This window comes from Haloferax sulfurifontis, from assembly GCF_014635105.1.
GTDB lineage: Archaea > Halobacteriota > Halobacteria > Halobacteriales > Haloferacaceae > Haloferax > Haloferax denitrificans.
The window spans coordinates 168,098-276,749 of the sequence record NZ_BMCI01000002.1; the positions used below are offsets into that span (position 1 = coordinate 168,098).

Below are 108,652 nucleotides of genomic sequence, written 5' to 3' on the forward strand. Positions count from 1 at the left end.
CGGACTCGGTCGTCGTCTCTTCACCGTCACCGCCGGTACAACCGGCGAGGGCGGCGGCCGTGGCGGCCCCCCCCGTTGCCTTCAGAAAACGGCGACGCGAGAGTTTGTTAGTGTCTGGCATTCAGAACAAAATTTTCGCGGCGCGTGGATAAACTTACCGTATTCGATTTGTTTGATATAGTGTAGCGTGGAAAGCACGTAGTTCCATACCCAAGCGGCGAAAACTGCCACGAGACTCCCTACAAAACTCGTTTCAGGTTTCGCCCTCTGTTCTGAGGGACTGAACCGGCCGTCCCGGCTCGTCTCGCCCCGTCGTTTCGGTCCACTTATATAGGGGTGTCACTATGTATCATACATGACGCCGGATGCGACGGCTTCCGTCGACGACTCGGGCGCCGAGGTCATGGCCTCGGTGGATCGCTCTCAGACGGGCCAGCGTCTTATTATCGCGGATATCTCCCGCGACGACGCGTGGCTCGCTTCTGACGTAGCCGACGCGCTCGCGCTCGACGAGTGGCGGTAATCGCTCCGGCCCCGTTCGCCTCCCCGGCGAGCAGACCATTCACATTTTAGTCCGACTCGCTCGTGGTACGCTACATGAACGCTCGAGCGGTGACGGTGAGCGAGGAGTACCTCGCCCGTCTCGAACACGGCGCGGACTGGCGCGAGGAGATCGAGGAGTTCTGCGCGCGCAAGGGCATCGAGTCCGCGTGGTTCAACGCCATGGGTGCCGTCCAGGACGCCGAACTCTGGTTCTACGACCAGACGGACCAGGAGTACCAGTCCGTGACGTTCGACGAGCCGCTCGAAGTCGCCGCCTGCGTGGGTAACGTCGCGCTCCTCGACGGCGAGCCCTTCGCACACACGCACGCGATCCTCTCCCGACGGAGCGGCCAGGCGCTCGCGGGTCACCTCGACTCGGCGACCGTCTTCGCGGGCGAACTGAACCTCCGCGCCTTCGAGGAACCGCTCGAACGCGACCACGACGCGGTGACCGACCTCGACCTCTGGCTGTAACCGTGCGCGAGGAGGAAACCCGGTACTTCCGTCGCATCGAAGCCCGCCTCGACGAGGCGTTCGAGCTCGCGGAGGCCGCGAAGGCGACGGGGTACGACCCGAAGACCGAAGTCGAGATTCCGGTCGCCAAGGACATGGCCGACCGCGTCGAGAACATCCTCGGCATCGACGGCGTCGCAGAGCGCGTCCGCGAACTCGAAGGCGAGATGTCACGCGAGGAGGCCGCGCTCGAACTCGTGACCGACTTCGTCGACGGCAACGTCGGCGACTACGACTCCCGCGAGGGCAAAGTCGAGGGCGCGGTCCGCACCGCCGTCGCCCTGCTCACCGAGGGGGTCGTCGCCGCGCCCATCGAAGGCATCGACCGCGTCGAAATCCTCGAGAACGACGACGGCACCGAGTTCGTCAACGTCTACTACGCCGGCCCGATTCGCTCGGCGGGCGGCACCGCACAGGCGCTGTCCGTGCTCGTCGCCGACTACGCCCGCTCGCTCCTCGACATCGACGAGTACAAGGCCCGAAGCGACGAGGTCGAGCGCTACGTCGAGGAGGTCAACCTCTACGACAAGGAGACCGGTCTCCAGTACTCGCCGAAGGACAAGGAGTCGCGCTTCATCGCCGAGAACATGCCTATCATGCTCGACGGCGAGGCCACGGGCGACGAGGAGGTCTCGGGCTACCGCGACCTCGAACGCGTCGACACCAACTCCGCCCGCGGCGGCATGTGCCTCGTCATGGCCGAGGGAATCGCCCTCAAGGCCCCGAAGATTCAGCGCTACACCCGCCAGCTCGACGAGGTCGACTGGCCGTGGCTCCAGGACCTCATCGACGGCACCATCGGCAAGGACGACGGGAAGGCCGCGAAGGCCGACGACGCGGGAGACGACGCTGACGAGGCCGACGAGGCGGACGCCGACCCCGATGCCGACGCCGACGACGCCGGGAGCGACGCCCCCGACGGGCCGACCCGCGTCGAGCCCGCGACCAAGTTCCTCCGCGATCTCATCGCTGGCCGCCCGGTGTTCGGCCACCCCTCCGCGCCCGGCGGCTTCCGCCTCCGGTACGGCCGCGCCCGCAACCACGGCTTCGCGACCGCGGGCGTCCACCCCGCGACGATGCACATCGTTGACGACTTCATCGCCACGGGCACCCAAATCAAGACCGAGCGCCCCGGCAAGGCCGGCGGCGTCGTCCCCGTCGACTCCATCGAGGGGCCGACGGTCAGACTCGCCAACGGCGACGTGCGCCGCATCGACGACCCAGAGGAGGCCGAGGAGCTCCAGAACGGGGTCGAGAAGATTCTCGACCTCGGCGAGTACCTCGTCAACTTCGGCGAGTTCGTCGAGAACAACCACCCGCTCGCGCCCGCCTCGTACGTCTTCGAGTGGTGGATTCAGGACTTCGAGGCGACCGAGGCCAACGTGCAGGCGCTCCGCGACGACCCCGCCGTCGACCTCGAAGACCCCACCGTCGAGGACGCCCTCTCGTGGGCGGCCGAGTTCGACGCCCCGCTCCATCCCGTCTACACCTACCTCTGGCACGACATCTCGGTCGAGCGGTTCGACGCGCTCGCCGACGCCGTCGCGGCCGGCGAGGTCGTCGCCGCCGAGGCCGACGGCGGCACGACTGCCCCGCTCGAACACGACAACGAACCCGAGCGCGGACTGGAGGGCACGCTCGTCCTCGACAACACGCCCGAGATTCGGGAGGCGCTCGAACACCTGCTCGTCGCCCACCGCCAGACCGACGAGACGCTTCGCGTCCCCGTCTGGCGACCGCTCGCCCGGAGCCTCGGTCTCACCGACGACCGCGAGCGAACGTGGGAACTCGATGATCTCTCCGAGCACGCCCGCACGTGGGACGGCGGCGACAACGCCGTCGAGGCCGTCAACGAGGTCGCGCCCTTCACCGTCCGCGAGCGCGCGCCCACCCGCATCGGCAACCGCATGGGCCGCCCGGAGAAGTCCGAGCGCCGCGACCTCTCGCCCGCGGTCCACACGCTGTTTCCCATCGGCGAGGCCGGCGGGAGCCAGCGCGACGTGGGCGACGCCGCCAGACACCGCGGCGAGTCCGGCAAGCGCGGCCAGATTTCGGTCCGCCTCGGCCGGCGCAAGTGCCCCGACTGCGGCGCGTTCGGCTTCAAGTCGAAATGCCCCGACTGCGGCGGCCACACCGAACCCCACTACGAGTGCGACGACTGCGGGACCGTCCTCGAACCCGACGAGTCCGGCCGCGTCTACTGCGAGCGCTGTGACTGGGACGTCGAGAGCGCCGAGTGGCAGGACATCGACCTGAACACCGAGTACCGCGACGCCCTCGAACGCGTCGGCGAGCGGGAGTCGTCGTTCCAGATTCTCAAAGGTGTGAAGGGTCTCACCTCCGCGAACAAGACGCCCGAACCCATCGAGAAGGGCGTCCTGCGGGCGAAACACGACGTGTCGTCGTTCAAAGACGGTACCGTCCGCTACGACATGACCGACCTGCCCGTCACCGCGGTCCGCCCCGAGGAACTCGACGTGACGGCCGACCACTTCCGCGAACTCGGCTACGAGACCGACATCGACGGCGAACCCCTCCGGTTCGACGACCAGCTGGTCGAACTCAAAGTCCAGGACATCGTCCTCTCGAACGGCGCGGCCCAGCACATGATGCAGACCGCCGACTTCGTAGACGACCTCCTCGAACAGTTCTACGGCCTCGAGCGCTTCTACGAAATCGAAGAGCGCGACGACCTCATCGGCGAACTCGTCTTCGGGATGGCCCCCCACACCTCCGCCGCGGTCGTCGGCAGGGTTGTCGGTTTCACGACAGCGGCTGTCGGATACGCGCATCCGTACTTCCACGCCGCGAAGCGCCGGAACTGCTTCCACCCGGAGACGAAGGTCTGGTACCGAGACGAGACCGACCGGTGGCGATACGACGAGGTTCGAACGCTCGTCGAGGAACGACTCGATGAGCCGGAGACCGACGACTTCGGGACGCTCGTTCAGGAACTGGACGGAGACGTGTACGTTCCGTCTCTGACCAGAAGCGGCAGAGAGACCATCAAACCGGTCGAAGCCGTCTCTAAGCACGTCGCACAGAACCACCTCGTACGAATCGAGACTCGTGGTGGGAGAGAACTAACGGTCACTCCGGACCACACGGTGATTCGAGCCGACAAGGGCGGCTTCACCCGGATTCCCGCGCACGAACTCGACGAAGGCGACGCACTTCCGTCGCCTAAGCGCGTCGACATCGACGCGGACCCGGCGCAGTTCGACTTGCTCGCGGAGTTCCTGCACGGCGAGTCGATACCGGCCGAAGACCTGATGATTCGGGGGCTCGGCGCGGACCGAATCCGTTCGCTCTTCGACGAGCATACCGAAGCGAACGGCTACCTGAAACCGGTCGCCGAGCGACTCGGACGGAGCGAGTCGACGGTTTACAACTGGGTCTCTCGCGACAGCGTTCCGGCATCGGTGTTCGTGGAGGTTCTCGGTGACGTCGAAACGGTCGTCGACGTGCTTCCGCGTGAGCTATCTCTCGGTGTCCGTCGCGATACCGCGACCGTTTCGAGAGTGCTCGATATCGACGAATCATTCGGAACTGTACTGGGGTACTACGCCGCAGAAGGATTCACGAGGGCATCGCCCGGAAACTTCTACCAGACGACAATCTGTATCCCGGACGAACTCGCCCGTAAACGTATCCTCGATACCGTTAGCGAAGCACTCGGCGTCGACGCGTTCGAGGAGAACGAGTGGAAGGTCACGGTTTCGAGTCGGCTCGTCCAGTCGCTGTTTGCGGACGTCATCGGATGCGGGTCGCGTGCCGAGGACAAACGCGTCCCGGACTCGGTACTCACCGGCCCCGAGCCGGTGCTTCGGTCCTTCCTGTCGGCGTACTTCTCCGGCGACGGAAGCGCGTCTTCGGACCGCGTGGAGATTCGCGCGCACACCGTGAGCGACGACCTCAAACGCGACCTCGTTGCCGCACTCAAACGCTTCGGCATCGCCTCGAAGACCTACTCCGAGCGCCGAACGCCACAGACGGGTGCGGTGGCGGAGTTCTACGACGGAGACGAGGTCCCGACGTTCGACTCGTGGGTCCTCAAACTCACGTCGGAGAACGCGGTCCGATTCGCCGAGGAGGTCGGATTCCACCCCCCCCGAAAGAGCGAGGCGCTGGCGAGCGCGCTCGACGACACGGGCGTCCGAAGCCAGCGTCTCTTCTCGGACGGCGGGGACACGTGGCTCGACGAAGTCGTCTCGGTCGAATACCTCGAAAGCGACATCGACCACACCTACTCGTTGACCGTCGAAGACACCAACTCGCTCGTCGCCAACGACCTCCACGTCGCGCAGTGCGACGGTGACGAAGACTGCGTCATGCTCCTCATGGACGGTCTTCTCAACTTCTCGAAAGAATATCTCCCCGACAAGCGCGGCGGACAGATGGACGCGCCGCTCGTCATGTCCTCGCGCATCGACCCCTCGGAAATCGACGACGAGGCGCACAACATGGACATCGTGCGGCAGTACCCCCGCGAGTTCTACGAGGCGACCCTGCGGATGGAAGACCCCGACGACTGGGAAGACGAGGTCACCATCGCTGAGGAGTATCTCGGGACCGACCGCGAGTACACCGGCTTCGACCACACCCACGACACGACGGACATCGCCGCCGGCCCGGACCTCTCGGCGTACAAGACCCTCGGGTCGATGATGGACAAGATGGACGCCCAGCTGTTCCTCGCGCGGAAGCTCCGGGCGGTCGACGAGACGGACGTGGCCGAGCGCGTCATCGAGTACCACTTCCTACCGGACCTCATCGGCAACCTCCGCGCCTTCTCGCGGCAGGAGACGCGGTGTCTCGACTGCGGCGAGAAGTACCGGCGGATGCCGCTTTCGGGCGACTGCCGGGAGTGCGGCGGCCGGGTGAACCTGACGGTCCACCAGGGCTCCGTGAACAAGTACATGGACACCGCGATTCAGGTGGCAGAGGAGTTCGACTGCCGCGACTACACGAAACAGCGGCTCGAAGTGCTCGAAAAGAGCCTCGAATCGGTCTTCGAGAACGACAAAAACAAACAGTCTGGCATCGCGGACTTCATGTAGTCTTCGGTCGGTTTTTTCCTCCAGGTGTTGCGAGTCGAGCGGCGCGGCCGCTCGGCGTCTCAGTTCCGCGCAGGCCCCAACCCGTGGAAGCCGTCGGCGGCGACGACGTACACCGCGCCGTCGACGGGGACTGCGGCGGAGACGCCCCGTGAAATCACGTCCGCCACCTGCACTTCCGGGGTCTGGTGTGACCACAACTGACGTTCTTCCTCAGTGTCGTACACTGCCACCCGTCCCTGTTCATCGGAGACAATTATTGCTTCTCGTGCGCGCGCGTGGGGAACGCCGACAAATCGCGCCGCCGCCTCGCGTCCGTCGTCGCGCGACAGCGTCGCGGTCTCCCCGTCGACCGCGACGTGAAGCACGTCGTCGGCGACGACCGGCGCGCCGCTTCCCGGCGACCGCCATCGTTCGGTGCCGTCGCTCGGGGCGAGCGCGAGGAGTTCGTCGTCGCGGGTGGACAGATACGCGGCCTCGGGCGTCGCCACTGGCGTCGTCCACTCGCTCGTCCGGGTCTCGACGCGGAAGCGTCGCTCGCCGGTCGCGAGGTCGACGGCGTGGACGGCGTCGCCGGTGACGACGAACACCGCCCCGTCGGCGACGGCGGGCGCGCCCTTCGCGTCGCTTTCGAGGTCGTAGCGCCAGCGTTCGCTCCCGTCCGCGAGTTCGAACGCCCGAAGCTGGGTCGGGACGCCGTCGTAGCCGCCGCCCGAGACGACGGCGACGCCGTCGCCCACCGCGGGCGGGGCGTGGATACCGTCCATCTCGGGGCCGCGCCACAGCACCTCGTCGCGGTCGGCGGCGAGACAGAACGCCTCGATGAAGGTCGCGACGACGACCCGGTCGCCCGCGACGACGGGCGGCGAGTTCACGCCGTAGCCGACAAGCGGGGTCGCCGCTCGCTCGGCCATGGTCGCTGGGTCGCGTCGGACGAGCGCGCGCTCGTCGCGTCCGCGTCCGTGGAGGTTGTAGAGGCGGTCGCCGTCGAGGACGGGCGAGCCACCGGCGTTCAGTCGCCAGTACTCTTCGGCGTCGGCCGGAACCGAAACCTCGGGGTTGTAGCCGGTGTTTCCCGCGTCGAAGCGGTACTGCGGCCACGACCCCGACGGCGAGAGCGCGGGGTTTCCCGGCGGCGTGGCCGTCACGCGCTCGTCGGGGCCGGACGTCGGACCGTACGTCGTGGTCGGTTCCTCGGTGGTCGCCGCTTCGGCCGTCGTCTCGGTCGTCGGACTGGGGGACCCGCTGTCGCGGCCGAGACAGCCGGCGACACCGAGCGACGCGCTTCCGAGCAGTTGGAGGTATCGGCGACGGCTCCGGAGACGGGGCATACTGTCGAATCTATGATGGGACGGTAAGTGTTTTGTCGCACCACGAAATTCTATATCGCGATATTCGATTTATTATTTATATGCGGTTCACGACTGGTCGAACTTCCCGCGGATGCTCGCCTCGATTCGGCCGTTCCATTTTATTCGCTCGCGCGACGAATAGTTGCATATGGCTGACGACACAGAGCCGACGGTGGGAATGACGGTGTACGCCGAAGACGGAAGCAAACTCGGTAGCATCCGCGGGTTCGACGAGGACGGGTTCTACGTCACGATTCGCGAGGGCCTCGCGGGGATGTCCATCGAACACGAGCGCGCCGGCCACGAGTTCGGCGAGGCCGAGTTGATGTGGCGGTGTAGCGACTGCGGCGAGATGGGCGACCTCGACGAACTGCCCGACACCTGTCCGAACTGCGGTGCCGAACGGGAGCAACTCTACTACTGGACCGAGGACTGAGCGGTCCGGTCGCCGTCTCCTTTTTTAGTGTCCGTGTTCGCCCATCGCCCCGAGAGTGCCCGACACCGCCTCGAACGCGGATTCCCACATGGCGGGTGTCAATTAATGCGAAAACCGAAGCGAGAGACTACTATCATGGACATCCAGTCACTCGACGCCCTCGACGAGTCCGAGTTAGCGTCGGTTCTCGACAGAGACGCGGGAATCGACGAGATACGGGCGGACGTTCGCGGTATCGTCGACGAGGTTCGGGACCGCGGGGACGGCGCGCTTCGAGAGTTCAGCGAGAAGTTCGACGGCGTCGAGGTCGACACGCTCGACATCACGGCGCGGACGGAGCGGGCGGCGGAGGCGATAGAACCCGAGCTACGCGAGGCTATCGAGGCCGCAATCGACAACGTCCGCGCGTTTCACGAACGGCAGGTCCGGACCGACTGGACGGACTCTTTCGGCGGCGCGAGACTCGGTCGGCAGTTCCGCCCGCTCCGGCGAATCGGTGCGTACGTCCCCGGCGGGAGCGCCACCTATCCGTCGACCTCGATTATGACGGTCGTTCCGGCGAAGGTCGCGGGCGTCGAAGAGGTCGTCGTCGTGACGCCCCCCGCGGAGGAACTCAACCCGGTTACGCTCGCGGCCATCGGCCTCGCAGGTGCCGACGAGGTGTACAGCGTCGGCGGCGCACAGGCCATCGGCGCGCTCGCCTACGGCACCGAGACGATACCCCCGGTCGAGAAGGTCGTCGGCCCCGGGAACCGATGGGTCGCGGCCGCCAAAGCCGAAGTTCGCGGCGACGTCGCCATCGACATGATTGCCGGACCGACCGAGGTGCTGGTCGTCGCCGACGAGACCGCGTCTCCCCGGCTCGTCGCCGCCGAACTCGTCGGGCAGGCGGAACACGACCCGCACTCGTCGGTCGTCGCGGTCACCCCAGACGAATCGCTCGCGCGGGCGGTCGCCGACGAGGTCGAAGCCCAGGTTCCCGACCGCGCTCGCCCCGAGATAATCCGCGAGGCGCTGGCGAACGAGACCAGCGGCGTCTTCGTCGCGCCCTCGATGGACGAGGTGACGGCGTTCGCGGAGGCCTACGCGGTCGAACACCTCGTCGTGATGACCGCCGACGACGAGGCGACCGTCGACGCGATAGACAGCGCCGGAAGCGTCTTCGTCGGGGAGTACAGCCCCGTCGCCGCCGGTGACTACGCCAGCGGGACGAACCACGTCCTCCCGACCGGCGCGGGCGCGAAGACCACCGGCGGACTCTCCGTGGACAGTTTCGTCCGGTCGCGGACCGTCCAGCACCTCGACCGCGACTCGCTCGACTCGCTGTCCGACACCATCGTCACGCTGGCCGAACTCGAAGGGCTCGAAGCCCACGCCGAGAGCGTTCGGAAGCGATTCGAGTAAGCAACGTCTCCCGACCCGACCCCCGTTTGACCCGCCATTCGGCGGCTACCGATTAGTGGTCTCTACCGCGGTACCGTGTGTATGTCTGTCTTGGATGAGTTCACACTGCACGGCAAAACCGCAATCGTAACCGGGTCGAGCAAGGGCATCGGCCGGGCGCTCGCCGTGGCGCTCGCGGAGGCCGGCGCCGACATCTGTCTGGTCAACCGGAGCGAACGCGAGGGACGACTGGCCGCCGAGGAAATCGCCGCCGAGACGGGGGTCGAGACGCTCGCCGTGCCCGCGGACGTCACCGACGAAGACGACGTGGAGGCGATGGTCGAAGCGACGCTCGACGCGTTCGGCTCCATCGACATCCTCGTCAACAACGCGGGTATCGCCCGGACGGCCCCGGCCCACGAGATGTCGCTGGAGACGTGGAACGAGGTGCTCCAGACGAACCTGACCGGCGTGTTCCTCTGTACGAAGCACGCGGGGAAGGCGATGATAGACGGCGGGGGCGGGACCATCGTCAACATGGCCTCGATGTCCGCGTTCGTGGCGAACTACCCGCAGGAGGAGGTCGTCTATCACGCGTCGAAGGGAGGCGTCGTCTCGTTCACCCGCCAGTTGGCCTCCGAGTGGGCGAAGTACGACGTGCGGGCGAACGCGATGGCCCCGGGCTACATCCGCACCGAGATGGTCGACGAACTCCTCGCGGAGAACCCCGACATGGAGTCGGCGTGGCTCTCGGAGATGCTCATGGAGGAGATGGCTCCCCCCGAGGACCTCGGCGGCACCGTGGTCTACCTCGCGTCCGACGCCTCCTCGTATATGACCGGCGAGACGGTCGTCATCGACGGCGGGTACACCGTCAGATAGCGCCGCGCTCCCGGCGTTCGCGGCGGTATCGAACCGGGAGCGCCGCGACGTATATATCGCCCTCCGTATGGCTGTAGTGCGTTGATGCGTTTCTCGGTGCGTGTTCACGCATGAACAGCGACCCCACGACGGTAGTGAGGCACACCCCGTGATTCGAACGTTCAACGCCCCGAGCGCCTACGTTCAGGGGTGTGGCGTGCTCGACTCCATCGGCTCCTACGTCGACGCCGACGGCACCAGCGCGGTCGTCCTCGCCGACGAGACCGTCTTCGACCTCGTCGGCGAGTCGCTTTCGACCGGCCTCGAAGCCAGCGGGTTCACCGTCGACCGAATCGAGTTCGGCGGCGCGTGTACGCACGCGGAGGTCGCTCGAATCGCCGAGCGGGCGGCCGACGCGGACGTCGTCGTCGGTGTCGGCGGCGGGCGGGCGCTCGACACGGCGAAGGCGGTCCGAGCCGAGGCCGGCTCGCGGCTGGTGACCGTGCCGACGATTGCCTCGACCGACGCGCCGACGAGCAGTATCTCGGTCCTCTACACCGAGGCCGACGAGTTCGACGAGTTCCAGTTCCACGGCGCGAACCCCGACCTCGTGGTGGTCGATACCGCCGTCGTCGCGGGCGCGCCGACTCGGCACTTCCGGTCCGGCATGGCCGACGCGATGGCGACGTGGTTCGAAGCCGACACCGCCGTTCGGGCGCACGCGACGAACGTCTTCGAGGGCCACTCGACGCGCACCGCGCACGCGATTGCGCGGACGTGCTACGAGACCGTCCGCGAACACGGACGGAGCGCGGTCGCCGCCGTCGAGCGCGACGCGGTCACCGAGAGCGTCGAAGCCGTCGTCGAAGCCAACACGCTCATGAGCGGCATCGGCTTCGAAAGCGGGGGGCTGGCGGCCGCCCACTCGGTCCACGACGGACTCACGCAGGTGGCCGAGACCCATGGCGCGACCCACGGCGAGAAGGTCAATCTGGGGACGCTCACCCAGTTCGTCCTCGAAGGCCGCGAGACCGACGAACTCGTCGACCTGATAGACTTCTCGCTCGACGTCGGTCTCCCGGTGACGCTCGCGGACGTCGGCCTCGACGACCCGACGGAGGCGCACCTCCGGACGGTCGCCGAGGCGACGTGCGAACCCTACGAGACGATTCACAACGAGCCGTTCGAGGTGACGCCGCGGGCGGTCAGAGACGCCCTCGTCACGGCGGACGAACTCGCACGCGAGCGAGTCGCCGAGCGTCGCTGACTTCGCGCTTCGGCTATCGGTTTTTCAAAAGAACTGCACCGGAGCGGGACCGTCGCCGTCTACTTACGCCTGCATCATCTCGTTGACCCTGCTCTCCCACGCGGCTTGGTGCTCTATCAGCAGGTCCAGCGGGACCGTAATCATCTGGTTGAACTGCTCTTCGCTCGTGGGGAACGCGACGGAGTCTCGCATCCAGTCCGGAATCGTCGCGTCGGCGTGGAGCGGCGCGACGCCGAGCTCCGTCGACCACGGGCCGAGGTTCTCCGCGTTCGCGGCGGTGTCGATGAACTTCTGTCCCCAGTAGACGTACCGTTCGTCCTGGTTCGTCGGCGTCCACATCGTGTCTCTCCCCGCGCGAGCGCCCTCCTCGGGAATCGTGTAGTCGACGGGCGCGCCGTCGTCCTGCGCGTTGATGATGTTCGCCGGGAGCATCACCGACATCGCGACTTCTCCCTGCCGAAGGTTCTGCGTGAGGTGCGAGTCGTCGCCGATCGTTCCGACGTTCGGCTTGAGCGCGGTGTACTCGTCCCAGACGGGCGTCATCTCTTCGACCGGCCCGAGTTCGGTCCCGGTCATCTTGGCGATGAGCGGCGTTATCCCGTGACCGCCGGGGTACAGCCCGATGGAGTTCTCCCACTCGTCGTCCCACCAGACGCTCCACGACGTCGGTTCGCTCGAGACGAGGTCGGTGTTGTACGTCAGGGCGTACGTGTACGAGTAGAGGTTGACGAACGGCCACTCCGCGTCCTCTACCTCCGGCTTGCTCGCGCCGAGCAGTCCTTCGAGGTTCGGAGCCACCTCGGTGTCGAGCGGTTCCATCAGGCCCATCTGGTAGGACCGGTAGCTCGTCTTCGACAGCGACCAGTTGACGTTGACCGGCGGGGTTCGGTCCTGCGTAATCGCGGTGCGAATCTTCCCCTGCATCTCCTCTTCGGTCGAGTTGTCGTACTCGACTTCGATGCCGGTCTCGTCGGTGAACGCCTGCGCGATGTGCTTGTCGAGGTTCTCCTGCCACGCGCCGCCCCACGCCCGCACCGTGATGCTGTCCGGCTTCGGCGGCGTCGTGTCCTCGGTTCCGGTCGTGGTCCCCGACGACGCGTCCCCGCCCGAGTCGCCGTCGGAACCGCCTCCCCCGGTACAGCCCGCGAGTCCAGCGAGCGCCGTCGCGCCCGCGGCCGAGATGAACCGGCGACGAGACCGTCCCGTGGCTCGCGCCGACGGTTGTGAATTGGTGTGCTTTCTCATGCGTAGGTATTCCATGTGGGGTGACGGTCATACATGGCCACCCTCCATATGTGGAGAGCTTTAACAAGAAATCGACACGGGCCGTTCGTGTAGTGAGTTGTACCCGAATTATGTGGCTGTTTGTAGTGTATTAGGCACTTCATAGTGTATGTCTACAACTATGTCGAATACGAGCACAACAACTCGGTCGGCTCTGGAATGAAACATGCGGTGAAATCGGTTTCTGTGAGCCTTCAGCTCTGGTTCTGTCGATTCGATGAGCGAGGATACGCGCGGCCGTTTATGTCTTTTCACTGAACATTCCCGAAATCGTGGTGGTGGACAAATGTGCAAATGGAGGTGCATATAAATAGTATAACGGGTAACAAACTGCCGAATAGGTAGCTAATGTACGAAGCAACTCTCCGAATAGACCACCAAAGCCCGTACGCGGATGTGACGCTCGGAAAAGACGTGCACGTCGAGATGTGGTGCAACCAGTACTGCGACCTCGTCTACGTGAGCGGGTCCGACATCGAGACGCCGGTCGAGACGTTCGACGACACGGTCGGCATTCAGGAAATCGTCTACAAGGACGAAGAAGCGGTGCTCATCACGGACTCGTGTCTTCTCGACTACCGAGACAACCTGTTAGAGGGGTACTTACAGCCGCACCAGTGTCTCTCGTTGCCGCCGTTGACGTACAGCGACGGGGCGCTTTTCGCCCGCGTGCTCGCCCTCACCGAAGAACAGCTTTCGGGCGTTTACCACAGCATCAGCGACAGCCACCGGGTGACCGTCGAGGCCAAACGCGAGATTCGCTCGATCGCGCCCGACATCCCGATACTCATGCTCGACTCCGCGCTCCCGACGCTGTCCGACGGCCAACAGCGCGCGCTCTCGCTCGCGGTCGAGATGGGGTACTACGAGATTCCCCGCGGCTCGACGACGGGCGAAATCGCCGACGAGATGGGCGTCTCCCGGCGCACGTTCGAAGAACACCTCCGGCGCGCGGAGAACAAGATAATCAAGAACCTCCTGCGGTACTTCCTCACATGACTATAACGACACCACCGTGTGGAGGGTCGTCTTTTGTCCCGTCGGGAACGCAGAGGTACGGACAGTAGACGATGGCCACCCAGCAATTCGACTCCACAGTGACCGATTCGAGCGAGACTGTCGTTCGTATCGACGGCGTAACGAAAGAGTACGGCACGCTCCGCGCCGTCGACGACGTGACGATTCCCATCACCGACGGGGAGTTCATCACGATACTCGGCCCCAGCGGCGCGGGGAAGACGACGCTCCTGCACATGATTGCGGGATTCCAGAAGCCGACGTCCGGCGAGATTTACATCGACGGCCGACCGGTGTCGGACGAACCGCCGTACGAGCGGGACATCGGGCTCGTGTTCCAGAGCCACGCGCTGTTCCCGCACATGACGGTCAAGGAGAACATCGCGTTCCCCCTCAAGATGCGGCGCGAGCACACAGACGACATCGACCGGAAGGTCGAAGACGTGCTCGAGCTCGTCCGACTCCCGGTCGACTACGCGGACAAGCCGGTCGACGAGCTCTCGGGCGGCCAACAACAGCGCGTCGCGTTCGCCCGCGCCATCGTCTACGAACCGACGTTGCTCCTGTTGGACGAGCCGCTTTCCTCGCTCGACAAGAAACTCCGCGAGGAGATGCGCGCCGAACTGACGCGCATCCACGAGGAGACGGAGCTCACCATCGTCCACGTCACGCACAACCAGACCGAGGCGCTCTCGATGGCCGACCGCATCGCGGTCATCAACGGCGGCGGACTGGAGCAACTCGACTCCGCACAGGACATCTACGCCTCGCCGAACACGCCGTTCGTCGCCGACTTCATCGGCAACACGACGCTCCTGTCGGGGTCCGTGGCTGGGGTCGACGGCGACGTGGCGACGGTTTCCGTGGCCGACGGGACGGTTCGCGTTCCCGCGGCGACCGTCGACGGCCTCTCGGACGTCGTCGTCGCCATCCGCGCCGAACAGGTCGCGCTCGACGCCGACTGCGACAACACGTACCCGGCGACCGTCGAACAGGTGTCGTTCGAGGGCGAGCGGACGCAGTACCACGTCTTCGTCCCCGCCTTCGGCGAGACGGTTCGCCTCATCGACCAGTCCGCGGACGCCCGCGTCGTCCACGACCGAGGCGACAGCGTCACCGTCGGCTGGAACGTCGGCGACGGATTCGTCTACCCCGACGAAGACGACGAATAAGCGCGGTTCCGACGCGAGACGGTCCCGCGACCCCGCCGCGTATCGCGTTTTTGAGACGTCTTCCGCCGACGTTTACCGGTCGAGCGCCTCGGGATTGACGAGTCCCTCGACGGCGTCTCCCCGGTAGGCCGCGACCGCGGTCTCCGTGCCGAGGCGTCGCAGTTTCTCCGCGGTTCGCGTCGAGTACCACGCCGCGTGGGGCGTCACGATGACATCCTCGCGGTCGAGAAGCGGGTTCTCGGGGTTCGGTGGCTCCGCTCTGAGCACGTCGAGTCCCGCCCCGCGGAGCCTGTCGCCCCGGAGCGCATCGAGGAGCGCGCCCTCGTCGACGACGCGGCCGCGCCCGGTGTTCACGACAATCGCGTCGTCGTCGAGCGCGTCGATGGCGTCGGCGTCTATCATGTCCGCCGTCTCGTCCGTCAGCGGCGCGTGAATCGAGAGCACGTCCGCCTCCGCGAGGAGCGCCTCGAAGCCCACGGGCCGGACGCCCGCGGCCTCGATGTCGCCGTCGTCGACGTAGGGGTCGTACGCGCAGACGTCGAAGCCGAGCGCGAGCGCCTTCTCCCCGGCCGACCGGCCCTTGTTCCCGAACGCGAGGAGACCGAACGTGAGCTCGGAGACCGCCCGAATCGGCATCGCGTCCGCCCAGTGCCAGCGCCCGTCGGCGGCCGCGGCGTCGTACGTCGGAAGCCCTCGAACGAGCGCGAGCGCGAGCGAGACGGCGTGCATCCCGACCTCGTCGTTGCAGTAGGTCGGCACGCGGGTCACCCGGACGCCGCGGTCGGTCGCCGCCTCGACGTCGATGCCGTCGATACCGGTCGCGTACCGCGAGACGACCGAACAGCCCGTGGCGTCCATGCTCTCCGCCGACACGCCGGTGTCGTGTGAGAGCAGGAGGTCCGCCGCGCCGACCGCGTCGGGTATCTCCGCGTCGGTACAGTCGACCGCGTCCACGACGACGGACGACCCGAGCAACCGCTCGAAGTGGGCGCGCTCGGACTCGACGTCGCCGAACCAGTCGGGGTCGAGCATGACAGCGCGTACCGTCTCAGTCATGGTCGAGTGAACCCGAGACGGGCGAATATACCCACAACCTCCATATGTGGACCGCGGGCTCGCCCGCTCAGAGCGCGCGTTCCAGTCGGTCCATCGCGGTCGTCAGCGTCTCGACGTCCGCGGCGTACGAAAAGCGAACGTACCCCTCCCCGGCCGCGCCGAAGACCGCACCCGGGACGGAGGCGACGCCGGCCTCCGACATGAGGCGCTCGACGAACGCCCGGCTGTCCGTCGTGTGGGCCGAGACGTCGGCGAACACGTAGAACGCGCCGCGCGGCGTCCCCGGGTCGATGCCGTCGATGGCGGCCAGTCGGTCGAGCACGAGTCGCCGCCGCTCGGCGAACGCCTCGCGGAGTTCGCCGACGACGTACCGGTTCGCCAACGCCGCGCTCGCGGCGACCTGCGCCGGCTCGGGGACCGACGAGACGGTGTGTTCCTGCAGGACGCGCATCGCGTCGATGACGCGCTCGGGGGCGCTCGCGTATCCGATTCGCCACCCGGTCATCGCGTACGACTTCGAGAAGCTGTGAACCGTTACTATTCGGTCGAACCGATCGCCGTCGCTCGCCAGCGAGTGGTGCGTCGCGCCGTCGTACACGAGGTCTTCGTACGTCTCGTCTGCGACGACCCACAGGCCGTGTTCGGCCGCGACGTCGTCGAGCGCCCGGAGCCGGTCGGGCGGGATGACGGCCCCGGTCGGGTTCCCCGGCGAGTTCAGGAGTATCGCCGTCGTGTCGTCGCTCACCGCCGCTTCGACGGCGTCCGGCGTGGGGACGAACTCCTCGTCGGTCGAGACGGAGGCGAGCCGGGCGTTCGCGCTGGCGACGTGGCCGTGGTAGTTCGGCCAGTACGGCTCGGGGACGAGCACTTCGTCGCCGGGGTCACAGAGCACGTTGACCGCGGCGAACAGCGCGCCCATCGCGCCCGGCGTGACGATAATCTCCGACTCGGGGGCGGCGTCGATGCCGTTTTCGACGGCGAGCTTCTCCGCGAGCGCGGCGCGTAACTCCGGCCGCCCCACCGTTTCGGTGTAACTGCTCGCGCCGGTGCCGACCGCCTCGCAGACGGCGGCGGCTATCGGCTCGGGCGTCGCGAAATCGGGCTCGCCGATACTCAGGTCAGCGAGGTCGTCGTACGACTGCGCCGCGTCGAACACCTCGCGGATTCCCGACTGCGGCATTCTCGTCGAGAGCCCCGAGAGTCCGGGTCGCTTCATCATACACTCGGGTGCGCGTCCGGGACAGTAAACCGACTCACCTCCGTATGGCGGCGCTCAGAGCTCGCGGACCACGTCGCCGTCGGGCTCGATGGCGTCGACGTCGGCCTCCGTGAGCGGGAGTTCGACCTCGACTTCGACGAGGTAGTCCTCGTTGGCCAACTGGTCGTGTCCGAGGACGGTGTGGCACGGATACGGCTCTTCGAACGTCTCCAGGTACACCTCTTTGTAGCCGTCGTAGTAGTGTTCCTTCGCGTCGACGATGTGGGTCGTGACCTTGGCGACGTCGGCGTACGTCATGCCGATGGCTTCGAGCAGGACGCCGACGTTCTCGTACGCCTTCCGCGCCTGCGTCTCGATGTCGTCGCCGACGACGTTCGAGTCGGCGTCCATCGCGACCTGCCCGGCCATGTAGAACTGCTGGCCGTCGATTATGGCGTGATTGTAGCCGATACTGCGCGCGTCCTTGAGCTCCGGCGGGTTGATAGCGTAACGTGTCACGGTCGAACTTCCGAGAACGAGTTAAAAAAACGCCACCCTCCGGATGGTGGTGTCGCCGGGCTCAGTCCGACGCCAGCGAGCGGACCGTCTCGGCGAGGACGCCGGTCGCGGTCGCACAGTCGTCCCAGTCGGTCCACTCCCGCGGGGAGTGGGAGACGCCGTCCCGCGAGGGGGCAAACAGGAGCCCCGCGTCCGTGACCGCCGCGAGGTTCGCCGTGTCGTGCATCGCCGCCGAGTGCAGGCGGAGCGCGTCGACCGACCTCGTCGCCGCCGCGGCGTCCGCCGCCGCGAGACACCGGTCTGCCATCTGACTCGGCGGGCTGTCCCGGTACCGCGACATCGACGTCTCGACGCCCCTGTTGCGTTCGAGTCGCGCGAGGCTGGTCCGACAGCGCTCGACGAGGCGGTCCATCGTCTCGTGTTCCACGTCTCGGATGTCGAGTTGGAGTCGGACCTCGGCCGGGACGATGTTCCGGGCGTTCGGTTCGATGGTTCCCTTTCCGGCCGTCCCGACGGCGGCCTCGCTCGTCGTCGCCAGCTCCTCCGCCGCGCGTTCGAGGTCGAGGACGAACTCGGACGCGGCCGCGAGCGCGTCGGACCGCTCGTACATCGGCGTCGACCCGGCGTGGTCGGCCTCGCCGGTCACCGCCACCTCGCAGTTGGTGATGCCCGTGATGGAGTCGACGACGCCGACGCCGGCGTTCGCCCCCGTCAGGCGCGTGCCCTGCTCGATGTGGAGTTCCATCCACGCGTCCCACTCGGCGGGGTCGACCGCGTCACTCCCGGCGAAGCCGACTCGGTCGAGGTGGTCGCGTAGCGTGACGCCGTCGTCGTCTTCGAGCGCGAGCGCCTCGTCGACGCCCAGTTTCCCCGTCGCCACCGACGACCCGAGCGTCCCGACGCCGAACCGACCGCCCTCCTCCTCGGTGAACGAGACGACTTCGACCGGGCGGGCGGGGGCGACGTCCGCTTCCTGCATCGCCCGGACGCCTTCGAGCGCGCCGTACGTCCCGAGCGGGCCGTCGAAGATACCGCCGCGAGGGACGGAGTCGAGGTGGCTCCCGAACGCGACGGGGGCCGCCGACGGGTCGCACGAAGGCGGCGTCCAGCGACCGAAGATGTTCCCGACGGCATCGACCCGCACGTCGAGGCCGGCCGCTTCGAGGCGGTCGACGAAGCGCTCTCGCACGCCTCGGTCCGCCTCGCTCCCGGTGAGGACGGTTCGCCCGACGCCCTCGTCGGCGTCGACGTCCCCGAACGCGGCGTTCTCCTGTAGGTCGCGTCGGAGTCTGTCCGTGTCGATGTTCATACCCGGGACCTGAACGGCCGTGCGGATAAACCCGAATCCCCCATGTGGCGGCGAGGCCGGCGACCGCCATACGGAGCGGGTAGCTCTTAGTGTGTCTCCGAGAACTGGTGGTCAATGAGTGATACTGACACACAACAGTTCGCGTCCTCGCTCGCGGCCATCGACGTTCCGCTGACGCGGACCGACACGGCGGGGTTCGCCTTGACCATCGACTCGCTCGTGACGGAGCCCGCGGTCGGCGTCCCCCTCCACCTCGAGGGCGTCTCGCTCGACGACACCGTCGTCCAGACGCCGCCCACGCCTCGCCTGCTTCGGGAAGCCGAGACGGGCGTGACGGGCGTCGGCCACGCCATCGCCGAACACGGGACGCTCGTCATCGACAGCGACGACGCGGGCACCGAACCCGTCAGCCTCTATCCGCCGACGCACCTCGCCGTCGTCCGCGAGAGCGACATCCTCCCCGACGTCGCGTCCGCGACCGCCTCCGTCGGCGAGCGCTTCGCCGCCGGCGGCTCCGCGGTGTTCGCCACGGGCGTGAGTTCGACCGGCGACATGGGTGCGCTCGTCGAGGGCGTCCACGGCCCCAAACACGTCGAAGTCGTCGTTCTCACAGACCGATGAGCGCGCAATCCGAGCGCCGACGGAAGGCGCGAAAACTCCGCGAACTCCTCGACGCCGAGGGCGACGCCGTCTACGAGAACGTCACGCACCTGAATCAGGGCCGATACGACGCCATCGAGCGGTTCGACGAGTTCGAGACGCTCCGAACCGAGGCCCGGAGCATCAAGGAGGCCGCCATCGAGAACCTCCCGTCGCTCATCGAGACGCTCCGCGAGAGCGTCGAGGCCAACGGCGGGTCGGTGTACGTCGCTGACGACGCCGCCGACGCGAACCGCTACATTCGCGACGTGGCCGAGGCGAACGAGGCGGAGACGCTCGTGAAGTCGAAGTCGATGACGACCGAGGAAATCGAGCTCAACGAGTCGCTCGAAGCCGCCGGCGTGGACGTCTGGGAGACCGACCTCGGCGAGTTCGTCCTTCAGGTCGCCGACGAGAGCCCGTCCCACATCGTCGGCCCCTCGCTCCACAAGTCCCGCGAGGAGGTCGCCGCCCTGTTCAACGACGTGTTCGACCCCGAGGTTCCCTTCGAGACGGCGGAAGAACTCACCGAGTTCGCGCGGGACTACCTCGGCGACCGGATACGAGAGGCGGACATCGGGATGACGGGCGCGAACTTCGTCCTCGCGGACTCGGGGACCATCACCATCGTCACGAACGAGGGGAACGCCCGGAAGTCGGCGGTGACGCCCGACACCCACATCGCGGTCACGGGCGTCGAGAAAATCCTCCCGAGCGCCGCCGAACTCGAACCGTTCGTCAACCTCATCTCGCGCGCCGCGACGGGACAGGACATCTCGCAGTACGTCTCGATGCTCACGCCGCCGGTCGAGACCCCGACGATAGACTTCGAGAACCCCGACGAACCGCTCGGGAGCGGCGACGCAGAGCGGGAGTTCCATCTCGTGCTCATCGACAACGGCCGGCTCGCCATGCGCGAGGACGACCACCTGCGCGAGACGCTCTACTGCATTCGGTGCGGTGCGTGTGCGAACTCCTGCGGCAACTTCCAGCACGTCGGGGGCCACGCCTTCGGCGGCGAGACGTACACGGGCGGCATCGCGACCGGCTGGGAGGCTGGCGTCGAGGGTCTCGACGCCGCCGGCGAGTTCAACGACCTCTGTACCGGCTGTTCGCGGTGCGTGAACGCCTGTCCCGTCAAAATCGACATCCCGTGGATAAACACGGTCGTCCGCGACCGACTCAACGGAGAGGCGACGCCGTCCGACCTCGAATTCCTCGTCGAGGGGCTGACGCCGGACGCCGAGGGGACCGTCACGCCGCAAAAGCGCCTCTTCGGTAACTTCGGGACGCTCGCGCGACTCGGGAGCGCCACCGCACCGCTGTCGAACTGGGTGGCGGACCTCGGTCCCGTCCGGACGCTGATGGACCGGTATCTCGGCGTCGCGCCCGACCGGGAACTCCCGACGTTCCAGCGCGAGACGCTCGTCGACTGGTTCGACTCCCGGCGACCCCGCGCACCGAACGCGACCGCGACCCGCAAGGTGGTGCTCTACCCCGACGCCTACACGAACTACGTCCTCGTCGACCGCGGGAAAGCGGCCGTCAGAACCCTCGAAGCGCTCGGCGCGCACGTGGAACTCGCCACCCCGATAGAAAGCGGCCGCGCGCCGCTCTCGCAGGGGATGGTCGACACGGCGACCCGACAGGCTGAGGCCGTCGCGAGCGACCTCGCGCCGTATCTCGACTCGTCGTTCGACGTCGTCGTCGTCGAACCGTCCGACCTCGCGATGATGCGCCGGGAGTACGGCAAGCTCCTCGACGACGAGACCCACGCCCGGCTCTCGGAACACAGCTACGACGTCATGGAGTACGTGTTCGGCCTGCTGTCGAACGGCGCGGACCCGGCGGCCCTCGCGGCCCCCGACGAGCCGGTCGCCTACCACAGTCACTGCCAACAGCGGACGCTCGGCGTCGAGACGTACACCGAGGCGGTGCTCGACGACCTCGGATTCGACGTCGTCACCTCGGACGTCGAGTGTTGCGGAATGGCCGGGAGCTTCGGCTACAAATCGGAGTACTACGAGCTTTCGATGGACGTGGGCGCGGAGCTCGCCGACCAGTTCGCCGACGCGAGCGACCGCGTGGTCGTCGCCAGCGGCACCTCGTGCACCGAGCAACTGACCGACCTCCTCGCCCGCGACGTGACCCACCCGGTCGAACTCGTCGCGCCCGACGAGGCCCCCTGAGCGGCGACCGGCCGTCGTCGCCGCCCGGCGTTCACAGACGGCAGGACTCTCATTCATGTGTGACCCTTCACCGACTCGCTCGCGCCCGCCGGCGGTGTCCCGACGATGACCGACGTGCTCGTCTTGGGCGACGCCATCGTCGACGCCGTCTTCGCCGGTCTCGACCGCTACCCCGACCGCGGGGAGGAACTCGTCGCGCCGTCGTTCGAACTGCGGCCGGGCGGCTCCGCGGGCTACGCGTCGCTCGGCCTCGCGGCGCTGGGGAGTCGCCCGGCGGCGGTCACGTACGTCGGCGACGACGTGCTCTCTACGCACTGGCGCACGTTTCTCGACGCCCGCGGCGTCGACACGAGCCGCGTGGTCGAACAGCCGGACGCGACGGTGAGCGTCGCCGCCGGCTTCCTGTTCGAGTCCGACCGCTCGTTCGTCACCCACCGGGGTGCGATGACCGACGGCGCGATTCCCGCCGTCACACCCGACGGGTTCGACGCGCTGTTCGTCGCCGGGCTATCACAGGCCCCGTACCTCTGGGGCGACGACGCCGTCGCCATCGCCCGCGAGTTCTCCGCCCGCGGTCGCCCGGTGTTTCTCGACACGAACTGGTCGCCCGGCGACTGGCTCTCGACGGCCGAAGCGCTCCTCCCGCACGTCGACACCCTGTTCGCGAACGACGCGGAAGCGCGTCGCCTCTCCGGGTGTGACGACCTCGTCGCCGCCGCGGAGACGCTCGTCGCCGACGGAGCCGACGCCTGCGTCGTGAAAGCCGGCGACCGCGGCTGTCTCGTCGCCGACGGGCAGTCGGAGGCGACGTGGGTCGAGACGGAACCGGCCGCGTCGGTCGACGCCTGCGGGGCGGGCGACTTCTTCGACGCCGGCTTCATTCACGCGCGGTTCGCTGGAGCCGACAGACCGGCGGCCGCGGCCGTTGCCAACCGCTGTGCGCGGGCGGCAATCACGAACTTCGAACTTCGGGCGAAACTCGACGCGATAGCTGACCTGTCCGAGTAACTGCCCGCGGTCGGCGTCTCCCGGGAAAAAGCGTTCCGCCGTTAGCTGTGGAGGAACCGCTCGAGGCCGACGACGCGGTCCGCGACGACGATGGCGACGATGGCGATGATGACGTAGATGCTCGCCACGGCCGCGATTTGGGGGCTGATGTTCCCCCGAATCGCGCCGTAAATCGCGACGGGAAGCGTTTCGGTCGCCGTCGTCGTGATGATGAGGCTCACGATGAACTCGTTCAACGCGAGCATGAACATCAGGAACGACCCCGAGATGACGCCGGGCATCAGCGCCGGGAGCGTCACGTATCTGAACGTCTGTATCTCCTCCGCGCCGAGGCTCTGTGCGGCGTCTTCGAGCGTGGAGTCGAACGCGTTGACGCTCGACGAGACGCTCCATATCATGAAGGGGATGTTGATGATGGTCAGCGCCAGCCCGACGGCCCATAGCTCGGCGATCCACCCCAACCGGCCGAAGATGATGAGCAGGATGAACCCCGACACGACCAGCGGGACGGTAAACGGCAACAGGAGGTAAATCTGGATGCCGTGTTCGAACCTGATGTCGTATCGGTTCAGTCCGAGCGCCGTCATCACGCCGATGGGAATCGCGAGGGCAGTACAGAAGACGGCGACCATGACGCTGTTGAAGAACGGTTCGAGATAGCCGGGCTCGTGAATCAGCGACGCGTACCACCTGAGGCTCAGTTCGCTCGGCGGGAACGAGATAATCTGGTTCGCACCCAGCGAGACGACGAGGATGATGACCGACGGGAGAATCAGGAAGACGAACTCGAAGAGCGTGAACGCCGCCAGGTACGGGTGGTCGGTGCCGAACCGACGGAGGAGTCCGCTCATTGTTCGCCCGCCTCCACGCCGAGGGTCCCGGTTCCGTACAGTTTGAACACGGCGAACACGAACACCGACGCCACGAGGACGAGGATGATACACAGCACCGCCGCGAACGGGTAGTTCATCATGTCGAACACCTTGCTGTAGATGAAGTTCGCGACGAAGCTGTTCGTCCCGCCACCGAGCAGATTGGGGATGGCGTAGTTCGCCATCGACAGCGTGAACACGACGATCGTCGCCGCGGTGATTCCGGGCCGCGAGAGGGGTAACACGACGTGTCTGAACGTCTCCCAGTTGTTCGCCCCGCAGTTCTGCGCCGCGCGTTCGAGGTCGCTGTCGATGCTTGCTATCGCGGGCGTCAACATCAGCACCGCGAACGGCATCAGATACTGCAGGAGCCCCACGACGATGGCGGCGGGGGTTCCGATGATGCTCACCGTCTCGATTCCGAGCGCGTTCAGTCCCCAGTTCAGCAGGCCGTTTTTCCCGAGGACGATGAGCCAGCCGTACGCTCGGATGATGACTCCCGTGAAGAACGGCACGAACAGGCCGAACAGGAGGACGTACCGGAACACCGGCCGCCTCGTGCGAACGACGAGATACGCGTACGGAACCGCGAGCCCGACGCTTCCGACCGTGACGAGCGCCGAGTACAGCAGGGTCCTGAGGAACACGGTGTGGAACGCCCCCGTCTCGACGAGGCGCATCCAGTTATCGAGCGTGAGTTCGTAGACGAATATCTCGATGGTGTCGTACGTGAGCACGCTGTACCACGCGAGCATGACCATCCCGACGGCGAGGAAACTAACCAACAGGATGCTCGGCGCGATGAGCACGTATCCGAACCGGTCCGCGACCGACGACGTATCGAGGGGCAGGCGGTTCTTTGCCGCGATAAGCCCGTCCATCACTTTCCACTTCGCGCGCAGTCGCTGATGTTGGAACTCGTCTCGAATGCTCACGGCGCTCTCCCCCTCGGGCCGGCCGCCGGGAATCGGCGCGTCGCCACCGCGCCGACGAGCGATACGCAGTTACTCGATGCGTTCATGTTACTCGGGCTATGGACAGAGACGTTCTTACGTAGGTGTCCACCATATGGCGTGTGATTTTTAACACGCGGGCGTTCGACTGGCAAATATAGCACGAAACTGGAGCCAATCAGGAAAATAAGATTCGTTTGTTTTCTCGGACAGTTCGTCTCTCACACCGCGAAACTCGCCATTTTTGTCGTCCGCCGAGAACGGGTAGCCATGCGTATCCTCGTCTTCGGCGCGGGCAGTCTGGGCACGCTCGTCGGCGGCCTCCTCGCGCCGGTCCACGACGTAACGCTCGTCGCGCGCGACCCGCACGCCGCGCGGGTGTCGTCGGCCGGTCTCGATATCGTCGGTGCCGAGTCGGCGCACGTCTCGCCGGCCGCGACGACGACCGAGACGGGCCACGGCGCGGACCTCGCGCTCGTCACGGTCAAGTCGTTCGACACCGCGGCGGCCGCCGACGCGCTCGCCGACTGCGACGTGGGCGCGGTGCTGTCGCTCCAGAACGGACTCACCGAGGAGACGCTCGCCTCTCGCCTCGACGCGCCCGTCCTCGCGGGCACGGCGACCTACGGAGCGCGGCTCGTCGAACCGGGTCGCATCGAATGCACCGGCGTCGGCCGAATCGTCTTGGGCGCGCTCGACGGCGGCCCCGACCCCCTCGCCGAGCGCGTCGGCAAGGCGTTCCGCGACGCGGGGCTCAACGCACTCGTCGCGACCGACATGCCGCGGCGGCGCTGGGAGAAACTCGCCGTCAACGCCGGCATCAACGCCGTCACCGCGCTCTCGCGGGTCGAAAACGGCGCGCTCGCGGGCGACGACGCCAGCGAACTCGCACACCGAGCCGCCCGCGAGACGGCCCGCGTCGCCCGATTAGAGCGCGTGTCGCTCCCGAACCGCGTCGCCCGCGAGGCGCTTGACCGCGTGGTCGAGAAAACCGCCGCGAACCGCTCGTCGATGCTACAGGACGTGGCGGCCGAAAAGCGGACCGAGGTGGACGCCATCAACGGCGCGGTGGTCGATATCGCCGCCGAACACGGCTTCGAGGTGCCGACGAACCGGACGCTCGCGGCGCTCCTCCGGGCGTGGGAGCGGGGAGAAGGGATACGCTGAGATAGGTCGCTATTCGAGGTAGCCGAGGTCGCGCAGTCGGTCCTGTGTCTCGTCGTCCATCTGGTCGACGGAGTCGTCCGAGACGTCGGTGTCGAGCGCGTCGGTCCACGCGCCGCCGATGGCGTCTTCGAACTCCGCGAGGGCGGCCTCGGTCTCCGCGATTGCCTCGTCGTCCGCGTCGGCGACGTTCTCGGCCTCCTCGGGGTCGGCGTCGAGGCGGTAGGCCTCGTCGGGGATGCGGTCGATTCGGACGTACTTGGCGTCGGTCCGCCGCGCCGCCCGCATCCGGGAGTAGAACCGCGAGTCCTCGGGGAGCGTGATACCCGCGCTCGACGCCTTCTCCTCTAACTGCTTGAGTTCGACCACGGGGCGGGAGTACTCGACGAAGGCGTACTCGCCGTCTCGGCGCTGGCCGGGGTCGTCGTTCTCTGCTCGCGCGAACTCCCGGTAGTCGGCCGACAGGAGCGAGCGCGTGCGGTCGAGGCCGACCGCGTCGTCGCCGGGGTTCGCGGGGTCGCCGCCCTCGACGCCGAGCGAGTCGAGGACCGTGTGGTAGAGGTCGACCAGTTCGACCTGGTCGTCGCGGCGGTCCGCGTCGAGGTTGGGGTGTTTGACCATGAGCGGGACGTTGATGAGCGGGTCGTACAGGCAGAACTCGTGGCCGTAGAGGCCGTGTTCGCCGTGGAGTTCGCCGTGGTCGGCGCAGACGACGACCATCGTGTCGTCCCAGCGGTCGGTCTCTTTCAGGTGGTCGAAAAGCCGGGTGAGCTGGTCGTCGATGTGGGCGATTTCGGCGTCGTAGAGGCCGCGGATGTCCTCCCACTCGTCGTCGCCAATCTCGTGGGCACCGGCGTTGTACTCCTTTGAGTTCTGGCAGACCTCGGTCGAATCGACGCCGGGCGCGAAGCGCTCTTTGTACTCCTCGGGCGGGTGGTACGGCAGGTGCGCGTCCATGAGGTTGACGAACGCGAAGAACTCTTCGGAGCCGTCGACGAAGTCGATGGTCTGGTCGATGACGGCGGGCGTCTTCGAGTCCGCGCCCTCGCCGCCGGCGAGGTACTCGTGGGCGGTGTTGCCGAGGCTGACGAGCTTGTCGGCGAGCGTCCGGAGCGCGTCGCTGTCGTTCATCGTCTTCCACGCCTTCGCCAGCGGCCCCGACAGGAACTCGCCGGGCATGACCTCGAAGAAGTTGTCCTGCTCGGCGAAGCCGTCGGTCAGGTGCGTGTACGGCGTTATCCACGCGTTCGAGGAGTAACAGGCGGTGTCGTAGCCGGCCGCCGAGAGCGTCTCGGCGAGGGTCGTCGCGCCTTCGAGGTAGGGGTTCTCCTGGTCGGCCCCGTGCTGGCTGGGGTACATGCCGGTGAAAAGCGAGGCGTGGACCGGCAGAGTCCACGGCGCGGGCGCGACGGCCTGCTCGAAGACGGTCGCCTCGTCGGCGAAGCGGTCGAGGCCCGGCGTCGTCGGGCGGTCGTGGCCGTACGGCGTGAGGTGGTCCTTTCGGACCGTGTCCATGACGACGAAGAGGACGTTCTCGGGCGACTCGGCAGTCATACCCGAGGGTGGGGAGTAGTCGCCGATAAAACTCCTGTTCTCGGCCGCCGCCGGACGAAAACGTCCGAACCGTCGAGTTAGAACGGAGCCTGCGGGCCCTGGTCGTCCTCGATATCAGTCGTGTCGTCGCTGGTGTCGCCGGGGAACGACGGACTGCCGCCGCGGCTGTCGCCGCCCATGCCGCCGTCGCCGCCCATGCCGGTGTCGGCGTGGACTTCGTTGATCTCGGGAATCTCCTTGACCATGCGGGTCTTGATAGCCTGGATGGTCATCGGGGAGATACCGCACCCAGAGCAAGCGCCGCCGAGGAGAACGGTGACCTCACCGGTCTCGCGGTCGAGGTCGCGGATGGCCGCGCTACCGCCGTGCATCTGGATCTGCGGGAAGTTCCGACGGAGGAAGTTCACGACACGCTCTTTGAGGTCGTCCTCGCCGTCCTGCGTCTCCGTGCTCATGCACGCGGCTTCGAGGTGAACGTGCTTAGGCCTTTGGTTCGGGGTTACGCCTCGACGCCGAAGACCCGCCGGAGCTCGCCTTCTATCTCGTCGACGTAGCGGTCGAGGACGGCTTCCAGCTCGTCGTCGTCGATTTCGACCGCCGTCAGTCGCTCGGCGGGGTTCTCGGGGAGCCGTACGGAGAAGTCGCCGTCCTCGTAGAACGGCTCCGACTCGTTGAGAATCTGCTGGTCGACCCCGTGGATGAGCGACGAGTCGAACTCGTCGTTCATCGTCTCGAAGGCGTTCTTGTACGCGCGCTGGAGTTCGGGGAAGTAGTTGGCGTACTTGTCCTCGAACTTCTCGGGGTCGAAGTCGGTCATACCCGGAGCTTTCGCGCTCCCGGCAAAAAATCGGACGGTTGGTTCGTCGGGATTGGATATTCTGTATAGCAACGTAGCATTTATCGACTGATCGCCCCCGAACGGCGATTCAACTCTCAGGGCGCCTCAAATACGGAAAATCGAGCGACGCGGGGCGTCACTCGATGAGCGGGCTGTCCACGCGCGCGGCGGAGAGTTCGCTCGCCGCGAAGATGGACGCGAGCTCGGTTATCAGTTCGTCGTACGACTCGTCGTCCTCGCGCAGCGCGTCGAGTCGCTCGACGGTTCGACGGTCCAGTTCGACCGTCTCTGTTTGTACCTCCGGTTCGTAGCCGACCGGGTAGTCGTATTCGGCCTCGTTCGAGTTGGCAGTCGCCATCGTTCACCCCACTCCGGCATGCGTGCCGGTGCCATGACATACACAACCATCCGATATGAGGATTTCGCGGATTTCGAGCCGCAGACGGAACGCGAGCGCAGTCGACACTCGGTCGGGCCCTCTCCCATTACCGGCCATGATAAATCACATTCCGCTATATCGAATTGTACCCGACCCCGAATCGGGGAGTCATAGCCAGAATATTGGGTTGTTTAAGGGTGAACGATTTTATGCTTGGTGGGTTTTCGAATACTGACTACATGATCGAATATGCACTCGAACACGAGTCAAATTCATATAGTACTGGAAATATCCGTATTCCTTTGCCGTCAAACACCCCGGTTTCCCGCGATTGCGGGCCGCACGAACCCGACCGGTCGCGCTCTCCCGAGGTGTCCGCACCCCCGTGAACGACCGCCGCATCCTCATCGACGCGCTGGCACACAGGCCGTTGCTCCGACGGATGGTCAGACCGCTCGTCGCCGTCGCGGCGTTCGTCGTCGCCGGCGTCGGCGGGTTCAGCATCCTCGGCGGCGCGAGCCTCGTCGACGCGGCGTTCTGGCTACTCGACCCGACCAGCATCGAACTCCACTACCAGACCCACGAGGGGCCGGCGACGCTCGTCAAGGCGTACGCCATCGTGATTCTCACCGGCCTCATCGGAACCGGGCTGTGGGCCGGCGAGACGTTCGTCTCCGCGGCCTTCGGCGGGCAGATACGCGAGGAACTCGACCAGATGAAACTCCACCGAGAGATTGCGGAACTCGAATCGCACGTAGTCGTCTGCGGCTACGGGACCTTCGGCAAGACGGTCGCGGCGCGGCTCCGCGAGATGGGCCGCGACGTGGTCGTCGTCGAGAGCAAGGAGACGGGGTACCAGCGCGCGCTCGACGCGGACCTGCTCGCGGTCGAAGGCGACGCCCGACGCGAGGACCGACTCGCCGACGCGGGCGTCGAGCGCGCCGCGACGGTCGTCGGCGCGATAGACGACTCCAAGGTGAACATCCAAATCGCCATCGCGGCGAGTCGGCTGTCCCCCGACGCCAAACTCGTCGTCCGCGCCGGCGACCAGATGGACGAGGCGCTCGCGCGTCGCGCCGGAGCCGACGAGGTCGTCGTCCCGGAAATCGTGAGCGGCGAGCAGGTCTGTTCGGGCCTCTGAGTCGCCGCGCCGCCCCCGCTCTCGTCCCTGTCCCCCGTCTGTTATTTGTTCACAGCGCACTCAGTTCGCCTATGTCCACTGACAACCCTCGCTACAACGACGAGGGCGTCCTGAAGAAGAAACAGTACAAACGCGAGTTGAACCGCCTCCAAGAGGAACTGGTGAAACTCCAGTACTGGATAAAGGAACACGACCTGCGGGTTTGTGTCGTCTTCGAGGGGCGCGACGCCGCGGGGAAAGGCGGCGTCATCAAGCGCATCACCCGCCGGCTCAACCCGCGGGTGGCGCGGGTCGTCGCGCTCGGCAAGCCCACGGAGCGCGAACGGGGGCAGTGGTACTTCCAGCGGTACGTCGAACAGCTTCCGACCGAGGGCGAGATGGTGCTTTTCGACCGGAGTTGGTACAACCGCGCGGGCGTCGAGCGGGTGATGGGATTCTGCACCGACGAGGAGTACGAGGAGTTCTTACGGACCTGCCCCGAGTTCGAGCGGATGCTCGTCCGCTCGGGCATCGTCCTCGTCAAGTACTGGTTCTCCATCAGCGACGAGGAGCAGGAACGGCGCTTCCAGAAGCGAAACGAGGACCCGAAGCGCCGCTGGAAGCTCAGCCCGATGGACCTCGAAGCGCGCTCGCGGTGGGCCGACTACTCAGAGGCCAAAGACGCGATGTTCGAACACACCGACATCGACGAGGCCCCGTGGCACGTCGTCAACGCCGACGTGAAGCGCCACGCGCGACTCAACTGCATCTCGCACCTGCTGGACCAAATCGACTACGAGGACCTCACGCCGGACCCGATCGAACTGCCGTCCCGACAGGACGACTCCGGGTACGAGCGCCCGCCAATCGACAGCCAAAACTGGGTTCCCGCGCGGTTCGGGTCGAACCCGGTCGACGACTAATCCGGGTTCTTCGCTAACTGCTCGCCGACGATGCGGTCCGCCTCGGCGATGAACGCCTCGACCTCGCCCTTCGGAATCGTCGCGCCCGCGGCGACGTCGTGGCCGCCGCCGTCGCCGCCGACCGCCCGCGACGCCTCGCGCATGACCGCCGAGAGGTCCAACCCGTCTCGGACCATCACGTACGACCCGCGCGAGGAGACTTTCACCTCGCCCCCTTCCGTGTCGGCGAACGCGAGGACCGGAATCCCGCTTCGGGTCGCGTCGGTGCCGACGGCCATCCCGGCGACGATGCCGACGATGGTCTCGCGTATCTCGTCGCCTGCGTCGAACCACTGGAGGTTGTCCTCGACGCGGACGCCGTGTTCTTTCACCCACTGAAGGCCGTTCGAGAGGTTCTTGCGGTGGTTCCGCAGGAGCCGGCGCGCCCGGTCGAGCGCCGCGTCGCGCTCGCCGAGACAGACCGCCAGCCCCACGTCGGCGCGGTCGTAGCGGGCGGTCGCGTTCAGGAGCGTCGAGAACTCGCTCACGTCGCGGAGTTCGGTCCCCTCTCGCTCCCGAGAGAGCACGTAGGTCGTCCCCACGAGGTCGTCGATGCGGGAGGCGGGCACGCCGCTGGCGATGGCGCGGCGCATCAGGGCGCTGGCGAGCGTCTGGCGCTCGTCGCCGGTGAGGTCGACCCACCGCTTCCACTCGCCGTCGTCGTCGCGGCAGGGCACGTCGAGTTCGGTGAGGAATTCGATGGCCCCGGCCTCGTTGTTCGAGATGCCGGGGATGCGAACGTCGGTCGCGTACTGGAGGAGCTTCGGGAGCGCGCGGGTCTGGCGGCCGTAGATGCGGAGGTCGGTTCCCTCCTCGACGACGCCGGCTTCGACGCCCTCGTCGACGATGCCCGCGTTGGCCCCGCGGAGTTCGCCGTTCGTGTCCTGCATGTCGCCGACCGCGCCGACGACGGCGAGGGCGGCGAGGTCGCGGTTATCTCTCCCCTCGGGTTCGAGCGCCCGCGCGAGGACGTAGCTCGCGCCCGCGCCGGAGAGTTCGCTCGCGCCGTTGAGGCCGAACCGAAGCGGGTTGAGGTGGTGGTCGGTCTCGACGCCCTCGGCGGGCTGGTGGTGGTCGGCGATGACGGGGTGGAAGTCGCCCGCCGCCTCGTGGTCGGCGATGATGTCGAGTTGGCCGCTCCCGAAGTCCGTGAACAGCACGGTGTCGTAGTCGGTCGCCGCGATGTCGGCCACGGCGGCCGCGTCGAGTTGGCGGCAGAACACCGTCTCGAAGGGGATTTCGGCGCGTTCGAGCGCGGTCGAGGCGATGCCGGCGCTCGTCAACCCGTCGGCGTCGATGTGCGAGGCGAGGAGCACCCGGTCGGCGTCGCGGAGGCGGGCCGCGCAGGCCGCCGCGTGCTCTGTGAGTTCGGGGACGGGTCCGTCCATTGGTGTGGTACTCACGCCCTCTCCGGCATAAACGCTGGCAGTTCGGGCACGGAACCCCTTCGTTTCCACTCCAGTTCGACGGCGGACATGTGTCGTCGTTGCCGCGGTTCGGTATAAGAAGGCTCGCCCGCGGCCGCGGACCTGACCGAGCGCGACCGCCGGTCAGATTCGCCGCCTGACGACGAACAGGAGAACGGTCGCGAGCACCGTCGAGCCGGCGACGAGCGCCCAGCCGGCCCCGTAGCCCGTCGACTCCACGACGAAGCCGAAAAGCGGTGGGGCGACGAGGCCGCCGACGTTGAGCGCGGTCTGGCCGCCGGCGGTCGCCGCGCCGATGTCGCCGTCGTCGACGACGCCGCTCAGACAGGAGTAGAAGACGCCGGTCGAGCCGTGGATGGTGAGCCCGAGCGCGACGAAGACGGCGATGGTGAGCGCGAACGAGCCGCCGGCTCCGACGAGGAGGGAAAAGAGCGCGACCGACCCTGCCAGTTGGACGAGCGCGACGGTGGCCGCGCCGCGGGGGCCGCCGAGGCGGTCGGCGAGGCTCCCCGCGCCGATGCGGCCGACGCTTCCGGTCACCTGCGTCGCCGCGAGGACGCCGCCGGCGAGGGCGGGGCCGGTCCCGACCACGTCCTGCACGTAGAGGACGGTGTAGCCGAGCATCGAGAAGATGGACGCGCCGATGAACAGCGCGGCGGCGACGAGCGCGACGTAGGCGCGGTTGCCGCCGAGGCCGGCGAGCCGGGGGCGTTCGAGCCGGCCGGTCCCCGGGTTCCCGCGGTAGCGCGTCGCGAAGAGGAGCGCGTAGCCGGCGGCGAAGACGGCGATGGCCCAGAAGCCGACCTGCCACGCCGCGACGACGGCGACGCCGGTGACGACGAGCGACGACGCCCCGCTCCCGACGGTGACGCCGACCTGCTTCAGCCCCATGGCGAGGTTTTTGCTCCCGGCGGGCGCGGCCGCGACGATGCCGCGGTTCGACGCCGGCATCGCGGTCGAGTAGGCCGCCCCGAGGAGCGCCACCGTCACGAGCAACAGCGCGTACGACGGCGGCGCGAACGTGACGCCGACGAGCGCGACCGACAGCGCCAGCAGGCCGACGACCATCACGGGCTTTTCGCCGTAGCCGTCGACGGCCGCGCCGCTCGGGAACAGAAACACCGTGTAGCCGAGCAGACCGGCGGTCAGGAACAGCCCGACCAGCGACTCGGAGACCGAAAACGCGTCGCGGACGAAGCCGGTCGCCGCGAAGATGGCGTAGTAACAGAGGCTCGCGGCGGTCTGCCAGCCGGCGACCGAACTGACCGCGCGCCACGAGCCGTCTCTCGTCCCGTCTTCCGCCTCGCTTCCCGTCACGTCACTCGTGATACGTCGGCGCGGCGGTCTCGACCGCGGCGACCGCGAGCGCTTCGAACGTCGCCTCGTCGGGGACGACGGTCACGTCGATGCCGTGGGATTCCGCGGTGTCGCGGGTCGGCGGCCCGATTGCGCCGACGACCGCGTCGTTCAGGCCGGCGATTGCCTCCTCGCGGACGCCCCGCTCCGCGGCGGCGTCGAGGAAGTGCTCGACCGTGAGCGACGAGGTGAAGAGGGCGGCTTCGAGGTCGCCGGCGGCGGCCAGCTCGGCCGACTTCCCGGCTCCCTCGGGGCGGACGAGTCGGTACAGCACGGTCTCGTGAACGTCCGCGCCCGCGTCGCGTAGGCCATCTGTGAGGACGGCACTGCCGTGGTCGCTCCGGGCGACTTCGACCGTCGCGCCGTCGACGTCGGACGCGAGGTGGTCGACCAGTCCCGCCGAGGTGTACTCGTCGGGGACGCGATCGACCGTCCAGCCGGCCTCGCGGGCGGCGTCGGCGGTCGCGGGGCCGATACAGCACAGCACCGCGTCGCCCGGTTCCCAGCCGGCCTCGTCGAGGAGTTCGACGCCGGTCTTGCTCGTCAGGACGACGAACGCGCCGGGTTCGGGCGTCGCGCCGGTCGGCTCGATTGCGAGCATCGGGTCGGGGACCGGGGTCGCGCCGAGCGAGTCGAGGAGTTCGACGGCGCGCTCGATGCGGTCGTCGTCGGGGCGGAAGACGGCCGCGCGGACCTGCTGGCTCATTCGTCGCCTCCCGAACCTCCGGCGGTCGCGTCGGCCTCGGCGACGGCGTCCGCGCCGCCGCCCTGTAGGAACTGCTTCACGCGGTCGCGGGTTGCGGCGACCTCACCGATGACGGTGATTGCGGGCGGCTCGATGTCGGCCTCGTCGCGCACGTCGACGATGGTGTCGAGCGTGCCGGTGGCGACGCGCATGTCGGGCCACGTCGCCCGCTCGATGAGGGCGACGGGCGTGTCGCCGTCCACGCCCGCCTCGCGGAGTTCGGCGGTGTACAGCGGAAGCTTGCCGACGCCCATGAGGACGACGAGCGTCCCGCCGGTCGCGGCGAGCGCGTCCCAGTCCACCGCGGACTCGTCTTTCGTCGGGTCCTCGTGGCCGGTGACGAACGACACCGACGAGACGTGGTCGCGGTGGGTGACGGGGATGCCCGCCGAACCGGGGCCGGCGACCGCCGAGGTGATACCCGGCACGACCTCGAAGGGAATCCCGTTGTCGGCGAGGTGCTCCATCTCCTCGCCGCCGCGGCCGAAGACGAACGGGTCGCCGCCCTTCAGGCGCACCACGTCGTTGCCCTCGCGGGCGAGTTCGACCAGTCGGTTGTTCGTGTACTCCTGTGGGGTCCACTCGCCGCCGGCGCGCTTGCCCACGTCCTCGCGCTTCTCGGCCGGAATCATCCCGAGAATCTCCGGGCCGGGGAGCTTGTCGTGGAGCACCACGTCCGCCTCGTCGATGAGGCGGGCGGCCTTCATCGTCAGCAGTTCCGGGTCGCCCGGGCCGCTCCCGACGAGGTGGACCGTGCCGACGCCGTTTCCGTCGGCCGCGTCGTCGGCCGTCATCTCACTCCTCGGCCTCCTTGCGGGCGGCCTCGACTAACTGACCCGCACCGCGGTCGCGGAGCGCCGCCGCGAACTCGCGGGCGGCGTGGGCGTGGTTGCCGACGGGGAGGTCCCGCGAGGTCTTGATGGACTCCGAGCCGTCGGTCGAAAGCACCTGCACGTCGACGTGGACGTGTTCGCCCTGCAGGAGGGCGTGGACGCCGACCGGGGCGATACAGCCGCCGCCGAGTTCGGCGAGGATGGTCCGCTCGACGGTCGTCTCGACGCGGGTCCGCGGGTGGTCGAGTTTGTCGCGGATGAGGTCGATGACCTCGGCGTCCGCGGCGGTCACGGCGATGGCTCCCTGTCCGGGCGCGGGGACGAACGTCGTCCGCGGCAGGCGCTCGTAGTTCACTTTCTCGGTGAGCCCGCTTCGCTTGAGCCCCGCCTCGGCGAGGACGATGGCGTCGTACTCGGTTTCGACCTTCCGGCCGAGCGCCTGCCGTTCGAGCTCGGTGAGGCCCTCGAACCACTCGTCGGCGGTCTCGTCGAACGCCTCGTCGTGGTCGGTCTTTCCCTTCTTTTCCTGCCGCTCTTTGTCGTTTTCGACGCGGGCCTCGTGTTCGCGCTGGAGGTGCGTCGCCAGGAGTTTCTCGATGCGGGTGTCGACGTTGCCGCGGAGCGGTTCGACTTCGAGGTCCTCGCGGTAGTTCAGCAGTTGGGCCTGTCGGCGGAGCGACGACGTGCCGACGACGGCCCCCTCCGGGAGGTCGTCGATGTCGTGGCCCTCGGCCGTCACGAGCACGTCGCCGGCCGGCGCGCGCTCGGGAACGCCCGCGACGACGAGGTCGGCGGGCTTCTCGGTCGGCATGTCCTTCATCGAGTGGACCGCGGCGTCGACCTCGCCGTCGAGGACGCGCTCGTCGAGCGCGCGGACGAACGCGCCGGTCTTGCCCAGTCGGTGGATGAGCTCGTCCTGAATCCGGTCGCCCGTGGTCTCGACTTCGACGAGTTCGACGTCGAGTCGGCGGCTCGCGAGCGCCCCCTGCACGCTCGCGGCCTGTGCGCGAGCGAGCGCCGACCCTCGCGTCGCCAAGCGAAGTGTTGTAGTCATACGGGTCAGTCCGGCCCCCGCGTTGAAAAGCCCACCAGTTCGCTCCCGCGCGCCGGGTCGAACCCGAACGGAAGACCGATACGGTCCCCGCGCGACGACCCGGACGATGCCCGCCTTCGATTCGGCCGTCCGGCAGGTCGGCGACCTCGTCGTCGTCGCGCTCCTCCTGTTCGGCCTGACCTCGGTCGTCGCGCCCCTCGACGTGTTCCTCTCGTCGGTCGGCGTCGAACCACCGTGGTTCGCCGGCCTCGCCGCGGCGGCACTCGTCGGTCTCGTTCTCCTCCTCGCGCGCCCGCTTCGCCTCCGCCTCGTCGCCCGCGTCTGGGGCGTCGGCCTCGTCGTGACCGCGCTCTGGATTCCGCTGTTGATTCTCCTCGAACTCCGGGGGAACCCGGTCGGCGTCCTCGTCTCGTGGGCGGTCTGTCTCGGCGTCGGCGTCGCCCTGACCTACCCGCCGCTGTGGCGGGCGGCCGAGGCGCGACTCCGGGTCGAGTGAGCCGGGTCCGCGTCGGGGTCACGTCGGGGTCGCGTCGGGGTCGCATCGGCTTGCATTTGCGCGAGCGAACGCCGGTCGCGCGGGCCGGCTCGCCCCGTCGCTCGGCGTGCCGAACGGTTTTCGGTCTCCGCGGCGACGACTCGAACGTGAACAGGTCCCTCCACCCCGCGCTCGTCTTCGGCGTCGCGTTCGTCGTCGCGCTCCCGCTCGGATTCATCTTCGCGCCGGACCCGACCGGCGTCGCCCCGCTTTTCCTCACCGCCGGACTGACCGTCGTCATCGGACTCCCGGCGTACCTCGGACTCTCTCGGGCGACCGGACCGGAATCGTGAAAAAAGCGCGCGGCCGGTGAATCGTCGATTCGGGTTATAGCGCCGCTTTGTACGCTTCCAGCGTCTCCTCGATGTCCTCGTCGGTGTGGGCGTAGGAGACGAACTGCGACTCGAACTGGTTCGCCGTGAGGAACACGCCGTGGTCTTTCATCTCCTGCCAGAAGACGCGCTCCCAGCGGTCGGTCTCGGCGTTCGACACGTCCGCGCCGGTCTTCGGACAGGCGTCGTAATTGGGACACGACTCGACCTGCGCACAGCCGTCGGCGCAGGCGTCGGCGCGCTCGGCCGCGCCGTGGCGCGTGAACACCGTCTTGAACATCGAGTCCGTGCCGACGACGGTGTACTCGGGGGCCTGGTCTTCGAGGATGTCGGTGATGCCCGCCCGAAGCTTCTCGCCGAGGCGGTTGACGTGCCCGTACACGTCGTTTTCGGCGGCGTACTTCAGGTACTCGTGGCCCGCGGCCATCGTCACCGGGTGGCCCGAGAAGGTGCCCGACTGGAACACGTCGCCGCCGGGGGTGAACTGCTCGACGAGTTCGGCCTTCCCGCCGACCGCGCCGACGGGGAAGCCGCCGCCGATAATCTTCCCGAACGTCGTGAGGTCGGGCGTGACGCCGAACTTGCCCTGCGCGCACTGGAGGCCGCCGACGCGGAAGCCGGTGATGACCTCGTCGAAGATGAGGAGCGCGCCGTGGTCCTCGGTCACGTCGCGGAGGGCTTCGAGGTAGCCGTCGACGGGGTGAACGATGCCCGTGTTCGCCAGAATCGGCTCGGTCAGCACCGCGGCGATGTCCTCGCCGTGTTCCTCGAACACCTCGCGGACCGTCTCCTCGTCGTTGAAGGGGACGGGGATGGTGTGGTCGGCGAACGACGAGGGGATGCCGGGCGTCGAGGGCTTCGCGCCGCCGGGGCCGCCCTCGACGAGCGTGGACTCCTGTGCGCCGTGGTAGCCGCCCTGCATGACGACGATTTTGTCGCGGCCGGTGACGCCGCGGGCGAGGCGGACCGCCGAGACGGTCGCCTCCGTGCCGGAGTTGACGAACCGGAGCATCTCGACGGAGGGGACGTGCCGCGCGACGAACTCGGCGTGTTCGACCTCGATTTCGGTCGGCGCGCCGTACATCGGCCCGGCGGCGGCGTGCTTCTGGACAGCCGACTGGACGGGCTCTGGCGCGTCGTGGCCGTAGAGGAGCGGCCCGTAGCCCATCACGTAGTCGACGTAGCGGTTCCCGTCGGCGTCGATGACGTGCGCGCCGTCGCCGCGCTCGACGAAGAACGGGTACGGTTGCGTCGCCCGGACCGAGGAGTTCACGCCGCCCGCGAGCACGGACAGCGCGCGGTCGTACAGCGCCCTTGACTCGTCGTGGTTCATGCGCGGCGGTTCGGCCGCTCGCGGGAAAGACCTTACTGGGCCGGCCGCACCTGCCACCGGCGAACCACCGGACGGGGAGACGCCCGCTCGACTGGAACTCGGGACCGTGGCGACCTCTCGGCTCGCTCCGGCGGCGACCTATCGGGCCGTCCCGTCGGCGGCGGCGTCAGCGCCCTCGGCGTCGCCGGCGTCCTCGACCGACCCGGCCAACAGCAGACCGACCGCGTCGTTGAGCGCGTGGATGCAGACGAGCGCCACCACGTCGCGCACGAGGAGATACATGACCGTCGTCAGGAGCGCGGGGACGGCGATTCTGGCGACCGCGCCGCGCTCCCAGCCGACGGCGTGGCTCGCGGTGAACGCGGCGAACGAGACGCCGCCCGCGAGAAGCGGGCTACCGGTGAGTTCGAGCAGGCGCTCGATAGCGTAGCCGTGGAACAGCACCTCCTCCGTAATCCCGGCGGTCCCGGCCACGAACAGCCGGTGTCTGACCGACAGCGAGGCCAGTCCGGTCATCCCCTCGTCGAGACCGCCCACGCCGAGTCGGTCGAAGACGGGCGTCGTCACCGCGTTCGCGACGAAGAGGACGAAGACGCCGCCGCCGACCACCGCCACGAACGCGAGGGGGGCAAGCGAGCGGCCGGTCATCGACGACAGCGGCCGCCCCTCGACGACGAGGACGTAACCGCACAGGAGGGCGAAGACGGCCCACTTGTTCGCGTCGCTGACGAGGAGGTCGGCGCGGAGGCCGTCGGGTTCGGCGAGGTACCGGTCGGCGAGCAGGCCGACGGCGGCCATCCCGAACAGCGCGACGGCGAGTCCGCCGAGGACCGCGACAGTCACCACGTGGAGCCACCGCTCATCGTCACGACGCTCGGTGCGGAGCGGAAAAACGGTTTCGCGTGGGGTCGGCGCTCGGCCCGCGAGGGGCCGCGGGTATCTTCGACCGAGGGAGGACGACCGCGACCGACGACGAGAGACCGGGACGACCGCGACCGACGACGAGAGACCGGGACGACCGCGACCGACGACGAGAGAACGGCCGCGAGATTCAGACGGCGTCGCGTCCGGTCTTGCCGGTGCGGACCTGAACCGCGCTCTCGACGGGGAGGGTGAACACCTTCCCGTCGCCTTTCTCGCCCGTGTGGGCGGCGTCGGCGATGGCCTCGACCACGTCGTCGGCGGGGATGTCGGCGACGACGCACTCGATTTTGACCTTCTGGTGGAGGTCGACGGTGTACTCCTCGCCGCGCCACTGGCTCTTTTTCGCGGGCTGAGAGCCGCGGCCGGAGACGTTGGTAACGGTGAGCGACGGCGCGCCGATTTCGGCGAGCGCGGTCTTCACGTCGGAGAGCTTGTCGGGGCGGATGACGGCCATCACGAGTTTGATGTCGCCGTCGTTCGGCAGGTCGGAATCACTCATGGGTTAGTCCTCCCGGCCCGTCGTCATGAATCCATCCCCGCTCGGGACGCCGGAGCCGTCGGTGCGGATGCCGGTGTCGGCGTCGGGCGAACCGAACTCGGGGTAGGTGTCGACGCCGTGTTCGGCGGTGTCGAGGCCCTCGCGCTCGTGGTCGGAGGAGACGCGGACCTGTCCGACGGCGCGGAAGCCGCCGAAGACGGCCGCGGTGGCGACGAACGTCCAGATGGCGATGACGGCCACGCCGATGACCTGCGGGACGGCCAGCGAGACGAACGACGCGCCGTCGTGCCACAGCGGGACGGCGAACACCGGGTAGAGGAGCGTCCCGAGGACGCCCGCGGAGCCGTGGACGGGGAAGACCGCACACACGTCGTCGATTTGGAGGCGCTTTTCGACGAACTCGAAGACGACCGGGAGCTGTGCGCCGGCGAGGAGGCCGACGACCAGCGCGCCCGGCCAGACGATGTCGTTCGCGATGGCGGTAATGCCGACGAGGCCGGCGAGGACGCCGTTGGCGACGTAGAGCGTGTCGACCTTGCCGGTCTTGTACATGGCGACGCCGCCCGCGCCGATTGCGCCGGCGGCCATGCCGAGGGTCGTCACGAGGGCGACGCGGCCGACGTAGGCGAAGGAGCCGAGCGAGACCCCGCCGTCGGCGTACGCCAGCGGCGCGGCGGCGGTGCCGACGTTGAAGCCGTACCAGCCGAACGCGAGGATGAGCGTGCCGAGGACAGCGAACGTGATGGAGTGGCCGGGGATGACGTTCGCGGTGCCGTCGGGCTTGAAGCGGTCCATGCGCGGGCCGATAATCCACGCCGCGGTGAGGCCGGCGATGCCGCCCATGCCGTGGACGATCATGCCGCCGGCGAAGTCGTGGAAGCCGAGGGCGGAGAGGAAGCCGCCGCCCCACGTGAAGCCGACGACGACGGGGTAGATGACGCCCGCGATGAGGATGGTGTACGTGAGGTACGCGCGGAGTCGGGCGCGGCCCGCCACGGCACCCGAGACGATGGTGGCGGCGGTCATGGCGAAGACGGCTCCGAACAGCCAGTCGACCCACGCCGTCGTCGCCGACGCCTCGGGCGCGTAGAGGCTCATGAACGCCCCGGAAATCGTCGTCGCGGGGCCGCCGGTGAAGGCGGCGACGATGGACGACACGGCCGCGCCGAGCAGGAAGAACACGATGACGCCGATACTCCACGTCAGCAGGTTCTTGGTCAGTTGGTTGGCGACGTTCTTCGCGCGGACCTGCCCGGCTTCGAGCATGGCGAAGCCGGCGTGCATGAAGAAGATGAGGAACGTGACCGTGAGGACCCACACGAGGTTTACGCCCTCGACGACCGAGGCGAGGTCGGTCTGCAGGGGTGTCAACATACGATGCCTCCGGCGAGCGGTTCGAGCTGGGGAGTTGGACAGTCGTTCATATTGGTGCTCGATTCGCGACCGAATGTCTCGCGAACCATGGGAGATGCTATCTACAGACGTTCATATAACGGTTCGCGTTGACAAACGTCTACAAAAAGGCCCTCTGAGAGACGTATGTCCGATATAAGATGGAGTATGTCTTGTATAAGGACGTAAGGTTGGCACTCTGTGGACAAATGTTGCCACGCAATCCTACGAACGTAGTGTCGGAAAAGTAATTAAAACGACGCGGGGCGTTCGTCGAACCCCGGTCGAGTGCGCACTCGCGCGGACCGCGGCGAGAGCGGCGAAAGGAGACTTCGAGTCGGTTTCGGCCGAGGGTGCGCGCTCAGACCGCCGGCTTGCCCTCCTTGCCGGTGCGGACTTGGACCGCGCTCTCGACGGGGAGGACGAATATCTTCCCGTCGCCTTTCTCGCCCGTGTGGGCGGCGTCGGCGATGGCCTCGACCACGTCGTCGGCGGGGATGTCGGCGACGACGCACTCGACTTTGACCTTCTGGTGGAGGTCGACTGTGTACTCCTCGCCGCGCCACTGGCCCTTCTTGGCGGGCTGGGAGCCGCGGCCGGAGACGTTAGTGACGGTGAGCGACGGCGCGCCCGCCTCGGCGAGCGAGGTCTTCACGTCCGAGAGCTTGTCGGGGCGGATGATGGCCATCACCATCTTGATGCCCTGTTCGTCGGCCTCGTCGCTCATTGGCTGTCACCTCCGTTGGCTTCGACGGTCTCGTCTTTCACGACGCCACCGTCGGTGCGCACGTCGCTCCCGCCGTCGGTCGCCGTGGGCGAGCCGAGCGCGCCGTCGGGACCGGCGTCGCCGACGAATTCGGGGTAGACCGAGACGCCGTGTTCGCCGGCGTCGAGGCCCTCTTCTTCCTCTTCTTCCGAGACGCGGAGGCCGAAGACGGCGTCCGCGATGGCGAAGACGATGGCCGAGGCGATGATGGTCCACGCGGCGATGACGACCACGCCGACGACCTGCATCACGAGCTGGGTGCCGGAGAAGCCGCTAACCGCGAAGACCGGGATGAGCGCCGTGCCGACCGCGCCCGCGACGCCGTGGACGGCGAAGACGCCACACACGTCGTCGATCTTGAGCGAGTCGACGGTCCAGCGGTACGCCGGCAGGACGATTGCGCCGCCGAGCGCGCCGAGGATGAGGCCGCCCCACCACGTGACGTGGGGGACCGCGCCGGTGACTGCGACGAGGCCGGCGAGCAGGCCGTTCGCCATCCAGAGGGGGTCGGGCTTGCCCTGGTAGCTCGTCGAGACGATCATCGCGGCGACCGCGCCGGCGCCCATGCCGAGGGTCGTCACGAGGGCGACGCGACCGAGCGCGGCACCCATGAACTCCAGACCGCCGCTTTCGGTGGTCGCGAGGACGGTCGCCTGCGTGCCGACGTTGAAGCCGTACCAGCCGAACGCGAGGATGAGCGTGCCGAGGACGGCGAGCAACATCGAGTGGCCCGGGATGGGCTGGCTGTTGCCGTTCGCGTCGAAGCGGCCCTTACGCGGGCCGACCATCTTCGCGCCGACGAGACCGGCGACGCCGCCGCACATGTGGACGACGGTCGCACCGGCGAAGTCAAGGTAGCCGACGCCGAGGGCGGCACCGATGTAGCCGCTCCCCGAGAGGAGGCCACCGGACCACGTCAGGCCCTGCACGACGGGGTAGATGATACCCGTGATGGTCGCCGCGAAGACGATGTACGCGCGGAAGTCCATGCGCTCTGCGACCGCGCCGGAGACGATGGTGGCGGCGGTCATGGCGAAGACGGCCCCGAAGAGCCAGTCAATCCACGCGCCGGAGTCGCCGATGTACGAGAACGCGGCGGCGACGTCGAAGCCGCCGGACGACGTGAGGCCGCCGACGATTGTCGCGACCCCCGCGCCGACGAGGAAGTAGACGAGCACGCCGAGCGCCCAGTCGGTCATGTTCTTCATCAGCACGTTGCCCACGTTCTTCGCGCGTACCTGCCCTGCCTCTAAGAGCGCGAAGCCCGGTTGCATGAAGAAGATGAGGAACGAGACGACGAGGATCCAGACGTAGTTGACCCCCTGCGCGATAACGCTCGGGTCGACCTGGAGCGGTATCACGACTGACCACCCCATGCGGTCTCCGGTGACCGTTCAGTTACTTTTTCTCCGTATCCGTGTGGATTCTGGTGCTTCATCACGGTTCGACTTCATGGTGAGTCAGTACATAAAGTGTGGGGTTGGTTTTGTCAAATTCAGCAAGGCGTAATACCACAACTGCACAAAATAGGCTAGAATATTACGCATATAAGGTTGTATATCGTCCAAGGATTTTGAGATTCTCCGGAGTTCGGTGGACGAACGTTCAGGAAAATGTTGCCTAACAAGTGTGTTTTGGCCGTGCGCGCCCCGGTATCGTTTCCCGTGGTTCGGCCCTCGAACCGTGTCGTTCCGCGGGTCGAGCGGCCGTCCGAGAGCCGGCCGGCCCACCCGCCCGCCGTCTCAGTCGAGTTGCCGCGCGACGCGCTCTGCGAAGTACGTGATGATGAGGTCTGCGCCCGCTCGCTTCATCGACAGAAGCGACTCGCGGGCGACCGCGTCGAGGTCCAGCCAGCCCTTCTCGGCGGCGGCGTGGAGCATCGCGTACTCGCCGGAGACGTTGTAGGCGGCGACCGGGTGGTCGTAGCCCTCGCGGATGGCGCGGACGATATCGAGATACGGCAGGCCCGGCTTGACCATCAGCACGTCCGCGCCCTGTTCCACGTCGAGTGCGACTTCGCGAAGCGCCTCGCGGGCGTTCGCCGGGTCCATCTGGTAGTGTCGTCGGTCGCCGAACGCCGGCGCGCCGTCGGCCGCGTCGCGGAAGGGACCGTAGAAGGCGCTCTCGTACTTCGCGGCGTAGGACATGATTGGTATCTCGTCGTGGCCGGCGTCGTCGAGCGCGGCGCGAATCGCGCCGACCATCCCGTCCATCGAGGCCGAGGGTGCGACCATGTCCGCGCCCGCCTCGGCGTGGGAGACGGCCGTCTCCGCGAGCAGGTCGAGCGTCGGCCCGTTTTCGACCGTCAGCGTCGGGTCCGCTTCGGCGTGGTCCTCCAGCACGCCGCAGTGGCCGTGGTCGGTGTACTCACAGAGACAGACGTCGGTGATGACGTAGGCGTCCGTCTCGGCGGTGATGGCGCGGACGGCCTCCTGTACGACCCCGTTTCGCGCGTACGCGCGAGACCCCTCGGGGTCCTTCGACTCGGGGATGCCGAAGACGATGACGGCCTCGACGCCGGCCTCGCGCACCTCGGCGACGCGGTCGGCCGCCTCGGCGACGGGCACGCGCTCGTGGCCCGGCATGGACTCGATGGGGACGCGCTCGTCGGTCGTCGCGTCGACGAAGACGGGCGCGACGAGGTCGGTCGCGTCGAGCGTCGTCTCCGAGACGAGCGGGCGAATCCCGTCGGTTCGAAGCCTGCGGGGGCGGTCGGTGAACTCCATACGCGGGGTTCGGTCGGCGGCGGCAAAATGCCGTCGCTCCCGTCGGTTCGCGCCGCGTTATCCAAACCATAATGAACACGATGCCGCTCGAAACACACAGGACATGAGTGCCTTCACCGCCCAACTCCCCCACTTCCTCCGGGACCTCCTCGCGTCGGACCTCGCCCTCGTCGCCCTCTTTTTCGTGTTCGTACTGGAGGGCGCGATGCTCCTCTACGTCGCGCCGAGCGAACTCCTCGTACCCGGGGCGCTGGCGCTGGTCGGCGACCGACTGTTGCTCCCGATTCTCGGCGTCGCCGTGCTCGGCGCGACCGTCGGTCAGGTCGGGCTGTTCCTCGTCGCCAAGCGGGGCGGCCGCGAGTACCTCCTGTCGCGGTCGTGGTTCCGCGTGAGCGAAGACTCACTCGACCGGTTCGACGGCTGGTTCGACCGCTGGGGACCCGTCGTCGTTCCGCTGAGCAACGCGATGCTGTTCACGCGCGGGATGCTCACCGTGCCGGCCGGGCTGTCCGGGATGTCGGCGAAGCGGTTCCTCGCGCTCTCGGCGCTCGGGACCGTCGCGTTCGAGAGCGCGCTCGCGGCGCTGTACGTGTTCGGTGGTCAGGTACTCGCGTGAGCGGACGCGGGGCCGCGCGAGGCGACCCGGCGCGGCGACGGTAGGCAGGCGCTAGTGGAGGGACTGCCGTGGAGCGGCCGTCACTTTGTTCGGTTAATATCGAGTTTTTCCTTCAGGGCGGCGAGTTCCTCGGATTCGGCGAGTTCCTCGACCCGCTTGCGGAAGTGTCGCTCGCAGAGGCCGACCTTAATGTGGTCTTTCTCGGCGGCGTATGCGGCCTCACGGTCGCAGTAGTGACACTGCATACCGCCCCTTCAGTTCCGATAGGATTTAACTCTACGCCCCACGGCACGTTCCGAGTTATTCACGGACTAACACGGTTAGAGACCGTCTACCGCCGCGGCGAACCGGGCGAAGTCGGTCTCCGGCGGCCCGGCGCGACCGAGCGTCTCGTCGTGGGCGTCGCTCCCGCCCGTGGCGAGCAGGCCGTAGCGCTCGATGGCCTCCTCGACTAGGTCGCAGTCGACGTCGAACCCGTAGGGGTAGTAGCGCTCGACGGCGTCGAGGTCGGCACAGAGTTCGAGCGCGCCGGCGGGGTCGCGGTAGCGAAACGGGTGTGCGAGGCCGACCACGTCGCAGGCGTCTCGGAGGGCCGAAACGCCGTCGTCGAACGTCGGGAGTTCGCGCGCGACGTAGCAGGGGCCGTCCGCGCCGATGAGTTCGTCGAACGCGCCCTGGTAGTCGTACGGAGCCTCGCTGGCGTCGACGGCGCGGGCGACGTGGGGTCGGCCGACCCCGTCGTGGATGTCGATGTCGAGGTCGACCCCGGTTTCCGCTTCGACCGCCGCGACGATTTCGCGCGCCCGCTCGACGCGGTTGCGCTGGAGTCGTTCGACCACCTCGACGAGGGCGGGTCGCTCCCTGAGGCCGTAGCCGAGGAGGTCGACCCGGCGGTCGCCGGCGTCGACGCGCAGTTCGATGCCGCGGACGACTGTCACGCCGTCGCGTTCGACCACCGGCGCGTCGAGGTCCGGGTGATAGCGGTCGTGGTCCGTCACGGCCACCACGTCCACCCCGCCCGCGCGGGCCGCGTCGGGGAGCGCGTCGATGGTGAGCCGGCCGTCCGAGGCGGTCGTGTGGAGATGGAGGTCCGCGACCGGCGGGCTGTCGTCCATGCATCGTGGTCGGAGCGAGGGGGAGACAAACGTTGCGCCCCGAACGTCATTAAGGACAATTAAGGACTCCAATGCCACTAATCAAATACATGGAAAATCATTAAGGATGGTGGGAGTTCATGTGTGGGTGTAATGCGCCTGAACGGACTCGGCGACGCCATCGATCGCCACGAATACCCGATTAGCTCGACCGACTTCGCCCAGCGGTACGGCGACAAAGTAATCGAGCTACAGAACGGCCAGGAGACCGTCGCACAGATTCTGGCCCGTCTCGGCGACGAGACGTACACGTGCCCGCAGGACGTGCGGGACGCCCTCTTCACCGGCGTCGGCCACGAGGCAATCGGTCGTCGGTACTACAGCGACCGCGACCCCTCCCCGCTCGGTGAGAACGGACCAGAGATGGTCTCGTTCTGAGGTCGGCCCCGTCTCACTCCGATTTTTCTTTCTGACCGTGACTCCCGAGCCGTCGGCTCGCCGTTTCGCTCGTTAGTTCGTTGATTCGACCGCACTCCCGTCGCTCGTTGGCGGAGGCGGACGACAGCCGAATAGAGCGACCCCGTCAGTCAGAGAGCCACGGCAGGTCCACCGGAACGGACCCCTTCGAGTAGCCTTCGACCTCGCCCGACGGCCGGAGGCGGAAGACGACGGCCGGTCGGTGCCGAACGTCGGGCCGTTCGCCCATGATGGCGGCCCAGTCGTCGTCGGGGAACGACGAGCAGTCGACGAACAGCGTCACGCCGCCGCCGTGTTCGGCGAGTTGGCCCTCGCCGTTGGTCTTGGTCTGCGCCGTGTCGCGGATGGCGGCGATGGGGTTGCTCACGGAGCGTCGGTTCGGCGGGAGCGGGCGCGTCACCTCGATGAGCGCGCCGCCAGCGGGGGTGTTCTCCGCGCGGAAGTCGATGGAGTGGCCGGTCGTCACGGCGATTTCGGGCGTGATGTCGTAGCCCGCCTCGTCGAGGAGGTACGCCACGTCGAACTCGCCCATCGCGGCGGCCATCCGTATCGGGTCGAAGTACTCCGAGGTGCCGAGCTTTCCGGCCATGACCTCGCGGTACTCGTCGAGGACGCCCGTGGCGAAGAACGACTCGTAGAACGCAAGCGCCTCCTCGCGGGTCGCGTCGGGGAAGCCCGCGGCGTGGTCGCGGAAGAACTCGCGGGTCGTCTCGCGGCCGTCCTTCGAGAGGAACACGGGGAGGAAGAACCACGAGAGATGCGGATAGGGCTTCAGCCACGGCGACTGGTCGAACAGCTCGGCGATGAGTTCGCGCTGGGCCCACCGGGAGACCTCGAAGGGAGCCTCGGCGAAGCCCTCCTTGTCGGTCCGCCACAGCGAACTCGGCGTCTCCGTGTTGCCTATCCAGTAGGCGTGGTCGTCGGACCACGCGAACAGCGCGGTGTCGCCGTTGTCCATGTCGAACCGTCGGGCCTCGTAGCCGTCGGGCGGTGCGTACCACGGCGCACCCATCTCGGCACCGAGGTTGGCGTCGAGCGGCTGGAAGACGTCGCGGGTGATGCGCGACTCGTCCCAACGTCCGGGGGCGTAACGAAAGCGAAGCGGGCGTGCCACACACGGTGTAGTTCGGCGATTGCTTTTACCCTTTCCCGCCGCGGCTCCAGATTTCGGTCCCATCCCCCCCGTCTCCGGGTTCGGGTCGCCCGGACCGCCGCGAACATCACGATTGTGAATGTCTCCGATAGCTATATGTGCTACAGCCACACATGGTAAGTCGAACCATGTCAATGGGGGCATACGACGAAGCCGAACACGAACGCCGCGAGCGGATGACGAGTCAGGTCGAACCCGGGACCGACGACGACCGGAAGACCTACCGCGGCAGTGTCGAGTACGACTCCGGCGACTCGACCGACGCGCTACTCGAACAGTTCAAGCGGATGAAGTCCGACGACTGACCCGTTCCTCACGTCCTGTTCCTGCGTCCCTCACGTCCTCGTCAGCGCCGCCGCCGTCACCGAGACGACGGTCACGGCGACGACGTGTCCGCCGACCGCGAGCAACAGCACCGGCTGGTCCGCGACGAACGGGAGCAACAGCACCTGCGCGACCGCGAACCCGACGTTTAGCAGGTTCACTCGCCTGACCGTCTTCGCGGTCGGACCGTCGAACCGATAGCGGACGGCTCCCCAGAGGCCGACGACCGCCGCCCACCACGACGTGCCGATTCGGTAACAGAGGTCCCAGAGGACGAGCAGTGTCAGGTAGACCACCACGACCGGCGGCTCGGGGCCGAACAGCGTCGTCATGAGCGGCGTTCCCGGTTGCCGGGGGTCGAAGACGAACAGGTGCGTCACGAGCGCGACGAACGCGAGCACGCCGAGCACGACTTCGATGCTCGACCCGAAAAGCAGGCGGCGGTAGGGCGCGGGCACTCTCGCGGCGCGGGTCCACTCGCCCATGCGGAGCATCACGACGCTCCCCGCGGCCGCGACGACGATGGCCGCGGTGCCCGCGACCGCCGCGGCCCACAGGTCGTACACCCACGCGAACACGAGCACCGCGACCTCGAAGACGGCGATTTGGAGGGCGATAGCGCCCGCTTCGCCGATGTTCACGCCCGGGAGCGCGCCGACGATGCTCTCGTACACCCACGTCTCGCCGTACTCCGGGGCGTCGTTCATGTCCCGCTCCTACGGCCCCGCGGTATATCAATCGCCGCCGCGCTGGAGGCGTTCGGGACGCGCGGGCGGGCGGTTCGCGTCCCGCTCACGTCGGGGTCGTCGGCTCCGGCTCCGGTTCCGCGGCGTTCTCTCGGGTTCCGCGCTCCTCGCGGAGCGCCCGCTCGACGGCGGCGTCGAACGGCGTCTCCTCTACCTCGACGATGTCGCGGATGCGGTCGTCGCCGACGACGACGGGATTTTTCAGCCCCTCGATGAGCGGCCGGGCCACGCCCGTGTCCACGTCGGTCACGAGCCCAATCCAGTACGACGAGAGCCGCGGCGTCAACACGGGCACGGGGACGATTCGGGGCGCGTGACCCAACTGCGCGCCGACGCGCTGGAGCATCTCCCGGTAGGTGAACACGTCCGGGCCGCCGATTTCGTAGGTCTCGCCCGCCGTCTCGGGGTGGTCGAGGACGCCCGCGAGGTAGGCGACCACGTCCGCGATGGCGATGGGCTGACACCGCGTCTCGACCCACTGCGGCGTCACCATGACCGGGAGGCGCGTGGCGAGCTGGCGGACCATCTCGAAGCTCGCGCTCCCCGCGCCGACGATGATGGCCGCCCGGAGCGTCGTGAGCGCGGGCGACCCCGACGCGAGGATGTGTTCGACCTCGCGGCGCGACCGCAGGTGCGCCGAGAGCCGATCGCGGTCCTCGCCGAGGCCGCCGAGGTAGACGATTCGCCCGACACCGGCGTCCTCCGCGGCGTCGACGAAGTTGCGGGCGGCGAGTCGGTCGCGCGCCTCGAAGTCGCCGCCGGCGTGCATCGAGTGGATGAGGTAGTACGCCGCGTCGACGCCCGCCATCGCGGGGTCGAGCGTCGCCGGCTCGAAGATGTCGCCTTCGACCACGTCCGCGCCGGGCGGACCGTCGTAGCGCGCCGCGTCGCGGACGAAGACGACCACGTCGTGGCCGGCGTCGAGGAGGAGGGGAACGAGGTGCCGGCCGACGAACCCGGTCGCCCCGGTCACGAGAACTCTCATGATACACGGTAGCGTCGCTCACGATGTTAACGTATCGCCCGTCAGACCCGCCGGCAACTGCCCGGTCCCTGCCGGTCACCCGCCGCCCCCTCTCCCCCCGTCACCCGCGGCTTAGTCGCCGCCGCGAACCGCGTCCCACCCGGGCGTCTCCGGCGCGCCGCGAGCGACTTCGACCTCGTCGGGGTCGGGCGCGTCGGCGGCCGCGCTCCCGAGGCGACCGGCGACCGCGTTCCACGCGGCGACGGTCTCGCCCGCCCACGACTCGCTTTCGAGCGTCTTCGCACGCGCCCGCGAGGCGCGTTCCTCGTCCACCTCGGTCGAACCGGGGTGCGACCCGACCGCGACGCCGACGAACTCCGCGCGGTCCTCCGGAGTCAGGTCGCGGGTTTCGAGGTGTTCGATAGTTCCCGCCAACCGCTCGGGCTCGGGGTGGACGAACAGTTTCGCGCCGAGGGCGTGGGGACCGAGGAGCAGGCCGTGGAGGTCGTCCGGGGCCGCGTCGTCCAGCAGGCGCTCGCCGCCGTGGTGTCGCTCGACGCGCTCGCACTCGGTCTCCTGTTCGAGGACGAGGTTGTGACCGGGGTACTCGGCGCACTCGTCGGGGTAGAACTCGGTGTCGTGGATGCGGCACTGGAGGGTCTCGGGGTCGAGAAACGCGCAGGCGCGGAGCCACGTCCGCTCCAGTCCGAACGGCGCGACGGGTTTCGGCGGCTTCCGCATCCCGACGAAGAACGCGGGATTTCCGTCGATGGCCGCGAGTTCGACGCCGTCGATTTCGACGCCCTCACCCGGTGGGGCTTCCCACAGCCGCGGGGTGAGGGAGTCGCCGAGTCCCGCCGCCACGAAGTCACGAATCTCGTCGCGGGTCAGCGGGACGAGGTTGTACGTGTCGTCGAGCGGCGCGCGCGGCCCGCGGCGCTCGTGGTCGAGCGCGACCGGCGCGACCGGCCGCCAGTCGATACAACACCCCGCACAGCCTTCGCAGTCGACGCGCATGCCGCGAAAGTTATACGCCAGCCGACAAGAAGCTCCCGGCGGCACGGCGACGCCGGTCGATTCCGGCCCCGACGACGCGGCGGGGCGCTTTTGCCGCCTCGGGCCTTCGGTTCTCTCATGACCTCCGAACCGTGCGACGCCTGCGGGAAGGGCGTCCGCATCGCCGGCGGCATCGGCGACCTCTGGAACTTCCCCACGTCCTCGTCCGGCGGGATGACGCTGGAACTCGTCGACGGCTCCGAGCACTTCCTCTGTTTCGACTGCATGGAGCGACTGCCGGGCGACCGCGAACCGACGGCCGAAGACGTGGCGGCGCTCTAACGCTCGCTTCCGTCGCCCGCTTCGACTGCGACACGAGACAGAGGCGTCCGAACCGAAAGCGGTCGTCGAGTTTCGTCTACCACGATGTGATAAAGTATAACCCACAATCACGATTACTACCGTTTAAGCCGTAACCGAGAGGTTGCGGCGTCAAGACTCACCGCCGGACGAAGTTGGACGGACTCTCCCGTTAATCCTTAATCCAGTTAACGTTGGGAGCCCGCTCTGGTGGACTCTGAGCCGTGGGCAGACTACGCGAAAATGTCCACAGAAAGTGGAGGAGGTATCCTCCGTCGGCGGTGGGCTACGCTGAGCAAGAAGTTCAGTTCCCTTTCAACGTGGGAGAAACTGAGCAGGGCACGCGAGGTCCTGAAGACGGCCTACTGGCTGTTGAAAGTCCTCATCGCCCTCAGTACCCTCGTGGTACTCCTGTAGAGGCGTAGTCCACTACGAAGAATCGGCTCCAGAATATAAGGGGAACATCCCCTTTCGTCCCGATACCTCTCTGGAACCGTTACAATTATATTCGAAACTGGCGTAGCTGTACTTGGATTAAGGATTAACGGGAGAGTCTGAGTAGCCGTTTATTGGACTCTTCCACCTCAACACTTCTGAGCCGCGGCTTCACTCGCCAACGCGTACCTGTGGTCAATCCTCGGAGGCCTTCGTCCGCTCGAACAGCTTGGGCTGTACCGTTCTTCCAGCACCCGTCATACCGCTTCTGGAGGGGAGCGGTGGATTTAGGCCCGTCCGAGGACTCCATCGACCGTGGACCCGTCGCGCATCATCGACTCGTTTCCGGCCCCCAGTTTCCGCGGCGCGCAGGAGCGGGCCCTGCGTGACATCCGCGACGCCTTCGCCGACGGCAACGACGTGGTCTTGGTCCGCGCGCCGACCGGGAGCGGCAAGTCGCTTCTCGCCCGCGCCATCGCGGGGTCGGCGGCGACCGTCGACGAGACCTCGCCCGCGCAGGCGACCGACGCCTACTACACGACCCCGCAGGTGTCGCAACTGGACGACGTGGCCGAGGACGACCTGCTTTCGGACCTCAAGATAATCCGCGGCAAGTCGAACTACAACTGCATCATCCGCGGGGAGGAAGACACCCCCGTCGACCGCGCTCCCTGCGCCCGCAAGCGCGGCTTCGACTGCTCGGTCCGGCACCGCTGTCCGTACTTCTCCGACCGCGCCATCGCGTCGAACCGCCAAATCGCGGCGATGACGCTCGCGTACTTCATGCAGACCGCCGGCTCCGACGTGTTCCGAAAGCGCGACGTGGTCGTCGTCGACGAGGCCCACGGGCTGGCCGAGTGGGCCGAGATGTACGCGACGATCGACCTGAAGCCCCGGACCGTGCCGGTGTGGGACGACATCGGCGTCCCCGACGTGGCGGCCGCGGGCGACCCCGTCGAGCGCGCCTCGCGCTTCGCTGAGGCGCTCGTCGGCGTCTGCAAGCGCGAGAAAGACGAGTTGCTGACGAAGTCCGAACTGATGCCCGAGGAGGCCGCCCGCCGCGACCGCCTGCAGGAACTCATCGGCGAACTGCAGTGGTTCGTCGAGGACTACCGCGACCCCCAGAGCCCGACGACGTGGGTCGTCGACCAGCACGACGGCGAGGGGTCGCCCATCGCCATCAAGCCGCTCGACCCCGCGAAGTACCTCAAACACACCGTCTGGGACCGCGGGAACAAGTTCGCGCTCCTGTCGGCGACCATCCTCAACAAGGCGGCGTTCTGCCGCTCTGTCGGCCTCGACCCCTCGAAGGTCGCGCTCGTGGACGTCGAACACACCTTCCCCGTCGAGAACCGGCCGTTGTACGACGTGACACAGGGGAAGATGACCTACGAGCACCGCGACGAGACGCTCCCCAAAATCGCCCGGCTCGCCGTTCGCCTGATGGCGAAACACCCCGACGAGAAGGGGCTGATTCACTGTCACTCCTATGCGATTCAGGCTGAGCTTCGCCGCCGGCTCGCCGAGATGGGTCTCGGCAACCGCGTTCACGGCCACGACCGCGACGACCGGAACGTCGAACTGGAGACGTGGAAGGCGACCGACCGCCCGGAGGTGTTCCTCTCGGTGAAGATGGAGGAGGCACTGGACCTGAAAGGCGACCTCTGTCGCTGGCAGGTGCTCTGCAAAGCGCCGTATCTCAACACGAACGACTCCAGAGTCGCCCGCCGGCTCGAAGACGGCCAGTGGGCGTGGTACCGCCGCGCCGCCCTCCGAACCGTGATTCAGGCCTGCGGCCGGGTCGTGCGCGCGCCCGACGACTACGGCGACACCTACGTCGCCGACAGCAGTCTGCTCCAACTGTTCGACAAGACGCGGACCGACATGCCCGACTGGTTCGCGGCGCAGGTCGACCGGATGTCGGAACCGGACCTCCCCGAGTTCGACCCCGTCGCGGCCGGCGGCCGCGGGGGGAACGCGGGCGACGCGGTCGGCGGGACCGCGAACCTCGGCGGCTCGACGAGCCGGTCGTCCGGAGCGTCGGGTGCGGGCTCCGGCTCGCGGCGCGACTCGACTCGCGGTTCGGGTTCTTCGGGAAGTCGTGCGGGCGGCTCCGGTGGCGCGTCGGCCGGCGGTTCCGGTGGTCGCAAAAGCGGCGGCTCGGCCGATGGCTCGGACGACGGCGGCCGGAGCAACCACCCGCTTTCCGACGTGTGGGGCGAGTGACTACAGGAAGAGGGTGGCCCCAGAGAACAGCGCCGACCCAATCATGAGCGCGACGAGCGTCAGCGCGAGGAACTGCTGTCTGTCCATGGGCGTGCGACGGTCGGTCGGTAATTAACGTTTCTGAACCGGTTTCCACGAGTGATAACCGCGTCCCGCCGAGCAAAACCCGCCCTCCCGGTGTCATGCCATCTCGTCCCGTTCGAGAGGCAAAAATCGCCACAGTGTCCAAGAGAGCCGCCGCCTCCGATACATTTTCTCAATGATTGTTAATGCTCTTAGTCGTTTACCGAACGAGTCTCGGATATTTGGTGACGTATGTAAAGCTATAGTTCACCTAACTTTGTCTTTGACACGCTTTCTCACGAAATAGTTAACACCAATGCCCCTGAATGGTGGAGTATCGGCCATGCACACCAACGCACTCGCCACGGCGATGACACTGTATCGTAGTGGGGCACTCACACTCTCGCAGGCGGCCGCTCGCTCCGGCTACTCCGAAGACGACCTGCTTCTCGCCCTCCAGCGCCACGGCGTGCCCGTCCACGAAGACGACGCTCCGGCCGCGTCCCTCTCGGCGGACCGGCCGGCCAGCGCCGACTGATTCTGCTCCGTCGTTCGATTGTCGCCCGTTTCCCAGCGACCGCGCTCTCGGTTTTGTCGCCGATTCGGACCGCGAGCCGTAAAAAGCGCACACGCCGTCGTCGCCGCGTTCCGCCTCTCTCCTGGTTGTTCTCCGCTTATTCTTCGTCTTCGTCGTCGACGACTTCCTCGGGGAGGATGTGCAGTCCCGACCGGCTCTTGAGGACCGGCACCATCGCCGCGTCGGGGTCGAAGTAGTCCGGCCGCGGGATGGTCTTCGCCTCGTACGTCTCGGGGTCGAGCACCTGCACGGCGTGTTCGTCCTCGACGGTGACGACGGTGGTCTCCTCCGCGTCCTCGACGGAGCCGAGGTCCTCGGCCTCGGGGCGCTCGCCCTCCTCGAACTCCGACTCGTAGGGGTCGCCGGAGGTGAGGCGCGTCCCTTTGAGGCGGCCGCGGTTGCTCCGCACGAGGACCGGCCCGTCGCCGTCCTCGGGGTCGATGACGTCGCCGGCGGTGTACCGCGGCAGGCGGGCGACGAACGTGACTCGGTAGACCTCGTTGCCGTCGCCGTCCTCCGTGACGAGCGTCGGGTGCTCCTCGATGGTGCCGCCGAAGCGCTCGCGAATCTGCTTCGCGACGCCGCTTCCCATCTTGTTGGTCGAAATCTTGATGTTCGGGCCGTTGGGCGTCCGCTTGATACTCGAGATGAACGCGTCTCGGTCGCCTTTCTCCTCGCGTTCCGCGATGTAGGACTCGGCGATTTCGATTGCCGTCTCGGCCTCCTCTGTCGTCGGCGTCCGGTCGTCGGCGCGGACCTGCACGAGGCTGGCGAAGTAGCCGCCGGCGATGCGACCACAGCGCTGGCACGTCTCGCGGGCGATGCTCACCGGGACGACGATAGACTCCTCCAGCGGCGTGCCGCGGACGACGCCCGAGAAGTGACAGTGCATTCGGATGTTGTTCTCGTCGACCTGCTCGGGCTCGACGCCCCAGCGGACCTCCTCGGCGTTGAGGTGGACGCCGAGGGAGTTCGACACCTCCTCGATGGCGATGTCGGTGTAGTCGCGCGCGCCGACGTCGACCCACCGGTTGCCCCGGTGAATCGCGCCGCACTGCGCGCAGACGCGGACCTGCACCTCGTCGGGCGCGTCCACGAGGTCGAAGTCCTCGAAGTAACACGAGTCACAGAGCACGTCGTCTCGCTCGCGCGGCATCCCGGGGAGCGGTTCCGGCCGCTCCGGAACCGGGTCGCCGCACCGAGGGCAGAAGTCGCGGGATTCGCTCATTGACGGCTCTAGTCCGTTCGACCGCTTAAGTTCGGCGTCACGGCGCGACGGCGAGCGTCGGCCGTCGTCGCCCGAGCGCGACCTCCGGCCGCCGCCGACGCGTCTCAGTGCTCGCCCGCCCCGTCGCGCAGGTACGACGCGGCCTCCTCGTCGGACACCTGCGCGAAGTCGCGGTAGAACGCGCCGACGGCCCCGAACGCCTCCGGCGACTCGACCGCGACGACCGCGTCGCACTCGGCTTCGAGCTCCGAGAGCGTGTGCGGCGGCCCGACCGGGACCGCGAGGACGACGCGCTCTGCGTCCCCGGCGACGACCTGCCGCAGGCACGCCCGGGCGGTCGCGCCCGTGGCGACGCCGTCGTCGACGACGACCACGCGCTTTTCGGCCACGTCGGGAAGCGGGTCGCCGCCGCGGTACAGAGAGACCTTCTCTCTGGCCGCCTCGGCCTCGCGCTCGCGCTCGCGGTCGAGGTAGTCGTCGCCCACGTCGAGATACGAAAGCAGGTCCTCGTTCCACCACGCGCTCCCGTCGCCGGCGACCGCCCCCACGGCGAGTTCGGGGTTGTCCGGCGCGCCGACCTTGGACGCGACGACCACGTCCAGCGGCGCTCTGAGGCGGTCTGCGACCTCTCTGCCGACGGGGAGGCCGCCGCGCGGGATGGCCAACACGAGGTCCGCCGTCTCTTCTCGCTCGTCGAGCAGGTCCGCCAGCCGGCGGCCCGCGTCTTCCCTATCGGCGAACATGTCACCCCGAGCTACGCGCTCCCGCGGCAAAACGGTGTATCCCGATTCTTCACGATTCGGACGGTCGCGTGCGAGGGCTTCGCACTCCAACAGCGTTTATTAGCCGGATTACTAATCACGTGGTATGAACTGGAAACCGGACTGGGGACTTCGGGGGCGGATGGCGCTCACGATGTTCCTCCTGTTCGCCCTCTACATCGTCTTCGGAGCCGTGCTCCTCCAATTCAGAGGTCTCGGCGTATGGGCCGCCTTCATGGGCATCTTCCTCTTCGCCCAGTTCTTCTTCAGCGACAAACTCGCGCTGTACAGCATGGGCGCGTCCGTCGTCGACGAGGACGATGGCCCGCAGGCCCGAAAGCTCCACGCGATGGTCGGTCGCCTCTCCCAGCAGGCGGACCTCCCGAAGCCGAAGGTCGCCATCGCAGACACCCGCGTCCCGAACGCCTTCGCCACGGGTCGCTCCCAGAAGAGCTCGGCCGTCTGCGTCACGACCGGCCTGATGGACACCCTCGACGACGACGAGCTGGAGGGCGTCATCGCCCACGAGCTCGCGCACGTGAAGAACCGCGACGTGATGGTCATGACCATCGCGTCGTTCCTCTCCAGCATCGCCTTCCTCATCGTCCGCTGGGGCTGGTTCTTCGGCGGCGACCGCGACAGACAGAACATGCCGGTCATCGTCGCCATCATCGCGTCGCTCGTCGTCTGGATTATCTCGTATCTCCTGATTCGGGCGCTCTCGCGGTACCGCGAGTACGCCGCCGACCGTGGGGCCGCCGTCATCACCGGCCGCCCCTCGGCGCTGGCGTCCGCGCTCCTCAAGATTTCGGGTCGGATGGACAACGTCCCGAAGCGCGACATGCGCGACACCTCGGAGATGAACGCGTTCTTCATCATCCCCATCAAGTCCGACTTCATCGGCCGCCTGTTCAGCACCCACCCCTCCACCGAGAACCGCGTCGAGCGCCTCCGCGACATGGAGCGCGAGATGGAGACCGTCTAAGCACCGATGGGGCTGTTCGATTCATTCCGCGCCATGCTCGGCATCAGCGCCGAGTCCGACGCGACCACCAAGGCGGACCCCGAGGACCTCTTCGGGATGAGCACGGCGTACCTCACGATGGAGGCCGACCTCCGATTCGACTCGGCCGACGAGGCGGCGCTGTGTTTCTCCTCCGTCGACAGCACCGACTTCGCCGACACCGTCGACGCCGTGGAGGACATCCTCACCGCCGGAAGCGAGGAGACGGGCACCGAGTTCCGCCGGCACACCGACGGCCACGGCTACAACTGGGTCGTCCTCGCCGACGACGACCCCGAGGACCTCGTGACGAGCGTCCACTTCGCGGCCGACGAGTTCATCGAGCGCGGCTACGGGTCGCGCCTGCTCGCCGCTCTGTTCGGCTTCGAGCGCGACGGCGACCGCGCCTACTGGATTTACTCGTTCCGCCGCGGGGCGTACTACCCCTTCGCCCCGCAGGGAACCTCGACGCGGAACCAGAGCCTGGAGTTCAAACTCGAATCCGTCCTCGACGGCGAACTCGAAATCGAAGACGACGAGAGCTACTGGTACCCGCTGTGGCCGTCGACGCCGAACGGCCACCCGTGGGACTGACCACGCTCGCCTGACTCGCTCGCGACCGACCTTTTCGATTCGGTTTTACTTTCACGCTAGCCCGCGCTCCCGGTCGGTTCGGCGCGTCCCTCGTTTCTGTTCCGCTCTGTCCGTTCCTTCGCGACATCGCCCTTGAACCTCCGCGATAGCCTGTCTCACAGCCCCGCCGCGTCTCTCGATTTCACTTTCACCTCGCTGTTAACGAGGGTTTATGAGGGTATAGGCGGAACGACTGGGTATGGCAGAAGACGACCTCGAAAGTCTCCCCGGCGTCGGCCCGGCGACGGCCGACAAACTCACAGACACCGGCTACGACAGCTATCAGTCAATCGCGGTCGCCAGCCCCGGCGAACTGTCGAACAAGGCCGATATCGGCTCCAGCACGGCCTCCGACATCATCAACGCGGCCCGCGACGCCGCCGACGTCGGTGGCTTCGAGACCGGTTCGATGGTCCTCGAACGACGCCAGCAGATCGGCAAGCTGAGCTGGCAGATCGACGAAGTCGACGAACTCCTCGGCGGCGGCCTCGAAACGCAGTCCATCACCGAGGTGTACGGTGAGTTCGGTGCCGGGAAGTCCCAGATTACGCACCAGCTCGCGGTCAACGTCCAGCTTCCGCCCGAGCAGGGCGGCCTCGGCGGCGGGTGTATCTTCATCGACTCCGAGGACACGTTCCGCCCGGAGCGTATCGACGACATGGTCCGCGGCCTCGAAGACGACGTGCTCGAAGCCACGCTCGAAGACCGCGGAATCGAAGGCTCGGTCGACGACGAAGAGACGATGCAGGCGCTCGTCGACGACGTCCTCGACAAGATTCACGTCGCCAAGGCGTTCAACTCCAACCACCAGATTCTCCTCGCCGAGAAGGCCAAGGAACTCGCCGGCGAACACGAGGACACCGAGTGGCCGGTCCGTCTCCTCTGTGTGGACTCGCTCACCGCCCACTTCCGCGCCGAGTACGTCGGCCGCGGCGAGCTCGCGGAGCGCCAGCAGAAGCTCAACAAGCACCTCCACGACCTGATGCGCATCGGCGACCTGTTCAACACGGGCATCCTCGTGACGAATCAGGTCGCGTCGAACCCCGACTCCTACTTCGGCGACCCGACCCAGCCCATCGGTGGCAACATCCTCGGCCACACCTCGACGTTCCGCATCTACCTCCGCAAGTCCAAGGGTGACAAGCGTATCGTCCGCCTCGTGGACGCGCCGAACCTCGCCGACGGCGAGGCCATCATGCGCGTGCAGGACGCCGGTCTCAAGCCCGAGTAAGCCGTCGCTCGGTCGGCCGGTTTCACACGACTCCACGGTCTCCGTTCCCCCACAGCCCCTCCGTCTCACCCCACATTCTCCCCGTCGTCTCGTCTCCCCGAGCGGCCGCCCCGTCTCGCGGTTCTCACAATGTTGGAAACAGATTGCAATACTATCCCGTCGGCGGCCCATCGTTTAGGTAGGTGAACTCCATGACGCATCGAATCGTAGTCGTTGGCGGTGGCACGGGTGGGACGGTCGTTTCGAACCGTCTCGCCGAGGAACTCGAATCGGAAATCGACGCCGGTGACGTGGAGGTGACGCTCGTCTCCGACGACACGAAACACGTCTACAAGCCGGTGTTCTTGTACGTCCCGTTCGGAGTCGCGGAGCCGGAGGACGGCGTCCGCGACCTGCGGGACCTCGTCGACGAGCGGGTGAATATCGTCACTAACCGCGTCCGCCGGGTCGAAACCGACGAAAAGCGCCTCTACTGTCAGGACGGCGACGAGGTGCTCGACTACGACACGCTCGTCCTCGCGACCGGCGCGAAGCTCGACCCCGACGCAGTCCCCGGCTTCCGGGAGGGCGCACACCACTTCTACAGCGCCGAGGGGGCAGAACGGCTCCGCGACGCGCTCGCGGAGTTCGACGGCGGTCGCCTCGTGTTGAGCGTCGTCGGGACGCCCCACATGTGCCCGGCCGCGCCGCTCGAATTCACGTTCATCGTGGACGACTGGCTCCGGGAACAGGGTCTGCGCGAGGACACGGACCTCGTCTACACCTACCCGATGGAGCGGAGCCACGGGAAGCCCGAGGTCGCCGAGTGGGCCGACCCGATTCTGGCCGAGCGCGGCGTCCGCGTCGAGACCGACTTCGTCGTCGACGCCATCGACCCGGACGAACGGGTCGTCTCAGCGAAAAGCGGCGCGGAAGTGGACTACGACCTGCTGGTCGGCATCCCGCCGCACCGCGGCGACGAGCTCATCGTCGACTCCGGCCTCGGCGACGCCGGCTGGGTCGACGTCGACCAGCGGACCCTCCGCGCGACCGCCGCCGAGGACGTGTACGCCATCGGCGACACGGCGGCGCTCCCAATCCCGAAAGCCGGGAGCGCGGCGCACTTCCAGGCCTTCGCGGTCGCGGAGCGCATCGCCGCGGAAGTCCGCGGCCGCACGCCGACGAAGCGGTACGACGGCAAGACCGTTTGCTTCGTCGAGACCGGCCTCGACGAGGCGTCGTTCGTCTCGTTCGACTACGAGACGCCCGCGACGATGCGCCAGCCGTCGAAGCCCATCCACTGGGCGAAACACGCGTACAACGAATCGTACTGGCTGACCGCCAGGGGGATGCTCTGAGGTGAGACCAATGCAGGACCACGAATCTACCACGACGACCGAACAGCAGGTGCCCGACGAACTCGTCCGGGCCATCGAGAACAACCCGGAAGAGGTCGCGCTCCTCGTCGAGCGGCTCGGCCTCGTCAACGACCTCATCGACGTGCTCGAACTCGGCGTCGGCGCGCTCGACGACGAGATGGTCCGGTCGCTCGCGCGGACCGGCACCTCGCTCGCGGAGGTCGCAGACGACGCTTCCGACCCGGACACTGTCGCCGGGATGAAGCGCCTGCTCCGCGCCGTCGGCGACGCGGAGGACGCGGAGGCGACGCCCGTGGGCGCGGTCGGCCTGCTTCGGGCCACCCGCGACCCCGAGGTCAAAGCGGGGCTGGGCTACCTCGTCGCGCTGGCGGCGGCGCTCGGCGCGGGAACGGACGCAGAATAGCTCGAATCGCGTTCGGCTCGCCGTGTCGCCGCCGGCCGAAGTCGGCTCAGTCGTCGCCGTCTTCGGTCTTCGTCTGCTCGATTTCTATCTCGCCGTCGTGAATCTTCGCGCCGTCCTGTGCGACCTGTCGCGCGAGCACGGCGCACTTGATGCGCATCGGCGAGATGTCGACGCCGAGCATCTCGGTGATGTCGTCGGTGTCCATCGCTTCCAGCTCCGAGAGCGTCGTGCCCGGCAGTCGCTGGGTGAGCATGCTCGCGGACGCCTGACTGATGGCACAGCCATCGCCGGAGAACGCGACGCGCTCTATGGTCTCGCCGTCGTCGGCGAGCTGCACGTCCATCGTAATCGTATCGCCGCAGGAGGGGTTCTCCCCGGTGTGGGTGAACGTCGGCGACTCCAGCCGACCGTGGTTCCGGGGGTTCTTGTAGTGGTCCATTATCTGCTGACGATACATGTCTGAGCCAATGCCCATTGGTGTTCGTCGGGGCTACGCCCGAGCGCCGTAAAAGGATTCCGGGGCCGGCGATTCGGCCGAATTCGCCGCTTACGTCGCGTCCGACGCCGACGCGTCTTCCGCCGCCGGCGCGTCGTACTTCGTCCACTTCTTTTCGACGTCGCGGTTGGCCACGACGACGGTGTCGCCCTCGTCGTTCTCGAAGCGCGTCTTTCGGAGTTCGATGGAGCTGACCGTCCCCGTCACCGGGTCGGCTTTCACCCGGTCGCCGGGGTTGAAGTCGGGGTCCCGAAGCAGGTAGACGCCCGCCACCGTGTCTGCTATCATGTTCGACAGCGCGTAGGAGACGCCCAGCGCGATGAAGCCGGTCGCGGTGCCGAGGCTCGCCGCGATTTCCGTCATGCCGACGATGTTCAACAGCGCGAGCGCCGCGCCGAACCAGAGGAACACGCCCGCGACGGCGACGCCGAGTTCGACCACGAGGTCCTGTTCTTCGGGGTACAGCCCGTCGAGCACGCCGCGGACGACGAACAGCAACGCCCTGATGCCGACGTAGGCGAGCGCGAGGAAGACGACCGCCGTGAGCACCTTCGGCGCGGCGTCCTGCACCGCGGTCCCGAACTCCGCGACGGTCTCCCGGAGCGTCTCGACGAGAAAACTGGTCAGCGACTGAAGCATACGCTCCGACGACGTGTCAGCGGGACAAAGGCATTGGGGCGACCTCGCCCCAGACGCCGCGAAAAACGGACTACTCAGGCGAACAGCTCGCGAGCCGCGTCGATACCGTCGACCAGCGCGTCGATTTCCGCTCTCGTGTTGTAGATGTAGAACGACGCCCGCGTCGAGGCCGCGACGCCGAGTTTGTCGTGGAGCGGCTGGGTGCAGTGGTCGCCGGCGCGGATGGCGACGCCCTGTTCGTTGAGGATGCTGGAGAGGTCGTGGGCGTGGACGCTGTCGAGGTTGAACGCGACGAGGCCGCCGCGGTCGTCGCCCGGCGGGCCGTAAATCTCGATGTCGTCGAACTCGGTGAGGCGGTCGTAGGCGTACTCCGCGAGCAGTTCCTCGTGGGCCTGGACGTTCTCCATGCCGATGTCGTCGAGGTAGTCCACGGCCGCGGCGAAGCCGACGCCCTGCGCGATGGGCGGCGTGCCGGCCTCGAACTTCCACGGGAGGTCCTCCCACGTGGAGTCCTCGTAGGTGACGCTCCGAATCATCTCGCCGCCGTAGAGGTACGGTTGCATCTCGTCGAGGATGTCGCGTTTGCCGTAGAGCGCGCCGATACCGGTCGGGCCGCACATCTTGTGGCCCGAGAAGGCGAAGAAGTCGGCGTCGATGGCCTCCACGTCGACCGGGCGGGTCGGGACCGACTGCGCGCCGTCGACGAAGGCGTAGGCTCCGACCTCGTGGGCCATCTCGGCGAGTTCGGAGACCGGGTTGACGGTCCCGAGGGTGTTCGAGACGTGGACGACCGACACCATCTTCGTGGAGTCGTCGATGAGCTCCTTCGCGTGCTCCATGTCGAGGCGGCCGTCGTCGTCGACGCGGATGTAGCGCACTTCGGCACCGGTCTTCTTGGCGATCTGTTGCCACGTGACCAGCGAGGCGTGGTGTTCCATCTCGGTCATGACGACCGAGTCGCCCGGCCCGAGTTCGTCGAGACCCCACGCGTAGGCGACGAGGTTCATCGACTCGGTGGTGTTCTTCGTGAAGACGACCTCCTCGCGGCCGCCGGACGCGCCGATGAACTCCGCGACGCGGTCGTGGGCGTTCTCGTAGGCGACGGAGGCCTCCTGGCTCAGATGGTGGATACCGCGGTGGACGTTCGAGTTGTAGCCGTGGTAGTAGTCGACGATGGCGTCGACGACCTGCTCCGGCGTGTGGCTCGTCGCGGCGTTGTCGAGGTAGACGAGCGGCGTGTCGTCGTCGTCGTGTTCACCCGGCGTCGAGATGTCGCCGCCGACCTTCCGCTGGAGGATGGGGAAATCCGCGCGGATGGCGTCGACGTCGACGGGGTACGACTCCTGCACTCTCATTGGGTGTGAGTTACCCCCGTAGGCACAACACGTCTTCGGTCCGCACGCGGCTTCGAAACCGGTTTCGGTTTCGCCAGCCGGCAACTGTGGCCGGTGACGGTGACGCGGCGGCGACGTGTCGGTCACCCACCCAAACGAATCAAGTAGCCCACGCTCGTTTATCACCTAATGTCGAACGCCACCTCGTCCTCGCTCGCGTTTTCGAGCCTCGACGCGCTCCCGACGCAACTCGCGATTCTGGACGAGGAGGGCGTCATCGTCTACACCAACCGCGCGTGGCAGGAGTTCGGGAACGAACACGACTATCAGGGCGACAGCAGTTCCGTCGGCATGAACTACCTCGGCGTCTGCGACCTCAGCGGCGCCACTGACGCGACGACGGCCAGCGAGGGTATCCGCGCCGTCATCGACGGCGACAGGGAGGCGTTCTCCTTCGAATATCCCTGCGAAACGCCCGACGAGCGCCTCTGGTTCACGATGCGAGCGACCCGATTCGTCGACGGCGGCGACACCTACGTCCAGATTGCGCACCTCGATATCACCGACCGAAAGCGCGCGGAACTGGAGGCCGAAGAGAAGGCCGAACGCCTCCAGAACCTCGCCCGGATGCTCTCCCACGACCTCCGAAACCCGCTTTCTGTCGCCGTGGGCTACGTCGACTCGCTCCTCGACGAGGTGGTCGACGCCGACGGGCTCGAACAGGTCGCCGGCGCGCTCGACCGGATGGACGACATCATCACCGACGGGCTCGTGTTGGCCCGCCACGACACGGTCGGGGAGCTGTCGACCGTCGACCTCGAAACGCGAGCGGCGACCGCGTGGGCGCACGTCGATACCGGCTCGGCCGAACTCGTCGTCGCCGATTCGTTCGAGTTCCGCGCGGACCCGAGTCTGCTTGGGCACGTCTTCGAGAACCTGTTTCGGAATTCGGTCGAACACGGCGCGAACGATGGCGACCTGACCGTCACGATTGGCGTGCTCGGCGGCGACGGCGACGCTACGGGCTTCTACGTCGAGGACGACGGCGTCGGTATCGCCGCGGAGGCGCGCGACGAGGTGTTCGAGGCCGGCTACACCACGGGCGAGGAGGGGACCGGCCTCGGCCTGTCAATCGTCGCGCAGGCCGTCCGCGCCCACGACTGGGACGTCGCCGTCACCGAGGCCGAACGCGGCGGCGCTCGCTTCGAGATAACGGACGTCGAGCGCCCGGCGTAACGGAACGGCGTGGCGACCCGGAGAAACTGATTTTCGACGGTGGCTCAGCGGAGCCAGAGCAGTTGCGCGTGGAGCGTGCCGCCGACTTCGAGGACGGTCTCCTCGTCCACGAGGCCGGCGTCGATGGCGACCGAGACGGACTCCTCGCCGACGATGTTGGCGACGGTCGCGCGGGTGAGGCTGTCCACGACGGCGTCTTCGTCGGCGGTCTCGGCCTCGTCGCCGCCGTAGAAGTCCTCCGTCACGTCCAGCGAGACGCCGTCGTCGGTGTAGGTCTCGCCGATGCAGTCGGGGTCGCAGACCGAGACGAGGAGCCCCTCGGGGGTCTCCCGCTCGCGGAGGAGCATCTAGTACTCCTCGACGAGTTCCGCTTCGGCCTGCTCGCGGAGGTCGTCGGCCTGCTGTTGGGCCTGCTCTGCTTCCTCGTCGCGGCCGAGTTCTTCGAGCGCGCGCGCCTTCTCCTCGTGGACGCCGGGGGTGCGCATCCCGAGGCGGATGGCGTTGTCGAAGGCGTTGACGGCGTCCTCGTTGAGGCCGCGCTCGTGGAGGAAGAAGCCGCGGTTGTACCACGCCTGCGGGAAGCGCGGGTCGAGTTCGACGGCGCGCTCCGCGTGGTCGAGCGCGTCGGCCGTCTGGCCGGCCTCCCAGAGCGCGTACGCGAGGTTGGTGTGGGCCGTCGCGGCGTGCTCGCTGTCGTCGTCGAGCTTGAGCGCCTCCTGGTAGGAGCCGATGGCCTCGTCCCACTCTTCGAGTTGGCCGTGGGCCGCGCCCTTGTTGACCCACGCCTCCTGGGCGATGTCGTCGTCGTCGCCGGCGAACCGGGCGACGCGCTCGAACGCTCCTGTGGCCTCCTCGAAGCGGTTTATCTGCATGTACGAGAGCGCCACGTCGAGCAGTTTCTCGATGTCGACGTCCTCGGGGTCGATGTTCCGCTGGTCGAGGATGTCGGTCAGGACGCGCGAGTCGACCGGGTCGACCTTCGTCGGGTCCACCGAGAGTTCGGGCGGGTCGAGCGAGAAGTCGGAGTAGTCCTCGTCGAACCCCTGCCCCTCTGAGAAGCGGTGGGGTCGCTTGCCGTCGTCGGTCATATAGCCGCGCTTGGGCGTCACGGCGGTTAAACGCTACGTCAGCGGGACGACACCGACCGCTTTTTGGCCTCCCGCGGGCGAGCGTCTCCGAATGTCCGCGCCCCCGACGACGGTCGTGTCGTTCGTCCGGCACGCCCACGCTCCGTCCGTTCCCGACGCCGAGCGCGCCCGCGGCCTCTCGCGCCGCGGGCGCCGCGACGCCGCGCGCGTCACCGCCCGCCTCGCCGACCTCGCGGACGTGGTCGCCACCAGCCCCGCCGAGCGCGCCCGTGCGACCGTCGAGGGCGTCGCCGACGCGGCGGACGCCCCGCTCATCGTCGACGACGACCTCAGAGAACGCGAACTCGCGGAATCGCCGGTCGAAGAGTTCGACGAGGCCGTCGAACACCTCTGGGCGAACCCGAACGCGTCCCACCCCGGCGGCGAGTCACACGCCGAGGCGCAGGCCCGCGGCGTCGCCGCCGTCGGCCGACTCGTCGAGGCGTACCCCGACCGCCACGTCGTCGTCGGCACCCACGGGACGCTCATGGCACTCGTGTTCAACGCCTACGACCCGCGCTACGGCCGCGAGTTCTGGACGGGGCTGACGACGCCCGACGTGTACGAGGTGACGTTCGTGGACGGCGAGGCGTTCAGTATCGCCCGGACGTGGACGCCCGAGGCGGACGACCGCGCCGACGCCGACCGCGACCCGGCGGAACGTTAACGTCCGGTTCGAGTCAACTATCTGCCATGCGTTGCTTTCTCGCCGTCGACCTCCCCGACTCGCTCGCGGCGGGCGTCGCCGCGGTACAGGACCGGCTTTCGGACGCGGACGGGCTTCGATTCACGGACCCCGAGCGGGCGCACGTCACCCTGAAGTTCCTCGGCGAGGTGTCGCCGGACCGTATCGCCGAGGTGGAGGACGCGGTCGAATCGGCCGTCGAAGACGCGGGGGTCGGCCCCTTCGACGCCTCGGTCGGCGGGCTGGGCGTCTTTCCCTCGCTGGACTACATTCGAGTCGTCTGGGTCGGCGTCGGCGACGGCGCGGCCGAGTTGACGCAGTTACACGAGGCCATCGAGCGCGAGACGACGGCCCTCGGTTTCGACCCCGAGAATCACGATTTCACGCCGCACGTCACGCTCGCCCGCATGGACGACGCCCGCGGGAAGGTGCTCGTCCGGCGCGTCGTCGAGGACGAGTCGCCGACGGTCGGGTCGTTTCGCGTGCGCGAGGTGCGCCTGAAGAAAAGTGACCTCGGACCCGACGGCCCCGAATACGAGACGGTGACGCGGTTCTCGCTGTGAGGCGCGTCAGTCGTCGGTCGGTCGCCGCCCGCGACGCCGGTCCACGACACGCCGGAGTTCGCCCCGAATCACGTCGCGCTTGAACAGCAGGAAGCCCGCGAAGATGAGCGCGAAGCCGGCGACGGTGGCGCGCGTCGGCACGCGCCCGAGGACGGTCCAGTCGGCGAGCGCGGCGAAAAGCGGGATGACGTATTCGAGGAGACTTACCTCGATTGGGCCGACCCGGTCGAGGAGCCAGAAGTACAGCAGGAAGCCGCCCGCGCCGGCGACGACCGCGAGGTAGCCGGCGGCGACGAGCGTCGTCTGGGTCCACGCCGCGTCGGCGGCGGACTCCCACGGCAGGGCGGCGCTCGTGACGTGGAGCGTGACCGCGCCGACGAGCATCATCCACGCCTGCACGGCGAGTAGCGACATCCCCGTCTCGCTGTCGTGGGTGAGCACCGCGCCGAGGGCGAAGGCGACGGCCGAGCCGAACACGAGAACCGCGCCGACGAGGTTCGACGACAGCAGGTTCCCCGGCTCCGGGTTGGCGATGACGACGAGGCCGAGAAAGCCGAGGACGAGCCCGACGACCCGGTGCGGCGAGAGCCGCTCGCGGGTGGCAGTCAGGCGGGTGAGCGTCGGAGTCGCAAGCGGGATGATGCCGAGGAGGACCGAGGCCACGGAGCCGGGGACGTACACCTGCCCCGAAAACAGGAGCGCGTGGTGCGCGCCGATGCTGAACGCGCCGCCGGCGAGAATCGGCCGCCACTCGTCGCGGACGGCGGGGATGACCCGGTCGCCGCGGGCGACGGCGACGGCGAACAACAGGAGCGCCGCCACGTCGAAGCGGACCGCCCCGAGGAACGCCGGCGGGACGGTCCGGAGGGCGATGTCGGTGGCGAGGAAGGCGCTCCCCCAGACGGCGGAGAGCGCGAGGAAGGCGACGGCGGTCTTGGCCCGACTCATTTGCGTCGGCTTTCGCGCCGACGGTACTGAATGAGTCGATTCGGCCGCCCGTCCGCGCCGCCGGCCCGGGAGAACACCGCGTTTCAGCCGATTCGGGCGTGCGGACGCCCCTCACACGCCCGAAACGCGAAGGAACAAGATTTTATGCGGAGGATGGAAAGTACAGCCCACTATGGGTAAGAAGTCGAAGTCTAAGAAGAAGCGTCTGGCGAAGCTCGAACGCCAGAACAGTCGCGTCCCCGCGTGGGTCATGCTCAAGACGGACATGGAAGTCACGCGAAACCCCAAGCGTCGCAACTGGCGGCGGAGCAACACGGACGAGTAAGCAATGAGCGCAAACGACTTCGAGGAGCGCGTCGTCACCGTCCCGCTCCGAGACGTGCAGGCGGTTCCGGCACACGAACGCGCGGGTCGCTCGATGACGCTCATCCGCGAGCACCTCGCCAAGCACTTCAAGGTCGACGCCGAGAACGTGCGTCTCGACACGCAGATCAACGAGGACATCTGGGCGCACGGTCGGCAGAGCCCGCCGAGCAAGTTCCGCGTCCGCGCCGCGCGTTTCGACGAGGACGGCGAGTCGGTCGTCGAAGCGGAACCGGCCGAGTAAACGGTGCTTCGCGCCTCCTTCGCCGGTTCGTCCTACATCGGCGTCTTCGCTCGCGCGACCGACGACGCGCTGTTGGTCCGCCCGGACGCCGACGACTCGCTCGCCGAGCAGATGGCCGAGGAACTCGACGTGCCGCTGGTCAAGACGACCGTCGGCGGGTCGGGAACGGTCGGTGCGTTAGCGACTGGTAACGAGAACGGACTTCTCGTGTCGAGCCGCGCGACGTCTCGCGAGAAGGAGGCCCTCACCGACGCCGTGGACCTCCCGGTCTACGAGCTACCCGGTCGCATCAACGCCGCCGGCAACGTCGTTCTCGCGAACGACTACGGCGCGTACGTCCACGCGGACCTCTCCGACGAGGCCGTCGCGGCTGTCGAGGAGGCCCTGGAGGTCCCCGTCGAACGCGGCGACCTCGCCGACGTTCGAACCGTCGGGATGGCGGCCGTCGCCAACAACCGCGGCGTCCTCTGTCACCCGAAGTCGCGCGAACCCGAACTCGAAGCGCTCGAAGCGCTCCTCGACGTTCGCGCCGACATCGGCACCATCAACTACGGCGGCCCGCTCGTCGGCTCCGGCCTCGTCGCCAACGACGAGGGCTACATCGTCGGCGAGGACACGACCGGCCCGGAACTGGGTCGCATCGAAGACGCCCTCGATTACATCGACTGAGGGCTCCGCGTCCCCCCGTTTTTCGCTTCAGTTTCGCTCCGAGTAGGAAGACCTTTCCCGCTCGCCACCCGACCGACGTGCATGAGCCAGTTCATTATCACGGGCAGCTTCACGAGCCGTGGCGTCGTCCACGAGTTCACGAAGACCGTGGAAGCACCGAACGAGAACGTCGCACAGGAACGCGCCTTTTCGCTCATCGGGAGCGAGCACGGAATCAAGCGCACGAAGGTCGAGCTCAACGAGGTGTCCGCGGCATGATGGGTGGCGGTCAGCAGCAACTCCAACAGCTCTCCCAGGAACTGCAGGCCATCGACGAGGAGATCGAATCCCTCGAAAGCGAGGTCTCCGACCTGAACACCGAGAAGAACGAGATCGACGAGGCCGTCGAGGCCATCGAGACGCTCGAAACGGGCTCGACGGTGCAGGTCCCCCTCGGCGGCGACGCGTATCTCCGCGCCGAAGTTCAGGACATCGACGAAATCGTCGTCTCCCTCGGCGCGAACTACGCCGCCGAGCAAGAACAGAGCACGGCCATCGAGACCCTGCGACGCAAGCAGGACGCGCTCGACGAGGAAATCGCGAGCGTTCGCGGCCAGATCGAGGAGCTCGAAGAGGAGAGCGACGAGATCGAAGAGCAGGCGATGCAGGCCCAACAGCAGATGCAGCAACAGCAGATGCAACAGATGCAACAGATGCAGGGCGAGGGCGGCGACGGCGACGACGAGTAAGGTAACCCCAACCTCCTACTATTCAGATGTTCGACGGACTGAAGAAGAAACTCAACCGCTTCCGTAACGACGTTGAAGAGACCGCCGAAGAGAAGGCCGAGGCGGCCGCCGACGAGGCCGAAGCCGACGCCGACGCGGAAGCGGAATCAGCACCAGCAGGCGCAGAACACGCGGCGGTCGAACCCGAGGCGTCCGAACCCGCAGACGTCGACTCGGAGTCGGACGCCGTCGGCGACGCGGACGCCGGGTCCGAAGCCGACGCGGTCGGTGACGCTCCCGCGGACGCCGCGTCGGCGTCTGCGGCGGTCGAATCCGAATCCGACTCCGAAGCCGCGGCGACCCCGGAGCCGGATTCCGAGGTCGACGCCGATACCGATACCGACGCCGACGCGGGCGACGGGCCGGCGGCCGACGAGGCCGAACCGCGCGAGTCGCTCGCCTCCGACGCCGCGAAGGCGGCGCTGACCGAGGAGGACGACGACGATTCGTCCGGTCCGGGTCGGCTCCGCCGCGCCGCCGCGTTCGCCACGGGGAAGGTCGTCATCGAGGAAGAAGACCTCGAAGACCCCCTCTGGGAGCTCGAGATGGCGCTCCTCCAGAGCGACGTCGAGATGCAGGTCGCAGAGGAGATTCTCGAAACCATCCGCGAGAAGCTCATCGGCGAGACGCGAAAGCAGGTCCAGAGCACCGGCCAGCTCGTCTCCGAGGCGCTCCACGACGCGCTGTACGAGGTCATCAGCGTCGGGCAGTTCGACTTCGACCAGCGCATCGCCGAGGCAGACAAGCCGGTCACGCTCATCTTCACCGGCATCAACGGCGTCGGGAAGACGACGACCATCGCCAAGCTCGCCCGCTACTTCGAAAAGCAGGGCTACTCGACGGTGCTCGCCAACGGCGACACCTACCGCGCCGGCGCGAACGAGCAGATCCGCGAGCACGCGGAGGCGCTCGGCAAGAAGCTCATCGCCCACGAGCAGGGCGGCGACCCGGCGGCGGTCATCTACGACGGCGTCGAGTACGCCGAGGCCCACGACATCGACATCGTCCTCGGCGACACGGCCGGTCGGCTCCACACTTCCAACGACCTGATGGCGCAGTTGGAGAAGATAGACCGCGTCGTCGGCCCCGACCTCACGCTCTTCGTCGACGAGGCGGTCGCCGGGCAGGACGCGGTCGAACGCGCCCGGCAGTTCAACGACGCGGCCGCCATCGACGGCGCGATTCTGACGAAGGCCGACGCCGACTCCAACGGCGGCGCGGCCATCTCCATCGCGTACGTGACGGGCAAGCCCATCTTGTTCCTCGGCGTGGGGCAGGGCTACGACCACATCGAGAAGTTCGACCCCGAGCAGATGGTCAACCGCCTGCTCGGCGAAGACGAGTAATCGTACTCGGTCCGTCGTTCTTTCTCTCGGCCGCCTCACTCCAGTACGAGCACGACCCCGAGAAGAAGCATCGTCCCCGCGCCGACGTAGTTCAGCGCGCTCGCGACCCGCGTCTCCGCGAGCCGCGACCCGAGTCGGTCCGCGCCGAGCGCGACGCCCGAGAGGTACAGCGCCGTGAGGGCGGCGTAGGTCGCGCCCAGACTCGCCATTCGGACCCCGGACCCCGCGCCCTGTCCGGCGAACCCGGGGAGGAACGCGAGGAAGAACAGCGCGACCTTCGGGTTGAGGGCGTTGACGAGGACGCCACGGCGAAAGCTCGCCCCGCGTTCGGTCTCGACCGCGGGGTCGAACTCGTCGTTTCGGAGGGCGGCGACGCCGAGGTAGCCCAGATACGCCGCACCGACGTACTTGAGCGCCGCGGCGGCCTCGGGGACGGCCCGGAAGAGCGCCGCCGCACCGACCGTCGCCAGAAGCGTGTGAAACAGGACGCCCGTGGCGATGCCGAACGCCGACCGGACGCCCGGCCCGCGACCGTCGAGGCCGCGGGCGAGGACGTACATCGTGTCGGGGCCGGGCGCGAGGATGAGCGCGACCGCCGCCCCGCAGAACGCGAGGTAGGTCGCGACGTCGAGTCCGAACGCGAGCGTCGTCATCGCGCGAGCCTACGATTCGTCGCGGGAAGTAGCTCAGGGGTTCGGACTCGGAACCACCTGATTGCGGAGCGCGGGCGTCTCGTCCTCGGGTTCTGCCGCCAGTCGCTCGACGTTCTCCGCGAGGATGTCGGCGACGCGCGTCCAGTAGTGCGGCGTGTGGCCGGAGACGTGCGGGGTGATGTAGACGTTCTCGAACCCCCAAAGCGGGTGGTCCTCGGGGAGCGGTTCGGGCTCCGTCACGTCGAGCGCGGCGGCGCGGAGGCGGTTGTCCCGAAGGTTCGAAACGAGCGCGTCGGTGTCGACGACCCCGCCGCGCGCGACGTTGACGAGGACGGCGTGTGTGGGAAGCGCCTCCAGCGCCCGGCTGTCGATGAGTCCGCGCGTCTCGTCGGTCAGCGGGCACGCGACCACGAGGAAGTCGGTGCGGACGAGCGCCGGTTCGAGGTCGTCGAACCCGAGCACTTCGTCGGTCGGACCGCCCTTCTCGGGCGTGTAGCGGACGCCGACGGTCTCGACGCCGAACGCGTCGAGTCGCTCGACGACCGCCCGCCCGATGGCACCGAGGCCGACCACGGTGGCCGTCGACCCCTGCAACTCGCCGTACGACTGGAAGCGCCGCCACTCGCGGCGTCGCTGGCGGCGGAGCCCCTCGTCCAGTCGGCGGGTAATCATGAGGAGCCAGCCGAGGACGTGTTCGGCGATGTTGGGGCCGTGGACGCCGGAGGCGTTGGTGACGACGACGCCGCGCTCCCGGAGCGCTTCCAACGGGAGATGGTCGTAGCCGGCGGTCGCGCCGGCGAACAGTCTGAGTTCGTCGGCCGCGTCGAGCACGTCGTCGGGGAGCGACGTGCCGGTGATAACGGTCGCGTCGCGCGCGGCGTCGAGCGTTTCGGCGCTCGTCTTCGGGTGGCGCACGGTCGCGTCGGGCAGGCGCTCGCGGAGGGCCGCGGCGTACTCCGACGCCGGGATTCCGTGCGTGGGGCGGTCGAGGACGAGAATCGTGGTCATCGAGTGCGCTGTCGGCCCCCGAGCCGATAGGTGTTGGCCCCGAACGCGACGGATAAAGCCTTTACCGACGCGACGGCGTAGGAAGGCACAATGGTACTCGACAATCTCGGGAGTTCCCTCCGCGGCAGTCTCGATAAACTGCGGGGGAAGTCCCGCCTCGACGAGGACGACGTCCAGGAGATCGTCAAGGAGATTCAACGCTCCTTGCTCTCCGCCGACGTCGACGTCAGCCTCGTCATGGACCTCTCGGACTCCATCAAGACCCGCGCGCTGGAAGAAGAGCCGCCGGGCGGCACGAACGCCCGCGACCACGTCCTGAAAATCGTCTACGAGGAACTCGTCGACCTCATCGGCGAATCGACGGAGATTCCGCTCGAATCGCAGACCATCATGCTCGCCGGTCTCCAGGGGTCGGGGAAGACGACCACCTCCGCCAAGATGGCGTGGTGGTTCTCGAAGAAGGGGCTTCGCCCCGCGGTCATCCAGACCGACACCTTCCGCCCCGGCGCGTACGACCAGGCCAAGCAGATGTGCGAGCGCGCCGAGGTCGACTTCTACGGCGACCCCGACTGCGACGACCCGGTCCAAATCGCCCGCGAGGGCCTCGAAGCGACCGAGGACGCCGACGTGCACATCGTCGACACGGCCGGCCGCCACGCGCTCGAAGACGATCTCATCGACGAAATCGAGGAGATTGAGGGCGTCGTCCAGCCCGACCTGAACCTGCTCGTCCTCGACGCGGCAATCGGGCAGGGGGCGAAAGAACAGGCCCAGCAGTTCGACGAGTCCATCGGCATCGGCGGCGTCGTCATCACCAAGCTCGACGGGACGGCGAAGGGCGGCGGCGCTCTGACCGCTGTCAACGAGACCGACTCGTCTATCGCCTTCCTCGGCATGGGCGAGACGGTCCAGGACATCGAGCGCTTCGAGCCGAACGGCTTCATCTCCCGCCTGCTCGGGATGGGCGACCTGAAACAGCTCTCCGAGCGCGTCGAACGCGCCATGTCCGAGACCCAGGCCGAAGACGAGGACTGGGACCCCGAGGAGATGATGAAGGGGAACTTCACCCTCAAGGACATGCAAAAACAGATGGAGGCGATGGACAAGATGGGACCGCTCGACCAGGTGCTCGACATGATTCCGGGCTTCGGCGGCGGCATCAAAGACCAGCTTCCGGACGACGCGATGGACGTGACGAAAGACCGGATGCGCGCGTTCGAGGTCATCATGGACTCGATGACCGAAGCGGAACTGGAGAACCCGCGGAAGGTCGGCGCGTCCCGCGTCAAGCGCATCGCGCAGGGGTCGGGACAGGACGAAGAGACGATACAGGAACTGCTCGAACAGCACCGCATGATGGAACAGACCATCAAGCAGTTCCAGAACATGGGCGACGGCGACATGCAACGGATGATGAAGAAGCTCCAGAACCAGGGCGGCGGCGGTGGCGGCATGGGCGGTCTCGGCGGCATGGGCCCGTTCTGAACCACCGCGCGATTTTCTCGCCGCGTTTTCTGCGCTCGCCCGCGCGAGTGCCTCGCCGCGATACCGCCGACTTTTAACGCTCGGGTCCGTCGCACCCCACAATGACCGTGCGAGACGTGGCGGTCGAGGCCTACAAGGAAGCCTTGCCCGCGCTCGCGGCCAGCCTCGTCGGCGGCCTCATCGCCGGCGTCGTCCTCGGGGGCATGCGGGCCGAACTCCGGGCGGTGCCGGGGCTTCTCGTGCTCGTTCCCGCCCTCCTGGCGACCCGCGGGAACGTCTACGGCTCGCTCGGCGCTCGCATCGCCACCGCGCTCCATCAGGGGCTCATCGAACCCCGGGTCACCGGCGGCGACGAGCGCCTCCGGGCGGCCGCGACGGCCGCGCTCGCAAACGGCGTGCTCACGAGCACGTTCGCCGCCGTCGTCGCGTTCTTCCTCCTCACGTTCCTCGGCAGTCGGGTCGCGCCGCTCCCGATTCTCGTCGGCGTCGCCATCGTCGCCGGCCTGCTGTCCGGCATCGTCCTGACCGTCGTCGTCGTCAGCGTCGTCTTCGCGGGCTACCGCCGCGGGCGCAATCCCGACACCATCGTCGGCCCGGTCGTGACGACCACCGGCGACGTGTTCGGCGTCCTCTTTCTGCTCATCGCCGTCAGAACCGTCCTCGCCATCGCGGGGGTGTTCTGAGTGCCGACCGAGTGGACCGTCCGCGCCATCACGCGGGCGATGCTCCCGGTGTTGCTCGTGCTCACGCTCGTCGAACTCGGAAGCGGTCTCGTCCTCGGGAGCTTCGAGGCGCAACTGCTCCGCTACCCGTCGCTTCTCGTGCTCGTCCCCGTCACCATCGGGACCGCGGGGAACCTCGGGAGCGTCCTCGCGGCGCGCCTTTCCACGTCGTTCCACCTCGGGACGCTCTCGTTTTCGCCCCGCGACGACGAACTCGCGGGCAACGCCGTCGCCACGGTCGCCCTCGCGGTGACGGTGTTTCCCGTCATCGGCGCGGGCGCGTGGGTCGCCACGCTCCTCGTCTCCGGCGACACGTCGCTTGCCCTGCAGAAGGTCGTCCTCATCGCGCTGTCGAGCGGGATTTCGCTGGCCGTCCTCGCGGTCGCCGTGACGTTTTCTGCGACCTACGTCGCCTACCGGTTCGGCCTCGACCCCGACGACGTGGTCATCCCCGTCGTCACCAACGTCTGCGACGTGCTGGGCGTCGTCGTCCTGTTCGGAGTCGCGCAGGTGCTCGTCTGACTCGACGTTCGAACCGTCTCCCGCCGACCGCCCCGCCGACCGACGCCGATTAGTTCGCTCGGCACCGACCCTCGGTCGTGCAGTCGTCGGCCGTCCTCCCGGTGCTGTTCGAGGTGCTCCCGCGAGTCGCGCGCATCGCCGCCTACATCGCCGTGGGCGTCTTCGCCGCGAACCTCGTCGTCGCCTTCGGCCTCGTCGAGCGCATCGCCGGCCTCTCGCGGTATCTGACGAGTCCCGCGAACCTCCCCGACGAGGTAGGTACGGCCATCGTCACCACCGCCGCCTCGACGACGGCGGGCTACGGGATGCTCGCGGAGTTCCGCGAGTCGGGCGTCCTCGACGACCGGGCGACCCTCGTCGCCGTCACCATCAACACGTTCTTCGGCTTCGTCCAGCACATCTTCACGTTCTACTGGCCGGTGCTCATCCCCATCCTCGGCCGCGAGGTCGGCTTCATGTACGTCGGCGCGCGGGCGGCCATCGCGCTCGCCATCACCGCGACCGGCGTCGTCGCCGGCGCGGTCCTCCTCTCGGACCGAAACACGACCCCCGTCGCGGTCGCCGAGACCGACGGCTCGGGCGGCGCGGTCGATGCGGCCGCCGCGGACGGTGCGGGCGGTGGCGACGCGGCCGACTCCAGCGACGCGGCCGACACCGACGACACGCTCCGCGAGACGGTCGAAGACGCCGCTCGGAGCACGTGGGACAAGCTTCGGCGCATCGTTCCGCGGTTGGCCGTCGTTTACGTGGCCGTCACGCTCCTCCTGCGGACGACCGACCTCGAATCGTTCGCGGCGCTCGCCAGTCCGCTGACGAACCTCGTCGGCCTGCCGGGCGCGGCCGTCCCCGTCGTCGTCGCCTTCGCGTTCGACACGACGACCGGCGCGGCGACCATCGCGCCGGCCGTCGGCGAGACGTTCACGCCGAAGCAGGCCGTGGCGACGATGCTCATCGGCGGCATCATCTCCTTTGCCGTCTCGACGTTCAAGCGGTCGATACCCTTCCAGTACGGCATCTGGGGCCCCGAGTTCGGGTCGAAGGTGATCGCCGTCAACACGGGGCTGAAAATCGTCTTCATCGGCGTCGCGGTGGCGTTGCTCGTCGCCTGAGTAGCGAGAAACGGCCCAGCCGCCGCAGTCCAGTCGACCGATTCAGCGGCCGTTCGGGTCCACCGGCCGCCCGTCTTCGGTCGGCGGCGCGATGTAGTCGATGACCTCGTCGATGGAGGGGTCGCGGACGGTCACGTGCACGCCGATGTCGCCGAGTTCGTCGGGGTTGCCGACCGAGAAGTTGACGACGCCCTTGAACGCGGCCTGCTTTTTCAGCGCGAACGAAAAGCCGTCGTCGTCGCGGCGCTTTGCGAACTCCCGGCGGGCGGTGTCGAGGATGGCCTGCTCGTGGAGGCGCTCGGAGAACCGCTCCAGTTCGTGGGTCTCGCCGACGAGTTTGCCCGGTTCGTGGTCGAGTTCGACGCCGGGGAAGATGTTCTCGACGGCGTCGCCGACGCGGTCGGTGACCTCGGTGTCGCGGACGGGCACCTCGATGCGGACGTCGACGCTGTAAATCATGCTCACGCGTCGGCCTCCGCGAGCGCTTCCGGCCCCTCTTCGAACAGTCGGGTGATGGTCTCGCGGTACTCGGTCAGCGTGCCGGTGTTCTGGATGACCACGTCGGCGCGGTCCATCGCGTCGCCCATGCCGAAGTCGAGTTCGCGGCGCTCGCGCTTTTTCAGCGCCTCCACGTCGGTGTCGCTGTCGTCGCGGTCGCGGTCGAGCAGGCGCTCGGCGCGCGTCTCGAACGGCGCTTCGACGCTCACGAGGACGAAGTCGTCGCCGAACGCCTCGCGGAAGCGGTCGAGTTCGACGCCCGACCGAAGCCCGTCGACGACCACCACGTCGTTCGATTCGAGGAGGTCTTCGACCATCGGCAGGGACCGCGCGGCGATGGCGTCGTCGCCCTCCTCCTCGCGGAGCGCGGTCGCTATCTTCCCGTGGTCCGTCGCGGGGTCGAGGCCGCGCTCGCGACACTCCTCGCGGATGACGTCGCCCATCGTCACGACGGGCACGCCCGCGTTGCGGGCCACCTCGGCGAGTTCGCCCTTGCCGCTTCCCGGCAGGCCGACCGTCCCGATGACTCTCATAGCCGGTGTTACCGCGTTGGCGCTGTTAAAGCCTCCCTTCACGTCGCTCCGGGTGGCGGGTTTCGCCTCCCTTCCCCCACATCCGGCCCGACCCCGTCGCTTTTCGCCCCGGACCGCGTACTACGCCCATGTCTCAGCGCTCGTTCGTCGTCCGCGCGCTCTGGTTCGTGTTCGTCGGCTGGTGGGCGACGCCCGCCGTCGTCAACGTCGCGTGGTTCCTGAACGCCACCGTCATCGGCATCCCACTTGGCGTCGCGCTCATCAACCTCGTTCCGACGGTGCTCTCGTTGAAGGAGCCGAAAACCCGGCTCGACCCCGACTCGGGTCGCGGCCAGCGGTCACTCGTCGTTCGCGCCGTCTACTTCGTGTTCGTCGGCTGGTGGCTGAGCTGGCTCTGGGCGAACGTGGCGGTGCTGTTCACGCTCACCATCATCGGCCTCCCGGTCGGCATCTGGATGCTCAACCGGCTCCCGGCGGTCACGTCGCTGTACCGATTCGACGGGTAGAACCCGATTCGTTTTTCTTGCAGGGACGGTTTGTGGGCATCGAGGGCGCGTAGCTCAGTCGGACAGAGCGTCGGACTTCTAATCCGATGGTCGCGGGTTCGAATCCCGTCGCGCTCGCTCGTCGCCTTCGGCTCCTCGCTCGCGCGACTGACTCCCGTTCGCTTCGCTCACGGGAGTCCCGTCGCGCTCTGTTACTGTGATAGACCGCCGAGCGGTAGCGAGGCGTGTCGGAACGCCACGCGCGGGATTCGAATCCCGTCGCAAACGCTTCGAGTTTGCTCAATCCCGTCGCGCTCTTTTGGTGCTGTGGCTCGCGCTCTTTTCGTTGCGGTTCTCAGACGACCGCCAACTCTCGCCCGCAGTCGGGGCACTCGTCGTCGACGATGGTCACCGGCGCGTCGCAGTCCGGACAGAACTCGCGGTAACACGCTCTCTCGCCCATGCCGCTAGCTCGTTCGGCGAGGGAGATGAACGTTGGGTGGCACTCTCGGCGCGCCCGTCACTCGTCGGCGACGTCTTTTCCCGGGTCGGCGAAGTTCGCGCCGAGTTCGGCACCGTAGCGACGGGCGTAGACGCCGGGGACCGCGAGCAGGTCGCTCGGCGCGCCGGATTCGACGACGACGCCGCCGTCGGCGACGTGGACGCGGTCGGCGTCGCGGACGGCCGCCGCGCTGTCGGTCGCCACGACGAGCGGGGCGTCGGGCCGCCGCATCGCGGCGAAGGTGGCGCGGAGATTCGATGGGGAGGTGCTGTGCGGCGCGCGGATGAGCGGGGAAACACCGGGGTGGAGCGCGCTCGCGAGCGCCGCCGCCTCGGAAAGACGGGGCGCGACGACGGCCAGAAACGGCGGTCGACTCGCGGGCGTGGTCGCGTCCGAGTCGGCGTCGGACGCCGGGCTCTCGGGTGGGGACATACGATGTGTGATTCGCTGTCACGGGAGATAAGTATGGAGCCGCACACCCGCGTTTCACGAACTGTATCGACCGTTTTATGATGATTTGTCAACTTCCGTTGCGAATCAGTTGTCGATATGCTCACCGTCTCGCGGCGTCAGATACCGGCGCGTCGCGGGCGCTCGATTAACGGCGTCCCAACCGGCGCGCGAGTGGTGAAAGCGGACGCTAACGGGCGTGAATCCGAAAAAAGTCGTGAATTCGGCCGAGCGATTCGAGTCGATGCGAAGTCAGGGTGTGTGTGAGTGGTGTAGGCCTATCTGGGGGTGCTCACATCGCACCGCCCATGCCGCCCATGCCGCCCATGCCACCCATGCCGCCGCCCATGCCGCCGGGCGCGCCGCCTTCGTCGTCGTCGCCGCCGGTCTGGCCACCGGAGAGGTCGCCAGCCGCGATGACGTCGTCGATGCGGAGAATCATGACTGCGGCTTCGGTCGCGGACTCGATAGCCTGGGTCTTGACGCGGAGGGGCTCCACGACGCCCTCCTGTTCCATGTCGATGACCTCGCCCGTGTAGGCGTCGAGGCCGGCGGCGAACTCGCCGCCGTCGTGGCGCGAGCGCAGGTCGACGAGGGAGTCGATGGGGTCGAGACCGGCGTTCTCGGCGAGGGTGCGCGGGATGATGTCCAGCGCCTCGGCGAACGCCTCGACGGCGAGCTGTTCGCGGCCGCCGACGGAGTCGGCGAACTCGCGGAGTTGCAGGGAGAGCTCCGTCTCGGGAGCGCCGCCGCCGGGGAGGACCTTCCCGTCTTCGAGCGTCGTGCGGACGACGCCGAGGGAGTCCTCGATGGCGCGCTCGAGCTCGTCGACGACGTGCTCCGTGCCGCCGCGGAGGATGAGCGTGACGGACTTCGCGTCCTCGACGTCCTCGACGAAGATGCGCTCGTCGCCGCCGACGTCCTTCTGTCCGACGGAGCCGGCGAAGCCGAGGTCGTCGGCCTCGATGTCGTCGAGACTGCTGACGACGCGGCCGCCCGTCGCGCGGGCGAGACGCTTGAGGTCGGAGGACTTGGCGCGGCGGACCGCGAGGATGCCCTCCTTGGCGAGGTAGTGCTGGGCCATGTCGTCGATGCCGTCACCGACGAAGACGGCGTCGGCGCCGACCTCGACGAGCTTGTCGACCATCTCTTTCAGCTGTTTTTCTTCCTGGTCGAGGAACTGCTGAAGCTGGTCGGGGTCCGTGACGTTGACTTCCGCGTCGATTTCGGTCTCGCGGACTTCCAGCGCGTCGTCGAGGATGGCGATGTTCGCGTCCTCGACGGCGTAGGGCATGTTCTCGTCGACGCGCTCTTTGTCGACGATGACGCCCTCGACGAGTTCGGAGTTGTCGATGGTGCCGCCGACGACCTTCTCGATGGAGACGTTGTCCGTGTCGATGCCGCCTTCGTCCTTGACGGCCAGCACGGCGTTGACGACGAGTTCGGCGAGCAGGTCCTTCGCGGACTCCGCGCCCTTCCCGGTCATCGCCGTCGCGGCGATCTTCTGGAGGGTCTCGCGGTCGTCCTCAGTGACCTCGATGGCGTTGTCTTCGAGGACTTCCTTGGCCTTCTCGGCGGCCTGGCGGTAGCCCTGCGCGACGGTCGTCGCGTGGACGTCCGATTCGAGGAGGTCCTCGGCCTGGTCGAGGAGTTCGCCGGCGATGATGACGGCCGTCGTCGTGCCGTCTCCGACCTCGTCCTCCTGGGTCTCGGAGACTTCGACGATCATGTTGGCCGCGGGGTGGTCGATGTCCATCTCCTTGAGGATGGTGACGCCGTCGTTCGTGACGACGACCTGCCCGCCGGAGTCGACGAGCATCTTGTCCATCCCCTTGGGGCCGAGCGTCGTGCGTACGGCCTCTGCGACGGCCTTCCCGGCCGTGATGTTCATCGACTGCGCATCCTGTCCGGATGTGCGCTGAGAGTCCTCGCCCAGAATGATCATGGGCTGACCCTGTTGCATTCGCTGGCTCATAGTCATCGCCTGATTGTTTGTGATTCTATAAAAAAGCTTCGTTTATTGGTATGGCAAAACGCAACACGGTGGGGTGGTCGTTCCCCGGCGACGGCGGTCGATTTTGCGGGTTTATCCCCGGTTTCCGGCGGGTCGCCTCGCCAGTCTCGGAGCGGGTGCGGTGAAAATACGATGCGGGCGAGTGCCGTGTCGGCGGTGGACTCGTCGGCGGTGGCGTCTCAGTCGTTCTGCCGGACGTTGAAGCCCTGGGTCAGTTCGTTGTGCTTCCGTTCGAGGAAGGAGTACACCGCGCCGTGGGGCGCGCCGTCGAGAATCATCTCGACGGCACGGCGGACGGCTTCGACCTCCTCGGGCTGGCCGATGATGCCGAGCGTCGAGCCGTAGATGACCACCTCGGCACCCGTCAGCTCCTCCATGAGTTCGCGGGTGCGGCCGTTCTCGCCGATGAGGCGGCCCTTCTGCCGCCGCATGTCGTTTTTGTTTCGGGTGTGCCGGTCGATATCGATGAGTTCGAACATCATCATGTCGTCGTCGAGGAGCGCCATCGCGTCCTCCGGGGCGAAGCCGCGGCCGACCGCTCGGACCACGTCGGGAGCGACCATGCCGAGTACGGGGTCGCCGACGCTGTCGATGGCGACGCTTCCGTTCTCCGAGTCCACGTCGAGTCGGACTTCCGCGCGACTCTCTATCTCTCGGAGCGTCGAGCCACCTTCGCCGATGAGAACACCGATACGGTCCTGCGGCACCTTGACGTGCTGCATATCACCCGATACCCGTCGGAGTGGTTTAAGCGTTCGCTCGACGACTCGCCGCGTGTCTCGGTCGCACACCCGCCTTGCGCCGGGTTCGCGTTTCTCCCCGGTTCCGGCTCAGTCTTTGTCCTCGTCTTCCTCGGCCGTGACGAACTCGTACAGCGAGTCGCCGTCGGCGTCGGCCCCCTGCCGCCGGAAGAAGTTGGCCACGTTGCGGCAGTCCCGCCGGAGGAACTCCTCGGCGTTGGGGTGGTGGACCGTGACGGCCTGTCCGAGGTCGATGACGACGAGCTCGCCGTCGTGGATGATGAGGTTGTACTCCGAGAGGTCGCCGTGGACGAGGCCGGCGCGGTGGAGTCGGCGCATGTACTCGCGGACGACCTCGTAGGCGGTCTGTGGGTTCTCGACGCGCACTTCCGAGAGCCGTCGCGCCCGGTCGTCGACGACGCCGACGAGTTCCATCACGAGGACGTTCCGCTGGACCGCGATGGGCTTCGGCACGCGAACGCCGGCGCGCTGGGCGCGTTCGAGGTTGGCGTACTCCTTTCTGACCCACGCGCGGACGACCTGCCCCTTGTCGTGGCCGATGTTCTCGAAGCGCGGGTCGCCTTCGAGGTAGTCGCGCATGTGCCGGAAGTCGGAGGCGTTGATGCGGTATATCTTGACCGCCACGTCGGTGTCGTCCTCGCCGAGCGCCTCGAAGACGTTGGCCTCCTTTCCGGTCGAAATCGGGCCGCCGAACGCGTCGATGTACCCGTCTTGGACGAGTTTGTAGATGGCGGCGAAGGTCGCGTCGTCGAACACCGACTGCTCGACTTTGAACTGGTCGGCGTCCTTCAACCGCATCCGGAACTCGTCGAAGTCGCGGTCCTTGCGGCGCGCGATGCGGTCCGCCTCGTCGTCGGAGACGTCTATCTCCTCCCACTCGTCGCCGAACGCCTCGCCCTCCTGGGGTTCGACCATGCCGAACTCGTCAGTCATTGGACTAGGGCTACGAGAGGCGAGATGAAAAGGGCACAGGCTCTGCGTTCGGTGTCGGTCGGGGAACAATCAGGCGCGGTCTCGAACGCGTTACTGGATGTGGCCTTCGCGCCGGAGCTGGTCGGCCTCGGACTTCTCGTAGCGCCAGGACACGTCGGCCTTCTCGTCCTGCCAGTCCCACGGTTCGACGAGCACCACGTCGTCCTCTCGAATCCAGATACGCTTTTGCATCCGTCCGGGAATGCGAGCGGTCCGCTCGACGCCGTCGGCACAGCGGACGCGAATACGATTGGCCCCGAGCATGTTCGTCACGACGGCGAACACTTCGTCGTCGTTCGGCATTCGAAGGTCTCGGCGGCTCTCGTTCTCGTCGTCGCTCATGCGCGAGCGTTCGACGTGGGCATGGTTAAATCCGCCGACGTTCGGCCGGTAGGAAGCGTCCGACGGAACGACGCGTTTAGGGCGGTCCCGAAACGCCGTCGTGATATGCTCGACAAACTCGGTACGAAAGGCATCGCCGGCGTCGTCTCTCTGCTCTTGGGTATCGGTATCGTCGCCTCTCAGGCCCCCGTCGTCGCGGCGGGCCTCGCGTTCGTCGTCGCCGGTCTCGGCCTCGTCGCCGGCGGCCTCGCCGAGGGCGTCATGAAGATGTTCGGGATGGCCTGAGAAAGCGTCGCGGTTACTCCGCTATCTTCGCGCGACCCGGTTCGATGAGTTCGTCGAGGTAGTCGGCGAGCGCGCCCTTCGCGTCGGCCGGGTGGAGTTCGCCGGATTCGAGGTCGGCCTCCAGCGTCTCGTAGTCGTCGTATTCGAGGTTCCCGCCGTACTGCTCGGGGCGCTCGACGACGACGCGCTCGAAGCGCGGGAAGACGTGGTACTCGAAAATCTGGAGGACGGGGTTCTCGCGTTCCTCGCCCTCGTCGGTCGGGTCGGGGTCGGCCGTCGGCGGGCAGAACGCGCCGTTGACCTTGTCTTCGATGTCCTCGGTGGTGTCCTCCATCGAGATGGTGACGCCGGCCGAGGAGGACATCTTGCCGATGCCCGTCCCGAGGTCCGCGATGAGCGGCGTGTGCATGCAGGTCGGCGACTCCTCGCCGATGCTCGGGAGCGTGTCGCGGGCGAGCATGTGGACCTTGCGCTGTTCCATCCCGCCGATGGCGAGGTCAACGTCGAGGTAGACGATGTCGAGCGCCTGCATAATCGGGTAGACCGCCTGCGCGACGGTGACGCCGTCGCCGCTTTTGATTTCGGCCATGGCGCGCTCGGCGCGCGAGAGCGTCGTCTCCAGTTCGAGCGCGTGCAGGTCGAGGACGTAGCTCTCGTCGAGCTGGTACTCCGAGCCGAGGACGAACTCCGTCTGGCTCTCGTCGAGCCCGTAGGCGATGAACTGCGCTTTCATCCGCTCGGCCGTCTCGCGAATCTCCTCGAAAGTGCCCTTGCCGTTGAGGTAGGCGTGTACGTCCGCGAGGAGCACGACTACCTCGAAGCCCGCCGCTTGGAGGTCGATGAGCTTGTTGGCGGTGAGCATGTGACCGATGTGGAGGACGCCGGAGGGCTCGTAGCCCACGTACGCTCGCTTGCCCTCGGGGTCGTCGGCCAGCGCGCGCACTTCGTCCTCCGTGACCACTTCGGAGGCGTTCCGAGTGATCAGGTCGTATGCGTCCATATCTGTTCGGTGTCGGGGACGTGGGATATGACTTCTGGAAGGCGTTCGCGGGCGAAACGGACAACATCCACCGGTCCCAACTCCCGGTGATGTCCGACTCAGGAACCACGACGCGTGCGCCCGCCGTCATCTTCGCCGCGCTCATCCTCGTCGTCTTCGGCCTGCTCGCGGCCATGTGGGCGTCGGTCCGCGGCGGCGACCTCCTCCCGTACATCCTCGGCTTCGCCGTCTACTTCCTCGCCGCCCACGTCTACCTGCCGTACCGGGTCCACAGGGACGCGACGCTCAAGGGACGAAACGCGACGTTCTGGGCCGTCCTCGCCTTCCTCCTCCCGCTCGTCGGCCCGGCGCTGTACTTCGTGGTCGCCGTCGTCGTCGGCCACGACGCGACCGACTGAAAATCAGACGCGACGCTATCCGCGCCGGTTCTCGGCGCGGTGTTCGGAGATTATCTGGTCGACCATCTCTTTTTGCTGTTCTTTCTGTCGTTCTTCCGCCCGCGACTCCCAATCCGCGATGGCGGATTCGACCTCGGACTCCTTCGCCACGGCGAGTTCGTCTATCTCCTGAATCGTCACGCCGTCGGCGGGCGCGACCGGCACGTCGGCCTCGAACAGCACCTCGTCCGCGACCTCCGAGAGGTTGCCCGACCGGAGGACGACCTTGGGGTCGAACTCGGCGAGGCGCTCGGCGGTCGTCCGCCCGGCTCCGCTGGCGTCGCGGAGGTAGACCACGTCGCCGGCGGCGATGCCGTACTCCTCGACGGTGTGGTCGAGCGCGCCGTTCGTGAACTGCTCGACGATTTTGACCGGCACCAAACTGCCGTCGGTGTTCACGTCCGCGAAGTTCGAGTGGTCGAGCTTCCACAGCGACTTCAGCTGGTCGAGCTTGTCGGCGAGCTCCGCCTTGTCGGATTCGAGCGATTCGACTTTCCGCTCTAACCGGCCGTTCTCGCGTTCGAGCCGGGTGACCTCGCGGCGCTCGCGGGCCTCGCGGCGCTCCTCGCGGCGGGCGTCGGAGAGCTCCCCTTTGTACTCCTCGATGGTCTCGTCTTTCTCCTCGATTGTCGATTTCAGGTCCTCGACGTGCGATTCGAGTCGCTCGACCCGCGACCGCAACTCCCGAATCTCGCGTTCTTCGGGCGTGAGCTCGGGCTCCTCGTGAGTCTCCTCGTCGGCGTCGTCGCCGCCGTCGTCGCCGTCGTCGGCCATCTCGCGGAGAACGGCCTCGACCGACTCCTCGCTGGCGAGGACGCGGGCGATGACCTCCTCTCTGTCCACGTCGGCGGGGACCTTCCGGGAGATGCGCTCGAACTGGTCTTCGTGGTCGTCGAACGCGAACAGCGCCGCGGCGAGGGCGTCGCGCTCGTGGTCGTTGTCGTAGTCGACCTCGCGGGTCCGGTGGAGCTTTTCGTCGACGGGGATGTCGCTCGGCGGGGCCCAGCCGGCGGCGTCGAAGCTCCGCCGGAACTTCTCGACCGTCTCGGGCATCGGCTGGACGTCGGCGGCGACGAGGCTGGGTCGCCCGCGCTCGATGAGCCACTCGATGACGGCGGCGGTGTCGGCGGTCCGCGTCGAGTGCACGTCGAGGACGCGCCCGTCGAAGCCGACGACGGCGACGGCGGTGGTCGTGCCGGGGTCGATGCCGACGATGACGCGGTCGCGGCGCTTCACGAGGGGTTCGAACTCGATGCCGTCGCGGCGCTCGCGCTCGATTTCGACCCGGGTGTCGCCCGAGCGGTGGGTGGACACGGGGATGTCCTCCGGCCGCGCCTCGACGGTGAAAAGCGCCTGCGAGTAGCCGCCGTACTTCTCGGTCACGTCCCGCTCGTAGTCGAGGTTGGCCTCCTTCAGCGCGGACTCGACCTCGCGGGACTGCTGTTTTACCGACCCGTGGATTCGGCGCGTGTAGCGGTCCTGACTCCACCCGCCCTTGCCGGTCGAGCGGCCGCGGGAGACCTTCACGGTCGTCGTGTTCTCGAAGGCGGCGACCTCGTAGCCGACGTTGGCGAGGGCGAGTCGCGCCGCGGCCTCGGCCTCCTTCATCGGCTCTTTGCCGTAGGGGACGCCGTGGCGAGAGGCGACCCGCGACAGCGGTTCCGGTCGCTCCGCGCCGGTCACTTGCACCAACTGCGTCCCGTGGGGGAGCCACCGCAGGAAGCGGACTAAATCGTCCTTGTCGGTCGCCAACTCGTACATGTTGTCCGTGGCGACGACGCGCGGTTCGTCGCGCTCGATGAGCCGGCGTAACTTGCGGAAGGAGACCACGTCTCGTTCGATTCGGACCTCGTCTGACTCGGTGTCTCGGGTGTCCAACACGACCAGCGCGTACGACGGCGAGTCGCCGCGGATATCGCCGCTCTGGATGTCGACGCCGAAGACGACCGAGTCGAGCGCACTCGTCCGGTCGTTCACGACGGCGACTAGGGCCGCGCCGGATATATACTCCACGCCGGTCGCGGGTGTCGACTCGGTCGGGTGTCGCGTTTGCGCGACTCGGCCGCCGAGTGGGCGTCGCCGGCGACAGTCGCCGCGACCCCGCTTGACACGAAACAAACAAGTCCCGGCTATTTGAAATCAAAGTGATGAGTTCTGACATCCCCGACCCGCCGTCGGTGACCTCCGGGTCGCTGACGCGCATCGCCCTCGTCGGTGTCGTCGCCCTCCTCCTTATCGCCGCCCCCATCGCCGGGCTCCTCGCGTGGGAACCCGTCGAAGAGGGGAACGTCAAGGTCGTCAAGAAGTGGGGCGCGACCACCGGCACCGTCTTCGAACCCGGCGCGCACTTCGTCAACCCCGTCTCGCAGTCGACCTCGTCGCTGTCGGTGCGACCGCAGTCGTACACCATGTCGTCGTCGACGAGCGAAGGCGACAGGCGCGGCGACGACGCCATCACGGTCCTGACCGAAGACGGCCTCCGGACGGACATCGACGTGACCGTCCGCTACCGCATCGACGCCGGGCAGGCCGTCGAGTTCTACCGCAACTACCGGACGCTCGAAACCGCCGAAGAGCGCCTGATTCGGCCGTCGATTCGGTCGGTGCTCCGGACCGAGGCCGGTCGACTGCCCGTCACGGTCATCTATACCGGCGAGGGCCAGACCCAGCTGAAGGCCGCCGCCGAGCGGGAACTCGCCGAGGAGTTCGCCGACGACGGCCTCATCCTCGAAGCGGTGCAGGTCCGCAACGTCGAACTCCCCGCCGAGTACGCGCAGGCGGTCGAACAGAAGGAAATCACCGAACAGCGCCGCCAGCAGAAGCAGGACGAACTCGCCGTCGAGGAGCTGGAGGCCGAGCGCAAGCGCATCGAGGCGCAGGGGCAGGCCGACGCCAACCGCATCCTCGCGGAGTCGCTGTCCGACGAGGTGCTGGCCCAGAAGTACATCGAGAAGCTCGACGAGACGGACACCGTCTACATCCCGGTCGGCGACGGCGGCTACCCGCAGTTCGTCCGGTCGCTGGATAGCGACGGTTCGTCGTCGTCGGATTCGTCCTCGTCGTCCACCGACTCGTCGTCGGACGCTCGCTCGGCGTCGTCCAGTTCGTCGGGGTCGTCGTCCGGCTCCGAAAACGAGACGAGCACCTGACGCCGTCGATGCGGCTCCTCCGTGAACTGGCCGTCGCGGTCACGTTACTCGTCATCGTCGGCGTCCTCGCGCGCTCCGGCGTCGGTCGGTTCGTCCTGCCGGTCGTCGGCCTCGTCGTCGCCGCGGCGCTCGCGGCGCTCCTGTCCAAACGCCCGGCGTATCCGCGGACGGCGGTCGGCCCGCGGACGAGAATCGTCGAGTCGGCCGTCGAGGCCGCGGACGCCGCCTGCGTCGAGTGCGGGTCGCCCGCGACGACGCGCCGGCGCTACGTCCGCGAGTGGGTGGTCCTCGGGGTTCCGGTCGTCCTTCTCGACGACGGCGAGAACCCGGTCTGCGACGCCCACCGCGACTGACCCGATCTCGCTTTTTGGCTCGACGGCCCGCTCAGCGGCCGCTCAGACGAGTCTCCCCGTCGAGACGAACTCGACGCGCCCCCCGACGCGGACCGTCACCTCGTCGCCCCGGTCTTCGGCTTCGAGGTGGAGGTGCGACGGTCGGCCCATCTCGTAGCCCTGTTCGACCGTGACCTCGATTTCCTCGTCGCCGAAGTAGCGATGGCGGGCGAGATAGCCGGCGAAACAGCCGTTCGCGCTCCCGGTCGCGGGGTCCTCGGCGACGCCGTGGCCCGGGGCGTACATCCGCGCCGCGAAGTCGTTCGCGTCGTCGCGGGGGTCCGGGCAGAACAGAAAGAGGTTCTCGACGCCCACGTCGTCGAAGAACGAACGGTACGCGGGGGTGAACACCTCGCTCCGGGCGAGCGCGTCGCGGTCGCGGAGCGGCACCATCACCGCCGGGAGGCCGGTCGAGACCACTTGTATCGGCCAGTCGCCGTCGAAGTCGGCGAGGTCGAGCGACAGCACCCCGGCGAGCGTCTCGGGGTCGAGTTCTTCGCCGAACGCCGGCGCGTTCTGCGTCATCCAGTACTGCTCGCCGTCGGGCGTTCCGTCGTCGCCGTCGTCGCCGTCTGCGTCCGAGTTCCCGTCCCGGACCTCGACCGAGATGGGGCCGACGCCGAGGTTCAGCGTCACCTCGTCGCCGGCGTCGAAGTGCTCGCGGAGGACGGCGGCCGTCCCGAGCGTCGGGTGTCCGGCGAACGGAATCTCGCCGTCCGGCGTGAAGATGCGAACGTCGTAGCCGTCGTCGGGCGACCCGCCCTCGATGAACGTCGTCTCCGAGTAGTTCGTCTCGTTGGCGAGCGCGGCCATCTGGTCGGAACTGAGCGCGTCCGCGTCCTCGAAGACGGCGAGTTGGTTGCCGGCGTACTTCGCCGTGGCGAACACGTCGACGGTGTGGAAGGCGTTCTGCGGCACACCCGTTGGTGCGAACGGGCGGGAGAAAAGCGTACCGCGGCCCCTCGGACTACTCGCCGGTCTCGGCCCCGCCGCCGTCGCTGTCGGCGTACGGGACCTCCAGTTTCTGGCCGTCTTCGGCGACGAACGCCTCGCCGTCGTACACCTCGCGGGCCTGTTCGAGAAGCGGGCTCGGGTCGGCGGCGTACCGGGCGGAGATATGCGTCAGCGCGAAGCGTCGAACGTCTGCGTCGCGGGCGACGCGGGCGGCCTCGCGCGCGGTCGAGTGCGCGGTCTGTTTCGCCCGCTCGGCCTCCTCGTCGGTGAACGTCGCGTCGTGGACGAGCAGGTCGGCGTCGCGGGCGACCTCGACGGTCGAGTCGAGCGGGCGGGTGTCGCCGGTGTAGACGACGGTGCGGCCGGGACGGGGGTCGCCGACGACCTGCTCGGAGCGAACGACGGTCCCGTCTTCGAGTTCGACGTCCTCGCCGGCGTGGAGGCGGCCGAACGCCGGGCCGACGGGGACGCCGAGTTCCTCGGCCTTCTCGCGGTCGAACCGGCCGGGACGGTCGTCTTCGACGAGTGCGTAGCCGACGGAGGCGGTCCGGTGTTCGGTGTCGAACGCGCGGACCTCGTAGTCGTCGGCGCGGTAGGCGACGTTCCCCGGCCGGACCTCGTGGACGGAGACGTGAAAGCCGGGCTGGTAGCCGCCGGCGTGGACGAGTTTTTCGAGGTGGCGCTTGCTCCCCGGCGGGCCGTGGATGGCCAGCGAGGCGTCGCGGTCGTTGAAGTCGAGCGTCTGAATCAGGCCGGGAATGCCGAGGATGTGGTCGCCGTGGAGGTGGGTGACGAACAGGTGGCTGACGCCGAACCCGGTCCCGTAGCGCATCATCTGGCGTTGGGTGCCCTCCCCGCAATCGAACAACAGGCGCTCGCCGTCGCGGTTCACGAGGAACGCGCTCGGCGCACGCGCCGTGGTGGGGACGGCCCCGCCGGTCCCGAGGAAGGTCGCGCGCATGGACATGCACCACAATGATAGCGGCTGGACTAAACGTGCGTCGAATCGGTCGCGGCCTCGGCGCTCGCCCCCACAGGGAAGCCGAGTCCGCCCGACGCCCCGGACCGACCGATTCTTACCCGACCGTCTGCTACCGGAGTCCAATGGACGCGCCGCTGTGGACCGAGACGCACGCGCCGGGGCTCGACGACCTCCCACAGCCGGAGGTCCGCGACCGCCTCCGACGCGCCGTGGACGAACCGATGAACCTCGTCGTGCAGGGCCCGCCGGGCGTCGGCAAGACCGCCGCCGTCCGCGCGCTGGCTCACGAGGCGCACGCGGACCCCGAAAACGACCTCATCGAACTCAACGTCGCGGACTTCTTCAACCGGACGAAAAAGCAGATTCGCGCCGACCCGCGGTTCGAGCAGTTCCTCGACGGGCGCAGTCGCATGGCGAAACGCGACATGATTAACCGCGTGCTGAAGGAGTCCGCCAGCTACGCCCCCATGTCGGGCGAGTACAAGACCATCGTCCTCGACAACGCCGAGTCCATCCGCGAGGACTTCCAGCAGGCGCTCCGCCGCGTGATGGAACAGCACCACCGGACCACGCAGTTCGTCATCACCACGCGCCAGCCCTCGAAGCTCATCCCGCCGATTCGCTCGCGGTGTTTTCCCGTCCCCATGCCCGCACCCGACGACGCGGCGCTCGAATCTCTCCTCGCCGACATCCTCGACGCTGAGGGCGTCGACTACGACGCCGGCGGCCTCCAGTTCCTCACCGACGCCTCCAACGGGAACGTCCGGAAGGCCATCCTCTCGGCCCAGCGGACGGCCACCGAGGCAGACGAGGTCACCATGTCGACGGTCCACGCGGCCCTCGGCGACGTGGGCTTCGACGACGAGCTGAAGACGCTCCTCATCAACGCCCGCGAGGGCGACATCAAGGACGCCCGCAAGACCCTCACGACGCTCCTCGACGACGAGGGCTACGAGGGACAGGAGCTCCTCCGCGACGTCCTCCGCGTCGCCGACTCGACCCCCGAGCGCTTCGCCGGCGGCGAACTCGCCCGCCTGCACGAACTCGCCGGACAGGTCGACCTCGACATCTCGACGGGCATCGACGACCGACTGCACCTCACTCACCTCCTCACGAGTTGGGGCGCAGAGGTCCGCGGCGAGGCATAATGCAGTTCGCACCCGGCTACCGGCGGTTCGCGCTTCCCGCCTTCCTCGGCGCGGCGGTCGCGGCGGTCGTCTTCCCGCCCCTCGGAGCCGCGCTCCTCGCGGTCGGCGCGTTCGTCCTCTGGTTCTTCCGCGACCCCGAGCGCTCGCCACCGGACGAATCGGGGGTCGTCGCCCCCGCCGACGGGCGCGTCTCCGTGATTCGCGTCGAGGACGGCCGCGTCCGCGTGGGCGTGTTCATGAACGTCACCGACGTGCACGTCAACCGCACGCCGGTCTCGGGTGCGGTCAGCGACGTGACTCACCGCCCCGGCGCGCACAAGCCGGCGTTCTCGAAGGACTCCGACCGCAACGAGCGCGTCGATATCGAACTCGACACCGACGCGGGCGACCACGAAGTGTCGCTCATCGCCGGCGCGTTCGCCCGCCGGATTCACTCGTACGTCGCCCCCGGCGACGAACTCGTCCGCGGCCAGAAGCTCGGCCACATCGACTTCGGCTCGCGGGCCGACGTGCTGTTACCACCGGAGTACGGGTCCGAGGACGTGGTCGTCGAGAAAGGCGAGTCGGTGCGGGCGGGCGAGACGGTGCTGGCTCGGCGGGAGTGATGCATCAACGTCTCCCGCCAGAATGACAAATAATTAACACATAGGGCGCGTTGCGGGCGTCATGTCCTCCACAGTCCACGAACCGTCCCAGCCCTCCGCACGGACGCCGTCGCCGTGGTGGTACGGCGTCGCCTTGTTCCCGATTTCGGTCCTCCTCGGCGTCCTCATGTTTCTGGGCGGATGGGGAATCGTGCCCACCGGTCGATTCGCGTCCGAGGCGATGATGCTCAGTTTCTTTGCCATCGTGATTATCGTGGACCTCATCGGCCTCCTCGTCGGTCTCTTGGTCACGGTTTCACTCGGTATCGACCTGTACGCGGTGCGGCAGTCGGCCGTGTCGTGGCGACCGAGTTGGCTCTGGGTCGCCGCGGGGCTGATTCACTTCGTCGGCGGTGTGTTCTCGCCCCTCTTTGTCGTCTCGGTGCCGCTTCTGTCGTACTACCTGTACCGGCGTGGGAAGCGAGTTGGTGCTCCGAGTTTCTGAGTCCGACGGTTCTCGCACCTCGACGTTCACGAGACCGGACGTCACAGCATCATCGAGTGGACCGGACCGAACCCACACAAGGCACTTACCATGACATCTGAATCATCGCTCATGCAGCGCAGACGGGTCCTCGCGTCCCTCGGTTCGCTCGCCTTCCTCTCCGGGTGTCTCGGCGGCCCCGCCGAATCCTCGTCCGAAACGGAGACCGAGACGGCGACCACCACGGACGAATGCGGGTGGCCGCAGTTCTGCGAGGGGTCAGAGATGGTCGAAGTCGCGGTCAACGGCGGCTTCGACGGCGAGGTCATCTTGAAGCCAGCGTGCCGCGAGGGCGACGTGGAACTCTCGCCCGGCGAGACGGTGACGCTCACCCGGCAGGTCGACGCCGAGACCTGCGACGTGAAACTCCTCGTCGACGGCGAGGCGGCGTACGACGAGCGGATTCAGGACTACGAGTACGTGACGTTGCGCGTCGGTCCGAACGGCGAGATTACGCGTCGGAAGGAAGAACTGTAGCGGCCTCGTTCACCCCGACTACCGGAGTTTCTCGACGGCGAGCATCGCCACCGAGACGACGAGTGAGAAGACTGCCACCACGAGACCGAACAGGTAGTACGGGCTCGAACCGTCCGGGTACGACAGGAGCGAAAACAGCAGGAACGCCGACCCCATCGCGACGATGGTCGCCGCCCGCGGGTCGGGGTCGTACGCCTCGGCGACGGCGTTTCGAACCCTACGGTACATGCGCTCGCTTCGACGCGCTGGGGGATAGTCCTGTCGGGCGGCTGAATGGAAACCGTGACTGCGACGGCTCGTCGGCCGGCGATTCCGATTACCGATGCAGGAGATGCACGTACCGCACCAGCGACCGGTGGACCCGTCGCTCGAACACCCGTTCGACCTCCCAGCCGGCGTCTTCGGCCTCCTCGGTCCACGACCGGTCGGCGACCATCACGCACTCGGGGGCGACCCGGCGGACCTCAGCCAGCGCCCCGCCGACGAGGTCCGAAAGCGAGTGGCGCGCGATTTTCGACTGCCGGCCGTAGGGGGCGTCGAACACCGCGCCGTCCATGGAGTCGTCGCGGAAGGGGAGCGCGGTGGCGTCGCCGCGGACCACGTCGCCGGAGCCGACGTAGTGACGCAGGTTCTCCCGCGCGCCGCCGACCATCTTCGCTTGGGCGTCGACGCCGACCACGTCGGCCCCGACGAGGCCCGCTTCGAGGAGGACGCCGCCGGTGCCGCACATCGGGTCCAGAATCCGGGCTCCGGGCTCCGCGCCGGCCATGTTGACGAAGGCGCGGGCGTCCACGGGGGCCATGCTCCCCGGCTGGAAGAACGGTCTGTCGGTCGGCTTCCGGTCGGCGAAGTCGCGGACGGCCTCGACGGCGGTCCAGCCGACGAGACAGGCGTCTTCGGAGAAGTAGACCCGAAGCTCGTGGTCGGGGTCGTCCAAGTCGACGCCGAAGCCGCGGTCGACGAGCGCCGACCCGAGTTCGCGCTCGGCGTCGGTCGTGCTGATATCGGTGAGCCCTCGCACGTCGCGGGCGCGGACGGCGACTGTCCCCTCGCGGTCGACGTTCGCGGCCGCGACGACGGCGCGGGCGGCGTCGATGTCGGGGTCGCACCGCCCGACCAGTTCGACGACGCGACGGGTGTAGGCGAGTCGCCTCGCGCGCTCGGGTTCGACGCCGCGGGCGGTGGCGAGGCCGGGGGCGACGACCGTCACGCCCGTCGCGGCCGCCTCGGCCTCGCGGGCGGCGAAGGCGTCTTCTTCGCCGGCGAGTTCCAGTCCGTACACGCTCGGACCTGACGGGCCGCGGAAATGAGGGTATCGGTCGTCGTCGCGCCCGCGATGGTGTCGGCCGCTCCGGACCGACTGCGACCCCGCCGAACCTGACACCTCGGCGACGGCGAGACTTATATCGGGCGCTCCGAATTCACCCCCATGGCCTCTCTCGACGCCATCTCCTGGGGCGCGGCGGCGCTCACCTACGGGCTCGGCGACTACGTCACGACCGTTCTCGGGGTCAGGACGGCCGGCGTGCAGGAGGGAAACCCCATCGTGCGACGCATCTCCGGCGGCGACCCCGGCCCCGGCTCGTTCGCGGTGTTAAAACTCGTCTCGGTCGCCCTGTTCTTCGCCACCTACTGGGTGCTCAGACCGGCGGTCGCACGACTCGCAGTTCCAATCTCCCTGACATTACTTGGGTCGGTCGTCACCGTCAGAAACGCCCGTATTATTCGCCGTCGTACGTAAGCTGTCAACTTCTTGCACCAATCTTTTTAACCCTTAAATACGTGCCTTAAATCGTTGTATGACCGACCCCAAGGACACAATCAACATCGAAAACGTCGTCGCCTCCACGGGAATCGGCCAAGAGCTCGACCTCCAGAGCGTGGCGATGGACCTCGAGGGTGCCGACTACGACCCCGAGCAGTTTCCGGGACTCGTCTACCGGACGCAGGAGCCGAAGTCCGCGGCGCTCATCTTTCGGTCCGGGAAAATCGTCTGTACCGGCGCGAAGTCGACCGACGACGTCCACGAGAGCCTCGAAATCGTCTTCGACAAGCTCCGCGAGCTTCAGATTCCGGTCGACGACGACCCCGAAATCACCGTTCAGAACATCGTCACGAGCGCCGACCTCGGCGAGAACCTGAACCTCAACGCCATCGCCATCGGGCTCGGCCTCGAAAACATCGAGTACGAACCGGAGCAGTTCCCGGGGCTCGTCTATCGCCTCGACGAACCGAGCGTCGTCGCCCTCCTCTTCGGGTCGGGCAAACTCGTCATCACGGGCGGCAAACAGCCGAAAGACGCCGAGGCGGCGGTCGACGTCATCATTTCGCGCCTCTCCGAACTCGGTCTCCTCAACGGGTCGTTCTAACGCGTCGAGTGGTCCTGCCGCCGCGCGCGACCGGGACTCGAATCGACCGGACCTAAGTCAGTCGCGTCCCTCGGGCCGATATGGACGCGCTCACCTTGCAGACGGCCGCCGGTGCGCCGGTCACGGCCGTCGCCGGAACGTTCGCGCTGTTCGCGCTGTTCCTCTCTCTCACCGCCCACATCGCCGCGCGGAACGTCCTCGGCGACGTGGAACTCAAGAAGGCGTTCGCCGTCGGGCCGGTCCCGGCGGCCATCGCCGTCGTCTTCACCACCTTCGGCTGGAACTCCTTCGTCGCGCTCGCGCTCGCACTCGGCCTCGACTTCGGCTTCGTCAAGTTCCTCTACGGCCGGTCGAACCGCCTGTCGGCGTACGTGGTGACCATCCACTTCGTCGTCTCGGTACTGCTGGGCCTCGTCCTGTTCGGCCTCTCCGCCATCCTGACGACCGCGCCCTTCTGACGCTCCCGCCGTACCTTCTTGACCGAGGCCGTCGAATTCCCCGCCGTGTCTCCCCGTCGCCTCCTCTGGAACGACACGGAACGCCGGCCGCGCGCGCCGTTTCGACTGCTCGCGACGCCCGTCGTCTTCGTCGTCGTCTCGCTCGCGGTCGGACTCTCGCTTTCGACGGCCCTCGGTGACCTCGCCGCATCCAGCCGACTCGTGTCGCTCGTCGTCTCGCTCGTCTCGGTCGGCGCGAGCGGCCTCGCCGCGCTCGTCGTCGCGCGGTACGTCGATAGGCGGACCGTCGCGGACCTCGGGCTCGGACTCGACCGCGAGTGGGCGGCCGACCTCGGGTTCGGCCTCGCGCTCGGGGCGGCGCTGATGACCGCCGTTTTCGTGGTCGGCGTCGCGGCCGGCTGGATTGCGGTCTCCCCCGCCCCGCTCGGCGTCGACCGACTGCTCGGCGTCGGCTCGCTTCTGGCGTTCTTCGTCGTCGTCGGCATCGCCGAGGAACTCCTGCTTCGAGGCGTCGTCCTCACCGACGTCGCCGAGGGCCTCCGCTGGCGGTTCGACCCGGACGCGGCGGTCGCCGGCGGCCTCGCGGTCTCGTCGGCCGTGTTCGGCGTCGCCCACTACGCCAACCCGAACGCGGGCCTGACGAGCACGCTCAGCATCACGCTCGCGGGCGTCATGCTCGGCCTCGGCTACGCGCTCACCGGCGACCTCGCCATCCCGACGGGCGTCCACATCTCGTGGAACTTCGTGCAGGGCGGCGTCTTCGGCTTCGCGGTCAGCGGCCTCGACTTCGGCACGTCGCTCGTCGAGACGACGGAACGCGGCCCCGACGTGATTACCGGCGGCGCGTTCGGCCCCGAGGCCGGTCTGCTCGGCATCGGCGCAATCGTCCTCGGCGCGGTCTGCATCGCGGCCTACGTCCGGGCGCGCCGCGGCGACCTCGGGTTCGACCCGTCGGTCACGGTGCCGGACCTGCGCTGGAAAAAATGACGGCCGCGACGGGCAGGAGGCCGCGTCGCTTACTCGACTAACCGCTCGATTTCGGTCACGAGGATGCCGCTCGCGCCGACGTTTTTCAGGTCGCTGACGACCTCGAACACGTCGCGTTCGTTCACGACGGCGTGGACGGCGACGGTCGAGTCGCCGGCGACGTCCATCACGGTCGGGCCGCCGAGGCCGGGGATGACCTCCTTCACGTCGTCGAGTTTCTCGCGCGGCGCGTTCATCATCAGGTAGCGCTTGCCCTCCGCCGAGCGGACGGATTCGAGCGCCATGAGCAACTGCTGGACCTTCGGGTCGTCGACCACGTCGGGGCGGGCGAACAGCCGAACCGACGACGACAGCACCTCGTCGATGACGGCGAGGCGGTTCACCCGGAGGGTCGTCCCGGTCGAGGTGATGTCGATGATGGCGTCGGCCATCTCGACGTGGGGCGTCAGTTCGGTCGCGCCCGTGACCTCGACGACCTCGGCGTCGATGCCCGCCTCCTCGAAGTAGGTCCGCGCGATGTGCGGGAACTCGGTGGCGACGACCTTGCCCGACACGTCCTCGACGGTCTCGATGTCGCCGTCCTCGGGCGCGGCGAGGACGAGCCGACACTTGCCGTACTCCAAATCGAGCAGGTCTTCGAGTTCGTGGCCCGACTCGCGGACCTGGTCGAGGCCCGTGACGCCGACCTCGGCGGCCCCGTCGCGGACGTACTCGGGGATGTCGGCGGCGCGGGCGAACAACACGGTCACGTCGGGGTCGACGGTCCCGGCGTAGAGTTTGCGCTCGGCACCGTTGTCGAGGTGCAGTCCCGCACGCTCCAGGAGTTCAATCGTCGGTTCGTGCAGGCGGCCCTTGTTGGGCACGGCGATTCGCATACCTGCCCGTCACGTCCCGGAGGTAATTGACTTTCGCAAGCCGGAACGGTTTTTTGACACATCTGTGAAGTGTCATCTATGGCTCCCGCCACGTTCGCCGGCGCGCTCGTCGGCGTCTCCCTCCTCGGTGCCGGCTGGTCGCGACTCAGCGCCGCGTTCCACGAGCGCCGCGGGTCGTCCGTCCAGCGGTTCAGAAAACGGGTTCGAAGCAACTGGCTCTACGCCGCCATCCTGTTCGTCGGCGTCGTCTGGTGGACGAACGCGGACCGGGCGCTCCTCGCCGCCGTCGGTCTCCCGACCGACTGGCCGTGGGCGATTTTCGGCTGGGCGCTCGTGGCTGTCGGTGCCGCGGTCGTGGCGACCGTCTCGTACTTGGGCGCGTTCCCCGTGGCGAGGCGCGTTCGAGACGCCGATATAGGTGCGGGAACGGCCGCCGCGAAGATGTTCCGCTATCAGCTCTTCATCGCGGCGCTCGTCTTCTGCGTGGTGACCGCGCTACAAGTCGAATTCCGGGTCTTGGAGACCAGCGGCCTGCTCACCATGCTTGCGTTCGTAGCCGCCGCATACGTCTTTTCGGCACCGCTCGTGGGTGTCTCGCAGACGACGGCGGTCCCCGACGACGCGACGCGCGAGCGACTCGACCGCCTGTGCGACCGCGGCGGTCTCTCGGTCGCTCGGGTTCGCCTCCTCGACGGCGGCGGCCACCGCTCGGACCACCTCACTCGCGGCCCGGTCGGGCGGAAGACGCTCTTTCTCACCGACTCGCTTCTCGACCGCTACGACGACGAGACGGTCTCGGCGCTCCTCGCGGTCGACGCCGGACGCGTCGCTCGGTACGTCTACGAGCTTCGGCTGTTCACCGTGACCGCGGTGGCCGGGCTCGTCTTCTGGGGCGTCGCGTGGTCGCCGTTCGGGTTCTCCCTGTCGTTCTTGGTCTTCGCCGGAATCGGCGTGATACTGCTCGTGACCGGCGAGTACGCGAGCAAACGGCTCATCTATCGGGCCGACGAGGCGGCGGCAGAACGGGTCGGACGCGCGGCCGTCGCCGACGCGCTCGACGCGACCGCCGACGAGGTCGACACCGGCCGCGCGGGGTCGTTCCTCTCGTTCGAGCCGTCGCTGGCGTCGCGTATCGGGCGGCTCCGAGACGCGGGCGGCGCGGGCGAGACGGAAGCGTAGGACCGCTCTCGGGACCCGCGGCTACCCTTCGACGAGGTGGTCGAGCAGGCGGTCGAACCGGTCGACGAACCGCTCGGGGAGCGACGGCGACACGTCGTCTAACAGCCGGGTCGTCCGCTCGGGGTGGGTGAGGACGAGCGTCACGCGGTTGTGCAGGTCGCGCTCCTTGCGGACCACGTCGCGCTCGACGAGGTGGTCGAGGTGCCACTCCAGCGTGCTCCGGGCGACGCCGATGTCGTCGGCCACGTCGTCGGGGCGGGCGTCGCCGTGTTCGAGGAGGTGGCCGAGGATGTCGCGGGCGGTCTCCCGGCGGACGAGCGCGAGCGTGCCGCGCTCCCACGCGTCGAACTCCGGGGGGAAGTAGTGCGTCCGCCCGTAGAACTCGGCGCGACGGACCGTCTCGTCGGAGAGCAGTCTGCGGACGTGGTGTTGTACCTGGCCGGGGGCGAGGTCGAGCGCGCGAACGAGCTCGTTGAAGTGGACTCCCGGACTGTGCTTGATGTGGTCGGCGACGCGGGTTCGTGTCTCACTCATGGGTCGTTGACCCCCGCCTCGCGCTCGATGCTCCGGGCGTAGTAAATGGCCGCGAGGACGAGGCCGGCCATCACGAGGTCCAAGAAGTGTTCGACCACGTGGTGGTCGAACTCGGAGAGGACGCCGGTGAGCGTCAGCGCCGCGACGGCCGCCCGCGACGCGAACGCCAACAGCGCCAGCGCGACGAGCAGGTGCGACCGCGTCCGCCGCCGGAGGAAGACGGCGACGCCGAGCGCGGCCAGCGTGACCGACGAGACGCCCGCGAGGACGACGACCGCGGTCATCCACGGACTTGCTTGGACGTGCCCCGGAACGAGCGCGAGGTTCGACGGGGGCTCCATGTCCCCCGATACTTGGGGTTCGGACCTAAGCGGGGGTGCTCGTTCTCGATTTTCGGGAATCGGACTACCGCCGGTATCCCGGCCGCTCCGCGGCGAACTCGGCGGTTGCGTCTCGCGGCCGCGAGACGGTGGATTCACCACCCCACCGACCCGAACGAGCGACATGAACACGCTCCGAATCGCGGGCGGACAGGTGCTCCTCCCCGACGCGACGGTCGAGGACGCGGACGTACTGGTGGACCGAGACGAGGGGACGATTCTCGATATCGGCGCGGACCTCGACGCCGACGCCGACGAGACGCTCGACGCCGAGGGCTGTCTCGTCACGCCGGGTCTGGTCAACGCCCACTGTCACGTGGCGATGACGCTCCTGCGCGGCTACGCCGACGACAAGCCGCTCGACGCGTGGCTCCGCGAGGACATCTGGCCCGCCGAGGCCGCGCTCACGCCCGAGGACGTGCGCGCCGGCGCAGAACTCGGCCTCGTGGAGATGATTAAGTCGGGGACCACCGCGTTCGCGGACATGTACTTCCACGTCCCCGAAATCGCCGCCGCGGTCGACGAGGCCGGCCTCCGCGCCCGCCTCGGCCACGGCGTCGTCACGCTCGGGAAAGACGACGAGGACGCGCGGGCCGACATCGACGAGAGCCTCGACGTGGCCCGCGAGTTCGACGGCGCGGCCGACGGCCGGATTCGGACCGCCGCGATGCCGCACTCGCTGACGACGGTCGCGGAGGACTTCCTCCGCGAGTTCGTCGCCGACGCGCACGCCGAGGACATCCCGGTCCACTACCACGCCAACGAGACGACGGACGAGGTCGACCCCATCGTCGACGAGCGCGGCGAGCGGCCCCTGTCGTACGCGAAGGAACTCGGCATGCTCACCGGCGACGACTTCCTCGCCCACGGCGTCCACGTCGACGACGCGGAAATCGACCTGCTCGCCGAGGCGGGCACCGGCGTCGTCCACTGCCCGGCGTCGAACATGAAGCTCGCCTCCGGCATGGCTCCCGTCCAGAAACTGCTCGACGCGGGCGTCACGGTCGGCCTCGGCACCGACGGCGCGGCCTCGAACAACGACCTCGACATGTTCGACGAGATGCGCGACGCCGCGATGCTCGGCAAGCTCGCCGCGGACGACGCCAGCGCCGTCGCCGCCCCCGACGTGGTGCGGATGGCGACCGCCGGCTCCGCCGCCGCCGTCGACCTCCCCGGCGGCGCGCTCGAAGTCGGTGGCGCGGCCGACCTCGCCGTCGTCGACCTCGACGCGCCGCACCTCGCGCCCGCCAACGACCTCGTGAGCCACCTCGCGTACGCCGCCCGCGGCTCCGACGTCCGCCACACGGTCTGCGACGGGCGGGTGCTGATGCGGGACCGCGAGGTGCTGACGCTCGAGGAGGACGCCGCGATGGCCCGCGCCCGCGAGGCAATCGCGTCGCTCCGCGAGCGCGTCTGAATCGCCGCGCCGGCCTGCCGCCGTCTGAACCCCCCGTCTGGTCCGCCCACACCGCCTTCCGACCTCGCTACCCGGCCAGTTCGATGCGCAGTCCGTCGTCGGTCACGCTGACCTCCATGCGCTCGAACGTCCGGTGGTACTGCGCGACGTGTCGCCCGTCGCTGTGGTCGACCATGATGGACTTCTCGAACAGCGCCGCCTCGTGGAGCCGCTTGACCTCTCTGTAGGCCGTCGACAGCGGCACGTCGGCCCGACAGCTCAGCTCCTTGACCGTCAGCGGTTCGTCGGCGACGCGCAAGAGGTCCGGGACTGCGGGGGCGCTCATCAGGGCGAACAACTCCTGCTCGGCGACCGTCTTGCCGTTTTCTATGACGAGCATCGGCCCTCGGCGATACAATCTCCCGGTTGACACTTGTAGATTCGGGGGCGGCGACCGCCTTCGGTAGGGTTTTCGGACCCCTCTCCGAACCCACGGGTATGAGCGAACACTACGCTCCCGTCTCCGAGCACCTCGACGACGTCGAGGCCGCCCGGACCGAGGGACGACGCAAGATGGACTGGGCGCTCCAGCACATGCCCATCCTGCAGGAGCTCCGCGAGCAGTTCGAGTCGGAACAGCCGCTCGCCGGCGAGGTCGTCGGCATGGCGATGCACGTCGAGGCGAAGACGGCGAACCTCGTCGAACTGCTGGCGCTCGGCGGCGCGGAAGTCGCCATCACCGGCTGTAACCCGCTTTCGACCCACGATGACGTGTCGGCGGCGCTCGACGCCAACGACGACATCACCTCCTACGCCGTCCGCGGCGTCGACGACGAGGGCTACTACGCGGCCATCGACGCCGTCATCGCCCACGAGCCGACCGTCACGGTCGACGACGGCATGGACATGGTGTTTACCATCCACGAGGAGTACCCCGAACTCATCGACACCATCGTCGGCGGGGCCGAAGAGACCACGACCGGCGTCCACCGCCTCCGCGCGATGGACGAAGACGGCGAGCTGAACTACCCCGTCTTCGCCGTCAACGACACGCCGATGAAGCGCCTGTTCGACAACGTCCACGGCACGGGCGAGTCGTCGCTGGCGACCATCGCCATGACGACGAACCTCTCGTACGCCGGCAAGAACGTCGTCGTCGGCGGCTACGGCTATTGCGGCAAGGGCGTCGCCAAGAAGGCCGCCGGCCAGAACGCCGACGTCATCGTCACCGAGGTCGACCCCCGCCGCGCGCTCGAAGCCCACATGGAGGGCTACGACGTGATGCCGATGGAGGAGGCCGCGAAGGTCGGCGACGTGTTCATCACGACCACCGGCAACCGCGACGTCATCACCCGCGAGGACTTCGAGAACATGAAAGACGGCGTCCTCCTCGCCAACGCCGGCCACTTCGACATCGAAATCGACCTCGACGCGCTGTCGGACCTCGCCGTCGACGAGTACGAGGCCCGCGACGGCGTCGACGCCTACGAACTCGAAGACGGCCGGCGCCTGAACGTCCTCGCCGAGGGCCGCCTCGTCAACCTCGCGTCGCCCATCGCGCTCGGCCACCCGGTCGAGGTCATGGACCAGTCGTTCGGCGTGCAGGCCGTCGTCGTCCGCGAACTCGTCGAGAACGGCGACGCCTACGACGCCGGCGTCCACGACGTGCCCGACGAACTGGACCGCGAGGTCGCCGAAATCAAGCTCGAAGCCGAGGGCATCGAGTTCGACTCGATGACCGACGAACAGCGCGAGTACATGGGTAGCTGGGCCCACGGGACGTAAGCCGACCCGCGCGCTCTCTCTCTCTCGTTTCTCACACCCGTCAGCGACCGCGCTCGGTCCACTCGCCGGCCCGCCAGACGCAGGCGACGCCGCCTATCCACGCCGCGAGTCGCATCGCCTCGATGGCCGCGTCGGACGGCGCTTTCCACCCCCAGCCGGTCGGGACGCGCTCGGTTTCGACCGGTTCGACGACGTAGTACCGACCCTCGAACGCGACGTAGTGGGTCTCCGGTTCGTACAGTTCGGATTCGGTCACGGTGCTACTGCCGTTTCGGACGGCCTCGCGGACGTATCGCGGCGACTCGGCGAGGCCCTCCGAGAGGTCGCGTCTGACCGTCTCGGTCGACACCGGGTGGAGCGAGAGCGTGAGCGTGCGCCCGTCGAGGGTCGCGTTCGGTTCGAAGTACTGGCCGTCGGCCCGGACGTAGTCGAACGACCAGAATTCGGGGTCGACGCCGCGGTCCGGGTCCAACTTCAGTTCGACCGGGTCGCCGCGGGCCATGTCGATGATGGCGGCGCACTCCGCCGACTGGAGGGGGTTCCACCCGCACGATTTGACCCGGTAGAACGCGTCGGCGGTGTGCGGGAGGTAGTCCACCGCCGACGCCTCGTAGGTGTACGTCTTCTCGTAGGAGACGCCGTCGGGATAGAGGAAAAGCGGGTTCGCGAGGAGGGCGACCCCGAGGACGAGGAAGACGAGGCCGCGGCGGTTCTCGCGGTTCATACGGGCAGTATCCGCCAGCCGACAGATAGCTCTGGTGGCGCGGTCCCTTCGCGTCGGCCCTCAGTGTGCGGCCATCTCCGAGAGGACGTTGACGCAGTAGACGCCCGCGAGGATGAGAAGCAGGCCGACGAGCCCGGTCAAGTCGACCGGTTCGTCGAACACGACGACGCCGATGGCCGCGACGCCGACGATACCCAGCGCGGCCCACGTCCCGTACACCACGCCGATGGGGAGTTCTTCCAGCGTCAGCGAGACGAGGTAGAACGCGAGGCCGTAGCCGACCACCACGCCGAGGCTCGGGAGGGGCTTCGAAAACCCCGCGGACAGTTTGAGCGCGGTCGTTCCGACCAGCTCCGACGCGATTGCGCCGGCGAGTACCACGTACGGATTCATGCCCGTCGGTCCAGTCACGACCCGGATGAGCGTTCTGCAATCGCCCGCCACTTGCGGTCCGTTGCCCACCGCCGCCGAACGCGAAATATCGAATTACTAACTGATGGGGAACGGACTTCCGCACATGACCGAACTCGGCGAACTCGGCCTGTCGAACTACGAGGAGAAGGTGTACCGGACGCTACTCGTCACGGGGGCCGCGACGGCCGCGACCGTCTCGGACGCGAGCGGCGTCCCGAACGGCCGGGTTTACGACGTGCTCAACGGGCTTCGGTCGCGCCGACTGGTTCGCGCGCAGTCGACCCAGCCGACGCGCTACGTCGCCGTCGACCCGCCCGCGGCCGTCGAGCGACTGCTGACCGAGCGCGCCGCGGAACTGCGCGAGGAGTGGACTCGGTACCGCGACGTGGCCGACGCGGTCCGGTCGAGCCTCCTGCCGACGCCGCCGGCCGACGGGAGCGTCTGGCTCGGCCGCCTCGGCGGCGACGAGATGCGGACGGCGATGCACGAGCACGTGCGGGCGGCAACTGACTCCGTCTCGGCCGCGGTCGGCCCGCCGTACGAGCGGGCTCCGTGGGAGACGCTCCGCACGGAGTTCGACGCGTTCTTCGAGGGCGCTCGCGCCGACCTCGGCGTGTCGTTACTCCTCAGCGACCCCGTGCTCGACTCGCTCCCCGACGAGTTTCGGGAACTCGTGGCGTCGAAGCCGCAGACGGTTCGGGTCCGGACCCTGCCGCACCTGCCGGTCTCGTTCGACGTCGTCGACGGAACGGTCGCGTCGGTCGACATCCCGCACCCCCAGTCCGCCGCCGACCGGCTCGGCGTCGTCGTGGTGACGGACGCGGGCGTCGTCAGCGAGTTCGACCGCCAGTTCCGGGCGCTGTGGGGCAACGCCGTTCCGCTCTTCGAGTGACGCCGCGTATTTCGACTGCGCTCCCGGACGCCGGTCGCCTCATTTATCACCGCCCGCGGCCGACTCCCGACCATGTCTTCGAACAGAAAGGGAGACCGACGCGAGCGCGAACTCGTCAACGCTCTCGACGAGGCCGGGTTCGCCGTCATGCGCGCGCCCGCCTCCGGGAGCGCGACGACGCGCGAACTCCCCGACGTGCTCGCGGGAAACGGCGAGGTCTTCTACGCCATCGAGGCGAAGTCCTCCAGCGGTCGCCCCATCTACCTGAGCGGCGAGGAGGTCGAAGCGCTCGTCTACTTCTCGCGGAACTTCGGCGCGAAGGCCCGCATCGCCGTCCGGTTCGACCGCGAGGACTGGTACTTCTTCCACCCCGGCGACCTGTACGTGACCGACGGCGGGAACTACCGCGTGAAAAAGGAGACGGCGCTGGCGGAGGGCGAGGACTTCGAGTCCTTCACCGGCGGCCCGACCCAGACCAAACTCGGCGGCGACTGAGGCCGCGGCGCGATTTTCCGCGCTCGCTCACGCCCGAGCGAGTCGCTCGCCGAGCGTGCGCGCGCCGACGAAGCCGCGTTCGACGCGGCTGAGCCGCGAGGCGGGGAACCGGTAGGCGTGCAGTTCGTCGAGGTCGGCGAGGCCGGCGTCCACCGGGAGCGAATCGAGGTAGACCGCCTCGAAGGTCGGTTCGTGGTCGCCGTAGTCGCGGTTGCTCTCGTACGCCGAGACGAGGCGTCCCGTCTCGGTCGGCGTCTCGTCGGCGCGGGTGCCGAGCGCCCGCGTGACGACGAGGAGGCTCCCGCTCTCGCGGTCGTGGACGAGGTCGCCGGCGCGGTGTTCGTGGTCGGGACAGAGCTGTGGCCCCGTCGCGTCCATCGGGACGAACGTCTCGTCGCCGCAGACGGCGCAGGTGGCGCTCCGGCGGCCGGGCGGCGGGACCTCGCCGCGGGTGATCTCGATGGCGACCCGGCGGAGGTGCTTACAGCGGGCGTGTCGGATGGCGTTGTCGGGGCAGGTGCAGGTGCGCGCCTCCACGTCGACGACGTAGGTGCCGCCGTCGGTTTCGACGACGTAGCGACCGTCGCGGAGCGGCCGGACGGCCATCGGCTCGACGCGGGCGCGGCGGGCGCGCCCGGCCAGTCCGTCGGACGGGAGCGTGGTCTTGCGGCGCACCGGGCGGCGAGTCGACGCGGGTGTGTGTGCGATGTGCGTCATGGTGGTGCGGGAGTCCGACCTTACCAGCGGCTGTTCGAGGTCGGTTTCCGTCACCTGCAAGTAGGTTCTCGAACGACCTAAACCCTCGTTTCGCGTGGAAAATCGGCCGCGTGAGTGGCTCTCGTCGGGCATCCGCCCATCGAAGACCTTTTAGAACGGCCGCGGATACGTCGTCGCATGGCTATCGAAGCGGAGATGCGGCGGAAGATTGCCGTCTCCATCGTCGCGGTCGGGGTGTTTATCGCCCTCATCGTCGGCATCGGTGCGACCTACAACCAGAGTGGACTCGCCTCCACCGGCGGGTTCGCACTCGTCGGCGCTATCACGGCGTTCGTCCTCGTGATGGCTGGTATCGGCGTTTGGCTGTCGCGTTCTTCCTAACTCGGCCGGTCGGTTTCGGTGACGTGTTCGCCGTCGCGGGGCGCTCGACGCGTAGCGGCGGCGCTCGGCGGTCGGCTGACGGCCCGCAGACGGCTCGCAGAAACGCTCTTCGTGCCCTCGTTAGTCGGCGGCTTCGTCCGCGGCGGCCGCGTCCGCGTCTGTCGTCGCCGTCTCGAAGTACTTCATCGGGTGCTTGATGGTGTCACACCGGTCGTCGCGGTTCACACAGAGGTCGTACGACTGCATCGTCTCGCAGGTCGGCGGCGCGTACTGCGACCCGCTTGAGTCCGCGAGGACGGTCGCCCGCTTTTCGAGCTCCTCGGCGTTCGCGTCGCCGACGACGCCCCTGACCGCCTCGGGTTCGAGGCCGACGCCGACGAGGAACGCCGCGAGCGCGAACGCCGCCTCGTTCGGGAGGTCTTCGCCGTCCTGCGCCCGCGCTAACAGCGCCTCGACGCAGGGCGGGAAGTGGTCGGGGTCGACCGAGTCGACGTAGACGACGTTGACCGCGCCGCGGTCCGAAAGCAGGTTCCGCAGGCGCTCGACGTGGGGTTTGAGCGCGTCGGCGAGGCGGTCGCCGGCGTCGCTCCCGCGGACGGCGAAGGGAAGCCCCTCTGCGACCCGGCGGCGGACCGCCTCGCGGAGCAGTTCCGAGAGCTCCTCGCGGGTGACGCGGACCGCGCCGCCGGCCAGCGAGCGGTTGACGAGCCGCCAGTCAGCGCCCCAGTCGGTGTCGGAGTAGGTGAGGTACGGTCCCACGTCGACCCAGTAGTGGTCGGGCGCGCGGCGGCTGTTGCGGCTCCGGGTCGATTCGGCCCGCACCGCGCCGTCGAGGTCGAACTCGCGGAGGAAGTCGTCGAGGCTCGCGCGGGCGTCGCCGTGGACGTCGTCGTCGCCGGCGTCGAAGTCGGCGAGCATGCGCTCGTAGGCCGTGTCGGCCTCGGCGCGGGCGTACTTGTCCACCGCCGCGGGCGTCTCGACGAGCGAGACGATGATGCGCGAGATGGGGTACGAAAGCAGTTCCGTCTGGGTGTCCCGCCCGTAAGCCTCGTCGGGGTCGGGTTCGACGGTGCCCTCCATGAGGGCGCGTTCGACGCGCTCGACGCCGCGCTCGACGGCCGGGGCGTCCTCGGCGACGAGCGTCGCGATGGCGACGTCGGCCGATTCGACCGCCTCTCTGGCCGCGGCGAAAAACGGGTATCGGGCGTGGAGCGGGCGCATCCGCATACCGCCACGTTCCGGGTGCCCACCGATAAACGCGACGGATTCGGCGGTGGCGCACGGGCCGCGTGACCCCGTCACAGACCCCGGCGGCGGCGACGCGCATCACACAACCTATTACCGACCACTTCCTCAGGCCCTCACGTGCCGCACTTCGACTACCCGTGTCCGGACTGCCGCGCCACGACCAGTCTCCACGACGCCG

General features: G+C 67.9%; 124 protein-coding genes and 1 tRNA gene (2 of these 125 cut by a window edge). 63 read left to right on the forward strand and 62 right to left on the reverse strand.

Annotation, left to right across the window (positions count from 1 at the left end):
- Positions 1-121, reverse strand: the 5' end (the start) of a protein-coding gene (locus IEV64_RS05255) for an ABC transporter substrate-binding protein (RefSeq protein ID WP_007275834.1). The gene continues 1,706 nt to the left of window position 1, outside the view; 121 of the gene's 1,827 nt are visible here — the first part of the coding sequence; the start codon lies at positions 119-121; its stop codon lies beyond the left edge, outside the window.
- A 234-nt stretch (positions 122-355) separates the two neighbouring features.
- Here IEV64_RS05255 and IEV64_RS05260 point away from each other — a divergent pair, with 234 nt between their 5' ends.
- The 3 genes from IEV64_RS05260 (at position 356) to IEV64_RS05270 (ending at position 6,116) form a co-directional block, all read left to right on the forward strand.
- On the forward strand, positions 356-523 hold the full coding sequence (locus tag IEV64_RS05260; RefSeq protein WP_004968802.1) for a DUF7556 family protein: 168 nt from the start codon (positions 356-358) through the stop codon (positions 521-523).
- A gap of 74 nt (positions 524-597) precedes the next feature.
- Positions 598-1,017: a PPC domain-containing DNA-binding protein gene (locus tag IEV64_RS05265; RefSeq protein ID WP_004968803.1), complete on the forward strand. Its 420-nt coding sequence runs from the start codon at positions 598-600 to the stop codon at positions 1,015-1,017.
- Positions 1,018-1,019: 2 nt separating this feature from the next.
- Positions 1,020-6,116, forward strand: coding sequence for a DNA polymerase II large subunit (locus tag IEV64_RS05270; protein ID WP_188423369.1), 5,097 nt, complete (start codon positions 1,020-1,022; stop codon positions 6,114-6,116).
- Between the two features lie 59 nt (positions 6,117-6,175).
- On the opposite strand, the gene IEV64_RS05275 is transcribed toward IEV64_RS05270, so the two are convergent.
- Positions 6,176-7,444 carry an outer membrane protein assembly factor BamB family protein gene (locus IEV64_RS05275; protein ID WP_188423370.1) on the reverse strand — a complete coding sequence of 423 codons (1,269 nt, stop codon included), beginning with the start codon at positions 7,442-7,444 and terminating at the stop codon, positions 6,176-6,178.
- 169 nt (positions 7,445-7,613) lie between these two features.
- Between IEV64_RS05275 and IEV64_RS05280 the strand changes: the two genes are divergently transcribed.
- The 4 genes from IEV64_RS05280 to IEV64_RS05295 all read left to right on the forward strand — a co-directional run bounded on the left by IEV64_RS05280 (position 7,614) and on the right by IEV64_RS05295 (position 11,412).
- A complete protein-coding gene (locus IEV64_RS05280; protein WP_188423371.1) occupies positions 7,614-7,901 on the forward strand; it encodes a DUF7130 family rubredoxin-like protein in 288 nt (95 codons plus the stop codon).
- A gap of 135 nt (positions 7,902-8,036) precedes the next feature.
- On the forward strand, positions 8,037-9,305 hold the full coding sequence (hisD, locus tag IEV64_RS05285; protein WP_188423372.1) for a histidinol dehydrogenase: 1,269 nt from the start codon (positions 8,037-8,039) through the stop codon (positions 9,303-9,305).
- A gap of 81 nt (positions 9,306-9,386) precedes the next feature.
- A complete protein-coding gene (locus IEV64_RS05290) occupies positions 9,387-10,166 on the forward strand; it encodes an SDR family NAD(P)-dependent oxidoreductase (protein WP_007275842.1) in 780 nt (259 codons plus the stop codon).
- 148 nt (positions 10,167-10,314) lie between these two features.
- Positions 10,315-11,412 carry a glycolaldehyde reductase gene (locus tag IEV64_RS05295; RefSeq protein WP_188423373.1) on the forward strand — a complete coding sequence of 366 codons (1,098 nt, stop codon included), beginning with the start codon at positions 10,315-10,317 and terminating at the stop codon, positions 11,410-11,412.
- 63 nt (positions 11,413-11,475) lie between these two features.
- Here the strand turns inward: IEV64_RS05295 and IEV64_RS05300 are convergent, their stop codons facing one another.
- The gene (locus tag IEV64_RS05300) at positions 11,476-12,672 is read right to left on the reverse strand and encodes an extracellular solute-binding protein (protein ID WP_229722508.1); all 1,197 of its coding nucleotides are present in this window, start codon (positions 12,670-12,672) and stop codon (positions 11,476-11,478) included.
- Positions 12,673-13,044: 372 nt separating this feature from the next.
- Here IEV64_RS05300 and IEV64_RS05305 point away from each other — a divergent pair, with 372 nt between their 5' ends.
- Entirely contained in the window at positions 13,045-13,695 is a 651-nt protein-coding gene (locus IEV64_RS05305; protein WP_004968811.1) for a helix-turn-helix domain-containing protein, read from the forward strand.
- A 71-nt stretch (positions 13,696-13,766) separates the two neighbouring features.
- Entirely contained in the window at positions 13,767-14,885 is a 1,119-nt protein-coding gene (locus tag IEV64_RS05310) for an ABC transporter ATP-binding protein (RefSeq protein WP_229722510.1), read from the forward strand.
- Positions 14,886-14,957: 72 nt separating this feature from the next.
- On the opposite strand, the gene IEV64_RS05315 is transcribed toward IEV64_RS05310, so the two are convergent.
- The 4 genes from IEV64_RS05315 to IEV64_RS05330 form a co-directional block, all read right to left on the reverse strand.
- Positions 14,958-15,941: a C-terminal binding protein gene (locus IEV64_RS05315; RefSeq protein ID WP_229722512.1), complete on the reverse strand. Its 984-nt coding sequence runs from the start codon at positions 15,939-15,941 to the stop codon at positions 14,958-14,960.
- Between the two features lie 67 nt (positions 15,942-16,008).
- Complete coding sequence (locus IEV64_RS05320; protein ID WP_188423374.1) at positions 16,009-17,160, reverse strand: pyridoxal phosphate-dependent aminotransferase; 1,152 nt, start codon at positions 17,158-17,160, stop codon at positions 16,009-16,011.
- 54 nt (positions 17,161-17,214) lie between these two features.
- Entirely contained in the window at positions 17,215-17,658 is a 444-nt protein-coding gene (locus IEV64_RS05325; protein WP_188423375.1) for a RidA family protein, read from the reverse strand.
- 61 nt (positions 17,659-17,719) lie between these two features.
- Complete coding sequence (locus tag IEV64_RS05330; RefSeq protein WP_188423376.1) at positions 17,720-18,967, reverse strand: Zn-dependent hydrolase; 1,248 nt, start codon at positions 18,965-18,967, stop codon at positions 17,720-17,722.
- A 114-nt stretch (positions 18,968-19,081) separates the two neighbouring features.
- Here IEV64_RS05330 and IEV64_RS05335 point away from each other — a divergent pair, with 114 nt between their 5' ends.
- From IEV64_RS05335 to IEV64_RS05345, 3 genes are all read left to right on the forward strand, one after another.
- Positions 19,082-19,588 carry an LUD domain-containing protein gene (locus tag IEV64_RS05335; protein ID WP_188423377.1) on the forward strand — a complete coding sequence of 169 codons (507 nt, stop codon included), beginning with the start codon at positions 19,082-19,084 and terminating at the stop codon, positions 19,586-19,588.
- The gene (locus tag IEV64_RS05340) at positions 19,585-21,795 is read left to right on the forward strand and encodes an LUD domain-containing protein (protein ID WP_188423378.1); all 2,211 of its coding nucleotides are present in this window, start codon (positions 19,585-19,587) and stop codon (positions 21,793-21,795) included. Before IEV64_RS05335 ends, IEV64_RS05340 begins: the two co-directional genes overlap by 4 nt.
- A 105-nt stretch (positions 21,796-21,900) precedes the next feature.
- Positions 21,901-22,803, forward strand: a complete 903-nt coding sequence (locus IEV64_RS05345) for a carbohydrate kinase family protein (protein ID WP_188423379.1) — start codon at positions 21,901-21,903, stop codon at positions 22,801-22,803.
- Positions 22,804-22,844: 41 nt separating this feature from the next.
- On the opposite strand, the gene IEV64_RS05350 is transcribed toward IEV64_RS05345, so the two are convergent.
- The gene (locus IEV64_RS05350; protein ID WP_188423380.1) at positions 22,845-23,654 is read right to left on the reverse strand and encodes an ABC transporter permease; all 810 of its coding nucleotides are present in this window, start codon (positions 23,652-23,654) and stop codon (positions 22,845-22,847) included.
- Positions 23,651-24,610 (reverse strand): ABC transporter permease, encoded by a 960-nt coding sequence (locus IEV64_RS05355; protein ID WP_229722514.1) that lies wholly within the window; start codon positions 24,608-24,610, stop codon positions 23,651-23,653. The genes IEV64_RS05350 and IEV64_RS05355 overlap by 4 nt, the downstream gene beginning before the upstream one ends.
- A gap of 288 nt (positions 24,611-24,898) precedes the next feature.
- Between IEV64_RS05355 and IEV64_RS05360 the strand changes: the two genes are divergently transcribed.
- Positions 24,899-25,795 (forward strand): ketopantoate reductase family protein, encoded by an 897-nt coding sequence (locus tag IEV64_RS05360; RefSeq protein WP_188423381.1) that lies wholly within the window; start codon positions 24,899-24,901, stop codon positions 25,793-25,795.
- 9 nt (positions 25,796-25,804) lie between these two features.
- On the opposite strand, the gene IEV64_RS05365 is transcribed toward IEV64_RS05360, so the two are convergent.
- The 4 genes from IEV64_RS05365 to IEV64_RS05380 all read right to left on the reverse strand — a co-directional run bounded on the left by IEV64_RS05365 (position 25,805) and on the right by IEV64_RS05380 (position 28,542).
- A complete protein-coding gene (locus tag IEV64_RS05365; protein ID WP_188423382.1) occupies positions 25,805-27,346 on the reverse strand; it encodes a sulfatase in 1,542 nt (513 codons plus the stop codon).
- A gap of 77 nt (positions 27,347-27,423) precedes the next feature.
- The gene (locus tag IEV64_RS05370; protein WP_004045112.1) at positions 27,424-27,801 is read right to left on the reverse strand and encodes a NifU family protein; all 378 of its coding nucleotides are present in this window, start codon (positions 27,799-27,801) and stop codon (positions 27,424-27,426) included.
- A 44-nt stretch (positions 27,802-27,845) separates the two neighbouring features.
- A complete protein-coding gene (locus IEV64_RS05375) occupies positions 27,846-28,163 on the reverse strand; it encodes a DUF5783 family protein (RefSeq protein ID WP_004968824.1) in 318 nt (105 codons plus the stop codon).
- Positions 28,164-28,320: 157 nt separating this feature from the next.
- Positions 28,321-28,542, reverse strand: coding sequence for a DUF7557 family protein (locus tag IEV64_RS05380; RefSeq protein ID WP_004065778.1), 222 nt, complete (start codon positions 28,540-28,542; stop codon positions 28,321-28,323).
- 463 nt (positions 28,543-29,005) lie between these two features.
- Here IEV64_RS05380 and IEV64_RS05385 point away from each other — a divergent pair, with 463 nt between their 5' ends.
- On the forward strand, positions 29,006-29,704 hold the full coding sequence (locus IEV64_RS05385) for a potassium channel family protein (protein WP_188423624.1): 699 nt from the start codon (positions 29,006-29,008) through the stop codon (positions 29,702-29,704).
- Between the two features lie 71 nt (positions 29,705-29,775).
- Positions 29,776-30,606 carry a polyphosphate kinase 2 gene (ppk2, locus tag IEV64_RS05390; protein ID WP_007275859.1) on the forward strand — a complete coding sequence of 277 codons (831 nt, stop codon included), beginning with the start codon at positions 29,776-29,778 and terminating at the stop codon, positions 30,604-30,606.
- Here ppk2 and recJ read toward each other — a convergent pair.
- The 5 genes from recJ to hemC form a co-directional block, all read right to left on the reverse strand.
- Positions 30,603-32,033: a RecJ family nuclease gene (recJ, locus tag IEV64_RS05395; protein WP_007275860.1), complete on the reverse strand. Its 1,431-nt coding sequence runs from the start codon at positions 32,031-32,033 to the stop codon at positions 30,603-30,605. The genes ppk2 and recJ overlap by 4 nt on opposite strands.
- 162 nt (positions 32,034-32,195) lie before the next feature.
- Entirely contained in the window at positions 32,196-33,389 is a 1,194-nt protein-coding gene (locus IEV64_RS05400; RefSeq protein ID WP_188423383.1) for an MFS transporter, read from the reverse strand.
- Between the two features lies 1 nt (position 33,390).
- Entirely contained in the window at positions 33,391-34,134 is a 744-nt protein-coding gene (locus tag IEV64_RS05405; protein WP_188423384.1) for a uroporphyrinogen-III synthase, read from the reverse strand.
- A complete protein-coding gene (gene cobA / locus IEV64_RS05410; RefSeq protein ID WP_188423385.1) occupies positions 34,131-34,967 on the reverse strand; it encodes a uroporphyrinogen-III C-methyltransferase in 837 nt (278 codons plus the stop codon). The genes IEV64_RS05405 and cobA overlap by 4 nt, the downstream gene beginning before the upstream one ends.
- 1 nt (position 34,968) lies before the next feature.
- Positions 34,969-36,042 (reverse strand): hydroxymethylbilane synthase, encoded by a 1,074-nt coding sequence (hemC, locus tag IEV64_RS05415; RefSeq protein ID WP_188423625.1) that lies wholly within the window; start codon positions 36,040-36,042, stop codon positions 34,969-34,971.
- A 124-nt stretch (positions 36,043-36,166) separates the two neighbouring features.
- Between hemC and IEV64_RS05420 the strand changes: the two genes are divergently transcribed.
- Positions 36,167-36,556: a hypothetical protein gene (locus IEV64_RS05420; RefSeq protein ID WP_007275865.1), complete on the forward strand. Its 390-nt coding sequence runs from the start codon at positions 36,167-36,169 to the stop codon at positions 36,554-36,556.
- A 146-nt stretch (positions 36,557-36,702) separates the two neighbouring features.
- Complete coding sequence (locus tag IEV64_RS05425; protein ID WP_188423386.1) at positions 36,703-36,888, forward strand: hypothetical protein; 186 nt, start codon at positions 36,703-36,705, stop codon at positions 36,886-36,888.
- Between the two features lie 34 nt (positions 36,889-36,922).
- On the opposite strand, the gene hemL is transcribed toward IEV64_RS05425, so the two are convergent.
- The 7 genes from hemL to hemB all read right to left on the reverse strand — a co-directional run bounded on the left by hemL (position 36,923) and on the right by hemB (position 44,567).
- Entirely contained in the window at positions 36,923-38,260 is a 1,338-nt protein-coding gene (gene hemL / locus IEV64_RS05430; RefSeq protein ID WP_089777184.1) for a glutamate-1-semialdehyde 2,1-aminomutase, read from the reverse strand.
- A 138-nt stretch (positions 38,261-38,398) separates the two neighbouring features.
- Positions 38,399-39,106, reverse strand: coding sequence for a CPBP family intramembrane glutamic endopeptidase (locus IEV64_RS05435; RefSeq protein WP_188423387.1), 708 nt, complete (start codon positions 39,104-39,106; stop codon positions 38,399-38,401).
- A 205-nt stretch (positions 39,107-39,311) separates the two neighbouring features.
- Entirely contained in the window at positions 39,312-39,683 is a 372-nt protein-coding gene (gene glnK1, locus IEV64_RS19815; protein WP_229722519.1) for a nitrogen regulatory protein GlnK1, read from the reverse strand.
- Between the two features lie 3 nt (positions 39,684-39,686).
- A complete protein-coding gene (locus IEV64_RS05440) occupies positions 39,687-41,057 on the reverse strand; it encodes an ammonium transporter (RefSeq protein ID WP_229722521.1) in 1,371 nt (456 codons plus the stop codon).
- A 379-nt stretch (positions 41,058-41,436) separates the two neighbouring features.
- Positions 41,437-41,802: a nitrogen regulatory protein GlnK1 gene (gene glnK1 / locus IEV64_RS05445; RefSeq protein WP_004968839.1), complete on the reverse strand. Its 366-nt coding sequence runs from the start codon at positions 41,800-41,802 to the stop codon at positions 41,437-41,439.
- Entirely contained in the window at positions 41,799-43,217 is a 1,419-nt protein-coding gene (locus tag IEV64_RS05450) for an ammonium transporter (RefSeq protein WP_188423388.1), read from the reverse strand. Before IEV64_RS05450 ends, glnK1 (IEV64_RS05445) begins: the two co-directional genes overlap by 4 nt.
- A 366-nt stretch (positions 43,218-43,583) precedes the next feature.
- Positions 43,584-44,567 (reverse strand): porphobilinogen synthase, encoded by a 984-nt coding sequence (gene hemB / locus IEV64_RS05455; protein WP_188423389.1) that lies wholly within the window; start codon positions 44,565-44,567, stop codon positions 43,584-43,586.
- A 103-nt stretch (positions 44,568-44,670) separates the two neighbouring features.
- On the opposite strand from hemB, the gene IEV64_RS05460 reads away from it, so the two are divergent.
- Positions 44,671-45,183: a DedA family protein gene (locus IEV64_RS05460; RefSeq protein WP_007275873.1), complete on the forward strand. Its 513-nt coding sequence runs from the start codon at positions 44,671-44,673 to the stop codon at positions 45,181-45,183.
- Between the two features lie 80 nt (positions 45,184-45,263).
- On the opposite strand, the gene IEV64_RS05465 is transcribed toward IEV64_RS05460, so the two are convergent.
- Positions 45,264-45,428, reverse strand: a complete 165-nt coding sequence (locus IEV64_RS05465; protein ID WP_004045157.1) for a DUF6757 family protein — start codon at positions 45,426-45,428, stop codon at positions 45,264-45,266.
- Positions 45,429-45,503: 75 nt separating this feature from the next.
- On the reverse strand, positions 45,504-46,298 hold the full coding sequence (locus tag IEV64_RS05470; RefSeq protein ID WP_007275874.1) for a PHP domain-containing protein: 795 nt from the start codon (positions 46,296-46,298) through the stop codon (positions 45,504-45,506).
- Positions 46,299-46,430: 132 nt separating this feature from the next.
- On the opposite strand from IEV64_RS05470, the gene IEV64_RS05475 reads away from it, so the two are divergent.
- Positions 46,431-46,715, forward strand: a complete 285-nt coding sequence (locus IEV64_RS05475) for a DUF5789 family protein (protein ID WP_004968845.1) — start codon at positions 46,431-46,433, stop codon at positions 46,713-46,715.
- Between the two features lie 145 nt (positions 46,716-46,860).
- On the opposite strand, the gene IEV64_RS05480 is transcribed toward IEV64_RS05475, so the two are convergent.
- Positions 46,861-47,868 (reverse strand): DUF5784 family protein, encoded by a 1,008-nt coding sequence (locus IEV64_RS05480; RefSeq protein ID WP_007275875.1) that lies wholly within the window; start codon positions 47,866-47,868, stop codon positions 46,861-46,863.
- Positions 47,869-48,035: 167 nt separating this feature from the next.
- Here IEV64_RS05480 and IEV64_RS05485 point away from each other — a divergent pair, with 167 nt between their 5' ends.
- Positions 48,036-48,212: a DUF5786 family protein gene (locus tag IEV64_RS05485; RefSeq protein ID WP_004968847.1), complete on the forward strand. Its 177-nt coding sequence runs from the start codon at positions 48,036-48,038 to the stop codon at positions 48,210-48,212.
- Between the two features lie 30 nt (positions 48,213-48,242).
- On the opposite strand, the gene IEV64_RS05490 is transcribed toward IEV64_RS05485, so the two are convergent.
- The 3 genes from IEV64_RS05490 to IEV64_RS05500 form a co-directional block, all read right to left on the reverse strand.
- A complete protein-coding gene (locus IEV64_RS05490; protein ID WP_004968848.1) occupies positions 48,243-48,938 on the reverse strand; it encodes a DUF7530 family protein in 696 nt (231 codons plus the stop codon).
- 85 nt (positions 48,939-49,023) lie between these two features.
- Positions 49,024-49,962 (reverse strand): NAD(P)H-binding protein, encoded by a 939-nt coding sequence (locus IEV64_RS05495; RefSeq protein WP_188423390.1) that lies wholly within the window; start codon positions 49,960-49,962, stop codon positions 49,024-49,026.
- 111 nt (positions 49,963-50,073) lie between these two features.
- Positions 50,074-50,958, reverse strand: a complete 885-nt coding sequence (locus IEV64_RS05500) for a YkgJ family cysteine cluster protein (protein ID WP_007275878.1) — start codon at positions 50,956-50,958, stop codon at positions 50,074-50,076.
- Positions 50,959-51,075: 117 nt separating this feature from the next.
- On the opposite strand from IEV64_RS05500, the gene IEV64_RS05505 reads away from it, so the two are divergent.
- The 4 genes from IEV64_RS05505 (at position 51,076) to IEV64_RS05520 (ending at position 54,559) form a co-directional block, all read left to right on the forward strand.
- Positions 51,076-51,279: a DUF7561 family protein gene (locus IEV64_RS05505; protein WP_004045177.1), complete on the forward strand. Its 204-nt coding sequence runs from the start codon at positions 51,076-51,078 to the stop codon at positions 51,277-51,279.
- Between the two features lie 228 nt (positions 51,280-51,507).
- Positions 51,508-51,714 (forward strand): hypothetical protein, encoded by a 207-nt coding sequence (locus IEV64_RS05510; protein ID WP_007275879.1) that lies wholly within the window; start codon positions 51,508-51,510, stop codon positions 51,712-51,714.
- A 333-nt stretch (positions 51,715-52,047) separates the two neighbouring features.
- Complete coding sequence (locus IEV64_RS05515; RefSeq protein WP_188423391.1) at positions 52,048-53,958, forward strand: helicase C-terminal domain-containing protein; 1,911 nt, start codon at positions 52,048-52,050, stop codon at positions 53,956-53,958.
- 406 nt (positions 53,959-54,364) lie between these two features.
- Positions 54,365-54,559, forward strand: a complete 195-nt coding sequence (locus IEV64_RS05520) for a DUF7317 family protein (RefSeq protein WP_004045182.1) — start codon at positions 54,365-54,367, stop codon at positions 54,557-54,559.
- 136 nt (positions 54,560-54,695) lie between these two features.
- On the opposite strand, the gene IEV64_RS05525 is transcribed toward IEV64_RS05520, so the two are convergent.
- Both IEV64_RS05525 and IEV64_RS05530 read right to left on the reverse strand, forming a co-directional pair.
- On the reverse strand, positions 54,696-55,826 hold the full coding sequence (locus IEV64_RS05525) for a 60S ribosomal export protein NMD3 (protein ID WP_007275881.1): 1,131 nt from the start codon (positions 55,824-55,826) through the stop codon (positions 54,696-54,698).
- A 104-nt stretch (positions 55,827-55,930) separates the two neighbouring features.
- Positions 55,931-56,569: a phosphoribosyltransferase gene (locus IEV64_RS05530; RefSeq protein ID WP_007275882.1), complete on the reverse strand. Its 639-nt coding sequence runs from the start codon at positions 56,567-56,569 to the stop codon at positions 55,931-55,933.
- Positions 56,570-56,693: 124 nt separating this feature from the next.
- Here IEV64_RS05530 and htpX point away from each other — a divergent pair, with 124 nt between their 5' ends.
- The 5 genes from htpX to IEV64_RS05555 all read left to right on the forward strand — a co-directional run bounded on the left by htpX (position 56,694) and on the right by IEV64_RS05555 (position 61,215).
- A complete protein-coding gene (gene htpX / locus IEV64_RS05535; protein WP_188423392.1) occupies positions 56,694-57,572 on the forward strand; it encodes a zinc metalloprotease HtpX in 879 nt (292 codons plus the stop codon).
- A gap of 6 nt (positions 57,573-57,578) precedes the next feature.
- A complete protein-coding gene (gene pspAB, locus IEV64_RS05540; RefSeq protein ID WP_007275884.1) occupies positions 57,579-58,184 on the forward strand; it encodes a PspA-associated protein PspAB in 606 nt (201 codons plus the stop codon).
- Between the two features lie 238 nt (positions 58,185-58,422).
- On the forward strand, positions 58,423-59,454 hold the full coding sequence (radA, locus tag IEV64_RS05545; protein WP_004968859.1) for a DNA repair and recombination protein RadA: 1,032 nt from the start codon (positions 58,423-58,425) through the stop codon (positions 59,452-59,454).
- A gap of 191 nt (positions 59,455-59,645) precedes the next feature.
- Positions 59,646-60,791: an NAD(P)/FAD-dependent oxidoreductase gene (locus tag IEV64_RS05550; RefSeq protein WP_049920627.1), complete on the forward strand. Its 1,146-nt coding sequence runs from the start codon at positions 59,646-59,648 to the stop codon at positions 60,789-60,791.
- A gap of 10 nt (positions 60,792-60,801) precedes the next feature.
- Positions 60,802-61,215: a helical membrane plugin domain-containing protein gene (locus IEV64_RS05555; RefSeq protein WP_007275886.1), complete on the forward strand. Its 414-nt coding sequence runs from the start codon at positions 60,802-60,804 to the stop codon at positions 61,213-61,215.
- Positions 61,216-61,261: 46 nt separating this feature from the next.
- On the opposite strand, the gene sufU is transcribed toward IEV64_RS05555, so the two are convergent.
- From sufU to sufS, 3 genes are all read right to left on the reverse strand, one after another.
- The gene (gene sufU / locus IEV64_RS05560; RefSeq protein ID WP_004968864.1) at positions 61,262-61,690 is read right to left on the reverse strand and encodes a Fe-S cluster assembly sulfur transfer protein SufU; all 429 of its coding nucleotides are present in this window, start codon (positions 61,688-61,690) and stop codon (positions 61,262-61,264) included.
- Positions 61,691-61,762: 72 nt separating this feature from the next.
- Positions 61,763-62,350 carry a mechanosensitive ion channel domain-containing protein gene (locus tag IEV64_RS05565; protein WP_089777205.1) on the reverse strand — a complete coding sequence of 196 codons (588 nt, stop codon included), beginning with the start codon at positions 62,348-62,350 and terminating at the stop codon, positions 61,763-61,765.
- A gap of 74 nt (positions 62,351-62,424) precedes the next feature.
- Complete coding sequence (sufS, locus tag IEV64_RS05570) at positions 62,425-63,699, reverse strand: bifunctional cysteine desulfurase/selenocysteine lyase SufS (RefSeq protein ID WP_229722557.1); 1,275 nt, start codon at positions 63,697-63,699, stop codon at positions 62,425-62,427.
- A gap of 174 nt (positions 63,700-63,873) precedes the next feature.
- On the opposite strand from sufS, the gene IEV64_RS05575 reads away from it, so the two are divergent.
- A complete protein-coding gene (locus tag IEV64_RS05575) occupies positions 63,874-64,920 on the forward strand; it encodes a PAS domain-containing sensor histidine kinase (RefSeq protein ID WP_188423394.1) in 1,047 nt (348 codons plus the stop codon).
- A 44-nt stretch (positions 64,921-64,964) separates the two neighbouring features.
- Here the strand turns inward: IEV64_RS05575 and IEV64_RS05580 are convergent, their stop codons facing one another.
- Both IEV64_RS05580 and IEV64_RS05585 read right to left on the reverse strand, forming a co-directional pair.
- Positions 64,965-65,267, reverse strand: coding sequence for a DUF424 domain-containing protein (locus IEV64_RS05580; RefSeq protein WP_004968868.1), 303 nt, complete (start codon positions 65,265-65,267; stop codon positions 64,965-64,967).
- Positions 65,268-66,008 carry a tetratricopeptide repeat protein gene (locus tag IEV64_RS05585; protein WP_007275890.1) on the reverse strand — a complete coding sequence of 247 codons (741 nt, stop codon included), beginning with the start codon at positions 66,006-66,008 and terminating at the stop codon, positions 65,268-65,270. It abuts the gene before it with no gap.
- A 91-nt stretch (positions 66,009-66,099) separates the two neighbouring features.
- On the opposite strand from IEV64_RS05585, the gene IEV64_RS05590 reads away from it, so the two are divergent.
- On the forward strand, positions 66,100-66,714 hold the full coding sequence (locus IEV64_RS05590; RefSeq protein ID WP_007275891.1) for a histidine phosphatase family protein: 615 nt from the start codon (positions 66,100-66,102) through the stop codon (positions 66,712-66,714).
- Between the two features lie 26 nt (positions 66,715-66,740).
- Positions 66,741-67,295, forward strand: coding sequence for an RNA 2',3'-cyclic phosphodiesterase (thpR, locus tag IEV64_RS05595; RefSeq protein WP_188423395.1), 555 nt, complete (start codon positions 66,741-66,743; stop codon positions 67,293-67,295).
- Positions 67,296-67,301: 6 nt separating this feature from the next.
- Here thpR and IEV64_RS05600 read toward each other — a convergent pair whose 3' ends face one another.
- Positions 67,302-68,243 carry a DMT family transporter gene (locus IEV64_RS05600; protein ID WP_188423396.1) on the reverse strand — a complete coding sequence of 314 codons (942 nt, stop codon included), beginning with the start codon at positions 68,241-68,243 and terminating at the stop codon, positions 67,302-67,304.
- Positions 68,244-68,415: 172 nt separating this feature from the next.
- Between IEV64_RS05600 and IEV64_RS05605 the strand changes: the two genes are divergently transcribed.
- From IEV64_RS05605 to ftsY, 6 genes are all read left to right on the forward strand, one after another.
- Complete coding sequence (locus tag IEV64_RS05605; RefSeq protein ID WP_004045214.1) at positions 68,416-68,568, forward strand: 50S ribosomal protein L39e; 153 nt, start codon at positions 68,416-68,418, stop codon at positions 68,566-68,568.
- A 3-nt stretch (positions 68,569-68,571) separates the two neighbouring features.
- Positions 68,572-68,850 (forward strand): 50S ribosomal protein L31e, encoded by a 279-nt coding sequence (locus IEV64_RS05610; protein ID WP_004045216.1) that lies wholly within the window; start codon positions 68,572-68,574, stop codon positions 68,848-68,850.
- Positions 68,851-68,853: 3 nt separating this feature from the next.
- Complete coding sequence (locus IEV64_RS05615; protein WP_007275894.1) at positions 68,854-69,519, forward strand: translation initiation factor IF-6; 666 nt, start codon at positions 68,854-68,856, stop codon at positions 69,517-69,519.
- Between the two features lie 81 nt (positions 69,520-69,600).
- Positions 69,601-69,777, forward strand: a complete 177-nt coding sequence (gene rpl18a, locus IEV64_RS05620; protein WP_007275895.1) for a 50S ribosomal protein L18Ae — start codon at positions 69,601-69,603, stop codon at positions 69,775-69,777.
- Entirely contained in the window at positions 69,777-70,247 is a 471-nt protein-coding gene (pfdA, locus tag IEV64_RS05625) for a prefoldin subunit alpha (protein WP_007275896.1), read from the forward strand. Before rpl18a ends, pfdA begins: the two co-directional genes overlap by 1 nt.
- 26 nt (positions 70,248-70,273) lie before the next feature.
- Complete coding sequence (gene ftsY, locus IEV64_RS05630; RefSeq protein WP_007275897.1) at positions 70,274-71,632, forward strand: signal recognition particle-docking protein FtsY; 1,359 nt, start codon at positions 70,274-70,276, stop codon at positions 71,630-71,632.
- 35 nt (positions 71,633-71,667) lie between these two features.
- On the opposite strand, the gene IEV64_RS05635 is transcribed toward ftsY, so the two are convergent.
- Positions 71,668-72,285 carry a LysE family translocator gene (locus IEV64_RS05635; RefSeq protein ID WP_188423397.1) on the reverse strand — a complete coding sequence of 206 codons (618 nt, stop codon included), beginning with the start codon at positions 72,283-72,285 and terminating at the stop codon, positions 71,668-71,670.
- A 33-nt stretch (positions 72,286-72,318) separates the two neighbouring features.
- Entirely contained in the window at positions 72,319-73,293 is a 975-nt protein-coding gene (locus tag IEV64_RS05640; RefSeq protein ID WP_007275899.1) for a D-2-hydroxyacid dehydrogenase, read from the reverse strand.
- A 90-nt stretch (positions 73,294-73,383) separates the two neighbouring features.
- Between IEV64_RS05640 and IEV64_RS05645 the strand changes: the two genes are divergently transcribed.
- The 4 genes from IEV64_RS05645 to IEV64_RS05660 all read left to right on the forward strand — a co-directional run bounded on the left by IEV64_RS05645 (position 73,384) and on the right by IEV64_RS05660 (position 77,131).
- Complete coding sequence (locus tag IEV64_RS05645; protein WP_007275900.1) at positions 73,384-74,778, forward strand: signal recognition particle protein Srp54; 1,395 nt, start codon at positions 73,384-73,386, stop codon at positions 74,776-74,778.
- Positions 74,779-74,879: 101 nt separating this feature from the next.
- Complete coding sequence (locus IEV64_RS05650; protein WP_188423398.1) at positions 74,880-75,461, forward strand: magnesium transporter; 582 nt, start codon at positions 74,880-74,882, stop codon at positions 75,459-75,461.
- Positions 75,462-76,022, forward strand: coding sequence for a magnesium transporter (locus IEV64_RS05655; protein WP_004968883.1), 561 nt, complete (start codon positions 75,462-75,464; stop codon positions 76,020-76,022).
- A 77-nt stretch (positions 76,023-76,099) separates the two neighbouring features.
- A complete protein-coding gene (locus IEV64_RS05660; protein WP_188423399.1) occupies positions 76,100-77,131 on the forward strand; it encodes a nucleoside recognition protein in 1,032 nt (343 codons plus the stop codon).
- Between the two features lie 42 nt (positions 77,132-77,173).
- On the opposite strand, the gene IEV64_RS05665 is transcribed toward IEV64_RS05660, so the two are convergent.
- Both IEV64_RS05665 and IEV64_RS05670 read right to left on the reverse strand, forming a co-directional pair.
- Positions 77,174-77,590: an RNA-binding domain-containing protein gene (locus tag IEV64_RS05665; RefSeq protein ID WP_188423400.1), complete on the reverse strand. Its 417-nt coding sequence runs from the start codon at positions 77,588-77,590 to the stop codon at positions 77,174-77,176.
- A 2-nt stretch (positions 77,591-77,592) separates the two neighbouring features.
- Positions 77,593-78,162, reverse strand: a complete 570-nt coding sequence (locus IEV64_RS05670) for an AAA family ATPase (RefSeq protein ID WP_188423401.1) — start codon at positions 78,160-78,162, stop codon at positions 77,593-77,595.
- Positions 78,163-78,290: 128 nt separating this feature from the next.
- On the opposite strand from IEV64_RS05670, the gene IEV64_RS05675 reads away from it, so the two are divergent.
- Together IEV64_RS05675 and IEV64_RS05680 are read left to right on the forward strand one after the other, a co-directional pair.
- Complete coding sequence (locus tag IEV64_RS05675; RefSeq protein ID WP_007275905.1) at positions 78,291-78,668, forward strand: YccF domain-containing protein; 378 nt, start codon at positions 78,291-78,293, stop codon at positions 78,666-78,668.
- A 43-nt stretch (positions 78,669-78,711) separates the two neighbouring features.
- Positions 78,712-78,785 (forward strand) — tRNA-Arg (locus tag IEV64_RS05680).
- 382 nt (positions 78,786-79,167) lie between these two features.
- On the opposite strand, the gene IEV64_RS05685 is transcribed toward IEV64_RS05680, so the two are convergent.
- From IEV64_RS05685 to eif1A, 5 genes are all read right to left on the reverse strand, one after another.
- Entirely contained in the window at positions 79,168-79,581 is a 414-nt protein-coding gene (locus IEV64_RS05685; RefSeq protein WP_188423402.1) for a hypothetical protein, read from the reverse strand.
- A 310-nt stretch (positions 79,582-79,891) separates the two neighbouring features.
- Positions 79,892-81,544: a thermosome subunit alpha gene (gene thsA, locus IEV64_RS05690; RefSeq protein ID WP_007275581.1), complete on the reverse strand. Its 1,653-nt coding sequence runs from the start codon at positions 81,542-81,544 to the stop codon at positions 79,892-79,894.
- Between the two features lie 248 nt (positions 81,545-81,792).
- Entirely contained in the window at positions 81,793-82,335 is a 543-nt protein-coding gene (locus IEV64_RS05695; protein ID WP_004968892.1) for a KH domain-containing protein, read from the reverse strand.
- Between the two features lie 108 nt (positions 82,336-82,443).
- Positions 82,444-83,307, reverse strand: a complete 864-nt coding sequence (gene rio1, locus IEV64_RS05700) for a serine/threonine-protein kinase Rio1 (protein ID WP_007275579.1) — start codon at positions 83,305-83,307, stop codon at positions 82,444-82,446.
- Positions 83,308-83,397: 90 nt separating this feature from the next.
- The gene (eif1A, locus tag IEV64_RS05705; protein ID WP_004045248.1) at positions 83,398-83,688 is read right to left on the reverse strand and encodes a translation initiation factor eIF-1A; all 291 of its coding nucleotides are present in this window, start codon (positions 83,686-83,688) and stop codon (positions 83,398-83,400) included.
- Positions 83,689-83,793: 105 nt separating this feature from the next.
- Here eif1A and IEV64_RS05710 point away from each other — a divergent pair, with 105 nt between their 5' ends.
- Complete coding sequence (locus IEV64_RS05710) at positions 83,794-83,973, forward strand: DUF7470 family protein (RefSeq protein WP_004045249.1); 180 nt, start codon at positions 83,794-83,796, stop codon at positions 83,971-83,973.
- Positions 83,974-83,986: 13 nt separating this feature from the next.
- On the opposite strand, the gene IEV64_RS05715 is transcribed toward IEV64_RS05710, so the two are convergent.
- On the reverse strand, positions 83,987-84,973 hold the full coding sequence (locus tag IEV64_RS05715) for a tyrosine--tRNA ligase (protein WP_007275578.1): 987 nt from the start codon (positions 84,971-84,973) through the stop codon (positions 83,987-83,989).
- Positions 84,974-84,993: 20 nt separating this feature from the next.
- Between IEV64_RS05715 and IEV64_RS05720 the strand changes: the two genes are divergently transcribed.
- Positions 84,994-85,371, forward strand: a complete 378-nt coding sequence (locus IEV64_RS05720) for an ATPase (protein ID WP_188423403.1) — start codon at positions 84,994-84,996, stop codon at positions 85,369-85,371.
- A 15-nt stretch (positions 85,372-85,386) separates the two neighbouring features.
- Here IEV64_RS05720 and IEV64_RS05725 read toward each other — a convergent pair whose 3' ends face one another.
- Complete coding sequence (locus IEV64_RS05725; RefSeq protein ID WP_007275576.1) at positions 85,387-87,387, reverse strand: DUF460 domain-containing protein; 2,001 nt, start codon at positions 87,385-87,387, stop codon at positions 85,387-85,389.
- Between the two features lie 170 nt (positions 87,388-87,557).
- Between IEV64_RS05725 and IEV64_RS05730 the strand changes: the two genes are divergently transcribed.
- Together IEV64_RS05730 and IEV64_RS05735 are read left to right on the forward strand one after the other, a co-directional pair.
- Complete coding sequence (locus IEV64_RS05730; RefSeq protein WP_007275575.1) at positions 87,558-88,559, forward strand: prohibitin family protein; 1,002 nt, start codon at positions 87,558-87,560, stop codon at positions 88,557-88,559.
- An 8-nt stretch (positions 88,560-88,567) separates the two neighbouring features.
- Positions 88,568-88,912 (forward strand): DUF8108 domain-containing protein, encoded by a 345-nt coding sequence (locus IEV64_RS05735; RefSeq protein ID WP_007275574.1) that lies wholly within the window; start codon positions 88,568-88,570, stop codon positions 88,910-88,912.
- A gap of 42 nt (positions 88,913-88,954) precedes the next feature.
- Here IEV64_RS05735 and IEV64_RS05740 read toward each other — a convergent pair whose 3' ends face one another.
- Both IEV64_RS05740 and rnz read right to left on the reverse strand, forming a co-directional pair.
- Entirely contained in the window at positions 88,955-89,869 is a 915-nt protein-coding gene (locus tag IEV64_RS05740) for a PhzF family phenazine biosynthesis protein (protein ID WP_188423404.1), read from the reverse strand.
- Positions 89,870-89,918: 49 nt separating this feature from the next.
- Positions 89,919-90,866, reverse strand: coding sequence for a ribonuclease Z (rnz, locus tag IEV64_RS05745; protein ID WP_188423626.1), 948 nt, complete (start codon positions 90,864-90,866; stop codon positions 89,919-89,921).
- A 143-nt stretch (positions 90,867-91,009) separates the two neighbouring features.
- On the opposite strand from rnz, the gene IEV64_RS05750 reads away from it, so the two are divergent.
- The 4 genes from IEV64_RS05750 to IEV64_RS05765 all read left to right on the forward strand — a co-directional run bounded on the left by IEV64_RS05750 (position 91,010) and on the right by IEV64_RS05765 (position 93,640).
- Positions 91,010-92,035, forward strand: coding sequence for an AAA family ATPase (locus IEV64_RS05750; RefSeq protein WP_007275571.1), 1,026 nt, complete (start codon positions 91,010-91,012; stop codon positions 92,033-92,035).
- Positions 92,035-92,640 (forward strand): protein sorting system archaetidylserine decarboxylase, encoded by a 606-nt coding sequence (locus tag IEV64_RS05755; protein ID WP_188423405.1) that lies wholly within the window; start codon positions 92,035-92,037, stop codon positions 92,638-92,640. Before IEV64_RS05750 ends, IEV64_RS05755 begins: the two co-directional genes overlap by 1 nt.
- Positions 92,641-92,701: 61 nt before the next feature.
- Entirely contained in the window at positions 92,702-93,124 is a 423-nt protein-coding gene (locus IEV64_RS05760; protein ID WP_188423406.1) for a hypothetical protein, read from the forward strand.
- Positions 93,125-93,235: 111 nt separating this feature from the next.
- On the forward strand, positions 93,236-93,640 hold the full coding sequence (locus IEV64_RS05765; protein WP_007275568.1) for a hypothetical protein: 405 nt from the start codon (positions 93,236-93,238) through the stop codon (positions 93,638-93,640).
- A gap of 18 nt (positions 93,641-93,658) precedes the next feature.
- On the opposite strand, the gene IEV64_RS05770 is transcribed toward IEV64_RS05765, so the two are convergent.
- Positions 93,659-93,868, reverse strand: coding sequence for a hypothetical protein (locus IEV64_RS05770; RefSeq protein ID WP_007275567.1), 210 nt, complete (start codon positions 93,866-93,868; stop codon positions 93,659-93,661).
- Between the two features lie 88 nt (positions 93,869-93,956).
- Positions 93,957-94,913, reverse strand: coding sequence for a methyltransferase domain-containing protein (locus IEV64_RS05775; RefSeq protein ID WP_049920597.1), 957 nt, complete (start codon positions 94,911-94,913; stop codon positions 93,957-93,959).
- Between the two features lie 156 nt (positions 94,914-95,069).
- On the opposite strand from IEV64_RS05775, the gene IEV64_RS05780 reads away from it, so the two are divergent.
- The 4 genes from IEV64_RS05780 (at position 95,070) to IEV64_RS05795 (ending at position 97,454) form a co-directional block, all read left to right on the forward strand.
- Positions 95,070-95,381: a DUF5658 family protein gene (locus IEV64_RS05780; RefSeq protein ID WP_188423407.1), complete on the forward strand. Its 312-nt coding sequence runs from the start codon at positions 95,070-95,072 to the stop codon at positions 95,379-95,381.
- A gap of 58 nt (positions 95,382-95,439) precedes the next feature.
- The gene (locus IEV64_RS05785; RefSeq protein WP_004968907.1) at positions 95,440-96,009 is read left to right on the forward strand and encodes a TATA-box-binding protein; all 570 of its coding nucleotides are present in this window, start codon (positions 95,440-95,442) and stop codon (positions 96,007-96,009) included.
- A gap of 80 nt (positions 96,010-96,089) precedes the next feature.
- On the forward strand, positions 96,090-96,467 hold the full coding sequence (locus IEV64_RS05790) for a DUF7473 family protein (protein WP_188423408.1): 378 nt from the start codon (positions 96,090-96,092) through the stop codon (positions 96,465-96,467).
- A gap of 18 nt (positions 96,468-96,485) precedes the next feature.
- A complete protein-coding gene (locus IEV64_RS05795; RefSeq protein WP_188423409.1) occupies positions 96,486-97,454 on the forward strand; it encodes a CPBP family intramembrane glutamic endopeptidase in 969 nt (322 codons plus the stop codon).
- A 29-nt stretch (positions 97,455-97,483) separates the two neighbouring features.
- Here the strand turns inward: IEV64_RS05795 and hisG are convergent, their stop codons facing one another.
- The gene (gene hisG / locus IEV64_RS05800) at positions 97,484-98,329 is read right to left on the reverse strand and encodes an ATP phosphoribosyltransferase (RefSeq protein WP_188423410.1); all 846 of its coding nucleotides are present in this window, start codon (positions 98,327-98,329) and stop codon (positions 97,484-97,486) included.
- Between the two features lie 78 nt (positions 98,330-98,407).
- On the opposite strand from hisG, the gene IEV64_RS05805 reads away from it, so the two are divergent.
- Complete coding sequence (locus IEV64_RS05805; RefSeq protein WP_188423411.1) at positions 98,408-99,508, forward strand: M48 family metalloprotease; 1,101 nt, start codon at positions 98,408-98,410, stop codon at positions 99,506-99,508.
- A gap of 21 nt (positions 99,509-99,529) precedes the next feature.
- On the opposite strand, the gene IEV64_RS05810 is transcribed toward IEV64_RS05805, so the two are convergent.
- Entirely contained in the window at positions 99,530-100,042 is a 513-nt protein-coding gene (locus tag IEV64_RS05810; RefSeq protein WP_004968912.1) for a winged helix-turn-helix transcriptional regulator, read from the reverse strand.
- Positions 100,039-100,383, reverse strand: coding sequence for a DUF7471 family protein (locus IEV64_RS05815; protein ID WP_007275560.1), 345 nt, complete (start codon positions 100,381-100,383; stop codon positions 100,039-100,041). The genes IEV64_RS05810 and IEV64_RS05815 overlap by 4 nt, the downstream gene beginning before the upstream one ends.
- Positions 100,384-100,546: 163 nt before the next feature.
- Here IEV64_RS05815 and IEV64_RS05820 point away from each other — a divergent pair, with 163 nt between their 5' ends.
- Positions 100,547-101,839 (forward strand): amidohydrolase, encoded by a 1,293-nt coding sequence (locus tag IEV64_RS05820; RefSeq protein WP_188423412.1) that lies wholly within the window; start codon positions 100,547-100,549, stop codon positions 101,837-101,839.
- A 67-nt stretch (positions 101,840-101,906) separates the two neighbouring features.
- Here IEV64_RS05820 and IEV64_RS05825 read toward each other — a convergent pair whose 3' ends face one another.
- A complete protein-coding gene (locus IEV64_RS05825) occupies positions 101,907-102,218 on the reverse strand; it encodes a helix-turn-helix transcriptional regulator (protein ID WP_188423413.1) in 312 nt (103 codons plus the stop codon).
- 98 nt (positions 102,219-102,316) lie between these two features.
- On the opposite strand from IEV64_RS05825, the gene IEV64_RS05830 reads away from it, so the two are divergent.
- Complete coding sequence (locus IEV64_RS05830) at positions 102,317-103,603, forward strand: adenosylhomocysteinase (protein ID WP_004968916.1); 1,287 nt, start codon at positions 102,317-102,319, stop codon at positions 103,601-103,603.
- 40 nt (positions 103,604-103,643) lie between these two features.
- Here the strand turns inward: IEV64_RS05830 and IEV64_RS05835 are convergent, their stop codons facing one another.
- Positions 103,644-104,327 carry a DUF8127 domain-containing protein gene (locus IEV64_RS05835; protein ID WP_188423414.1) on the reverse strand — a complete coding sequence of 228 codons (684 nt, stop codon included), beginning with the start codon at positions 104,325-104,327 and terminating at the stop codon, positions 103,644-103,646.
- 60 nt (positions 104,328-104,387) lie between these two features.
- Positions 104,388-104,720 (reverse strand): DMT family transporter, encoded by a 333-nt coding sequence (locus IEV64_RS05840; RefSeq protein ID WP_007275555.1) that lies wholly within the window; start codon positions 104,718-104,720, stop codon positions 104,388-104,390.
- A gap of 124 nt (positions 104,721-104,844) precedes the next feature.
- On the opposite strand from IEV64_RS05840, the gene IEV64_RS05845 reads away from it, so the two are divergent.
- Positions 104,845-105,633: a TrmB family transcriptional regulator gene (locus tag IEV64_RS05845; RefSeq protein ID WP_049920596.1), complete on the forward strand. Its 789-nt coding sequence runs from the start codon at positions 104,845-104,847 to the stop codon at positions 105,631-105,633.
- Between the two features lie 72 nt (positions 105,634-105,705).
- The gene (gene hjc, locus IEV64_RS05850; RefSeq protein WP_007275553.1) at positions 105,706-106,128 is read left to right on the forward strand and encodes a Holliday junction resolvase Hjc; all 423 of its coding nucleotides are present in this window, start codon (positions 105,706-105,708) and stop codon (positions 106,126-106,128) included.
- 27 nt (positions 106,129-106,155) lie between these two features.
- Here hjc and IEV64_RS05855 read toward each other — a convergent pair whose 3' ends face one another.
- The gene (locus IEV64_RS05855) at positions 106,156-106,803 is read right to left on the reverse strand and encodes an SWIM zinc finger family protein (protein WP_007275552.1); all 648 of its coding nucleotides are present in this window, start codon (positions 106,801-106,803) and stop codon (positions 106,156-106,158) included.
- A 219-nt stretch (positions 106,804-107,022) separates the two neighbouring features.
- Here IEV64_RS05855 and IEV64_RS05860 point away from each other — a divergent pair, with 219 nt between their 5' ends.
- A complete protein-coding gene (locus tag IEV64_RS05860; protein ID WP_004968920.1) occupies positions 107,023-107,226 on the forward strand; it encodes a DUF7472 family protein in 204 nt (67 codons plus the stop codon).
- Positions 107,227-107,346: 120 nt separating this feature from the next.
- Here the strand turns inward: IEV64_RS05860 and IEV64_RS05865 are convergent, their stop codons facing one another.
- Entirely contained in the window at positions 107,347-108,447 is a 1,101-nt protein-coding gene (locus tag IEV64_RS05865) for a DNA primase eukaryotic-type large subunit (RefSeq protein ID WP_007275551.1), read from the reverse strand.
- A 144-nt stretch (positions 108,448-108,591) separates the two neighbouring features.
- Here IEV64_RS05865 and IEV64_RS05870 point away from each other — a divergent pair, with 144 nt between their 5' ends.
- Positions 108,592-108,652: the start of a DUF7474 family protein gene (locus IEV64_RS05870; RefSeq protein ID WP_007275550.1), read on the forward strand. The gene runs 533 nt beyond the window's last position; the window shows 61 of its 594 coding nt (coding positions 1-61); its start codon is at positions 108,592-108,594; its stop codon lies beyond the right edge, outside the window.

Coding starts and splice junctions, on each gene's coding strand:
- IEV64_RS05730 (WP_007275575.1), top strand. CDS start 87,558: ATGAGTTCTGACATCCCCGACCCGCCGTCGGTGACCTCCGGGTCGCTG.
- IEV64_RS05260 (WP_004968802.1), top strand. CDS start 356: ATGACGCCGGATGCGACGGCTTCCGTCGACGACTCGGGCGCCGAGGTC.
- cobA (WP_188423385.1), bottom strand. CDS start 34,967: ATGACGGCCGACGACGCGGCCGACGGAAACGGCGTCGGCACGGTCCAC.
- glnK1 (WP_229722519.1), bottom strand. CDS start 39,683: ATGAGTGATTCCGACCTGCCGAACGACGGCGACATCAAACTCGTGATG.
- htpX (WP_188423392.1), top strand. CDS start 56,694: ATGAACTGGAAACCGGACTGGGGACTTCGGGGGCGGATGGCGCTCACG.
- IEV64_RS05640 (WP_007275899.1), bottom strand. CDS start 73,293: ATGACCACGATTCTCGTCCTCGACCGCCCCACGCACGGAATCCCGGCG.
- rio1 (WP_007275579.1), bottom strand. CDS start 83,307: ATGACTGACGAGTTCGGCATGGTCGAACCCCAGGAGGGCGAGGCGTTC.
- IEV64_RS05300 (WP_229722508.1), bottom strand. CDS start 12,672: ATGGAATACCTACGCATGAGAAAGCACACCAATTCACAACCGTCGGCG.
- IEV64_RS05715 (WP_007275578.1), bottom strand. CDS start 84,973: ATGGACGCATACGACCTGATCACTCGGAACGCCTCCGAAGTGGTCACG.
- IEV64_RS05820 (WP_188423412.1), top strand. CDS start 100,547: ATGAACACGCTCCGAATCGCGGGCGGACAGGTGCTCCTCCCCGACGCG.
- IEV64_RS05605 (WP_004045214.1), top strand. CDS start 68,416: ATGGGTAAGAAGTCGAAGTCTAAGAAGAAGCGTCTGGCGAAGCTCGAA.
- IEV64_RS05385 (WP_188423624.1), top strand. CDS start 29,006: ATGGTCAGACCGCTCGTCGCCGTCGCGGCGTTCGTCGTCGCCGGCGTC.
- IEV64_RS05865 (WP_007275551.1), bottom strand. CDS start 108,447: ATGCGCCCGCTCCACGCCCGATACCCGTTTTTCGCCGCGGCCAGAGAG.
- IEV64_RS05710 (WP_004045249.1), top strand. CDS start 83,794: ATGCTCGACAAACTCGGTACGAAAGGCATCGCCGGCGTCGTCTCTCTG.
- IEV64_RS05785 (WP_004968907.1), top strand. CDS start 95,440: ATGACCGACCCCAAGGACACAATCAACATCGAAAACGTCGTCGCCTCC.
- IEV64_RS05575 (WP_188423394.1), top strand. CDS start 63,874: ATGTCGAACGCCACCTCGTCCTCGCTCGCGTTTTCGAGCCTCGACGCG.
- IEV64_RS05265 (WP_004968803.1), top strand. CDS start 598: ATGAACGCTCGAGCGGTGACGGTGAGCGAGGAGTACCTCGCCCGTCTC.
- IEV64_RS05635 (WP_188423397.1), bottom strand. CDS start 72,285: ATGACGACGCTCGCGTTCGGACTCGACGTCGCGACCTACCTCGCGTTC.
- IEV64_RS05520 (WP_004045182.1), top strand. CDS start 54,365: ATGCACACCAACGCACTCGCCACGGCGATGACACTGTATCGTAGTGGG.
- IEV64_RS05460 (WP_007275873.1), top strand. CDS start 44,671: ATGAGTGCCTTCACCGCCCAACTCCCCCACTTCCTCCGGGACCTCCTC.
- IEV64_RS05380 (WP_004065778.1), bottom strand. CDS start 28,542: ATGGCGACTGCCAACTCGAACGAGGCCGAATACGACTACCCGGTCGGC.
- IEV64_RS05360 (WP_188423381.1), top strand. CDS start 24,899: ATGCGTATCCTCGTCTTCGGCGCGGGCAGTCTGGGCACGCTCGTCGGC.
- IEV64_RS05805 (WP_188423411.1), top strand. CDS start 98,408: ATGGCTCCCGCCACGTTCGCCGGCGCGCTCGTCGGCGTCTCCCTCCTC.
- IEV64_RS05340 (WP_188423378.1), top strand. CDS start 19,585: ATGAGCGCGCAATCCGAGCGCCGACGGAAGGCGCGAAAACTCCGCGAA.
- IEV64_RS05750 (WP_007275571.1), top strand. CDS start 91,010: ATGGACGCGCCGCTGTGGACCGAGACGCACGCGCCGGGGCTCGACGAC.
- IEV64_RS05495 (WP_188423390.1), bottom strand. CDS start 49,962: ATGAGAGTTCTCGTGACCGGGGCGACCGGGTTCGTCGGCCGGCACCTC.
- IEV64_RS05490 (WP_004968848.1), bottom strand. CDS start 48,938: ATGAACGACGCCCCGGAGTACGGCGAGACGTGGGTGTACGAGAGCATC.
- hemL (WP_089777184.1), bottom strand. CDS start 38,260: ATGAACCACGACGAGTCAAGGGCGCTGTACGACCGCGCGCTGTCCGTG.
- pspAB (WP_007275884.1), top strand. CDS start 57,579: ATGGGGCTGTTCGATTCATTCCGCGCCATGCTCGGCATCAGCGCCGAG.
- IEV64_RS05375 (WP_004968824.1), bottom strand. CDS start 28,163: ATGACCGACTTCGACCCCGAGAAGTTCGAGGACAAGTACGCCAACTAC.
- IEV64_RS05765 (WP_007275568.1), top strand. CDS start 93,236: ATGCAGCGCAGACGGGTCCTCGCGTCCCTCGGTTCGCTCGCCTTCCTC.
- IEV64_RS05485 (WP_004968847.1), top strand. CDS start 48,036: ATGTCAATGGGGGCATACGACGAAGCCGAACACGAACGCCGCGAGCGG.
- IEV64_RS05675 (WP_007275905.1), top strand. CDS start 78,291: ATGTCTCAGCGCTCGTTCGTCGTCCGCGCGCTCTGGTTCGTGTTCGTC.
- rnz (WP_188423626.1), bottom strand. CDS start 90,866: ATGCGCGCGACCTTCCTCGGGACCGGCGGGGCCGTCCCCACCACGGCG.
- IEV64_RS05590 (WP_007275891.1), top strand. CDS start 66,100: ATGTCCGCGCCCCCGACGACGGTCGTGTCGTTCGTCCGGCACGCCCAC.
- IEV64_RS05650 (WP_188423398.1), top strand. CDS start 74,880: ATGACCGTGCGAGACGTGGCGGTCGAGGCCTACAAGGAAGCCTTGCCC.
- IEV64_RS05370 (WP_004045112.1), bottom strand. CDS start 27,801: ATGAGCACGGAGACGCAGGACGGCGAGGACGACCTCAAAGAGCGTGTC.
- ppk2 (WP_007275859.1), top strand. CDS start 29,776: ATGTCCACTGACAACCCTCGCTACAACGACGAGGGCGTCCTGAAGAAG.
- thsA (WP_007275581.1), bottom strand. CDS start 81,544: ATGATCATTCTGGGCGAGGACTCTCAGCGCACATCCGGACAGGATGCG.
- IEV64_RS05670 (WP_188423401.1), bottom strand. CDS start 78,162: ATGAGAGTCATCGGGACGGTCGGCCTGCCGGGAAGCGGCAAGGGCGAA.
- IEV64_RS05580 (WP_004968868.1), bottom strand. CDS start 65,267: ATGCTCCTCCGCGAGCGGGAGACCCCCGAGGGGCTCCTCGTCTCGGTC.
- IEV64_RS05790 (WP_188423408.1), top strand. CDS start 96,090: ATGGACGCGCTCACCTTGCAGACGGCCGCCGGTGCGCCGGTCACGGCC.
- IEV64_RS05845 (WP_049920596.1), top strand. CDS start 104,845: ATGACCGAACTCGGCGAACTCGGCCTGTCGAACTACGAGGAGAAGGTG.
- IEV64_RS05610 (WP_004045216.1), top strand. CDS start 68,572: ATGAGCGCAAACGACTTCGAGGAGCGCGTCGTCACCGTCCCGCTCCGA.
- glnK1 (WP_004968839.1), bottom strand. CDS start 41,802: ATGAGCGACGAGGCCGACGAACAGGGCATCAAGATGGTGATGGCCATC.
- IEV64_RS05685 (WP_188423402.1), bottom strand. CDS start 79,581: ATGTCCCCACCCGAGAGCCCGGCGTCCGACGCCGACTCGGACGCGACC.
- IEV64_RS05525 (WP_007275881.1), bottom strand. CDS start 55,826: ATGAGCGAATCCCGCGACTTCTGCCCTCGGTGCGGCGACCCGGTTCCG.
- eif1A (WP_004045248.1), bottom strand. CDS start 83,688: ATGAGCGACGACGAGAACGAGAGCCGCCGAGACCTTCGAATGCCGAAC.
- thpR (WP_188423395.1), top strand. CDS start 66,741: ATGCGTTGCTTTCTCGCCGTCGACCTCCCCGACTCGCTCGCGGCGGGC.
- IEV64_RS05475 (WP_004968845.1), top strand. CDS start 46,431: ATGCGCCTGAACGGACTCGGCGACGCCATCGATCGCCACGAATACCCG.
- IEV64_RS05280 (WP_188423371.1), top strand. CDS start 7,614: ATGGCTGACGACACAGAGCCGACGGTGGGAATGACGGTGTACGCCGAA.
- IEV64_RS05695 (WP_004968892.1), bottom strand. CDS start 82,335: ATGCAGCACGTCAAGGTGCCGCAGGACCGTATCGGTGTTCTCATCGGC.
- IEV64_RS05815 (WP_007275560.1), bottom strand. CDS start 100,383: ATGGAGCCCCCGTCGAACCTCGCGCTCGTTCCGGGGCACGTCCAAGCA.
- IEV64_RS05450 (WP_188423388.1), bottom strand. CDS start 43,217: ATGGGGTGGTCAGTCGTGATACCGCTCCAGGTCGACCCGAGCGTTATC.
- IEV64_RS05550 (WP_049920627.1), top strand. CDS start 59,646: ATGACGCATCGAATCGTAGTCGTTGGCGGTGGCACGGGTGGGACGGTC.
- IEV64_RS05320 (WP_188423374.1), bottom strand. CDS start 17,160: ATGATGAAGCGACCCGGACTCTCGGGGCTCTCGACGAGAATGCCGCAG.
- IEV64_RS05500 (WP_007275878.1), bottom strand. CDS start 50,958: ATGCGCGTCGACTGCGAAGGCTGTGCGGGGTGTTGTATCGACTGGCGG.
- IEV64_RS05305 (WP_004968811.1), top strand. CDS start 13,045: ATGTACGAAGCAACTCTCCGAATAGACCACCAAAGCCCGTACGCGGAT.
- IEV64_RS05860 (WP_004968920.1), top strand. CDS start 107,023: ATGGCTATCGAAGCGGAGATGCGGCGGAAGATTGCCGTCTCCATCGTC.
- IEV64_RS05405 (WP_188423384.1), bottom strand. CDS start 34,134: ATGAGCCAGCAGGTCCGCGCGGCCGTCTTCCGCCCCGACGACGACCGC.
- IEV64_RS05830 (WP_004968916.1), top strand. CDS start 102,317: ATGAGCGAACACTACGCTCCCGTCTCCGAGCACCTCGACGACGTCGAG.
- IEV64_RS05470 (WP_007275874.1), bottom strand. CDS start 46,298: ATGGACGACAGCCCGCCGGTCGCGGACCTCCATCTCCACACGACCGCC.
- recJ (WP_007275860.1), bottom strand. CDS start 32,033: ATGGACGGACCCGTCCCCGAACTCACAGAGCACGCGGCGGCCTGCGCG.
- IEV64_RS05780 (WP_188423407.1), top strand. CDS start 95,070: ATGGCCTCTCTCGACGCCATCTCCTGGGGCGCGGCGGCGCTCACCTAC.
- IEV64_RS05440 (WP_229722521.1), bottom strand. CDS start 41,057: ATGTTGACACCCCTGCAGACCGACCTCGCCTCGGTCGTCGAGGGCGTA.
- IEV64_RS05505 (WP_004045177.1), top strand. CDS start 51,076: ATGACCTCCGAACCGTGCGACGCCTGCGGGAAGGGCGTCCGCATCGCC.
- IEV64_RS05755 (WP_188423405.1), top strand. CDS start 92,035: ATGCAGTTCGCACCCGGCTACCGGCGGTTCGCGCTTCCCGCCTTCCTC.
- hisD (WP_188423372.1), top strand. CDS start 8,037: ATGGACATCCAGTCACTCGACGCCCTCGACGAGTCCGAGTTAGCGTCG.
- IEV64_RS05735 (WP_007275574.1), top strand. CDS start 88,568: ATGCGGCTCCTCCGTGAACTGGCCGTCGCGGTCACGTTACTCGTCATC.
- sufU (WP_004968864.1), bottom strand. CDS start 61,690: ATGGGCATTGGCTCAGACATGTATCGTCAGCAGATAATGGACCACTAC.
- IEV64_RS05645 (WP_007275900.1), top strand. CDS start 73,384: ATGGTACTCGACAATCTCGGGAGTTCCCTCCGCGGCAGTCTCGATAAA.
- IEV64_RS05335 (WP_188423377.1), top strand. CDS start 19,082: ATGAGTGATACTGACACACAACAGTTCGCGTCCTCGCTCGCGGCCATC.
- IEV64_RS05465 (WP_004045157.1), bottom strand. CDS start 45,428: ATGCAGTGTCACTACTGCGACCGTGAGGCCGCATACGCCGCCGAGAAA.
- IEV64_RS05310 (WP_229722510.1), top strand. CDS start 13,767: ATGGCCACCCAGCAATTCGACTCCACAGTGACCGATTCGAGCGAGACT.
- IEV64_RS05825 (WP_188423413.1), bottom strand. CDS start 102,218: ATGCTCGTCATAGAAAACGGCAAGACGGTCGCCGAGCAGGAGTTGTTC.
- IEV64_RS05835 (WP_188423414.1), bottom strand. CDS start 104,327: ATGAACCGCGAGAACCGCCGCGGCCTCGTCTTCCTCGTCCTCGGGGTC.
- IEV64_RS05345 (WP_188423379.1), top strand. CDS start 21,901: ATGACCGACGTGCTCGTCTTGGGCGACGCCATCGTCGACGCCGTCTTC.
- IEV64_RS05350 (WP_188423380.1), bottom strand. CDS start 23,654: ATGAGCGGACTCCTCCGTCGGTTCGGCACCGACCACCCGTACCTGGCG.
- IEV64_RS05365 (WP_188423382.1), bottom strand. CDS start 27,346: ATGACTGCCGAGTCGCCCGAGAACGTCCTCTTCGTCGTCATGGACACG.
- IEV64_RS05840 (WP_007275555.1), bottom strand. CDS start 104,720: ATGAATCCGTACGTGGTACTCGCCGGCGCAATCGCGTCGGAGCTGGTC.
- IEV64_RS05290 (WP_007275842.1), top strand. CDS start 9,387: ATGTCTGTCTTGGATGAGTTCACACTGCACGGCAAAACCGCAATCGTA.
- IEV64_RS05275 (WP_188423370.1), bottom strand. CDS start 7,444: ATGCCCCGTCTCCGGAGCCGTCGCCGATACCTCCAACTGCTCGGAAGC.
- IEV64_RS05530 (WP_007275882.1), bottom strand. CDS start 56,569: ATGTTCGCCGATAGGGAAGACGCGGGCCGCCGGCTGGCGGACCTGCTC.
- IEV64_RS05585 (WP_007275890.1), bottom strand. CDS start 66,008: ATGACCGACGACGGCAAGCGACCCCACCGCTTCTCAGAGGGGCAGGGG.
- rpl18a (WP_007275895.1), top strand. CDS start 69,601: ATGAGCCAGTTCATTATCACGGGCAGCTTCACGAGCCGTGGCGTCGTC.
- IEV64_RS05665 (WP_188423400.1), bottom strand. CDS start 77,590: ATGATTTACAGCGTCGACGTCCGCATCGAGGTGCCCGTCCGCGACACC.
- hisG (WP_188423410.1), bottom strand. CDS start 98,329: ATGCGAATCGCCGTGCCCAACAAGGGCCGCCTGCACGAACCGACGATT.
- hjc (WP_007275553.1), top strand. CDS start 105,706: ATGTCTTCGAACAGAAAGGGAGACCGACGCGAGCGCGAACTCGTCAAC.
- IEV64_RS05315 (WP_229722512.1), bottom strand. CDS start 15,941: ATGACTGAGACGGTACGCGCTGTCATGCTCGACCCCGACTGGTTCGGC.
- ftsY (WP_007275897.1), top strand. CDS start 70,274: ATGTTCGACGGACTGAAGAAGAAACTCAACCGCTTCCGTAACGACGTT.
- IEV64_RS05555 (WP_007275886.1), top strand. CDS start 60,802: ATGCAGGACCACGAATCTACCACGACGACCGAACAGCAGGTGCCCGAC.
- IEV64_RS05810 (WP_004968912.1), bottom strand. CDS start 100,042: ATGAGTGAGACACGAACCCGCGTCGCCGACCACATCAAGCACAGTCCG.
- IEV64_RS05770 (WP_007275567.1), bottom strand. CDS start 93,868: ATGTACCGTAGGGTTCGAAACGCCGTCGCCGAGGCGTACGACCCCGAC.
- hemB (WP_188423389.1), bottom strand. CDS start 44,567: ATGGAGTTCACCGACCGCCCCCGCAGGCTTCGAACCGACGGGATTCGC.
- IEV64_RS05420 (WP_007275865.1), top strand. CDS start 36,167: ATGCCCGCCTTCGATTCGGCCGTCCGGCAGGTCGGCGACCTCGTCGTC.
- IEV64_RS05760 (WP_188423406.1), top strand. CDS start 92,702: ATGTCCTCCACAGTCCACGAACCGTCCCAGCCCTCCGCACGGACGCCG.
- pfdA (WP_007275896.1), top strand. CDS start 69,777: ATGGGTGGCGGTCAGCAGCAACTCCAACAGCTCTCCCAGGAACTGCAG.
- IEV64_RS05330 (WP_188423376.1), bottom strand. CDS start 18,967: ATGAACATCGACACGGACAGACTCCGACGCGACCTACAGGAGAACGCC.
- radA (WP_004968859.1), top strand. CDS start 58,423: ATGGCAGAAGACGACCTCGAAAGTCTCCCCGGCGTCGGCCCGGCGACG.
- IEV64_RS05565 (WP_089777205.1), bottom strand. CDS start 62,350: ATGCTTCAGTCGCTGACCAGTTTTCTCGTCGAGACGCTCCGGGAGACC.
- IEV64_RS05600 (WP_188423396.1), bottom strand. CDS start 68,243: ATGAGTCGGGCCAAGACCGCCGTCGCCTTCCTCGCGCTCTCCGCCGTC.